Origin of the sequence: Alkalicoccus daliensis, assembly GCF_900103955.1 — a bacterium.
Lineage (GTDB): Bacteria > Bacillota > Bacilli > Bacillales > Salisediminibacteriaceae > Alkalicoccus > Alkalicoccus daliensis.
Genome location: NZ_FNIL01000001.1, coordinates 1 through 113,159, shown reverse-complemented (window position 1 = coordinate 113,159; position 113,159 = coordinate 1). Strand labels below are relative to the sequence as shown.

122 protein-coding genes, 1 pseudogene and 1 other annotated feature (1 of these 124 running past the window's edge) are annotated in these 113,159 nt (G+C 41.0%); of the genes and pseudogenes, 41 read left to right on the top strand and 82 right to left on the bottom strand.

Going from position 1 to position 113,159, the window contains the following annotated elements:
- The 3 genes in view from BLP92_RS00600 to BLP92_RS00590 are tightly spaced (at most 21 nt apart) and all read left to right on the top strand, a layout consistent with a single transcriptional unit that may run on beyond the window.
- Positions 1 to 178 carry the 3' portion of a hypothetical protein gene (locus BLP92_RS00600; RefSeq protein WP_090839562.1) on the top strand. It extends 119 nt beyond the left edge of the window, so only the last 178 of its 297 coding nucleotides appear in the window; the start codon falls outside the window, past its left edge; the stop codon is at positions 176 to 178.
- A gap of 11 nt (positions 179 to 189) precedes the next feature.
- Complete coding sequence (locus BLP92_RS00595; protein ID WP_090839560.1) at positions 190 to 675, top strand: DUF456 domain-containing protein; 486 nt, start codon at positions 190 to 192, stop codon at positions 673 to 675.
- Positions 676 to 696: 21 nt separating this feature from the next.
- Positions 697 to 1,452, top strand: coding sequence for a hypothetical protein (locus BLP92_RS00590; protein WP_090839558.1), 756 nt, complete (start codon positions 697 to 699; stop codon positions 1,450 to 1,452).
- Between the two features lie 148 nt (positions 1,453 to 1,600).
- On the opposite strand, the gene BLP92_RS00585 is transcribed toward BLP92_RS00590, so the two are convergent.
- Together BLP92_RS00585 and BLP92_RS00580 are read right to left on the bottom strand one after the other, a co-directional pair.
- Entirely contained in the window at positions 1,601 to 3,865 is a 2,265-nt protein-coding gene (locus BLP92_RS00585; RefSeq protein WP_090839556.1) for an alpha/beta hydrolase family protein, read from the bottom strand.
- Positions 3,866 to 3,886: 21 nt separating this feature from the next.
- Positions 3,887 to 4,462, bottom strand: a pseudogene (locus tag BLP92_RS00580) (peptide-methionine (S)-S-oxide reductase); the annotation flags it as partial.
- A gap of 567 nt (positions 4,463 to 5,029) precedes the next feature.
- Between BLP92_RS00580 and BLP92_RS00575 the strand changes: the two are divergent.
- Positions 5,030 to 6,085 carry a DUF3900 domain-containing protein gene (locus BLP92_RS00575; RefSeq protein WP_090839552.1) on the top strand — a complete coding sequence of 352 codons (1,056 nt, stop codon included), beginning with the start codon at positions 5,030 to 5,032 and terminating at the stop codon, positions 6,083 to 6,085.
- 84 nt (positions 6,086 to 6,169) lie between these two features.
- Here BLP92_RS00575 and BLP92_RS00570 read toward each other — a convergent pair whose 3' ends face one another.
- The 10 genes from BLP92_RS00570 to BLP92_RS00525 all read right to left on the bottom strand — a co-directional run bounded on the left by BLP92_RS00570 (position 6,170) and on the right by BLP92_RS00525 (position 14,502).
- Entirely contained in the window at positions 6,170 to 6,727 is a 558-nt protein-coding gene (locus BLP92_RS00570) for a DUF2179 domain-containing protein (RefSeq protein WP_090839550.1), read from the bottom strand.
- Positions 6,728 to 6,885: 158 nt separating this feature from the next.
- On the bottom strand, positions 6,886 to 7,860 hold the full coding sequence (trhO, locus tag BLP92_RS00565) for an oxygen-dependent tRNA uridine(34) hydroxylase TrhO (protein ID WP_090839548.1): 975 nt from the start codon (positions 7,858 to 7,860) through the stop codon (positions 6,886 to 6,888).
- A gap of 122 nt (positions 7,861 to 7,982) precedes the next feature.
- Positions 7,983 to 8,723 carry a 7-carboxy-7-deazaguanine synthase QueE gene (queE, locus tag BLP92_RS00560; protein WP_090839546.1) on the bottom strand — a complete coding sequence of 247 codons (741 nt, stop codon included), beginning with the start codon at positions 8,721 to 8,723 and terminating at the stop codon, positions 7,983 to 7,985.
- On the bottom strand, positions 8,716 to 9,195 hold the full coding sequence (gene queD / locus BLP92_RS00555) for a 6-carboxytetrahydropterin synthase QueD (protein ID WP_090839544.1): 480 nt from the start codon (positions 9,193 to 9,195) through the stop codon (positions 8,716 to 8,718). The genes queE and queD overlap by 8 nt, the downstream gene beginning before the upstream one ends.
- A gap of 6 nt (positions 9,196 to 9,201) precedes the next feature.
- Positions 9,202 to 9,858 carry a 7-cyano-7-deazaguanine synthase QueC gene (queC, locus tag BLP92_RS00550; protein WP_090839542.1) on the bottom strand — a complete coding sequence of 219 codons (657 nt, stop codon included), beginning with the start codon at positions 9,856 to 9,858 and terminating at the stop codon, positions 9,202 to 9,204.
- A gap of 316 nt (positions 9,859 to 10,174) precedes the next feature.
- A complete protein-coding gene (locus BLP92_RS00545; RefSeq protein ID WP_090839540.1) occupies positions 10,175 to 10,666 on the bottom strand; it encodes a metallophosphoesterase family protein in 492 nt (163 codons plus the stop codon).
- Entirely contained in the window at positions 10,663 to 10,869 is a 207-nt protein-coding gene (locus BLP92_RS00540) for a hypothetical protein (protein ID WP_090839538.1), read from the bottom strand. Before BLP92_RS00540 ends, BLP92_RS00545 begins: the two co-directional genes overlap by 4 nt.
- 52 nt (positions 10,870 to 10,921) lie before the next feature.
- Positions 10,922 to 11,509: a histidine phosphatase family protein gene (locus BLP92_RS00535; protein ID WP_090839536.1), complete on the bottom strand. Its 588-nt coding sequence runs from the start codon at positions 11,507 to 11,509 to the stop codon at positions 10,922 to 10,924.
- A 396-nt stretch (positions 11,510 to 11,905) separates the two neighbouring features.
- Positions 11,906 to 12,166 carry a metal-sensitive transcriptional regulator gene (locus tag BLP92_RS00530; RefSeq protein ID WP_090839534.1) on the bottom strand — a complete coding sequence of 87 codons (261 nt, stop codon included), beginning with the start codon at positions 12,164 to 12,166 and terminating at the stop codon, positions 11,906 to 11,908.
- A 1,358-nt stretch (positions 12,167 to 13,524) separates the two neighbouring features.
- Positions 13,525 to 14,502 (bottom strand): zinc-binding dehydrogenase, encoded by a 978-nt coding sequence (locus BLP92_RS00525; RefSeq protein WP_090839532.1) that lies wholly within the window; start codon positions 14,500 to 14,502, stop codon positions 13,525 to 13,527.
- Between the two features lie 155 nt (positions 14,503 to 14,657).
- On the opposite strand from BLP92_RS00525, the gene rarD reads away from it, so the two are divergent.
- Entirely contained in the window at positions 14,658 to 15,551 is an 894-nt protein-coding gene (rarD, locus tag BLP92_RS00520) for an EamA family transporter RarD (protein ID WP_090839531.1), read from the top strand.
- A 104-nt stretch (positions 15,552 to 15,655) separates the two neighbouring features.
- On the top strand, positions 15,656 to 16,000 hold the full coding sequence (locus BLP92_RS00515) for a DUF4870 domain-containing protein (protein WP_090839529.1): 345 nt from the start codon (positions 15,656 to 15,658) through the stop codon (positions 15,998 to 16,000).
- Positions 16,001 to 16,200: 200 nt separating this feature from the next.
- On the opposite strand, the gene BLP92_RS00510 is transcribed toward BLP92_RS00515, so the two are convergent.
- The 8 genes from BLP92_RS00510 to BLP92_RS00475 form a co-directional block, all read right to left on the bottom strand.
- Entirely contained in the window at positions 16,201 to 16,680 is a 480-nt protein-coding gene (locus tag BLP92_RS00510) for a GNAT family N-acetyltransferase (protein WP_090839527.1), read from the bottom strand.
- A 744-nt stretch (positions 16,681 to 17,424) separates the two neighbouring features.
- Complete coding sequence (locus tag BLP92_RS00505; protein WP_090839525.1) at positions 17,425 to 18,921, bottom strand: HD-GYP domain-containing protein; 1,497 nt, start codon at positions 18,919 to 18,921, stop codon at positions 17,425 to 17,427.
- Positions 18,922 to 19,008: 87 nt separating this feature from the next.
- Entirely contained in the window at positions 19,009 to 19,743 is a 735-nt protein-coding gene (gene phnC, locus BLP92_RS00500; protein ID WP_090839523.1) for a phosphonate ABC transporter ATP-binding protein, read from the bottom strand.
- Positions 19,744 to 19,767: 24 nt separating this feature from the next.
- Positions 19,768 to 20,529 (bottom strand): phosphonate ABC transporter, permease protein PhnE, encoded by a 762-nt coding sequence (gene phnE, locus BLP92_RS00495; protein WP_090839521.1) that lies wholly within the window; start codon positions 20,527 to 20,529, stop codon positions 19,768 to 19,770.
- A gap of 13 nt (positions 20,530 to 20,542) precedes the next feature.
- Positions 20,543 to 21,517 carry a phosphate/phosphite/phosphonate ABC transporter substrate-binding protein gene (gene phnD / locus BLP92_RS00490; protein WP_090839519.1) on the bottom strand — a complete coding sequence of 325 codons (975 nt, stop codon included), beginning with the start codon at positions 21,515 to 21,517 and terminating at the stop codon, positions 20,543 to 20,545.
- A 2-nt stretch (positions 21,518 to 21,519) separates the two neighbouring features.
- On the bottom strand, positions 21,520 to 21,822 hold the full coding sequence (locus BLP92_RS00485) for a hypothetical protein (protein ID WP_090839517.1): 303 nt from the start codon (positions 21,820 to 21,822) through the stop codon (positions 21,520 to 21,522).
- Positions 21,823 to 22,745: 923 nt separating this feature from the next.
- Positions 22,746 to 22,991 carry a hypothetical protein gene (locus BLP92_RS00480; protein WP_090839515.1) on the bottom strand — a complete coding sequence of 82 codons (246 nt, stop codon included), beginning with the start codon at positions 22,989 to 22,991 and terminating at the stop codon, positions 22,746 to 22,748.
- 148 nt (positions 22,992 to 23,139) lie between these two features.
- Complete coding sequence (locus BLP92_RS00475) at positions 23,140 to 23,688, bottom strand: NADPH-dependent FMN reductase (RefSeq protein WP_175444133.1); 549 nt, start codon at positions 23,686 to 23,688, stop codon at positions 23,140 to 23,142.
- A 650-nt stretch (positions 23,689 to 24,338) separates the two neighbouring features.
- Here BLP92_RS00475 and BLP92_RS00470 point away from each other — a divergent pair.
- Positions 24,339 to 25,736 (top strand): MFS transporter, encoded by a 1,398-nt coding sequence (locus BLP92_RS00470; protein ID WP_090839511.1) that lies wholly within the window; start codon positions 24,339 to 24,341, stop codon positions 25,734 to 25,736.
- 327 nt (positions 25,737 to 26,063) lie between these two features.
- Here the strand turns inward: BLP92_RS00470 and BLP92_RS00465 are convergent, their stop codons facing one another.
- Positions 26,064 to 26,381 (bottom strand): hypothetical protein, encoded by a 318-nt coding sequence (locus tag BLP92_RS00465; protein ID WP_090839509.1) that lies wholly within the window; start codon positions 26,379 to 26,381, stop codon positions 26,064 to 26,066.
- Positions 26,382 to 26,547: 166 nt separating this feature from the next.
- Positions 26,548 to 27,327 (bottom strand): enoyl-ACP reductase FabI, encoded by a 780-nt coding sequence (gene fabI, locus BLP92_RS00460; RefSeq protein WP_090839506.1) that lies wholly within the window; start codon positions 27,325 to 27,327, stop codon positions 26,548 to 26,550.
- A gap of 123 nt (positions 27,328 to 27,450) precedes the next feature.
- On the opposite strand from fabI, the gene prpE reads away from it, so the two are divergent.
- On the top strand, positions 27,451 to 28,188 hold the full coding sequence (prpE, locus tag BLP92_RS00455) for a bis(5'-nucleosyl)-tetraphosphatase PrpE (RefSeq protein ID WP_090839504.1): 738 nt from the start codon (positions 27,451 to 27,453) through the stop codon (positions 28,186 to 28,188).
- Here prpE and BLP92_RS00450 read toward each other — a convergent pair.
- The 4 genes from BLP92_RS00450 to BLP92_RS00435 are packed head-to-tail and all read right to left on the bottom strand — an operon-like array spanning position 28,185 to position 30,891.
- Positions 28,185 to 29,057, bottom strand: a complete 873-nt coding sequence (locus BLP92_RS00450) for an RluA family pseudouridine synthase (protein WP_090839502.1) — start codon at positions 29,055 to 29,057, stop codon at positions 28,185 to 28,187. The genes prpE and BLP92_RS00450 overlap by 4 nt on opposite strands.
- Complete coding sequence (locus tag BLP92_RS00445; protein WP_090839500.1) at positions 29,054 to 29,848, bottom strand: NAD kinase; 795 nt, start codon at positions 29,846 to 29,848, stop codon at positions 29,054 to 29,056. The genes BLP92_RS00450 and BLP92_RS00445 overlap by 4 nt, the downstream gene beginning before the upstream one ends.
- Positions 29,849 to 29,867: 19 nt before the next feature.
- Complete coding sequence (gene yjbM, locus BLP92_RS00440) at positions 29,868 to 30,506, bottom strand: GTP diphosphokinase (protein ID WP_090839498.1); 639 nt, start codon at positions 30,504 to 30,506, stop codon at positions 29,868 to 29,870.
- 7 nt (positions 30,507 to 30,513) lie between these two features.
- On the bottom strand, positions 30,514 to 30,891 hold the full coding sequence (locus BLP92_RS00435) for a UPF0738 family protein (RefSeq protein WP_090839496.1): 378 nt from the start codon (positions 30,889 to 30,891) through the stop codon (positions 30,514 to 30,516).
- A gap of 182 nt (positions 30,892 to 31,073) precedes the next feature.
- Here BLP92_RS00435 and BLP92_RS00430 point away from each other — a divergent pair, with 182 nt between their 5' ends.
- The 4 genes from BLP92_RS00430 (at position 31,074) to BLP92_RS00415 (ending at position 33,960) form a co-directional block, all read left to right on the top strand.
- Positions 31,074 to 31,646, top strand: coding sequence for a CYTH domain-containing protein (locus BLP92_RS00430; protein WP_090839494.1), 573 nt, complete (start codon positions 31,074 to 31,076; stop codon positions 31,644 to 31,646).
- 46 nt (positions 31,647 to 31,692) lie between these two features.
- On the top strand, positions 31,693 to 32,412 hold the full coding sequence (locus BLP92_RS00425) for a lytic transglycosylase domain-containing protein (protein ID WP_244516610.1): 720 nt from the start codon (positions 31,693 to 31,695) through the stop codon (positions 32,410 to 32,412).
- A gap of 214 nt (positions 32,413 to 32,626) precedes the next feature.
- Positions 32,627 to 33,028 (top strand): globin domain-containing protein, encoded by a 402-nt coding sequence (locus BLP92_RS00420; protein WP_090839492.1) that lies wholly within the window; start codon positions 32,627 to 32,629, stop codon positions 33,026 to 33,028.
- On the top strand, positions 33,025 to 33,960 hold the full coding sequence (locus BLP92_RS00415; protein ID WP_244516608.1) for a ClpXP adapter SpxH family protein: 936 nt from the start codon (positions 33,025 to 33,027) through the stop codon (positions 33,958 to 33,960). The genes BLP92_RS00420 and BLP92_RS00415 overlap by 4 nt, the downstream gene beginning before the upstream one ends.
- 188 nt (positions 33,961 to 34,148) lie before the next feature.
- On the opposite strand, the gene BLP92_RS00410 is transcribed toward BLP92_RS00415, so the two are convergent.
- The 8 genes from BLP92_RS00410 to BLP92_RS00380 all read right to left on the bottom strand — a co-directional run bounded on the left by BLP92_RS00410 (position 34,149) and on the right by BLP92_RS00380 (position 44,025).
- A complete protein-coding gene (locus BLP92_RS00410; RefSeq protein ID WP_090839490.1) occupies positions 34,149 to 36,200 on the bottom strand; it encodes a DUF2157 domain-containing protein in 2,052 nt (683 codons plus the stop codon).
- Positions 36,201 to 36,459: 259 nt separating this feature from the next.
- Positions 36,460 to 38,274, bottom strand: a complete 1,815-nt coding sequence (gene pepF / locus BLP92_RS00405) for an oligoendopeptidase F (RefSeq protein ID WP_090839488.1) — start codon at positions 38,272 to 38,274, stop codon at positions 36,460 to 36,462.
- Positions 38,275 to 38,337: 63 nt separating this feature from the next.
- Positions 38,338 to 39,531 carry a competence protein CoiA gene (locus BLP92_RS00400; protein ID WP_090839486.1) on the bottom strand — a complete coding sequence of 398 codons (1,194 nt, stop codon included), beginning with the start codon at positions 39,529 to 39,531 and terminating at the stop codon, positions 38,338 to 38,340.
- A 150-nt stretch (positions 39,532 to 39,681) separates the two neighbouring features.
- A complete protein-coding gene (gene mecA, locus BLP92_RS00395) occupies positions 39,682 to 40,332 on the bottom strand; it encodes an adaptor protein MecA (protein WP_090839485.1) in 651 nt (216 codons plus the stop codon).
- 283 nt (positions 40,333 to 40,615) lie between these two features.
- Positions 40,616 to 41,017 (bottom strand): transcriptional regulator SpxA, encoded by a 402-nt coding sequence (spxA, locus tag BLP92_RS00390; RefSeq protein WP_090839484.1) that lies wholly within the window; start codon positions 41,015 to 41,017, stop codon positions 40,616 to 40,618.
- A 461-nt stretch (positions 41,018 to 41,478) separates the two neighbouring features.
- Positions 41,479 to 41,613 carry a hypothetical protein gene (locus tag BLP92_RS18240; RefSeq protein ID WP_280138074.1) on the bottom strand — a complete coding sequence of 45 codons (135 nt, stop codon included), beginning with the start codon at positions 41,611 to 41,613 and terminating at the stop codon, positions 41,479 to 41,481.
- A 54-nt stretch (positions 41,614 to 41,667) separates the two neighbouring features.
- Positions 41,668 to 42,264 carry a GNAT family N-acetyltransferase gene (locus tag BLP92_RS00385; RefSeq protein WP_090839482.1) on the bottom strand — a complete coding sequence of 199 codons (597 nt, stop codon included), beginning with the start codon at positions 42,262 to 42,264 and terminating at the stop codon, positions 41,668 to 41,670.
- Positions 42,265 to 42,672: 408 nt separating this feature from the next.
- The gene (locus BLP92_RS00380; protein ID WP_090839480.1) at positions 42,673 to 44,025 is read right to left on the bottom strand and encodes a putative glycoside hydrolase; all 1,353 of its coding nucleotides are present in this window, start codon (positions 44,023 to 44,025) and stop codon (positions 42,673 to 42,675) included.
- Between the two features lie 205 nt (positions 44,026 to 44,230).
- Here BLP92_RS00380 and BLP92_RS00375 point away from each other — a divergent pair, with 205 nt between their 5' ends.
- Both BLP92_RS00375 and BLP92_RS00370 read left to right on the top strand, forming a co-directional pair.
- Positions 44,231 to 44,770 (top strand): HD domain-containing protein, encoded by a 540-nt coding sequence (locus BLP92_RS00375; RefSeq protein WP_090839477.1) that lies wholly within the window; start codon positions 44,231 to 44,233, stop codon positions 44,768 to 44,770.
- Positions 44,771 to 45,007: 237 nt separating this feature from the next.
- Positions 45,008 to 45,988: a sodium:calcium antiporter gene (locus tag BLP92_RS00370; protein ID WP_090839475.1), complete on the top strand. Its 981-nt coding sequence runs from the start codon at positions 45,008 to 45,010 to the stop codon at positions 45,986 to 45,988.
- A gap of 137 nt (positions 45,989 to 46,125) precedes the next feature.
- Here the strand turns inward: BLP92_RS00370 and BLP92_RS00365 are convergent, their stop codons facing one another.
- The gene (locus tag BLP92_RS00365) at positions 46,126 to 47,274 is read right to left on the bottom strand and encodes a dicarboxylate/amino acid:cation symporter (protein ID WP_090839473.1); all 1,149 of its coding nucleotides are present in this window, start codon (positions 47,272 to 47,274) and stop codon (positions 46,126 to 46,128) included.
- Positions 47,275 to 47,442: 168 nt separating this feature from the next.
- Positions 47,443 to 47,690: a binding site (T-box leader), on the top strand.
- Positions 47,691 to 47,752: 62 nt separating this feature from the next.
- Here BLP92_RS00365 and trpS point away from each other — a divergent pair.
- On the top strand, positions 47,753 to 48,739 hold the full coding sequence (gene trpS / locus BLP92_RS00360) for a tryptophan--tRNA ligase (protein ID WP_090839471.1): 987 nt from the start codon (positions 47,753 to 47,755) through the stop codon (positions 48,737 to 48,739).
- Positions 48,740 to 48,782: 43 nt separating this feature from the next.
- Here trpS and liaF read toward each other — a convergent pair whose 3' ends face one another.
- The 3 genes from liaF to BLP92_RS00345 form a co-directional block, all read right to left on the bottom strand.
- Positions 48,783 to 49,589, bottom strand: coding sequence for a cell wall-active antibiotics response protein LiaF (liaF, locus tag BLP92_RS00355; protein ID WP_090839469.1), 807 nt, complete (start codon positions 49,587 to 49,589; stop codon positions 48,783 to 48,785).
- 346 nt (positions 49,590 to 49,935) lie between these two features.
- The gene (gene fabF / locus BLP92_RS00350; RefSeq protein ID WP_090839467.1) at positions 49,936 to 51,177 is read right to left on the bottom strand and encodes a beta-ketoacyl-ACP synthase II; all 1,242 of its coding nucleotides are present in this window, start codon (positions 51,175 to 51,177) and stop codon (positions 49,936 to 49,938) included.
- 19 nt (positions 51,178 to 51,196) lie between these two features.
- Complete coding sequence (locus BLP92_RS00345) at positions 51,197 to 52,129, bottom strand: beta-ketoacyl-ACP synthase III (protein ID WP_090839465.1); 933 nt, start codon at positions 52,127 to 52,129, stop codon at positions 51,197 to 51,199.
- A gap of 225 nt (positions 52,130 to 52,354) precedes the next feature.
- On the opposite strand from BLP92_RS00345, the gene BLP92_RS00340 reads away from it, so the two are divergent.
- Both BLP92_RS00340 and BLP92_RS00335 read left to right on the top strand, forming a co-directional pair.
- Positions 52,355 to 53,248 (top strand): hypothetical protein, encoded by an 894-nt coding sequence (locus tag BLP92_RS00340; RefSeq protein ID WP_090839463.1) that lies wholly within the window; start codon positions 52,355 to 52,357, stop codon positions 53,246 to 53,248.
- Between the two features lie 476 nt (positions 53,249 to 53,724).
- Positions 53,725 to 54,657: an EamA family transporter gene (locus tag BLP92_RS00335; protein WP_090839462.1), complete on the top strand. Its 933-nt coding sequence runs from the start codon at positions 53,725 to 53,727 to the stop codon at positions 54,655 to 54,657.
- A 59-nt stretch (positions 54,658 to 54,716) separates the two neighbouring features.
- Here the strand turns inward: BLP92_RS00335 and BLP92_RS00330 are convergent, their stop codons facing one another.
- Positions 54,717 to 55,460 carry a hypothetical protein gene (locus tag BLP92_RS00330; RefSeq protein ID WP_090839460.1) on the bottom strand — a complete coding sequence of 248 codons (744 nt, stop codon included), beginning with the start codon at positions 55,458 to 55,460 and terminating at the stop codon, positions 54,717 to 54,719.
- A 253-nt stretch (positions 55,461 to 55,713) separates the two neighbouring features.
- Positions 55,714 to 56,295: a histidine phosphatase family protein gene (locus tag BLP92_RS00325; RefSeq protein WP_090839458.1), complete on the bottom strand. Its 582-nt coding sequence runs from the start codon at positions 56,293 to 56,295 to the stop codon at positions 55,714 to 55,716.
- Positions 56,296 to 56,827: 532 nt separating this feature from the next.
- On the opposite strand from BLP92_RS00325, the gene BLP92_RS00320 reads away from it, so the two are divergent.
- Complete coding sequence (locus tag BLP92_RS00320) at positions 56,828 to 57,241, top strand: general stress protein (protein WP_090839455.1); 414 nt, start codon at positions 56,828 to 56,830, stop codon at positions 57,239 to 57,241.
- Positions 57,242 to 57,397: 156 nt separating this feature from the next.
- Positions 57,398 to 57,547, top strand: coding sequence for a lmo0937 family membrane protein (locus tag BLP92_RS17850; protein WP_139148903.1), 150 nt, complete (start codon positions 57,398 to 57,400; stop codon positions 57,545 to 57,547).
- Between the two features lie 62 nt (positions 57,548 to 57,609).
- Here BLP92_RS17850 and BLP92_RS00315 read toward each other — a convergent pair whose 3' ends face one another.
- The 4 genes from BLP92_RS00315 to pdxR all read right to left on the bottom strand — a co-directional run bounded on the left by BLP92_RS00315 (position 57,610) and on the right by pdxR (position 61,434).
- Positions 57,610 to 58,512 (bottom strand): mechanosensitive ion channel family protein, encoded by a 903-nt coding sequence (locus tag BLP92_RS00315; protein ID WP_090839453.1) that lies wholly within the window; start codon positions 58,510 to 58,512, stop codon positions 57,610 to 57,612.
- 111 nt (positions 58,513 to 58,623) lie between these two features.
- Complete coding sequence (locus BLP92_RS00310; protein WP_090839451.1) at positions 58,624 to 59,064, bottom strand: flavodoxin domain-containing protein; 441 nt, start codon at positions 59,062 to 59,064, stop codon at positions 58,624 to 58,626.
- 99 nt (positions 59,065 to 59,163) lie between these two features.
- Entirely contained in the window at positions 59,164 to 60,021 is an 858-nt protein-coding gene (locus BLP92_RS00305) for a metallophosphoesterase (protein WP_090839449.1), read from the bottom strand.
- Positions 60,022 to 60,033: 12 nt separating this feature from the next.
- The gene (pdxR, locus tag BLP92_RS00300; protein WP_244516643.1) at positions 60,034 to 61,434 is read right to left on the bottom strand and encodes a MocR-like pyridoxine biosynthesis transcription factor PdxR; all 1,401 of its coding nucleotides are present in this window, start codon (positions 61,432 to 61,434) and stop codon (positions 60,034 to 60,036) included.
- A 111-nt stretch (positions 61,435 to 61,545) separates the two neighbouring features.
- On the opposite strand from pdxR, the gene BLP92_RS00295 reads away from it, so the two are divergent.
- The gene (locus tag BLP92_RS00295) at positions 61,546 to 61,956 is read left to right on the top strand and encodes a GNAT family N-acetyltransferase (RefSeq protein ID WP_090839445.1); all 411 of its coding nucleotides are present in this window, start codon (positions 61,546 to 61,548) and stop codon (positions 61,954 to 61,956) included.
- Between the two features lie 7 nt (positions 61,957 to 61,963).
- Here BLP92_RS00295 and BLP92_RS00290 read toward each other — a convergent pair whose 3' ends face one another.
- On the bottom strand, positions 61,964 to 62,257 hold the full coding sequence (locus tag BLP92_RS00290; protein ID WP_090839443.1) for a hypothetical protein: 294 nt from the start codon (positions 62,255 to 62,257) through the stop codon (positions 61,964 to 61,966).
- 95 nt (positions 62,258 to 62,352) lie between these two features.
- Between BLP92_RS00290 and BLP92_RS00285 the strand changes: the two genes are divergently transcribed.
- Complete coding sequence (locus BLP92_RS00285; protein WP_090839441.1) at positions 62,353 to 63,129, top strand: gamma-glutamyl-gamma-aminobutyrate hydrolase family protein; 777 nt, start codon at positions 62,353 to 62,355, stop codon at positions 63,127 to 63,129.
- Positions 63,130 to 63,270: 141 nt separating this feature from the next.
- Here the strand turns inward: BLP92_RS00285 and BLP92_RS00280 are convergent, their stop codons facing one another.
- Positions 63,271 to 63,894: a hypothetical protein gene (locus BLP92_RS00280; protein WP_090839439.1), complete on the bottom strand. Its 624-nt coding sequence runs from the start codon at positions 63,892 to 63,894 to the stop codon at positions 63,271 to 63,273.
- 394 nt (positions 63,895 to 64,288) lie between these two features.
- Here BLP92_RS00280 and BLP92_RS00275 point away from each other — a divergent pair, with 394 nt between their 5' ends.
- The 6 genes from BLP92_RS00275 to BLP92_RS00250 all read left to right on the top strand — a co-directional run bounded on the left by BLP92_RS00275 (position 64,289) and on the right by BLP92_RS00250 (position 69,778).
- Positions 64,289 to 64,651 (top strand): GntR family transcriptional regulator, encoded by a 363-nt coding sequence (locus BLP92_RS00275; protein ID WP_090839437.1) that lies wholly within the window; start codon positions 64,289 to 64,291, stop codon positions 64,649 to 64,651.
- A gap of 1 nt (position 64,652) precedes the next feature.
- Positions 64,653 to 65,525: an ATP-binding cassette domain-containing protein gene (locus tag BLP92_RS00270; RefSeq protein ID WP_175444132.1), complete on the top strand. Its 873-nt coding sequence runs from the start codon at positions 64,653 to 64,655 to the stop codon at positions 65,523 to 65,525.
- Positions 65,522 to 66,205, top strand: coding sequence for a hypothetical protein (locus tag BLP92_RS00265; RefSeq protein ID WP_090839432.1), 684 nt, complete (start codon positions 65,522 to 65,524; stop codon positions 66,203 to 66,205). Before BLP92_RS00270 ends, BLP92_RS00265 begins: the two co-directional genes overlap by 4 nt.
- Positions 66,206 to 66,622: 417 nt before the next feature.
- Positions 66,623 to 68,536 carry a bifunctional metallophosphatase/5'-nucleotidase gene (locus BLP92_RS00260; protein ID WP_090839431.1) on the top strand — a complete coding sequence of 638 codons (1,914 nt, stop codon included), beginning with the start codon at positions 66,623 to 66,625 and terminating at the stop codon, positions 68,534 to 68,536.
- A gap of 140 nt (positions 68,537 to 68,676) precedes the next feature.
- Positions 68,677 to 69,006: a PadR family transcriptional regulator gene (locus BLP92_RS00255; RefSeq protein ID WP_090839429.1), complete on the top strand. Its 330-nt coding sequence runs from the start codon at positions 68,677 to 68,679 to the stop codon at positions 69,004 to 69,006.
- Between the two features lie 10 nt (positions 69,007 to 69,016).
- Complete coding sequence (locus BLP92_RS00250) at positions 69,017 to 69,778, top strand: HAAS domain-containing protein (RefSeq protein ID WP_139148901.1); 762 nt, start codon at positions 69,017 to 69,019, stop codon at positions 69,776 to 69,778.
- 417 nt (positions 69,779 to 70,195) lie between these two features.
- Here BLP92_RS00250 and BLP92_RS00245 read toward each other — a convergent pair whose 3' ends face one another.
- Together BLP92_RS00245 and BLP92_RS00240 are read right to left on the bottom strand one after the other, a co-directional pair.
- Positions 70,196 to 71,371, bottom strand: coding sequence for a S1C family serine protease (locus BLP92_RS00245; protein WP_090839425.1), 1,176 nt, complete (start codon positions 71,369 to 71,371; stop codon positions 70,196 to 70,198).
- Between the two features lies 1 nt (position 71,372).
- Positions 71,373 to 72,248 carry a peptidylprolyl isomerase gene (locus tag BLP92_RS00240; protein WP_090841023.1) on the bottom strand — a complete coding sequence of 292 codons (876 nt, stop codon included), beginning with the start codon at positions 72,246 to 72,248 and terminating at the stop codon, positions 71,373 to 71,375.
- 177 nt (positions 72,249 to 72,425) lie between these two features.
- Between BLP92_RS00240 and BLP92_RS00235 the strand changes: the two genes are divergently transcribed.
- Together BLP92_RS00235 and BLP92_RS00230 are read left to right on the top strand one after the other, a co-directional pair.
- Positions 72,426 to 73,112, top strand: coding sequence for a response regulator transcription factor (locus BLP92_RS00235; RefSeq protein ID WP_090839423.1), 687 nt, complete (start codon positions 72,426 to 72,428; stop codon positions 73,110 to 73,112).
- Entirely contained in the window at positions 73,105 to 74,403 is a 1,299-nt protein-coding gene (locus BLP92_RS00230; protein ID WP_090839421.1) for a sensor histidine kinase, read from the top strand. Before BLP92_RS00235 ends, BLP92_RS00230 begins: the two co-directional genes overlap by 8 nt.
- Before the next feature lie 96 nt (positions 74,404 to 74,499).
- On the opposite strand, the gene BLP92_RS00225 is transcribed toward BLP92_RS00230, so the two are convergent.
- From BLP92_RS00225 to BLP92_RS00210, 4 genes are all read right to left on the bottom strand, one after another.
- Entirely contained in the window at positions 74,500 to 75,459 is a 960-nt protein-coding gene (locus BLP92_RS00225; protein ID WP_090839419.1) for a class F sortase, read from the bottom strand.
- A 176-nt stretch (positions 75,460 to 75,635) separates the two neighbouring features.
- Positions 75,636 to 76,982 carry a copper amine oxidase gene (locus tag BLP92_RS00220; RefSeq protein ID WP_090839417.1) on the bottom strand — a complete coding sequence of 449 codons (1,347 nt, stop codon included), beginning with the start codon at positions 76,980 to 76,982 and terminating at the stop codon, positions 75,636 to 75,638.
- A 213-nt stretch (positions 76,983 to 77,195) separates the two neighbouring features.
- On the bottom strand, positions 77,196 to 77,735 hold the full coding sequence (locus BLP92_RS00215) for a GNAT family N-acetyltransferase (protein ID WP_090839415.1): 540 nt from the start codon (positions 77,733 to 77,735) through the stop codon (positions 77,196 to 77,198).
- A gap of 36 nt (positions 77,736 to 77,771) precedes the next feature.
- Positions 77,772 to 78,341 (bottom strand): DUF4825 domain-containing protein, encoded by a 570-nt coding sequence (locus BLP92_RS00210; protein WP_090839413.1) that lies wholly within the window; start codon positions 78,339 to 78,341, stop codon positions 77,772 to 77,774.
- A gap of 809 nt (positions 78,342 to 79,150) precedes the next feature.
- On the opposite strand from BLP92_RS00210, the gene BLP92_RS00205 reads away from it, so the two are divergent.
- Positions 79,151 to 80,137: an alpha/beta hydrolase gene (locus BLP92_RS00205; protein ID WP_090839411.1), complete on the top strand. Its 987-nt coding sequence runs from the start codon at positions 79,151 to 79,153 to the stop codon at positions 80,135 to 80,137.
- 43 nt (positions 80,138 to 80,180) lie between these two features.
- Here BLP92_RS00205 and BLP92_RS00200 read toward each other — a convergent pair whose 3' ends face one another.
- Complete coding sequence (locus BLP92_RS00200) at positions 80,181 to 80,717, bottom strand: dihydrofolate reductase family protein (RefSeq protein ID WP_090839410.1); 537 nt, start codon at positions 80,715 to 80,717, stop codon at positions 80,181 to 80,183.
- A gap of 222 nt (positions 80,718 to 80,939) precedes the next feature.
- Between BLP92_RS00200 and BLP92_RS00195 the strand changes: the two genes are divergently transcribed.
- Positions 80,940 to 81,611 (top strand): C40 family peptidase, encoded by a 672-nt coding sequence (locus BLP92_RS00195; RefSeq protein WP_090839407.1) that lies wholly within the window; start codon positions 80,940 to 80,942, stop codon positions 81,609 to 81,611.
- 635 nt (positions 81,612 to 82,246) lie between these two features.
- Here the strand turns inward: BLP92_RS00195 and BLP92_RS00190 are convergent.
- Positions 82,247 to 82,597, bottom strand: coding sequence for a DUF3846 domain-containing protein (locus BLP92_RS00190; protein ID WP_090839405.1), 351 nt, complete (start codon positions 82,595 to 82,597; stop codon positions 82,247 to 82,249).
- Between the two features lie 257 nt (positions 82,598 to 82,854).
- Between BLP92_RS00190 and BLP92_RS00185 the strand changes: the two genes are divergently transcribed.
- Complete coding sequence (locus BLP92_RS00185; RefSeq protein WP_090839403.1) at positions 82,855 to 83,085, top strand: hypothetical protein; 231 nt, start codon at positions 82,855 to 82,857, stop codon at positions 83,083 to 83,085.
- Positions 83,086 to 83,192: 107 nt separating this feature from the next.
- Positions 83,193 to 83,429, top strand: a complete 237-nt coding sequence (locus BLP92_RS00180; protein WP_090839401.1) for a hypothetical protein — start codon at positions 83,193 to 83,195, stop codon at positions 83,427 to 83,429.
- A gap of 184 nt (positions 83,430 to 83,613) precedes the next feature.
- Here BLP92_RS00180 and BLP92_RS00175 read toward each other — a convergent pair whose 3' ends face one another.
- The 11 genes from BLP92_RS00175 to ctaG form a co-directional block, all read right to left on the bottom strand.
- Positions 83,614 to 83,940: a hypothetical protein gene (locus BLP92_RS00175; protein ID WP_090839399.1), complete on the bottom strand. Its 327-nt coding sequence runs from the start codon at positions 83,938 to 83,940 to the stop codon at positions 83,614 to 83,616.
- A 20-nt stretch (positions 83,941 to 83,960) separates the two neighbouring features.
- The gene (locus BLP92_RS00170; RefSeq protein WP_090839396.1) at positions 83,961 to 84,515 is read right to left on the bottom strand and encodes a DinB family protein; all 555 of its coding nucleotides are present in this window, start codon (positions 84,513 to 84,515) and stop codon (positions 83,961 to 83,963) included.
- 3 nt (positions 84,516 to 84,518) lie between these two features.
- Positions 84,519 to 85,481 carry a BMP family ABC transporter substrate-binding protein gene (locus BLP92_RS00165; protein ID WP_175444131.1) on the bottom strand — a complete coding sequence of 321 codons (963 nt, stop codon included), beginning with the start codon at positions 85,479 to 85,481 and terminating at the stop codon, positions 84,519 to 84,521.
- Positions 85,482 to 85,572: 91 nt separating this feature from the next.
- Positions 85,573 to 85,740: a hypothetical protein gene (locus BLP92_RS17915; protein WP_175444130.1), complete on the bottom strand. Its 168-nt coding sequence runs from the start codon at positions 85,738 to 85,740 to the stop codon at positions 85,573 to 85,575.
- Positions 85,741 to 85,758: 18 nt separating this feature from the next.
- Positions 85,759 to 86,049, bottom strand: coding sequence for a HesB/YadR/YfhF family protein (locus BLP92_RS00160; protein ID WP_090839392.1), 291 nt, complete (start codon positions 86,047 to 86,049; stop codon positions 85,759 to 85,761).
- Between the two features lie 16 nt (positions 86,050 to 86,065).
- Positions 86,066 to 86,302: a molybdopterin converting factor subunit 1 gene (moaD, locus tag BLP92_RS00155; protein ID WP_090839388.1), complete on the bottom strand. Its 237-nt coding sequence runs from the start codon at positions 86,300 to 86,302 to the stop codon at positions 86,066 to 86,068.
- On the bottom strand, positions 86,299 to 86,775 hold the full coding sequence (locus tag BLP92_RS00150) for a molybdenum cofactor biosynthesis protein MoaE (RefSeq protein ID WP_090839386.1): 477 nt from the start codon (positions 86,773 to 86,775) through the stop codon (positions 86,299 to 86,301). Before BLP92_RS00150 ends, moaD begins: the two co-directional genes overlap by 4 nt.
- Positions 86,748 to 87,215, bottom strand: coding sequence for a molybdopterin-guanine dinucleotide biosynthesis protein B (gene mobB / locus BLP92_RS00145; protein ID WP_090839383.1), 468 nt, complete (start codon positions 87,213 to 87,215; stop codon positions 86,748 to 86,750). The genes BLP92_RS00150 and mobB overlap by 28 nt, the downstream gene beginning before the upstream one ends.
- A complete protein-coding gene (locus BLP92_RS00140; protein WP_090839380.1) occupies positions 87,212 to 88,489 on the bottom strand; it encodes a molybdopterin molybdotransferase MoeA in 1,278 nt (425 codons plus the stop codon). The genes mobB and BLP92_RS00140 overlap by 4 nt, the downstream gene beginning before the upstream one ends.
- Positions 88,490 to 88,710: 221 nt before the next feature.
- Positions 88,711 to 89,331, bottom strand: coding sequence for an SCO family protein (locus BLP92_RS00135; protein WP_090839377.1), 621 nt, complete (start codon positions 89,329 to 89,331; stop codon positions 88,711 to 88,713).
- A gap of 15 nt (positions 89,332 to 89,346) precedes the next feature.
- Positions 89,347 to 90,261, bottom strand: coding sequence for a cytochrome c oxidase assembly factor CtaG (gene ctaG / locus BLP92_RS00130; RefSeq protein ID WP_090839374.1), 915 nt, complete (start codon positions 90,259 to 90,261; stop codon positions 89,347 to 89,349).
- 154 nt (positions 90,262 to 90,415) lie between these two features.
- On the opposite strand from ctaG, the gene BLP92_RS00125 reads away from it, so the two are divergent.
- A complete protein-coding gene (locus tag BLP92_RS00125; protein WP_090839372.1) occupies positions 90,416 to 90,868 on the top strand; it encodes a GNAT family N-acetyltransferase in 453 nt (150 codons plus the stop codon).
- Between the two features lie 93 nt (positions 90,869 to 90,961).
- On the opposite strand, the gene BLP92_RS00120 is transcribed toward BLP92_RS00125, so the two are convergent.
- A complete protein-coding gene (locus tag BLP92_RS00120) occupies positions 90,962 to 91,651 on the bottom strand; it encodes a potassium channel family protein (protein WP_090839370.1) in 690 nt (229 codons plus the stop codon).
- 384 nt (positions 91,652 to 92,035) lie between these two features.
- Here BLP92_RS00120 and BLP92_RS00115 point away from each other — a divergent pair, with 384 nt between their 5' ends.
- A complete protein-coding gene (locus tag BLP92_RS00115) occupies positions 92,036 to 93,475 on the top strand; it encodes a cryptochrome/photolyase family protein (RefSeq protein ID WP_090839367.1) in 1,440 nt (479 codons plus the stop codon).
- A gap of 11 nt (positions 93,476 to 93,486) precedes the next feature.
- Here BLP92_RS00115 and BLP92_RS00110 read toward each other — a convergent pair whose 3' ends face one another.
- The 5 genes from BLP92_RS00110 to BLP92_RS00090 form a co-directional block, all read right to left on the bottom strand.
- On the bottom strand, positions 93,487 to 94,023 hold the full coding sequence (locus BLP92_RS00110; RefSeq protein ID WP_090839363.1) for a GNAT family N-acetyltransferase: 537 nt from the start codon (positions 94,021 to 94,023) through the stop codon (positions 93,487 to 93,489).
- Positions 94,024 to 94,123: 100 nt separating this feature from the next.
- Positions 94,124 to 94,498 (bottom strand): hypothetical protein, encoded by a 375-nt coding sequence (locus BLP92_RS00105; RefSeq protein ID WP_090839360.1) that lies wholly within the window; start codon positions 94,496 to 94,498, stop codon positions 94,124 to 94,126.
- Between the two features lie 342 nt (positions 94,499 to 94,840).
- Positions 94,841 to 95,842 carry a F510_1955 family glycosylhydrolase gene (locus tag BLP92_RS00100; protein WP_175444129.1) on the bottom strand — a complete coding sequence of 334 codons (1,002 nt, stop codon included), beginning with the start codon at positions 95,840 to 95,842 and terminating at the stop codon, positions 94,841 to 94,843.
- A gap of 264 nt (positions 95,843 to 96,106) precedes the next feature.
- Positions 96,107 to 96,622, bottom strand: coding sequence for a YtxH domain-containing protein (locus tag BLP92_RS00095; protein WP_090839354.1), 516 nt, complete (start codon positions 96,620 to 96,622; stop codon positions 96,107 to 96,109).
- Between the two features lie 394 nt (positions 96,623 to 97,016).
- Positions 97,017 to 98,024, bottom strand: coding sequence for a D-alanyl-D-alanine carboxypeptidase family protein (locus BLP92_RS00090; RefSeq protein WP_244516606.1), 1,008 nt, complete (start codon positions 98,022 to 98,024; stop codon positions 97,017 to 97,019).
- Between the two features lie 374 nt (positions 98,025 to 98,398).
- Between BLP92_RS00090 and BLP92_RS00085 the strand changes: the two genes are divergently transcribed.
- The gene (locus BLP92_RS00085; RefSeq protein WP_090839351.1) at positions 98,399 to 98,668 is read left to right on the top strand and encodes a hypothetical protein; all 270 of its coding nucleotides are present in this window, start codon (positions 98,399 to 98,401) and stop codon (positions 98,666 to 98,668) included.
- Positions 98,669 to 98,793: 125 nt separating this feature from the next.
- Here BLP92_RS00085 and BLP92_RS00080 read toward each other — a convergent pair whose 3' ends face one another.
- From BLP92_RS00080 to BLP92_RS00045, 8 genes are all read right to left on the bottom strand, one after another.
- On the bottom strand, positions 98,794 to 99,267 hold the full coding sequence (locus BLP92_RS00080; protein WP_175444128.1) for a GNAT family N-acetyltransferase: 474 nt from the start codon (positions 99,265 to 99,267) through the stop codon (positions 98,794 to 98,796).
- Between the two features lie 11 nt (positions 99,268 to 99,278).
- Positions 99,279 to 100,028 carry an amidohydrolase family protein gene (locus BLP92_RS00075; RefSeq protein WP_090839343.1) on the bottom strand — a complete coding sequence of 250 codons (750 nt, stop codon included), beginning with the start codon at positions 100,026 to 100,028 and terminating at the stop codon, positions 99,279 to 99,281.
- Between the two features lie 23 nt (positions 100,029 to 100,051).
- The gene (locus tag BLP92_RS00070) at positions 100,052 to 100,414 is read right to left on the bottom strand and encodes a VOC family protein (protein WP_090839340.1); all 363 of its coding nucleotides are present in this window, start codon (positions 100,412 to 100,414) and stop codon (positions 100,052 to 100,054) included.
- A gap of 54 nt (positions 100,415 to 100,468) precedes the next feature.
- Positions 100,469 to 100,915: a hypothetical protein gene (locus BLP92_RS00065; protein ID WP_090839337.1), complete on the bottom strand. Its 447-nt coding sequence runs from the start codon at positions 100,913 to 100,915 to the stop codon at positions 100,469 to 100,471.
- Positions 100,916 to 101,005: 90 nt separating this feature from the next.
- A complete protein-coding gene (locus BLP92_RS00060; protein WP_342028349.1) occupies positions 101,006 to 101,566 on the bottom strand; it encodes a nucleotidyltransferase family protein in 561 nt (186 codons plus the stop codon).
- A gap of 116 nt (positions 101,567 to 101,682) precedes the next feature.
- Positions 101,683 to 102,861 (bottom strand): GTP-binding protein, encoded by a 1,179-nt coding sequence (locus BLP92_RS00055; protein ID WP_090839335.1) that lies wholly within the window; start codon positions 102,859 to 102,861, stop codon positions 101,683 to 101,685.
- Positions 102,862 to 102,879: 18 nt separating this feature from the next.
- Positions 102,880 to 104,037: an FAD/NAD(P)-binding protein gene (locus tag BLP92_RS00050; protein ID WP_090839331.1), complete on the bottom strand. Its 1,158-nt coding sequence runs from the start codon at positions 104,035 to 104,037 to the stop codon at positions 102,880 to 102,882.
- A 21-nt stretch (positions 104,038 to 104,058) separates the two neighbouring features.
- Positions 104,059 to 105,336 carry a metal ABC transporter solute-binding protein, Zn/Mn family gene (locus BLP92_RS00045; RefSeq protein WP_090839328.1) on the bottom strand — a complete coding sequence of 426 codons (1,278 nt, stop codon included), beginning with the start codon at positions 105,334 to 105,336 and terminating at the stop codon, positions 104,059 to 104,061.
- Positions 105,337 to 105,868: 532 nt separating this feature from the next.
- On the opposite strand from BLP92_RS00045, the gene BLP92_RS00040 reads away from it, so the two are divergent.
- From BLP92_RS00040 to BLP92_RS00025, 4 genes are all read left to right on the top strand, one after another.
- A complete protein-coding gene (locus BLP92_RS00040) occupies positions 105,869 to 106,243 on the top strand; it encodes a hypothetical protein (RefSeq protein ID WP_090839325.1) in 375 nt (124 codons plus the stop codon).
- A 22-nt stretch (positions 106,244 to 106,265) separates the two neighbouring features.
- A complete protein-coding gene (gene rpsN / locus BLP92_RS00035) occupies positions 106,266 to 106,535 on the top strand; it encodes a 30S ribosomal protein S14 (protein ID WP_090841018.1) in 270 nt (89 codons plus the stop codon).
- Positions 106,536 to 106,700: 165 nt separating this feature from the next.
- Positions 106,701 to 106,937: an SHOCT domain-containing protein gene (locus BLP92_RS17845; protein WP_139148900.1), complete on the top strand. Its 237-nt coding sequence runs from the start codon at positions 106,701 to 106,703 to the stop codon at positions 106,935 to 106,937.
- A 235-nt stretch (positions 106,938 to 107,172) separates the two neighbouring features.
- Entirely contained in the window at positions 107,173 to 108,495 is a 1,323-nt protein-coding gene (locus tag BLP92_RS00025; protein ID WP_090839319.1) for an APC family permease, read from the top strand.
- A gap of 505 nt (positions 108,496 to 109,000) precedes the next feature.
- On the opposite strand, the gene BLP92_RS00020 is transcribed toward BLP92_RS00025, so the two are convergent.
- The 3 genes from BLP92_RS00020 to BLP92_RS00010 form a co-directional block, all read right to left on the bottom strand.
- Entirely contained in the window at positions 109,001 to 110,398 is a 1,398-nt protein-coding gene (locus BLP92_RS00020; RefSeq protein WP_090839316.1) for a sensor histidine kinase, read from the bottom strand.
- Positions 110,395 to 111,090, bottom strand: coding sequence for a response regulator transcription factor (locus tag BLP92_RS00015; RefSeq protein WP_175444127.1), 696 nt, complete (start codon positions 111,088 to 111,090; stop codon positions 110,395 to 110,397). The genes BLP92_RS00020 and BLP92_RS00015 overlap by 4 nt, the downstream gene beginning before the upstream one ends.
- 110 nt (positions 111,091 to 111,200) lie before the next feature.
- Positions 111,201 to 112,610: an ArsR family transcriptional regulator gene (locus BLP92_RS00010; RefSeq protein WP_090839311.1), complete on the bottom strand. Its 1,410-nt coding sequence runs from the start codon at positions 112,608 to 112,610 to the stop codon at positions 111,201 to 111,203.
- Positions 112,611 to 112,877: 267 nt separating this feature from the next.
- Between BLP92_RS00010 and BLP92_RS00005 the strand changes: the two genes are divergently transcribed.
- Positions 112,878 to 113,159 (top strand): helix-turn-helix domain-containing protein (locus tag BLP92_RS00005; protein ID WP_139148899.1); only part of this gene is annotated, 282 nt, incomplete at its 3' end.

Here is a 113,159-nt window from a genome sequence, read left to right as displayed (position 1 = left end):
CCATATATGTTTAATTCCTTTTCCTACAGCAAATGTTGCTGCATTAAATGCTAAAAATATTATTGTGGAAAATCCGAACTATCGAGGTTCGGGGAAAAGTTATTATGTACTGCGGAATGCGCCTCATTTAATGAAAAAACTGCAGGCTTTTGCAGGGCGGCCAAATCCGTTATCTTAAGGAGGATTTACATGGAAGTGCTTGTTTGGGTAGTGATTGCTGCCTTATTTATACTAAGTTTTATCGGTTTATTATATCCTATTATTCCTTCTGTTCTTGTTATCTGGGCAGCAATAGGACTTTATGCATTTTTAATAGATGGAGGGGCTGTAAGCTGGTGGACCTGGCTTTCTCTCTTATTATTAACCATTGTATTGTTTGTTGCAGACTACATTGCCAGTATGTATTTCGTGAAAAAATACGGGTCAACAAAGCACGGCATGACTGCTGCTACGATCGGCCTGCTTGCAGGAAGTTTTATTATTCCTCCATTTGGAATTTTTATAGTACCGTTTATACTTGTCATGCTTACGGAACTTGCGCAGAAAAAACCGGCAAAAGAAGCCGCAAAAGTAGCAGTCGGAACTTTATTTGGTTTTCTTACCAGTACGTTTGCCAAAGGATTAATTCAAGTCATTCTGATTGGAATATTTCTTGTGGACGTATTTATTTTTTAGCAGGTGGAGGATGAAAAAATTATGGAAAGTAACACGCATCAGCATCTCAAACACCAGGCGCTGCTTTGGTTAAAAGCAAAAATGACAGACTTGTGCGCTACGGAAGTGAAATTTGTGGTGCAGCGCAGGAAAAGAACAGCAGATGCTGTGGGAATCAATATGAAACGAAAAGAAGCACGAATTGTGGAAGTAAAAGCATCCCGTTCGGATTTTTTACGAGATGAAGTGCTGCAGGGAGAGCTTGGCTACGATGCAGTAGCCGCATATGCTTATATTTTAACGCCTGCGGGCTTATTAAAAAAAGAAGAAGTACCGGAGCGCTATGGACTTCTTGAGATTGATGAATACGATAATATTAAAGTAATAAAACGACCTGTAAAAAATAAAAAACCTAAACTGAAACTTGAAACACTTATTAAACGAACAGGCAGAGCTGCTACAAATGCATTTCTATTTCAGCAGGAATCCAAGCTTTCCCGGGATAAAACGAATGGAGCTTTTGAAAAAAAAGCGCTGGCACATCTTGTGAGAATCACCTGTGCACAATGTAAAAAACGAAATTCTTATGTTATTGCACCTGATGCTGAAGAAATAACGTGTGCAGTAAAAACATGCGGCCATAAAATAGAAGTTCATAAAGGACGGCCTTTTCATGTAACCTCTTATAATGAAGATTTTCTAAAGCAGCTTTCTCAGGTGGCGGAACAAAAAAATATTTATGTCGTTGAAGATCCAGTATCAAAGGAAAAAAACGTGTCAGACCAAAGAACTTCATAGCTTTTTGAAAAAGAATTATAATTTAAAACATCTTGGACAAACCTTTTTCATAAAAACAGCTCTCGCCACATTGGCAAGAGCTGTTTTTATTTATATGGGAACCCTTCATTTTTTGTGATAGGAAAACTGAAGCACTTCTATCAGTGCTCTATTCACTAAAAAAGCCAATATCATCAATAATTAATCGACCTGGTCCTTCTGAAAACTCAAAGATAATCTCTTCTAAGTCTCCTAAAACATTTTCTTCTGTAAAGGCTTCTACAGGAATCATATGCGTATGAAACGCAGGCTGAATGGCTTCGTCATATTTTCCGTCTCTAAAATGCTCTTCTAAAAATGGATACCTTGAATACTGTGTCCAGACAGAGTCTGGAAGACGGTCATAATCATCAAGAGCTGCGGACACTTCATTCCCATCATCAAATACAAAACGGATGTGCAGTTCTGGATCTGTCACTCCCTGATAATTTTCTAATTCTTTATCCATCTGTGCCATGGAAAAAGAAAAAGTATTAAAATCCTCACCGAAATAATTATCCCTGTACTCTTCTGGAAGCGAGAGAGTGTAGCTTCCTTCCTGATCCCATTCAAAAATAACTCCATCCGCTGCCTTGTTTCCACCTTTTCTGTCTTCTGTTGAAACTTTCTCCCATTCTGTGAAATTCTCCCCGGATGCTTCAACTCCTTCCGGGAAGGTATCACGCGGGTTACTGCTGTTAAATGTCACAAGCGGTTCATAGCTTGTATCCAGATAACGAGTTACGTACTGTGTCTCAGGAAGCCATTCCCTCCCGGTACGAACATCTTTAAATAAAGGAAGATATTCTTCATTTTCTCGAAGCGTCACTTCAAAAAATGCGGAGATAAACACTTTCGTAAGCTCCCGCTGCTCTTCCGGCTCCATCATCTGCTCCCTGCTTAAAAACAGACTTCCAGGCAGCCGCATATCCGCTCTTCCCCAGTCAGTATTAAATTGACTGTGGTTGGCATCTGCAATATAAACTGCTGACTTAACAAAGTCTCCTTCATTCGTAAAACTTGTTCTGCTGTATTGTCTGTCTCCACGGAAATTGTGTACATCTCCATCCCGTGCTCCATGTAAAGTAAGATAATTAACATTTCCCGGCGCCGGCCGGGTATCATCTACTTCCTGATCTGTAGGAGCAATCCCCACAATAGAAGTTACTTCCAACTCTTCTATACCTGCCAGAGAAGGATCATTTTCAAAAAATCTTTCATGATCAGCAACCATTGCAACTGCCTGTCCCCCGCGGGAATGACCGATTAAGGCAAGAGAGTCCATATTTAATTTGCCTTCCAGCAGATTTCCTTCGGTTTCAGAAAACCGCTGCAGCTCGAGTAAATGCTGCATAAATAACCATGCGCGAAGTTTCATATCCTCGTCCGGAATACCAGTCCAGTTTGAGAAATTAACAAAATTCTGATCAATTGAAACTGCCGCATAGCCATGGGAAGCAAGGTGCTCTCCTAAATACCCGTAACCACCATCAGAAAAATTTTCCATGCGATGATTTCCATGGGCAATCAAAACTAATGGAAAAGGGCCTTGCCCATCAGGGAGCCACATTTCCCCGTTCAGCGGAAGGGATGTTTGATCAAACCCCCAAAACCTTGTCCGCCACCCCGGCCATTCATTTTCTTCAATATACAGCGAGGCATCTACATTTGTAGAAATAAGATCTACATTTTCATTAAACTGCTCTCTGTGACGATCCTCTCCATTTCCATAATGCAAATGAATTACTTCAAGCTCTCCTTCCTCTCCAGGGTCCGGAAGGGATAAGGAAGGGGAGTTTTCAGCATCGGCAAATGCTGATTCAGATTCGTGCTGTTCAATTGTTGGATGAAATAGAATTAAGAAAACAAACCAGGCAGCAGGCAAAAGACTCAGAAGGATCTTTTTTAAAATATTCATCCTGCCCAGCCAAATTTGAAAAAAACTTCCCAGCACGTATGCACTGAGGATAAATATACCGGTTGTTACAGTAATAAAAAAAGTACCCAGACTCGCTTCTTCCTGAATATAATATGCCAGATATGCTGTATAGGCAGAGGCACTGAAGATTAATCTGGGCAGCGGTATGTAAAGCAAAGACATAAGAAAGCTGAGCAGAAAAACAGCAAGTATAAACAACCCTGTATTTGCTGAAACAAAAATAATAATATCAATCCAGGTACCTAATCCAGTCGGCGTTCCCAAAGCACCAATTACTGCTGCAAATATGCTGGCAATATATATAGCTGCCAGCACTCCTTCCAATCCTCGATCCCATGCGCCGGTCTGTCTAAAGCGTGTGATCCACCATCCGGCAATACCGTATTTTCTGCTGTGAATTCTGCTTCTATGTCGAAAAGAAGCAGGGGCCTGCCGGTATGAATCCTGATAATTCATAATTATATCTCCTTCTAACAACTACCATTTGACGGACTGCAGCAGCTTTTTCCATTCCTGTTGTTGGTTTTCATCGGCAGTCCATAATGAAAGATTGCTGTAAATTTCATTCATCGTTAATTCTCCCTGCGCTGCAGCATTGAGCTTGGCAGCCAGTAGAGAGTCCCTAATATCTTCCTCTGAAGAAAAATGGTTCTGTAAAGGTTCCCAAGCTTTCTTAAACCTTCTTAAGGAGTATTTCTGATGATAATTTTCTGCAGGATAGAAGCTTTGAAATGCGGATAATTCAGTATCTATTTTACTTCCTTTTCGCTCTTCATATATAGTACGCACTTTCAAAGCCGTCTGTTTTTCTTCATTAGAACGAAACAAAAGTAAAGACAAATATTGTCTTCCGCCGTATCCATGGTTTTTTCCGCTGTGGAGCGTCCAAAATTCATGCAGTAAATCTTCATAACTGATTATCAATGGATCATAATCGATTTCAATACATTCTGTATGATTACCCATTTTTCTATAGGTTGGGTTTATTGTATCTCCTCCGGCATATCCTGCTCGTGTCCGCAGTACTCCCTGAAGACGGCCAAACTGACCATCGGGTCCCCAGAATCAGCCAAGTCCAAAAGTTGCAGTCTGAATGTGCTTCAACGTTTATCCCTCCATTTTCCTTATCTACCCATATTACCATTGATTAATTGACTTTTGCATCTTATTATCTTTAAGGTGCTTTCCATAATGATAAGGTGTAATTAATATTTAAAACTGTGCTCGATTATTTTTAACTGCAAATTACTTTTCGTTAAATTCTGCTTGTATGAAAGTTCTGTAAAGAAGTATTAATCTCGGAAAAAATTATTAGAAAAGCGACGTACACTTGGTTATCTAAATTTATGATACAATTTGTAAAAGCTGGTTCTCTTCTTTCGAAAAGAAATTTAAATATCACTTGAGCTCACTGCATCCTCAACACCGATTTCTAAGAACTTAACAAACACAATATAAAAATTACTATTAAAGTACTTCCGAACGCGGCTGGAGATGCCTGAAGAACCAGCACAGTTTGAATATCCATTTGTGTGCAGTAAGCGTTCGTAAGAAATCCAGGCCAGCGCATAATCCTGAATTAAACACTAAGCAAGTTACGATAAAAGAGGAGTTATTCTAATGGAAATGAATATGAATTTTATAGCGTTTTATGCTATTCAGGACGCTGAAGGAAGCGGAAAACAGGCAGTATTACAGACGATTATGGGAAATGAGGACTACGAGAACAGCGCCATAGAAACATTTCTTCATGAAGAATTTAAAAAAATGCTTGTTCGAAAAGCAGACCGCCATCCTTCCACACCAAAAGCTGCTACAAAAGTCGGCCAGTTCATGGTAGAGCCGGGCTTTGAACTTGCTTCCAATCCCAATTATGCAATGCTGGAACGAGTCAGACAAGCGAAGCAGACAGAAGATTTTACTGAAGAAGCAAACAAAGTAATTGATGCGTATATACATACTTCAGCAAATCGTGGAGGTATTATGCTTGTGGTACAAGTTTCACTGCCTGAGTACTCCAGCCAGCCCTTTGTTTTAATTACCAAATGCGACTTCGAAGATCATATTGTCACTCTCGGCGATGAAAAATCTTTGCTTCGCCAAGTGAACCGTGCGATTTCTACGAAAGGCATGAAAGCAATTCAATTTCCTCATATGCCTCATGAAGGAATGGTAGAGCCATGGGAAATAAAAATTCATCAGGCTTCTCATGCACACTATTTCGAAGATTTTCTTCCCTACGTCGAGTATCCTAAAACAAAAAATGAAGTTGCTGCACTGGAAGTAGTCCAGTCTGCACAGGAGTTTGTGCTGTCAGAATTCGAAGAAGACAGCGAAGAAAGAATTGCAGAAGAGGAAGTACTTGAAGCATGGGCAAACACAGAAGAACGGACGCTTCAAGGCCGGTGGGAAGAAGATAAAGTAAAAGAAGTTTCCCAGCCCATTCTGGAAAGAAACCCCGAAGTTAAATTGAGATTAAAGCTGGATCATATGAAAATAGATGCTTTACTGGAGGATTTTGGAGAGCAGCTGCAAATTGCAAGAATCGGGGAAAGGTATGTTGTGCTATTGGAAGGTGAGTATTTTTCCTTTGATAAAGAAGCTTCTCCTGTAGAATTTCTACAGCCGGATTCTTTAGATAACATTGTATCCCGAATGAAATCGAAATATGAATAGCAGCTCTTCACACAAAAAAACTTTTACTGATTATAAAAGGGACCTTTCATTTGATTAATGAAAGGTCCCCTATTTGAAAATAAATTACGCTGATTCTCTCTGCTGCTTTTTACGGTTGAAAATTTCTCTTCGCTTACGCATACCTTTAGTAATATAACCGCCTTTGAAGCTTCGTGGTTCGTAGGAAGCGACAAATGCGCTTTCTTCATAAGATTCAATGATACGGTAAAATTCTTTTTCTCTGTCTCTGCGGGAAGTACAATACAGCAGATAACGATCTGCATTGATTCCCTGCACTGTAGAAGTGGATACACTGAATCCTACTTCCCGAAGCCTCTTTACTAATTCTTCATTCGCCTTAGGAATATTTGCTTCGATCGATACGTAACCTATTGCAAGTTTTTCCTCTACATAAGCTCCTATATATAAACCTACTCCAAAACCGACTGCATAAGCTGCCATGTTATAGAAGTTAGAAAGATCACTGAGTACAAGACCAACTGCTACTACATAAATAACTCCTTCGAGCACACCAAGACCAGCTGCTTTTCCTTTTTGCGACTTTACCATCATAATGGTTCGAAGCGTGAGGATAGGAACATAAAGAAGCTGGGCAAAGAAAATGATAAGTGGTTCTAGCATAATGGGGAATCCCCTTTCTCTATAAAGAAAATCTCTTGCTCGCTTCATTTTAGCAGGGAATTTTAAAAAAGAAAGCAAAAACATTCGACAATTTGCGACAAATAATTCACAAGAAAAATCCTGCCTCCGATCAATGCGACCAAAGCAGGATTTTTAAATTATCGCTGAGCAGCGTGAAGGTGTTCTTCAATTTTTTCAAGCTGGGCATTTACTTCTGCCTCTGTCATGCCTTGCGCTATCACATATCGGTTCCGAGGACTTACCCGGCACTCGTGCGTACATGCACCTAAATAGAACGCTTCAGTTTCTTCAGATAGTAAAATCTGCTTATTACAGGCAGGGTTAGAACAGTTCACATATCGTTCACATGGTTCTCCCGTAAAGTGATCACGTCCGACGATAACATGCTCTTCCTGGTTTATCGGCACACTGATTCTTTCATCGAATACATAGCATTGTCCGTTCCAGCGCCGACCGCGAACTTCAGGATCCTTCCCATAGGAAACAATTCCGCCTTCGAGATGGTTTACTTTATCAAATCCTTTTTCAACGAGCCATCCTGAAAACTTTTCACAGCGGATCCCTCCGGTGCAGTAAGTTAAGATTTCTTTCCCTTCGAGCATTTCCCTATTTTTATCCACCCATTCAGGCAACTCCCGGAAATATTCAATGTCCGGGCGGATCGCTCCATCAAAATGTCCAAGATCATATTCATACGTATTTCTTGCATCTAATATGATAGTGTTCGGGTCCTGCATCTTTTCATACCATTCTGTTGGACTTAAATAATTTCCAGTCACTTCTCTTGGATCTACATCTTCTTCATTTAACCGAAGAGTTACAAGTTCCGGCCGGTAACGTACATGCATTTTTTTAAAGGCATGGCCATCTGCCTCATCTATTTTAAAGATGATGTCTTTAAACGCCGGATCAGCTTTCATATCTTTCATATATTGATCGGTCTGGGCATAAGTCCCGGAAACTGTTCCGTTAATTCCTTCATCCGCAATTAAAATGCGTCCTTTTAACCCAATGCTTTTACAGTATTCCAAATGCTTCTGGGCACGTTCTTCAGGATCTTTTATATCAGTATACAAATAGTAGAGCAAAACGCGATATGATTCTTTTTCCATCGGTTTTAAACCCCTTTCATTCATTAAATTCAATTTATTTAGGAAAGTACGCAAGATATTATATCAAATCATTTATAAAAAAAATAGTACATCGCATAGAGAAAAAGCACAAAGTAATGAATTTACACTCCGCGCTTATTTCCCCAAACAAGTGTATGCAGCTGCGGCAGGACACGGACCTGATTCATATCTCTGTCCTGCATTGTCCGATCTACCAGCTTTTCATACTCTTCCAGCAGTTTTGGAACAAGATCATCGGTTTCTTTTTCATCCCCGGTGTCTTCATTTCCTACCTGCAGAAAGAAGGATATCTGCGGATAACGTGCATGAATCAGTTTTGCGTATAAGAAGTCTTCTTCATTAAAAACAACTACTTTTAAACTGACGTGGGCAGTACGCCCAGCTTCCATTAATTGTTCTATAATACTATCGAGCACTTCGAAATTTGTCTTCATCAGCGAACTTGGGGGTTTCGGCGAAATAGTGAGATCATCAATATGCAAAAACCAATCCTGCCACCTGCTCCCCTGTGTTTCCAGAGCTACTTCCACATTTTGGGCATGCAGCAGTTCCACCAGGGACCCCATATGCTTTAATAACGCAGGATTTCCACCTGAAATAGTAACGTGGGAAAAGTTATGTGGTGCCAGAAAATTCAGCCTTTCCAGTACTTCTTCAGCTGTCATTTTCCTGATATCGTCTTTTGCACTGCCATCCCAGGTAAACGCTGAATCACACCAGCTGCAGGAATAGTCACATCCTGCAGTTCTCACAAACATTGTTTTTTTACCGATAACCATTCCTTCTCCTTGAAAAGTGGGACCGAAAATTTCCAACACAGGAAGTGTTTTGGTATTACTCATCTTCCATCCACTCCCGCTTCACTTCAGCATAGCTAGTTGGCGTTTCAAACAATCGTACAAACTCTACACGAAACTGCTGGCTGCCTGATTGATTCCTGTGCTGCAGTGCTTCATTCATCTGTTCATAAATCCAGACCACCATATTTTCTGCTGTGGTATTCATTAATGGAAGCATTTCATTTAAATACCTGTGATCTAATGATGGCTCAATATATTCTTTCCAAATTTCTTTAATATCCCCAAAATCAATCATAATTCCTATCTCATCCACAAACCCGCTGATGCCAAATACGACAGTATAAGTATGACCATGCAGATTTTTACATTTCCCTTCGTATTCGTGCAGATGGTGTGCTGCATCAAAAGTAAATTCTTTTGAAACCATCACCCGCTTCTGGTGATACTTTAAATCTTCTTTCTGTATATCCTGACCTATTTTCTGCAGTTTTTCTACAATCCGAAATCCGAACATAAAAAATCAAGCTTCCTTTCTATTTAAATACGCATCTAAACCCTGGTTCCGGAGTTCGCATGCCGGGCATTCTCCGCATCCATCGGCAATCACTCCGTTATAGCAGGTCAGTGTTTTATTTCGTACAAATTCAAGACCCTGTAACTGATCCGCCAGCTCCCACGTTTCTGCTTTATCCAGCCACATCAGGGGGGTGTGAAGTACAAAATCATAATCCATCGCTAAATTAAGCGTTACATTTAGTGATTTCACAAAAACATCTCTGCAGTCAGGATAGCCGCTGAAATCAGTTTCACAAACGCCGGTAATAATATGCCGCGCATCATTTTGCTTTCCTTTAATAGCTGCAAAAGTCAGGAACAAATGATTTCTTCCATCTACAAAAGTGGTAGGGAGTTCACCTTCTTTTTGTTCAATCTCAATATCATCTCTCGTCAATGCATTTGGAGCCAGCTGGTTGAGCAGGCTCATATCAAGTACCGTATGCGGGATGTTTAACTCTTCTGCTATATCCTCAGCTACTTTGATTTCCAGTCTATGGCGCTGATTGTAATCGAACGTTACCGCTTCTACTTCATCAAACTGCTTCATTGCCCATAACAAGCAGGTAGTACTATCCTGACCTCCACTGAAAACAACTACTGCTTTTTCCTGTTTCTTCATTTATATACGACTCCTTTTTCAATTAATCCAGACAAATGCAGAATTATATAATCCGCAAAAATTTATTTGAAAATCCCTTATTAAGGGGCTTACTATACAAAAAAGAGGTGCTTCGTTCAGCCAGTTTTCCCCAGCTAAAAAACGAAGTCACCTCATAGAAAAAACCATATCATCAGGATATGGATTCAAGCAGGAAACCTAGTTTTTTATAGAGGGTTTAGCTAGAACCTCTTCTGCAATAAGCATATTAAATATATTTTATAAAATCCATCATTCATCATAGCATTTAATTTAAACAGCGTCTATAAAAGCTTCTTCAAAAAAATTCATGACGCACAGACAGACCTTTTGAAGATATTTCCACCCAGGCAAACGAGCGGTAAGGAACGCGCCGTTTATCAGTGGCAGAGCCCGGATTGATATACAGCGTTTTACCATGATAACGAAGATAAGGAATATGCGAATGGCCAAAAAAGACAACATCTAAATTTGTATTAAAAGAATGCTGAACGCGTTTCTCTGTGGAACTTCCCTTGCCTTCATGCCCATGAATTAATCCAAAATGATACCCAGCTTCCTCCCATTGCAATATGTCCGGCAAGAAAGAAGAAAGATACGCATCATCAACATTGCCATAAACTCCTTTTACATGAGGGTGCATGCTTTTCAGCATCTCATAAACGCCCTGTGTCTGCCAGTCCCCAGTATGAGCAACAACATCTGCAGCAGATAGTGCTTCTATCACCTGTACCGGCAGTTCTGGTCCTTTTTTAGGCAGATGCGTATCACCTATGATTAACAGCCTCATGACCTCCCCCTCTTCTCCATCCGCAGTGAACGCAGACCGATCATAATTCTAAGTGATGCACCAAAACTTATAATAACTCCTAATACGATAAACAAAAATACGCGGTCCGTAGCTAAAATACCAGTCACAGCCAAGATGATAAATGCTATTCCCAGCAGCAGGAAAAAAATTTCTACAGCAATAAAAATTCGGCTTTTGGACACAATTCCTTTCCTCCCGCTTTTTATATTTCCTATAATATAACACGGACGCTTCCTAATATTCCCGGCAAAAACTCTGCTGAGCAGATAAAGAAACTTCCAAAAGTTCAAGCTTCCCGGTTTTTAAATGAATTTTTATAATATCACCGGATTCAATCAATTTCCACAAATCATATGTATTCATTGATGTGAATTCTTTCGCATAGGAAACCAGCTGCAGTGACGGTGCAATTATTACTGCATTTTTCCCCTCATGTCCAATCAATATTTGATCTATTGACCTTTTCATCTGTTGTTTCATATCTTCCAACAATATCTCTGATACTTTAATATTTTTTCCTGTCTTTAAAAAAGAAGCTACATAATCTTCCCATTTTTTCACTTCGAAATTTACTGGTTTTCCAGGCAGTACAGGTGAATGATCTTTCAATGCACTCCACGTAACTCCTAAAATGGCAGCGCTTATGTAGGTAGTTTCTACGGCGCTGCGGTAACCGCTGCTGAATATGCAGGAAATATCCTTTAATTTCTCTGCCCTGACTTGGGAATGCTGTTTTCCTGCTTCACTTAACCCCGTATTAAAATCCACTGCATGAGGTGGCACATCGGCTGCAGCGTGAGTAAATAAATAAAGAGCTTCCATTCAACCTCTCCTTTATCCTAATTAATCTTTTTACCCTCGTCAAATGTCCTTATAATATAGAAAATAGACAAACTTCAGTACATTCATTACTTCCTATATACTATTTTACCGTAGTATTTTAGTTGATAAAAGTAATTATACTTAGATACCCGTAAAAATTTATTGGTGTTAATTATATATTGTGATGGGTAAAAGTGGAAGCTTTCCGAGAGGGCTCGGTGTGAAGCACCTGGCAGTTCACTATTTTCTGCAGGTGGTAGCAGGCTGTGTAGTTATTTCAGCACTGTTAAAAGAGGCATTAGGTACATAATTTTTTATTTAATACTCCGCTCATTGGTTGGTTATTTGGGGATAAACAAATCAGTCCCAGGGAATTCAGGGACTGATGCAAAAAAGTTATCTTGTTTTTACAAGCATATTCACTGCTTCCTGGATAGTTTCTTCAGAATCTTCTCCACTCTCTATCTGCTCTCGGACACACTGTTCCAGATTTTTACTGACTACCAGGCCTATTGCACGATCCATCGCATTACGAGCAGCAGCCATCTGCCCGACTAGCTCCCGGCAGTCTTCTTCCTCTTCCATCATTCGAATTACTGCCCGGACCTGTCCTTCCACTCTTTTTACTCTATTCTTCATTTGGGGTGTATATTCCATTCTCTCACTTCCTTTTCATTAATACTTACTCTTTACATAATAGCGGTCCATATATTAATAATTACTGATTTCTTATTTGGGTATTAGATGCATACAGCGGAAATTATACTTTATACATCGATTTGATGAAGACTGAAAATTAAATCAAAGTTACAATTCTACTTTTAAAGAATACCCCCTGGTATATTTTCTCAAACCAATATTCATATTTATTTTTTGAAAAAATTCCCTTATTTAAAAGATTAATAAATGAATCATTTATTTCCGGCTTTTTAATTAAGGCTACTTTGAAAATAAAGGTTTGCTAAAAAGAAATAACCATCCTGCTTCACTTTCGGAGAGGCTTATCCATGGGCTTGTTCTCGACTAATTTGGCAGAGAGAACGTCCGTCAAAAATGGGTTCTCCAACTGCGCTCGTGCGTCCTCTCCTTTGTTACACAGCAGTATGAATGTTCATACTTCATGGTGCAAATTTTCTGCATGAAGATCTCAGTTAAGATCTAATGTAAATATCAGTAAAGTACGCCTGTGGCTCCTTTTTCTGCGCTTGCTACGGAGAAATCCTTCCGCTATCCCTTGGAAATAGCAGAGTTCCGCACAGCCAATCCAAGCAAGGCAAAGACCGTCCTGCTTGGATTAAGATCCAGGCTGGCTTCCCACCTGCTTTACGAGTTCGCCTGCGTTTGATCTTCACGCTTTCTTTTTCCGCAGCCGTCTACCCACCTTGTCTTCATTTTATTGATAGAAAAGCTTGTAATAGAAACAATCTTTTTCTACTGTTTCGCAAAGGTAAAGCGACGGAGGCCTTTTTTAGTGAGAGCATTGCTCCGCTCGGCCAGCAGTTACCTTCACAAAAAGCGTGAAATTGAATTAAAGAGCATTTGGCCGGCTTCGCCAGTGCGCGGTGAAAGTGCACCCCGCCTCTGGAAGATTCCGCAGTGGAACGAGGAAGCGGAGGAGTTCATCCACGGCAAGTAAGCTGCAGCGAAATGTTCTCTTGTTAAAAATGAACATTAACGAAGCTTTAATTAAAACTAATATTTATCTAAATTAATTATCATTTACTAATTATTTTCCATAGCTATTTTTGTTTAACTTTTGTATAATGAACGATAAGCAGCAGGGGAACGCTGAGCGGTTGCATTTTTACATGTTTCCTAATTCCGGTCCCCTGTTGTTCTTTTACATATGTATTTTAAAGAAGGCCTGCAGAATTCTGCAGGCCTTCTTCTATTCAATCATTCACTACCAGCATTAAAGACAGTTTTACCTCATGCCTTTACACATGATTGCTATGGCTGCTTCCTAATCATTCTTCATTTAGTTGAAATCTCTCAGCACATAAAGTACCGATAATTTACCAGACCGCCACAATTTTCCCTTTTACTTTTCGTGTAGAAAGCTGCTCTAGACCTTTTGAAACATCTACCATTGGTATTTTTTGAGAAACTCTCGCTTTCAGCTTCCCATTACTCAGCATCCCCAGCATTTCCGTCCCAATTTCTGCGATTCTTCGCTGCGCATCCATATTTTTAGATTGCAGGACACTGCCAAGCGCTACATGGTGGAAAGATTTTGGATGAGCAAACGTTATGGAGTCATCTATTTTAGGCTGTCCTGCGATAAAAGCTATCTCTCCATTGTAGGTTAATACATCCAGAGAAGCTGTCGCATTATCTCTTCCTGCTGTATCCAGCACGTAATCTACCCCTATGCCGGAAGTTTCTTCCAATACTTTCTCAACGAAAGATTCTTTTGTATAGTCTATCGCTACATCTGCGCCAAGTTCCTTCACATAATCATGATTTTCTGCACTCGCAGTTGTAAACACCTTCAAACCTGCATTTTTAGCAAGCTGGATAGCAAAACCACCAACACCTCCTGCTCCGGCGTGGATCAAGATAGACTTCCCTGCACGTACTCTCAATTTTTCAAAAATTGCCTGATATGCCGTGTATCCTGCAACAGGAAGTGAGGCTGCATCTTCAAATACGACATTGTAGGGAATTTTGCTTACTGTGTGTGCTTTCGCTACAGCAAACTCTGCAAAACCGCCCCACTCTGCCATGTTGTTTAGGAAGACGACATGATCCTCTTCACTGAACCCTTCTACCTCTTCCCCGACAGCTTCAATCGTACCTGCGACATCGAGTCCCAATACATGAGGAAACTCCCAGGCAGGGTTTCCATTTTCCCCAGTTTTATAATCAACGGGATTTAAACCTGCTGCTTTCACTCTTACCAAGACCTCGTCCTTGCCGTAAGCAGGAATATCTACCTCTTGAATCTTCATATCTTTCCATTGTCCGGCTTTTTCTAACAATAATGCTTTCATTCTCATTTCCTCCTTATATGTAAAAGTATATATAGGAAATTATACGGATAAAAAATGTAAAAAAGCAAATAATACGATTAGGACTTAATTTCCAGTTGTTTTAATTCAAGAATAAAGATACATTATATGAAGAGTTTCTGAGAGATGGTGAATATATGTTACAGGAAGAACGCAGTCAAGGAATTGCTGCAGGAATTGGAGCTTATTCTCTTTGGGGACTTCTCCCTATTTATTGGAAATGGATAGATCATGTTCCTTCTCCAGAGGTACTGGCCCACAGAATTATTTGGTCACTTATATTTTTAATCGGTCTCTTTCTATTCATGAGAAGAGCACATATATTAAAAGAGGATCTCCGCTATATCGCTGCACACCCGAAAATAATCGTAGGCATTATGACTACTGCATTCTTTATCAGCGTCAACTGGGTTTTATTTATATGGGCGGTAGCAAATGAGCGGATTGTGGAAGTGAGCCTTGGTTATTACATAAATCCCTTGCTCAATGTAGTACTGGGAGTTTTATTTTTTAAAGAGACCTTGTCGCTTAGACAGCGGCTGGCAGTTGGCCTCGCTTTTATCGGCGTGCTGATTCTGACAATTTCATTTGGAGCTGTTCCTTATATAGCTCTTACACTCGCTTTCAGCTTCGGAATGTATGGACTTGTTAAAAAGCAGACTCAGATTGGGGCAATGACCGGATTAATTATTGAAACATTGTTCCTGCTTCCCATTGCACTGATCTATCTTTTCATTATTCATGATTCATTCGAAGGACTGATGCATGCAGGAGACTCGCTGACCCCTTTGCTTCTGATATTTACAGGCGCTGCAACAGCGGTACCACTGCTTCTGTTTGGTACTGCTGCGAAAAAGATTCCTTTATCACTTTTAGGGTTCCTTCAGTATATAGCTCCGACTACTATGCTAATCTTAGGAGTCCTTCTGTATAAAGAACCTTTTACTATTGTTCATTTAGTTTCGTTTTTATTTATCTGGTCTGCCTTATTAATGTATTCTATTCGTCCCAAGAAACAAAACGCTTCGTAAAAAATGATATACAGCAGCCTCTCATGATCTAAATTCTTTTTTTCAGAGGCTTCAGATTTCAACGATATATTCTGCTGATTTTGTAATATGAAAGGAGTTTCATAATGACTAACAATACTTCCGTTCCCCTTAACTCCCAGGAAGAAAAACTGCTGGCTGCATTAATTTATGGCACGAGTTTTTTCACCACTTTTATTGGTCCGCTGGTAATCTGGCTGCTTAAAAAGAATACTTCATCTTTTATAGATTATCATGGCCGGGAATATTTTAATTTTTTGCTTTCTTATTTTGTATATTCGCTGATTGCGGGAGTATTAACGATTGTTCTTATCGGTATAGCTCTTCTTGCGGTACTGGGAATAGCTTTCTTTTTACTTACAATTCTCGGGGGCGTAAAAGCGTTGCTGGGAGAGGAATACCGTCTTCCCTTTATCTTTAGGGTTCTTTAAAAAAGCTTTTTACTGAAGGTTAGCAGGCCAGAGTGTTCCAGTAAGTAATAGGCATAAAGCTTACTCATAATAGAATCTTTGCAAGTTTCAGCCGTACTTATTCTCCAGTTGACTTCACCAGACATCTTACTACCTGCATACAGGTGCTGGAGATGAAATTAAAAGTACCGTACAGAGATTTTCTTCTGTACGGTACTTTTTTATTTAGCCTGCAAGCGGAATCTTTTAGTCTGGAGAGTAAATCCTTCAAACACTTCTTCAAACTCCTGCTCCTGTTTAAAGCCTAAGGACTGATAGAAATTCTCTGCTTTCTCATTTCCGGATTCAATATCCACATAAAGATTTTCTACATTCTGCATATGTGCCCACAGGTGCCGCATCAGCGCGGAACCTACACCTTCCCGCTGAGCACCAGGAAGCACGTAAATTGCACTGACTTCTGCATGGGTCGGCGTCTCATAAAAGAAACCAGCAAATCCAATCATATGACCCGCCTTTTCACATACAAACATATTTGCTTTATTAATTCTCTGTTCGAGTCTTTCTTTACTGTATGCTTTATTCAAAAATGCATCCTGTACATCTCGCGGGATCAGACCTTCGTACGTATCATGCCAAGATTGAATTGCAATATCCTGGATTTCTTCAATATCCTCTTTTACTGCTCGTCTGCAATACATTTTTATGCCACCTTTCACTTACGTATTTTGTAGACTTATTTTCTCTGGCCATCTTGAAAATAAAGTTCTGCTTAAAAGAAATAGTGCCGGTGCACTTTCGGAGAGGCTTACCCAGGGACTCGTTCTCGACTAATATCGTTAACACATTACGGCTTTCATTGATTCGCAGACAGCAGGGCAGAGAGCCCCATGCTGTCTTTAAAAAACGGCATCGATTCCGCTATGTCACCTGGATTCTCACACTGAACTGATGCGTCCTCTCCTTCTTTACACAGCAGCATTTCTTTTCAACCTTCATGGTGCAGTTTTTTCTGCATGCAGGTCTCTGGTAAACTCTGATGGGAATATATAAAAGTACGCCTGCCACGGAGAAATCTTTCAGCTATCTCTTGGAAGAAGCAGGCTTCCGGCGGTGAAATTTCACACAGCCTCTGGAAGAACGAGCTGAGGAGCCCGTCCAAGACAGGCCAGGCAGTGAAGTAGCCTCTTAGCAGCAAAGAACATTAACAGATCAAAAAATAAACATTTATGTTGATTTCAGTGAAATCTCTATCTATTCAGACTCTTTGTTTAATATTATTCCTGCTGTTGCTCCGAAAAAGTAACATTTCCCATTGTATTTAGTAAGGTTGTTGCTTTACGGCAGTCAGTAAATAATTCCGGGACTTTTTTCATTTCAATTAAACTCAGTTTATATATAATTCTATTTCATACTGAAATCTCCTGCTGAAGTATAGTTTTTATTTACTCTGCCTGCTTGAGTTCATTCTTGTTCATCACTTGAATAAAAGCCTCGGCAAATACAGGATCAAATTGCGTACCTTTTTCCTCGTATATTATCTTTAGAGCTTTTTCGAAAGATTTACCTTTTACGTACGGCCTGTCAGAAGTCATCGCATCAAAAGAATCAGCTACACAAAGAAGCCTGCCTAACTCAGGAATCTCTGCTCCTTTCAGTCCATCAGGATAACCTTTCCCATCAAATCTTTCATGGTGGTGCCTTACACCTGGTAAAAGCGGCAGCAGTTCCTCAGGCAAATTCGCTTCCAGCAGCATTCTTTCTCCAATGACAGGGTGTTCTTTCATTGTTTCAAATTCTGCTTTTGACAGGTGTTCTTGCTTTAATAATATTTCATCCCTGATGCCAATTTTTCCAATATCGTGAAGCAAAGCAGATTTCCGGATGAAATCAATCTTTTTAGAGTTAAAATTCAATTCTTCCGCAATCTTCACTGCATAATCTGCTACTCTTACCGCATGTCCGGCTGTATATTCATCCCTTGCATCCAAAGTAGCAGCAAATATAGAAAATACACTATCCAACAGGGCATTATTCTGCTTATCCCTTTTCTCAATACTTGCGATCATATGGTTGAAGCCATTGATTAATTCATTAAACTCATCACCATATGTTTTTTCCATTTTCATAAAGTTGCCCTTACCCGCTTCTATGAAACCTTCCTGAATCTCTTCAATAGGTTCCTGAATGTTAATATAAAGCAGATAAGCTCCTCCGGCAGCAATGCCAGAAATAATAAGAAGGATTAAAGATGCCCAGCTCCAGAATTCATGAGCATCTGCAGGCAGGGCATCTACCGCGCGTATCTGAAGCGCGAGAATAAAAAGAAATACCGGAAACAACGCAATAAACAATATACTTACAAACAGCTTCGTTTTATATGTAATATAATATTTTTTATCCAGCTGAAGTTCCCGGCCATATTTTGTTTCTGCCTCTTTCATAAATACTTCTGCCAGGCGATTACTCGGTTTATATGTAAGAAAAAATTCTATTAATGCATGCATCACCGCAATTAACACTGCTCCAAACCACGCATATGCCACATAATAATATTCGAGTGACAACGTTTCCTGCCCAATGAAAAAGATAGTCATGAAAGAGGCAGGGATACCCAGCCCGAATAAGTGTGGGCCAAGTATTCGCCTTGCTGAAAGCATTGGAAAACGATGAGCTGAAATAAATGCTTTTTCGTAATCTTTTTCAGAAGCTTCCGAAGAGTGCAGCACACGATGAATCGGTTTAACGTCCTTCCGAAATACAAGCAGTTCTGCAGTAAGCATAATTACAACAGAGACTGTCATAATTCCGAGCAATAAAAGTATTTCCTGCATATTTAATATTAAAGTATGAAAAATAAAAATACTGCCTACTCCAAACACAGCAATTAAAGAGCTGACAATGTAATTTAAAAGAATCCGGCGTCGAAATGCCTGATACATAATCTGCCCCCTTCCTGCATCTCTTCCTTCATTATACTGGAAAACGCCAAAAGAGGGAAACACTCATTGCAGGAGTGTTTCCCTCTTTTATTCGTATATTTCTGCCAAATCATTTTCGCTCATATCTATCGGAGACCCGTCATATACCAGTCTGCCGTTTTTTAAACCGATGATACGCGAGGCATATTTTTTTGCCAGACCCACATCATGAACGTTAATAACAGTGGTTAAATTTCGTTCTTCATGCAGCTGACGAAGCAGCTGAAATATGTGATCAGATGTCGTCGGATCCAGACTCGCTACTGGTTCATCCCCTAAGAGAATGGAAGGATCCTGCACCATTGCCCGCGCAATTCCCACCCGCTGCTTCTGTCCGCCGCTGAGACGTTCCACACGTCTTTCTGCATACGGAAGGAGACCTACTTCTTCCATATAATAATCAGCCAGCTTTCTCTCCTCTGCTGTATAAATACCAAGGAAATTTTTCCATGGAGGTTTTTGACCGAACCTTCCTGTATATACGTTCTGCCTTACCGACATGCGAGGAATTAAATGAAAGTGCTGAAATATCATTCCCACTTCTGAACGAAGTGCTCTCAGCTTTTTTTCAGCTAATAGTCTTACGTCGTAGCCAAGCACATTCACATTTCCTGCAGTTAAAGGCTGTAACCCATTGATAGTACGAATAAAGGTTGATTTCCCAGCTCCGCTTCTTCCCAGAACACAAACAAACTCGCCCTTCTCCACAGATAAGGACAAGCTGTCCAATGCAGGTTCTTCTCCATCTTCATAAACAACGCTCACATCTTTAAAACGCAGCATAGTTATTCCCTCTTTCTTTCTCCATCAGATCACTCTTTTTCGAACAATACCACCGCTGACATCCACGATAATGACAAGTACCATAATAATAATTATTGCTGTCGCCATAGATTCATAAGCGAGACTGTTATAATAATTCATCAAACTCTGACCGAGACCGCCGCCCCCGATCATTCCCAGAACAAGCGAAGTACGTATCGCTACTTCAAACCTGTAAAAATACTGGGAAAGCACGTTCGGCCATATCTGCGGAAGTATCGCAAAAAGCTGACCTGTTCTCCTTCCGGCGCCTACGGAACTCATGGCTTCCTGCGGTCCTTTGTCGGATGATTCTACAAGTTCCGCAATGAGTTTACCCAGCACAGAAGCATTGTGAAGAAAAATAGCCAGCAGGGCTGCAAATGGGCCAAGTCCCAGTGATACGACAAAAATTAACCCGAATACAATTTCAGGCACCGAGCGAAAAAGACTAAGCAAAGATCTCACCATATAGAAACTTCCTACAGAACGTGAAGTGTTTTCTGCAGCCATAAAACTCAGTGGAAGAGCTATCAGCAGCGCTGTAAATGTGCCAAAGAATGCAATGGATAAAGTAATTAAGGACTGCTGCAGCAAATAAGGCACCAGATCCCAGCGCGGAGGCCAGAATCTGTTGCTCAACATTTCCCATGTATTTCCGAGCTGAAACAAACCGATAAGCGAAAACTCCGAACCTCTCGCACTTAATACGAGCAGTACGGCGATAATACCTGCATAAATAAATATTCGTTTACGAAACCATACCATCGCTTACCGCCCTTTATTCCTCGTCGTTTGTATCTTCCTCATTTGCTTCTTCCTCATCTTCTTCCTCTTCCAGTTCAAGGAGTTCGAGAGCACGAGCAGCTTCCAGAATACTCTCGTACTCATCAGGAGAAGCTTCGACAAATGAATCTGCACCGCCAAAAATATTTAGGATTTCTTCATCTTCAATTTCCATAAATGCTTCCTGTACTGCTGCGATTGTATCTTCATCTGTTTCCGCAGGTACTGCCCAAGGATACTGGTATAACTGATCTGACTCCCAGAGAATTTTATAATCATCTTCATTAATAAGTCCATCATCAATCAGGGCATTAAATATTGCACTATCAATCGCCCCTGCATCTACAGATCCGCTTGCAACTGCATCTGCAGTAATATCATGAGAACCAGTAAACTGTACACTTTCAAACTCATAAGTGCTTTCACTCTCATACACACCTCGCTGCATTAACTCATAACCAGGTACAGCAAAGCCTGATGTGGATGACTGGCTTCCAAACGCAAATTCTACTTCTCCTGCGTCCTCCAGCAGATCATCAAGTGACTCCCATGGGGCATCCGGCTGGGTAATGATATAAGAATAATAATAAGGTTCCCCATCAATATTCTGCGTTAGGATTGCTTCGGCTCCACTTTGCTCATAAGCGATAAGATAAGTAACCGGACCGAAGTAAGCCAGATCCACATGCCCAAAATTAATCGCTTCTACTACAGCATTATAACTTGGGTAATGAGTTACTTCTACTTCACGGTCCATAGAGTCTGCGAGGTGATCTTCCAACCGTGTCAAACCTTCTTCCATCTCACCGATAGATTGTGATGGAATAACTGCAACTTCATACAGCTCCTCACTGCCTGCATTATTACCGGCTGTAGCGTTGTTATTTTCATTACTATTCGTTTCATTATCTGCGCCGCATGCGGTTAAAAACAGCGCAGCTCCTGCTAATGGCAGTATTGACTTTTTCATTTTCATCGATCCTTTCGTTTTGGCTGATGTTTTGTTACAACTTCTGCAAGTGCATCATTTCCAAACATAGCGAGCACTCCCAGTAAAGTCTGCGTATCTATTTCTCCTGCTTCCTCTTTAGGGACTGTTAAAGCAATCGCTTCATGCAGTACAGGATTTGAAGCATCTCCGTAAGCTTCAGTGTAAAGTTCTTCCGGACTTAGGTCATGGTTAATGCACCACTGTGCGAAAACGAGTGCCATCATGTTTTCATCTTGCTTAAATGATTCAATTATCTGCTTTTCTTTATCATTGTGTTCTTCCATGATGACTTCCTCCCTGAATGTCTTTTAAAGCTTCACTTACTTATAGTAATAGATTTAGCTGCTATTTACAAAAAAAACTACTTCGACATATACATTATTATGAAAAAAGGAAATATTAACCTTGTTTTTTCTAATAAATATCTGCACTTCTGTTCATTATCCTTTTATTTGAAGAAAATGCCTATAGGATGCAGGAGTACAGTGGCTGCAGTTTCTATTTTTTGGCCTGGTGAAAGAATGTAATTAAACGACCGAATTCCATAATTGAACTTTTACAGAAAATGATCGAATCACATATTTTAAATAAATTGCTCAATATTCGTTGTTGAAAAATATAGAGGGGAATTTCGGAGGAGAAGCGCCTTTATAGAATTAAATAGGCGAGAGATCCCCACGGCCTATTCAGCTGCAGCCAGTCCGGACAGTATTCGTCTGCCTCGGGGGAATTACCTATTATTCATGATTTAATTTAAAATTTTACTATGTAATTTAATCATACCAATAAAAAAAGAACTTATTTTATAATAAGCTCTCAGCATAGGAATTAAATGCATTTCAAAATAGGTATTAATATGTCATTCCCTTTTATTATGGATAAATATTCTATACAGCAGAGCATTTCCTGCGAAGAATTATCTCTGCTGTATTCATACTGCTCTGCTCCTTACAGGAGGAATCGATTTTTTTCACATGTATGCTTTTAAGCAGCTTTTTAAAGGGCACACCAATTTCATGGTAAAAAGCCATTGAGGGAAGCACTGTTATTTGCTATCTTTACATAGACAACTTGTTACGAAACGGAGTGATTGTATGCTTGATAAATTTTTAGCCCTGTCGACAAAACAAAAAACGCTGATAATCGCAGGTGCTGGCATAACTATGTTTATTCTCAGTTATTTTGCTGGTTTTTTAATCGGCGAATTTTATTTTACCGACTGAGCTGCTCTTCGATTTTGATAATTCATAAGCAGCCCCAGCATGTCGTTTAACTGCAGTTCCATTTCTTTAAGATCTTCTCTTGTTACCACGGGGTCTTCTTCAGACCACCTAACAGTATAAATAAAATAATATGTCGGGAACGATCGAAAAATAACCGTAGAATTAGGGAATTTTGAGAATACTGCTTTAATAGAATACCTTCTTCCGTAGCTCCAATCCAGTAAATTCATGATGACTTCTCCACCTTGTAGATTTTACGCTAGAGTACCGTACTTACGTTCGTATTGCAACGAGCCAAAAGTCCGGTTTTTTTCTTTCTGGTATTCCAGTAAGTTTCAGTTTCCCAAACAAATACACATAGCGGGAATATATCAAATGCTATGCCAGCTTATTCAGCCATTCCGAAAAAGCCGACAATGCTTTGTTTAATGCCGCTTTTGTTTTTTCATCGGTAATTTTCCCGTTAATTATTTTCTTGGGTGCCTGATTGATATATACCTGAGGCTGCTGCAGAGGCAATGCATTGCAGGCAGCCAGCACCTGCCGCAGATGTGCCTGCGAAAAACCCGTGCCCATCTGGGTTGGGGAAGCTCCTACTATCAAAACAGGTTTATTTTCCAGTACATTTTCGTACGTCATACTCCCTGCCCAGTCCAGCGCATTTTTTAAGACACCCGGCATACTCTGTGAATATTCCGGCGCTGCAATCAATATGCCGTCCGCTTTTTTCAGTTGTGATTTAAAATGAGACACGGCCTCCGGTTCACCGGCCTCTTCTACATCTCCATTAAACATCGGGATATTTTCCAATGAAATATAATCAATGGTTAAATACTCATACTCTTCTTCAGCCATGTATTGAATGACTGCCTTATTCAAAGATTCTTTTCGAAGACTTCCTGCAAATCCTATTATTCTTTTTTTCAACTTAATTTCCTCCTCTGATTTCGATCTTATTGACAGATTTGACAACTGAACCTTAATATAATAGTTAGATACTTTTATTCCCGAAATAAATTTCCAAGCAGGCTTCCAGAGCCGTTTATAATCATTATGCTTTATTTTATATTAGCTAGGATAATGTTTATAGTTGATAGGAGAAAGCTTTTCTGCCTGGCCTGCCGTGGATGACCTCCTCCGCTTACCCGCTCTTCTGTAGGATTTTCCCGGCTGGGCGTCCGCTGGTTCCGCTTCATTCTTTCCTATGTAAAAACGAAGCAGTTAATTGCTGCAGTTTCGAACTTCCAAACTATAAAAAGAGCAGGCAAGGTGGTTTTTCGAGATGCCTGTGGGAAAAGAAATATTTTTCAGCAAAATTATTATTTTAAGGCAGCCTCTAACAGTAAAACTTGATCAATTAAATTAATAATAAATGCTTCAGCTGATTTTTTTCAAATTTTCCAAACTATTCACATGACAGGCTGTGAGATTTTACGTGCCTTCTCCTCTTTTACAGGAAGATTTCTCAATACATACATTTTGCAAATTTAATCAAATAAAGTGTCAGATAAGCATATACATGGGAAATCAAAAGGTTTCCTATGTTTTTTCTTGCAATTAATAATGGAGGAACTAAGATGACAAAAGAAACAGATAATACCAGAACTGAACTTACAAAAACCCAGAAAAATCGGCTGGTTCTAATGATCTGTATTATATTAACGTTTACAGTGATGAATGGTACGATGTTCAACGTAGCAATCCCTGATATTGCAGAGGATTTTAATTTGCTTCCTTCACAGGTGACCTGGGTAATGACCGGATATATTCTTGTGTTTGCCATAGGTGCTTTAATGTATGGAAAGCTGGCAGACATTTACCCTATCAAACGTTTGTTAACGTTCGGAATTATATTGTTTGCGACTGGGGCTGCTATCGGATTATTTTCCCAGAATTACCCGATGCTGCTTGCTGCAAGACTTATCCAGGCGATGGGCGGCGCTACGATACCGGCATTAGCTTTTATTATTCCCGCAAGATTTATGCCGAAAGAAAGAGGCCGGGTATATGGAACTGTTTCTGCTACTGTGGCTTTTGCTTCCGGACTTGGACCAATTACAGGAGGGCTTGTCGGTGGAGCCTTTGACTGGCGGTATCTTTTTATACTTTCAATTTTATCATTATTCTCTATTCCGTTTTTAAGACGCTGGATTCCTGATGAATCTGTAAGAAAAGGAACAGTGGATATTCCTGGTGCTGCAATGATCGCAGCTGCAATCGCAGGACTTCTTTTTGCGATTACTGCACTTAGTCTTATAGGTTTGTTCGTTTTTATTACTGCAATTATAATATTCGTTTTTCATGTACGAAACCACCCGGCTCCATTTATTGATCCTTCTATGCTGAAAAATAAATATTATACAACTGCAGTAATGACAAGTTTCCTGGGGACTAGTGTTATGTTTGGAATGATTTTTATTGTTCCGATTATGGCAAGAGCTGTTTATGGCCTTGATACAATGGAAATCGGCTTGCTTTTATTTCCCGGCGCTCTTGGTGCCGCTTTAATAGGACAGCGCGGAGGTTACTTTGTCGAGAAAAAAGGCAGTTATCCTGTTCTTCAGGTGGCGTTTATACTGGCAATCGCAGGAAGCCTGTTAATCTCCACATTTATCGGCCTTCCCCCTTACCTGCTGGCTCTTTGCATTCTCGTCCAATATACAGCTTTTCCTTTAATTCAAAGTTCTACTGCAAACCTATTAACTGAACTTGTTCCCGAGGAAAAAACCGGCGTAGGAATAGGAATGTTCAATTTGATGAACTTTATGTCCGGCGCTATTTCCAGTGCAATTTTCGGTGCATTTCTTGATTTAGAACGAGTCAGCTTGCAACTGAATCCTTTTGCTTTGTCAGAAGACATTTATCTTTATTCAAACTTATTTCTTGCAATTAGTATAATTGCCCTTGCAGCGATCGTCTTTTTCACATTAAAATTCCGTCACCGTATTTCTCCGCAGAATAAAAAATTCTCTTAAGATGTTCGCTGCCATGAGTTTTGATTATCCAATATAACCTAAATAAAATCTCATGTTTCTTATTCAAAAACGTAACAAAAAGCTTCTTCTTCAGCATGTGGCAAGACGCATTTCAGCGGCGTTCGACAAACCATTCAGGCGAACTTTCTTTTCGGCAAAATTAACCAAGAGCAAGCCCTTGGATAAGCCTTTTCGATAGTGCAGCAGTGTTAACACTTCTTTAAATCAAAACTTTAATTTTCAAGGCAGCCTTAAAACTCGCACAAAAGCCCCTAGGAAAATACGGTATTTTCCTGGGGGCTTCTTTAAAAAAATTTTTATATTTTACTAAATCGTATGATCAATAAAAGACCCTTTTCTCGTGATACGTGATTCCATTTCCCTTACTGCTTCAGGATTAACCTGCTTCTTCTTCGTGCAATTTGAAGCATAGACTGCAGTCGATTTATTTTTATTCTGTAATTTATGTTTTGCGATCTGCTCATAGCGCATGAAGTAATTTCCATAAGGATTTTTTTCTTCCAGTACGTCCTGGAATTCTGGACGATATACTCCATCCAGGGTAAGCTTCGCCGGTTTCTGCATTGCCTGCCTGTTTGCGTAAATCATCGGTTGTTCATCTTTTATCGGAGGTATATAACCCATAATTACTCACCCTCTTTCTTATTATGGTTTACCCCGTTTCAGAGGTGCCTAACCCTAAAATGAAAACAAATAAGAAGGGAGTAGTGAATATTATTTTTTACAAATAAAAAGGCTGCACCAGATTTAAAATCATCTGATACAGCCCTTGATATTTTTAACAGTAAAATTACTTCAATCCTAAAGTGTTGTACCCTCCGTCGACATGAAGCATCTCTCCAGTAATACCGCTTGCCAGATCGCTCATCAGGAACAATGCGGTATTGCCTACCTCTTCCTGGGTTACAGTTCTGCGGAGCGGAGAGTTTTCTTCCATTTCTTTCAGCACTTCGTTAAACCCTCCAATGCCTTTTGCAGAAAGAGTGCGGATCGGTCCAGCAGAAATAGCATTTACCCGAATGTTTTCCTTGCCGAGATCATTCGCTAAATATTTTACACTTGCATCCAGACTTGCTTTGGCCACACCCATTACATTGTAATTTTTAACGACCCGCTCTCCTCCAAGATACGTCAGCGTAACAATACTTGCTCCTTCCGTCATCAAGGGGCGTGCAGCTTTAACAACAGCAGTTAATGAATAGGCACTGATATTCTGGGCCAGCATGAAGCCTTCCCGCGTCGTATTTAGGTATTCGCCTTCCAGTTCCTCTCTATTTGCAAAAGCTACACAGTGCGCAATACCGTGAATCGTTCCTGCCTGCTCTTTGATGCTCGTAAAAGCTGTTTCAATTTCATCGTCCTTTGTTACGTCACATGGAAGAACGATGTGCTCTCCTTCTAATGTGTCCGCCAGATCTCGTACCGTCTTTTCGAATCGTTCTCCTACGTATGTAAAAATAATACGTGCTCCAGCACTGTCAAGCGCCCTTGCGATGCCCCAGGCAATACTTCTTTTATTGGCTACACCCATTACTACATAAGTGCGATTGGAAAGGTCAAGATTAATCATTTAAATGCCTCCTTATACTTTTCGCTTGCTATTAGTATCTGGTACTAAGTTTACCTCACACCTTTTCAAGCGTCAATGTTTACATGATATAATAAGCGCTAGAAATTAGAAAGGCGGGAAGCTATGTATGATGTAATTGGAGATATCCATGGATGCCGAAAAGAAATGAAAGAGCTGCTACAAAAGCTTGGCTATAAAGAAAAGGACGGGAAAATTATCCATTCTGCTAATAGAAAGCCTGTCTTTCTTGGTGATCTTACTGACCGTGGGCCAGATTCTCTGGGAGTCGTTCAAGATGTTGCTGCCTGGGTGGGTCAAGGGGACGCTTTGTATTGTCCGGGCAATCACTGTGATAAACTTTACAGGTACTTTCTCGGAAGAAATGTGCAGATAACGCATGGACTGGAAACGACAATAGCCGAATGGAAAGCGGCACCAGGACGTGAACAAAAGAAAATTCAGCATACTTTTAAACAGCTTTATGAGCAAGCGCCGCTGTACCTTGTCCTTGCAGGTGGAAACCTTGTAGCAGCGCATGCCGGAATTCGTCACCGGGATATAGGCCGTACTGATAAGAGAATTAAATCTTTTGTTCTTTACGGGGATGTGACTGGGGCAACAGACGAAAAAGGCCTGCCGGAACGTCTGGACTGGCCATCTTTATACCCACAGGGAAAAGAGAAAATTGTTTATGGGCACACGCCTGTAGCAGAACCTAGAATTATCGGCAATACAATTAATATAGACACAGGTTGTATTTTTGGCGGTAAGCTGACGGCCTATCGCTACCCGGAAGAAGAATTCGTTTCAGTACCGTCTGCTATGCCTCTGGCAGAAGAGAAATTTCGAGATTTCTCTTAGAAAGGTACAGGCGAGCTGCATGTAATCATTTCACTGCTGTGAGGATGAGGAAAAGTGATTTCCTGCGCGTGAAGCAATTGTCTTTGATACAGGCTTTCACTCTTTCCGTATAAAGTGTCTCCGCAAAGAGGATAGCCCATCCAGCTTAGATGTACTCTGATCTGATGTGTTCTGCCTGTTTCAAGACTGATATGCAGCAGGGTGGCGGTTTTTGTATAATTTATTGCCTTTATATGTGTGACTGAATACTGCCCTTCTTCTCCTACTGCTCTTTCTACAATACTTCCTTCTTTTCTGGTGATAGGAGCATGTACAGAAGCATATTTCCAGGGAAAATACCCTTCGGCGAGCGCTGCATAAGTTCTGCTTATTTCCCCCTGCTGCTGCGCTGCGAACAATTGGCTGTGTGCATAGCGGTGTTTTGCTATAAGCATCACACCGGAAGTATCTCTATCCAATCTGGTAACTATGTGAATGGTTCCCGGCCAGCCTCGCTGCTGATAATCGTTTAATACAGCTCCGCAGACAGATGGCTTATTTCTGTCCGACATAGGCAGTACGGGAAGTGAAGATGGTTTTTCAATTACAAGTACGTGCTCATCTTCATATAGTTTCTGCAAAGGAAGAGAAACGGGTACTATATTGCTGCTGGTTTGTTCTTCCGGGAGCTCCACAGTTATAATATCTCCTGAATGAAGAATTTCCGTAACCTCCACCTTTTTTTCATTCAGGAAAAGACCTCCCCCTTCAAATTTCACTTCAGCAAGAAGTTTTCTGGACATATTTTTTTCTTTACGCAAAAACTCACGCAGCTTCATGCCGGCATGCTCGTCTGCCGCCTGCCACGTGAGGTTCAGTTTAGGGATCACTCTGCTATAAAAGATTCTTTTACACGTTTCCAGAAAGGAAATGGACGGAATCGTGCAAAACGTATTTTTTCGTTTGCTACTCTTACCTGAATGGACTTTACTTTTTTTTGAACGAGCGTAAGGTGGTCCACCGTCACTTGGAAGTCTACATCATTTTTAGGTTTTAACAGGCAGGTATGATGTTCAGGAAGCACAATGGGAGAGCCGATTGTCCGGTAAACTCTATTGTTAATGGAAGCCATTTCCGCCATTTGGATAGATGCGAGAGAAGGATGGAGAATCGCTCCATTTAGCGCTTTGTTATAGGCAGTACTTCCTGATGGCGTGGATAAACAGAGACCATCTCCGCGGAATGTCTCGAAATGATCTCCCTTAATTTCAATGTCCATTACAAGAGAGCCTTCCATACTTTTTACCGTACATTCATTTAAGGCAAGGTACCGCTCTGTCTCCATTTCATTCGTATGCCGAATAACCACTTCGATCAGGGGATACTCTACGATTTTAAATGGTGTTTTCGCAATATGGATTACAAGCTTTTCAATTTCCTCAGGCTGCCAGTCAGCATAAAAACCAAGGTGGCCGGTATGTACCCCGACAAAGCTTGTTTCATCCGAGCGGTGGGAATATTGATGGAAGGCTTCCAGCAGTGTGCCATCCCCCCCGATAGATATTACGATTTCCGGCTCTTCTTCATCATAAGTGAGGCCAAACTCTTCCAGGTATGTTTTTACCTGTTGTGTAAGCACATTGGAAGTGTGGTCTCCTCTCGATCTCACATTAAAATTCACTGAACTGCCTCCTTTACCCCTATCGTTTTCGGCGTAATGCTTCCTGCTGTTTACTCATAATCTGCTGCGCTTCCTGCACTTCTCCTCTTATTTTGGACATTTCCTCATCAAGGAGATAAGCTGCCTCCGCAGCCTTTACAAGACGCTGTTCAATTTCATCAGGTATTTTCCCGGAATATTTATACTGCAGCGAATGCTCAATTGTAGCCCAGAAATTCATTGCTAGTGTACGCACCTGCAATTCTACCAGTATATGCTTTTCTCCCCCTTCGATCGTCTGTACCGGGTAGCGGAGGATCATATGATAGGAACGGTAGCCGCTTCTTTTTTTATGTTTAATATAATCCCGTTCTTCTTCAATGGAAAAATCTGTACGTGCTTTTATTAAGCCTACAACAGTATCTATATCTCCTACGAATTGACACATTATTCGAACCCCTGCCAGATCCTGCATTTCTTCTTCCAGCTGATTTAAGGGGATGTTTTTTCTTTTTGCTTTTTCCAGAATACTCGATACGGGTTTTACTCTTCCCGTAACAAACTCAATTGGTGTATGTTTTGATGTAAGCTGATATTGATCTCTCACACCTTTTAACTTTATTTTAAGTTCATCAACTGCCTGCTTATATGGAGTAAGCATTACATCCCAATCCATCATCTGTCCTTCACCCCTCACTGCGCTCAGCTAAAAAAACCTGCTCCACTTTCTCTACAAACTCTTTTCCATAATTATGGTTTCCTTCGATATTATCTAATAAAAATTCAAATTCTGTCCAGAAGTCCACCAGTTCCACTGGTTTAATACCAGTTTTTATATAGATCGGCCATTCTGCTTCGTGATATGTATTTAAAATATTCCAGGTCTTTTCTTCAAATCTTAACTGTACATAATCCTCTCCATGGGCGAGCAGATATACAAAAGCACTCCCATCTGAATCCACCAGCATTCTTCCTTCAGGTTCCAGCCCGTGGAAAGGAAGAGATACATCTGCTTTTGCAAGCAGCTTTTTATCTTCTGCTTCTATTGAAGTGATAGTAATCATTCACATCGTCCTCCTGTTAACATCTTTACTCAGTTTATCATATTATCTGTGATTCCCGTTTTTGTAAACTCAAAAACAACACAGTTCCCCCTCCAAAGGTCTGTTGCGCATTTATAATTGCTGTGGAATAATATAGCTAATAAGTAAAGAATTATTAAACTGAAGCTTTAGGGAGTTTTAATATGAGCCAGGAAATAGAAATTGAATTTAAACAGCTTATAGATGAAGATACTTTTAATAAAATGCTTCAATTTTATCCAGTGAATGCTTCTTTTAAACAAATTAATCACTATTTTGAAACGGAGCAGATGCTGCTGAAGAAAAATGGTGCGGCGCTCAGAGTACGTGAAAAAGAAGAGGAGCTTGTACTGACATTGAAGCAGCCGCATGAAACAGGCCTGCTGGAAACCCATCAGGCCATTGGAGTAAATTCTTTTCATGCTTTAAAAGAAAAAGGCTTGCTGCCCCAAGGAGAAACCACCGAGCAGTTGATATCTTTATGCGGGCAGATGCCTCACCTTCGCTATCTGGGAAGCCTTGAAACAGTACGCAGTGAAGCTGATCTTCCGGAAGGCACTCTGGTGCTGGACCGCTCAGATTATGCGGGAGTAACAGATTTTGAACTGGAATTTGAATGTACGGATGCAGAAGAAGGGAAAAAGTTTTTCTTTGAACTTCTCCAATCCTGGTCTCTTACTTGGAATGAACCTGACAATAAAATTGCACGTTTTTACAGAGCCGCTTATGAAAGTTAGTTTCTATATTTGTTAATTACACATTAGAGTGAAGGGAAGATAAATCATGGATGTTTTTTCATCTAACATAATGAACAACTTTTATCAGTGGGGGGTTTCTAATTTCTCTGAGGAGAACTCATCTCCTCCCCTTCCTACAAAAATTTCGTCTACCGGTCCTTTCCAGCAGCTGCTCCTTCAGCAGATGAGTCTGCCGCAGCAGTCAGCGGAAACCGCCTCGTCTCCACTTTCATCTGCTTCCCTGTCGTTTCAGCAGATGGCAGCCCAGGTAATGGCTGCAAAAATGCAGGAACCATCTGCTTCTCCTAAAGAGAATTCACTCCCATCCCAAGCGCAAAGCGTGGCAGCTTCTCCCCGAATCACTGGTGGAAGCGAAGGGAAGTATGATTCATTAATTGAAGAAACTTCTAAGAAGCATGGAGTAAATCCTGCGCTGATTCATGCAATTATTAAACATGAATCAAATTATAATGCGAATGCGAAAAGTCATGCCGGTGCTCAGGGGCTTATGCAGCTTATGCCCGGCACTGCACGGGGGCTTGGTGTAACAAATAGTTTTGATCCGGCACAGAATATTGATGGCGGAACACGGTATATTAAATCGATGCTGCAAAAATACAACGGGAATGAAAGTATGGCGCTGGCCGCTTATAACGCAGGTCCAGGTAACGTAGATAAATATGGAGGCATCCCTCCTTTTAAAGAGACCCAGGCGTATGTTCCGAAAGTGATGAGCACTTTCCGCAGCAACACTAATTTTGCATAATATGAAAGATAAGGTCCTGCAGTGATTTACAGCTGCAGGGCCTTTTTAATTCAGCATATTACTTGCAACCTGAAAGTTACGCTAGTATTATGAGCAATCGAGGAAATATTTCCTCCCAAAATATGCAAGGTTCTGTCATAAATAATTCACATTTGTTGCCACTTGTTAAAAGCCTTGCTACAATAACGGTACATTGAGTAAAGAGGGATACAGCATGAAAGAAAAATATACGGCGTATGATGCGCTCGGCGAAGAACGACTCTCTGAAGTTGTTGACTGCTTTTACGGGCACGTTTCTGAACATCCGGATTTAAAATCAATTTTTCCAGATGATTTAACTGAGACACGCCGCAAACAAAAACAATTTTTAACGCAATTTTTTGGCGGTCCGCCGCTTTATACAGAAGAGCACGGGCATCCAATGCTCCGTGCACGACATATGCCTTTCGTTATCACTCCAAAGCGCGCCGAAGCCTGGCTTTCCTGTATGGCCCAGGCTCTTACAGAAAAAGAGATAGAAGAGCCGCTCCGTTCTGCTATGTTTGAACGCTTAAGCTATACAGCGAAACACATGGTGAATACTACGGATTCAGCACCGAGGGGGGATCAATCGTGACAACTAAAGAAGAAAATAACCGCACTTATGTATGCGATGAAGAACAAGGCATGTGCTGCCCTGAGGATATTACTTCCCTGTACAATGAACAGGAGCAGCGTACTAAGCTGCTGGAGGTCTATGTTTTCATTGATCCATTATGTCCTGAATGCTGGGCGATGGAACCTGTAATTAAAAAAATGAAAATGGAGTACGGCTCCTACCTTACGATTAATTTAGTACTTGCTAATGAATTGGAATCATTAAATTCTCCATGTGGCAGCAAGTACCGTTCTCTCGTCAAAGATATGGCGAAAGCTTATAATGAAACCGCCTGCCGGACAGGTATGCCCTGCGATGGTGACGTGTGGTATGAAAACCCCACCGCTACTCCATATGCAGCTATTTCTGCAATCAAAGCAGCAGAACTGCAGGGAAAAGCAATCGGGTCCAAATATCTCCGCCGTGTTCGTGAAGCTTTATTTCTGCACAAGGAAAATATAGCGAACCCGCATGTTTTAATTAATTGTGCTATCCGAGTCCAGGGAATGGATGTGGATGAGTTTGTAAAAGATATGAATTCAGACAATACGCATTTTGCACTGGCAGATGACCGGCGGACTGCGAAAGATATGAATGTAGAATCAGCGCCTACGATGGTCTTTTTTAATGAAGATGTCGATGAACCTGGTTTAAAAGTAGAAGGTGCTTACAGCTACGAGGTGTATGAAGGAATTATTAAGGACATGACGGAAAAGGATTTAAAAAAATGTCCCCCTATTCCACTACCGGAATTTGTTGCTTTTTACTCTTTGGTAGCCACTAAAGAAATAGCGGTGGTGTATGATATGAAGATTGAGGAAGCACATCGGGAAATGAAAAAACTTCAGCTCCAGCAGGAAGTAGAAGAGATTTCTACAAAGCATGGTTCTATCTGGCGTTCATTAAAATAAAGAGAGTCCTGGTCCGGCATCCGGATCAGGACTCTCCTTATTTATATAGCTTTTTAGAGCATAGGATGCTGGCGATAGGACGGAAGCAATGACCAGACACATATTTCAGCTGTATTTTTCTGCTCTGAAACTGCGTTGAATTGGTTGCTGATTTATTATCTTCTGTTATTTGACGTTTTCTTTCTCCATTACTTATACCGTACATCTTCTACAACCGCCACTCCATCAGTCCCTACTCTCAACAGAACTTCACTTATTTCTCCTTTTGCATCAGGATAGGTCCCAAGACCGAAGTCTACCTGGCCCCAGCTCGTTACTCGCCCCCGGATAAAGGGAGCAGCAGCTTTCTCCTTCGAGCTTTTCATTCTCTTCAGCTCATAAACACCAGATCCCTGCTCTTCCAGTTCTCCATATACAAATGTTCCTTTTTTAAAATACTGTTCTTCAGGTAAGTTATGGATTTCAAAATAAGCAGTCGTATCAAACTCCATATATTCTGCATTATAATGCTCTACTTCCAGCCAGTAGATATTTCCGTCTCTTAGTGCTGCTTCACTCTGCACTGCCGGAACTAAAATTACAGCAAACGTAACTGCCATCGCCACCGGGGCAGACCAACCCCAGGTCAGTCCTGTTCCGTTTGAAAAAGAGGTATTATTTCTATCCATAAAATAGGCTGCGGTAACGAAACATATTCCTAAGACTGCTAAAGTGATCGAAATTGAAACGTAATTCCAGAAGAGATCTATATATTGAACAAATATTAATATAAACCAAAAAACAGCTGTTATCACTAAAGCAGAAGTATCTTTCCTCCGCAGCTGCACATATATTAATATGGATGCTGCAGCAAAAAAAACACCAGTGTAACTCCAGTATAACCATTCTCCAATATCCGCTGTATAAGGAAGAGAATAGCCTGAAATAAGAGCACCTGTGTAGGCAAGCAGGTACAACTCCCGTTCCTTAAGAAAAAGAAAGCATAATAATAGTACAAGTAAATTCAATCCAAGCAGCATAAGTGCACTTATATGTGCAGAATTTAAGAACGTTTCCATCCAAAACAAAACAATGATATTTCCGGTAAGGTAGAGAGCTGTTTTCTGAAGCTTTCCCATCCCCTGCCATAAAAGTGCAAATAAAATTAAAATCGGAAGCAATTGCCATATCAATAGATTAAAGCTGATACCTAATATAAGAAATACTCCAAATAATATCAGTGCCTGAACGAAATACTGATCTGCCTTTTTTATAAAATAGGCAGCTGCGAAAGCGATGCATCCTGCGGCAAACAGGATGCCGGAAAACAGTTCATATGCAAACACTCCGATAAATCCGCCAAAGGATACAGCTGCTATCAAAGCTCCTAAAATAGTGACGGCATGCAGACTGAAATCCTTCCACTTTTGAGAACTGCTGCCTTTATTAAGAGTTTTGATTAATTTAATACTTCCATATACAGCTGCGCCGGCAAGTAAAAATATCAGAAGAAAAATCATGCTGTTTACAATGTCTATCATCGACAAAAGAACGAGCTGCCCCAAATAAAAAGAAGATGCTGCAATAGTGATACGCAGTTCCGTTGATTTTTTACGGAAAAGCAGGAAACATACAGTGAGCAGTACAAGATAATACCCATTCGCCAGAAGCTCGTAATCAGGTAATACATATCTTACCGCACCCGCTGCTCCAAATATATGGACCGCTGCAAACCATGCAGCCTGCAGTATTTTTGGCGAACCTGCTCTTGCACTCCACAAATAAAATCCTGCATTCACTATAGAACTAATGATAAAACCGGTAAGCAGAATTCCCTCTGACCATGTTTGATAAGTGGGAAAAAGCAAAGTCCAGAGAAGTGACTGTACCAGAAAAAAGCGTAACAAAAGAAACGAAAGAGATTTTGATTGAAGGGTAACAAGTATTACCGGGAGCAGCCAAAAAATAAACAGCCAATATGCTTCTGCCTGAGAATGGTATATATTCCCTATAAGCATAATTGCAGGCCCAAGACTGATTAATCCAGCAAGAAAACTGAGCCTGCTGAAAAAAGGATTATTTTTCTGAAATAAATAAGTAAATCCAAAAAATACAAGCACAAATCCCGTAATGACTGCAGTTTGCCCCAGTCTCTCCATCACATTCCACCACGTTTCAGCATAAAAAACAGCTGCTGCAATTAACAATGAAATCCCAAGAACATATGTCCAGCGAATAATTGGAACTTGGATAGATTCCATCTTTCATCCCTCGTCTCCCATAAGATACTTAGATTATACTACAGGAAGATTCAAAAAAATTACATTTACAGAATTTTCATAAAATCAATGAAGTATGAGTGTATTTACGGCAGGAACAGCTGTCAAAATGGATTAATTACGAGGTAGTATTTTAATTTCTTTAAAATAAACATTTATAAAAAAATCTGACTCACTATAAGTGAGCCAGATCCAAATTTACAAGTATAAATCAGCTGGTGTTGAAATACTAATTTAGTTATTACTTGTCTTCAAACAATAATTCTTCCAATTCACTTAATGTTGCTTCAAATACGTCCAGTGCCTGCTGTATTGGAGCAGAAGAAGTCATATCAACTCCGGCATGCTTTAAAATTTCAATAGGATACTCTGAGTTTCCTGCTTTCAGGAAATCAGTAAATCGTTCCACCGCAGGTGCACCTTCCTCCTGAATCTGATGCGCAAGCGCAGTGGCCGCACTGTAGCCGGTCGCATACTGATATACATAAAAATTCATATAGAAGTGTGGAATTCGAGACCATTCGTAAGCGATATCTTCATCGATTACCAACTCATCCCCAAAGTATTTTTTATTCAGTTCATAATACGTTTCGTTCAGCATATCAGGTGTTAAAGGAGTACCTTCTTCTGCTTTCTGGTGAATAAGGTGTTCAAATTCAGCAAACATCGTCTGACGGAAAACTGTGCCACGAAAACCTTCCAGAAAATTATTCAGAAGATACAGCCGCCGCTGTTTATCTGTTTCCTGATCGAGTAAATACCGGTTCAGCAATGCTTCATTCGTTGTAGAAGCAACCTCTGCTACAAAAATAGAATAGTTTGCGTAAGGAAACGGCTGATTCTCTCTTGTATAATAACTGTGTACAGAGTGACCGAATTCATGAGCCAAGGTAAATAAATTATTAATATCATCCTGCCAGTTCATCAGAATATACGGTTTCGTACCAAAAGTTCCGGAGGAATACGCACCGCTTCTTTTTCCCTGATTTTCTTCTACATCCACCCAGCGGTTTTCCAGTCCTTCTTTCACTATTTCCTGATACTCGCTTCCCATTTTTCCAAGCCCTTTTACCATTAATTCTTTTGCTTCTTCATAGGAAACGTTAAAATCTACATCTTTCACCATCGGCGTATATAAATCATACATATGAATATCATCCAGCTCCAGAGCCCGCTTTCTCACTTTCACATAGCGGTGCAGCAGGTGGAGGTTATCGTTTACTGTAGAGACAAGCTGATCGTAAACTACTTCCGGAATATAATTTTTACTTAATGCTGCCTGACGTGCATTTTCGTAATTTCTCGCATTCGCCTGAAAAATGTGCTTTTTCACTTCTCCACTTAATGTACTTGCAAAGGTATTATGATATTTCTTATAGGTAGTATACATCGCTTCAAACGCTTCACGACGCACCCTGCGGTCATCACTTTGTAAAAACCCTACAAATCTTCCCTGCGTTACTTCTACCTCTTCCCCATCTTCATTTTTTATTTCAGGAAATTTCAGATCAGCATTGTTCAGCATACTGAACGTGTTGGAAGATGCGTTCGTAACTTCACTTACCTGGGCAAGCAGTGATTCTTCTTTTTCAGATAAAACATGCGGACGTTGTTTATTTAACCGTTCAAAAGCATGTTCATAAAGTTTTAATTCAGGGGTTTCTTCTACAAACTTCTTTAGCGTTTCCTCAGGAATATTAAGTAATTCAGGTGTAATATATGATGCTTTCTGGCTCAGCTGCGTAATCAGCTGACGCGCTCGTTCATTCAGCCCCTGATAAAAAGAATCAGCTGTATTTTCGTCATAGCGCATCCGCGCATATACAAATAATTTTCCAAGTTTTATAGAAAGCTCATCTTCTTTTTGAAGAGCTTCAAATAAAGTTTTTCCTGATTCTCCTAATTTTCCCTGGTATGATGCAATTGCCGGAATTTGTTCTTTCAGCTCCTTAAAAGCTGCTTCCCACTCTTCATTTGTACTGAAAATATCTTCTAAGTCCCATGTTTTTTCCACCGGAATCTCTTCTCTTCTAGGCAGTGCAGTGTTCGTTGCCATAAATAAACCCTCCGTTATTATCAATTTAACCTCTTTCTATCGTAATATGAATCTTTCTAATTATCAATTATTTTTACACTCGAAATAATTGATAAACTTTTTTCTTATCCAATCATCGTCTGCATAAAGCGTGCCTAATGTTTTTTTGATTGTCAGGGGCTGAAGAACCTCAAATACACCGGGATACGTATGCCTGACTGCACCTGTAGAAGAGAGCAGTATTAAATATTCTTTAATAGCAGCCCTCATAACGTTATTAGCGTGGGAGGACTGCACGTATACTGGAAATACTGCACTTCTTATCATTTCTTTCAATACTTCACTGACTATTATATTATGACCGCGCTGGACGAAATTAAATAACAGCCAGCTCTGCCAAACTTCTGCCCCGGCTTTAATACCGGCCGTATAAGGAACCGGCAGAAAACACAGGGCAGGAAAATAATTTAAATTAAGCTGATTTTTCCAATAATAAATTATTACACTTTTTTCTGCCTCTGTAAGATCTGGTTTAGGGTGCTTCCGTTTTATCACACTTGTTCTTTTCCATTCTTTTTCAAGCACCTGAAAAAATTCTTTGGAAAGTTTAGGTTGTTTTTCTGGAAATAACAAATGCACAGGTGAATCACTTAACGGCAGTGAAGCTGTTTCATATGTATACTTGGATGCCTGTAACTGCGTATGCCCATATTCAAACAGCAATTTACCAGCAGCCAAATCCAGAGAAAAAGAATGCTGAAAAGGAGAAGTGCACAATCGCAGAGATTCAAGGTTAGTTATTTTTCCTGTATTAACTTTCTTCGTATAATTTTTTATTCCGAGCCATATAACTGTATAACCCGCTTTTAAATAATTAAATTGTCTTTTAACAAATTCCATTTCCGGAAGAGGAGAATGCTGAATTTCCAGTATTACTTTTTCACCACCCATATATACTAAAATATCCGCTCGCTGTCCATCTGCTTCCGGGATTACTTTTTCAACGTAAGGCTTGTAGCCGTAAGTTTCCAGCCATGTACATAAAACAGTTTTAGCCAGGGCATGTTCTTCAGTTTCGTTTATTCTGAGACAGGAAGAATTATGGCGGTGAGCAAAATGTTTTCTTACTTTTCCTTTACCGCCTCGAGTAAAAACTTCTTTCCTGCAGACAGGGCAAGTATACTGCTTTTTTTCCGAAATAGGATTCGGGGGAATAAACTCATTTCCTGCAGATGTTACATGAATTAGTTTTCCTGAAGGAGAAATGGCTGTAAACATCACTCAGCTCCTTACGTGAAATTATTTTATTTAGGCTTTGTAAACATTAACAGTGCTTACTTGAAAATATAGTTAAACTTCACTATGAAATAACAAAACATATGTTCGTTTTTTCACTGAAGAAAAAGCCGCCCATTATAGGGCAGCTTCTTAAGCAAATTGTTCTTTAATAGTTCCAAGCGCATTTTCTTCCAGAATTGTCTTGCCGTATTCCTGAATACGATGAATCGTAATATCAGATTCATAACCATATTCCAGCATTCTGCTGAGCATGTTATCCTGCTCCTCATCAGAGTGCGTTTCATCAATCATTACATAAAGGAAATACGTGTCTTCGAAATGGTGGAAGCTAGTGTGAATATCTGCGCTGAAAGCCTTACTAAGGGAGATAAGATCTTCAAAATCCCTAAATCCAAGTACTACGTTCAGCTTATGATCTTTTGTTACTTCATTTTGATCGTCTGAAGTAAACTGCTGATCCAGCATATCTACAATATTTTTGTCTACATTTTCATCATTATCATCTTCCAGAGGAATTTCAAGCTTCACATTGCCATCGTTCATTTGACCTCTGGTTACAATAACTTCAAGACCTTTATCCAGCGCGTGTACCTGCACCCAGAGTGGACCATTCATTTCAAACTTTTCATGGTCACTTACTTCATTCATCATTTCAAAGAAAAGTTCTTCTCCTCTTTCTCGGCTGTACCAAATTTCTTCTTTGTCAAATCCTCGTCGTTCAATATCTCCATAAGTGATATAAAATTTAATCGTTGTATCGTTAATTCTTTCTATTTCCATAGTGTCTCACCCTTTCGCGAGATAAACTCAGCTGATGTGCAGAGGGCTGAATTGTTTTACTATTCTATTCCCACAAAGCCATCTTGTCAATCATATTTTGCTTATTCCTATTTTAGATGAAATTAAAGAGAAAAGAAATATATTTGCTTATATTTTCAATTATTTTTTCAGAAATTTCAATTATCACCCTAAACAGAAACAAAGGGTGAAGCTGTATCTCACAGCCATCACCCTTACCGCATAATATATCATAATCTATTCATCGTGTTAAGTGGTTATGAAATTATTCGTTAACAAGTCTCTTCGTAGCTTCCTGCAGCTGGAATGTGCGTACTTTTCTTGGAAGAAATCGGCGAATTTCAGCTTCATTATATCCAACCTGAATTCTTTTTTCATCAAGGATGATTGGACGGCGCAGCAGACCTGGATGATCACTGATCAGCTGAAACAGCTCCTGAAGCGGCATAGCATCCAATTCAACATCAAGCTCCTGGAATACTTTAGAACGGGTCGATATAATTTCGTCAGTTCCATCTTCTGTCATGCGAACAACCTGTTTTACTTCTTCTACTGAAAGCGGTTCAGAAAATATATTACGCTCCGCGAATGGAATGTCATGCTCTTCTAACCATGCTTTTGCTTTCCGACAAGATGTGCAGCTTGGTGACGTAAATAAAGTGACCATAAGGCTGAATCTCCCTTCGATTATGTTAATCTATACAATCTTTACATAACTAGTCTTGTTTATAATTATTATTATACAACAATTATTATCTTTTGACTAGTACTTATAAAAAACTTATACAAAGATTCTACAAAAAATTAACGTCTGTGTTCATATAGTTGTAGATTCCCTTTATTTTCAAAAATAAACGTTATTTTTTAAAAAATAAAACTCTTTTTTTATACTTATCTTCCCTGAAAAAATAAGCATCTCATTTGTCATTTGAACTTCCTTGAAAACCTTTTCACTTATACATAAGTTATCTTTGTTAATTGTATCACATTTTCAATTAAGCTGAACTGTTATCAATTAATGAAATTCTCTATTATTATTTAATTGTTATGTAATTAGGATGTTAAAAGGTCTTTTACCTTAGAAAAGAAAAAACACCCTTTTTAAAGGATGTTTTTTCTTTCTCTCAATCAGGAAGCTAAAGTATTCGAATGAGAGACCGGCTGCTTTTTAGAGTTTTTCTGGACTTCTTCCAGCTTACGCTTTAAAAGATCTCTCCAAAGCAGCTTTTTTTTGTTCTTGCGTCTTGCCTTATTCCCTTTCATGCAAAACACTCCTTTCTGTGTTTTGACACGTCGCTGTTCTTCTATAGGATGGGATCAGGATACAGGCTCTTTATCAGTCCCCGTTTCCTTTCCCTTACCCTCCTTCTTCACATTGTTGTACTTCAATGCCTGCTCTACAGCTTCGTAAGGCTTGCCATATAACTCAATATCTTTATACGTATGGATGGTTTCATACGTATGGCACATCTTTTTATAGATACTTTCTTCAGAATCATCTTCCGGCGACCAATAGAGAATTTCCATTTCGTTCACTTCTCCTGTAGCAAGAGACCTTCTGGTGTATCCAATCGACTGCGCATGTTTAAAACCCTCTCTCCGGTAAAAACGCTGTCGCTTTTCAGTATCAGTATCCTCATAGTCTACTGGCTCTACTTCCAAAATAATCGGTTTATTTCTCGCTTTTAATTTATCCAGCAGTTTTTTTCCGATTCCTTTACCTCTTGCTTCTTTTGAAACAAATAGATAATCAATAAAGGAAAAGTCAGCTGCTTCTACATACATCATTACATGATATTTATCTTCACTTTTCTTATAGATCTCTTCTTTTTCCTTCAAAAGGAGTTCGATGTGTTCTTTTGATTTCATTTCTTCGTCCGGAAAGTATTTGTTAAGTTTCTCATACCAGTGCATCGTAACCCTCCTTTGTGTCTCTTCCTATATTATATATCCTTTTACGTTCTTCGGAAAGTGGCTTATAGCGGATTTAAAATAGATTATTTATCTTTTAGCGTCATGAAAGGTTAACAGACTAGGTTATGTTACGATTGCGCTCACATTCTCCCTTCACATAGTGCATTCTTAATGAAGAAAATGAACTGGATTCAATTACTCTGGGTTAATTTCTAATTTTAAAGCTACTTGAAAATAAAAGTTTTAGTTATGAGAAGTATTCCTGCTGAAGCATTCTCAAAGAGACTTACTAAAATGACGGACTTGTGCTTGACTAATTAAGAACACTCATTATGACTGGACAAACAATACATAAGCTGGATTCCTTAAAAAAAGACCTCTTTTTAAAAAAGAGGCCTCCACGTAAAGTTATTCATTTTCGTCTTCATTATTGTTTTCTGTTTCTGCGTTTTCTTCACTGTCTTCATCGCTTTCGTTGCTTTCACTATTGTCTTCATCTTCTTCTGCGTTTTCTTCTAGTTCGCCTTCCTCCAACTGACTTACGTCAAGATCGAGGAGGTAATCTGCACCTTCAGAATAACGATTGCCGGCATTCCACAGAAGAAATTCATAAATATCATTATCATAAAGTGCCTGGATTTGCGCTTCTACTTCTTCCGCTCCGTAATTAAGATAATTTCCTGATCCTAAATAGGAAGCAGTAAAATCCTGAAGCCATGGACGGGAAGTTGGAGGATCCTCAAGTGCACCCAGCACCTCATTCTCTACCTGTGCATATTCATCCACTAGTTCATATGGATATAGATCCGGCTTGTCGATTCCAAAATACGGACCCCAGTGGCTTGGATAAATCATAGAAGAAATAACATCAACATTCTCAGAAATTTTAGTGAAGTTCTGGCCAATGCCCGGCGCCTCAGAAATAGTAGCAGAATACCCAAAGATATCTACAGAGACATCTACATCGTAAGGCTCAAGTTCTTCACGCGCGTATGCAACAAAATCAGTTACTGCTTCTACTCGTGTCGTCACATTGTCTTCTGGCCGGTCTGTATAGTTTCCTGTATCGTATTCAAGCTCTTCATCTCTGTTTTCAAATCCTTCAGGGAATCTTACATAATCAAACTGTATTTCCTGAAAACCCATTTCCGCAGCCATTCTTCCTACTTCCACATTGTATTCCCATACTTCTTCGAGGTAGGGATTAACGAAAGCTTCTCCACGCCTGTTCGTCCATACTTCCCCGTTTTCCAGGAAAGAGAGCTCCGGTCTTTCTTTCGCCAGAATAGAATCCTTGAATACTACAACACGGGCAATAGGATAAATTTCTCTTTCTTCCAGTTCCCGCATCAATGCTTCAGGATCATCGATCATCGGCTGGGAAATATCCAAATAAGAATTTCCTTCTTCCGGTTCAAAGGTAATATATCCGTCATCTTCTTTTACATCGATAACCATTGAATTCAACGCAGTATCTTCCACTAAGTCATAGAGGCTTTCCATGCGCTGCCCGCCTGCAGAATGGCCTGTGACAAAAATACCTCTTACTGCATCCGGATAGTTAAAAGTAAAGCCGGAGTCAAAGGAATACCTCGCCACACGGTTCGGCCATTCCGTAAGTGCCAGATGAATTTCTTTGCCGGTGTGCATCTGCGCTGTCCGTGTTTCACCTTCATTGTTATTATCTTCCGCTGCCACTGTCCCTGCAAAACCTGCTGTCATTAACGCCGTAGCTGCTATGTAAATTTTCCATTGTCTCATTATATAAAAACCTGCTTTCTACCTTAAAAATTTGCCTTCATAGTAAAGTATACAACGAAATCCTTTATTAACCAATGTATATATCAAAATTTGTGGAATTCCTGTCAAATTACCTATTTATTTACACCATTGCCTGTATTGATTGACTCTGATTACTCATTCGCGTATTATTAGAGAAATACACTAAATCAGGGAGGCGATCGTAATGAGCCGTGTAACACTAATAGATATTTTTCAGCATCCTGTGGCCCAAAAGTATGTAAAGCGAGCCGGGCTTGCCCATGCCGTTGCATGCGCTTATCATGCGTACCGCTTCGCTGTCGAAAAAAACGTTGATCCGGATCTCGCATGTAAAGCAGCTTTCCTTCATGATGTAGGACATTATACATGGTACAACAATGGAGAATGGGATTATAATATGTACAAAGAAAATGATATTCATGCAATAAAAGGGGCGGAACGGGCACATAAGCTGCTTATCCGCCTGGGAGAAGACCGAGTGAATGCAAAACAAATTTCTCTGGCAGTGCTGCTTCACACTGATTCTTTTCTTCCTGAAAAAAATATACAGCGGGAAGCGCTGCAGGAAGTAGTTGCCTCCGCAGATGAAGCGGACGAAGAACCGGATGGGAAGCACCATTACAGAAACATGAGTGATGAGCGTGCAGAAAGATTACTTTCTCAGCTCGACCGGCGGATAGAGGTATATCAAAAACGAGAATTGAAAGAACCGGTGTCTTTTTAAGATATTGTCTTTTCATCTTAGGAATGCTATAGTTACGAAGAATGATAAAAAGGGGAGTAGCGACCTGACCGGTCCATGAGTCGTCACGACAGCAGCTTTGAGAAAAAGCCGCTCGGTTCATGGAGCTTTGTATACTTACAAAGTACGCAAGACCTTTTTATGCAGCGGACCCGTTGCATAAAAAGGTCTTTTTTGTGTCTTCGTGGTCCGCAACAATAATTTGAGAGGACGAAAAAAATGACAATAATTATTTTTTTAGCTGCAGCAGTAATTACTGTTATTACTGCCGTAAAACTTTCCACCTATGCGGATGTCATAGGGGAACGGACTTCACTCGGAGGGCTGCTTGTAGGGACACTTCTTTTAGCTGGAGCAACATCACTTCCGGAAGTAACTACCAGTTTGACCGCTGTATACCTGGATAATCCAGATATCGCTGTCAGCAATGTTTTCGGAAGCAACTTATTTAATATCTTTATCCTCGGTCTGGTGGATTTAGCTTACCGGAGAAAACAAATGATGCATGCGGCAGATCCTTCCCAGATCAAAACGGCCTGGCTGAGTCTGATGCTGACTGCTTTAATGCTCATTGCAATTTTGATTCCTACTGGAATAACTTTTCTCGGTGCTGGAGTAGAGATGTATCTTCTTGTTGCTCTATATGCAGCAGGCATGTACTTCCTATCCAAAAATCAGCTGCAAACCAGTACTGAGCCGACTGAAGACTTCCACCTGGAAGCAATTTCTCTGCGTCATGCGAAATGGGGATTTGCAGTTTCTGCTTTAGTTATCTTTGTAGCAGGCAGTGTGTTATCTATAACTGGGGATATGATTGCTGCATCCACTGGTATCAGTTCCAGCTTTGTCGGTACGTTCATGATTGCTGGTGCAACGTCTCTGCCGGAGCTTGTGACAGTAATTGTAGCTATTCAGCTTGCCAACTATAATCTGGCAATAGGAAATATTCTCGGATCGAATGTATTTAACATTTTAATTTTAGTATTGATAGACTTTGCTTTCCGCTCCGGTGCGGTTCTCTCCGCGGTAGCTCCAGTAACTATTGTAACAGCTTCTGCAGTTCTTTTACTGAACCTGTTTGTAATTGGAGCAATAATGATTGCCCGGAGCAAAAAATATGTGCGTTTTTACGGACTGCCTTCTGCGCTGGTGATTATAATGTATTTTGCATGCAGCTATATCATTTATGCGTGTAGTTAAAACTATTTTTTTACTTTCAGCCCGTAGAAAACTTGATGAAATGTATTTCTTAAACACCAAAACAGAGCAGCCGCTGATTTTCGTCAGTGGCTGCTCTGTTTTATATGTCTCTTTACCCAGATATATCAAATACTGAACTATGCACTTTGTTTTGCAGAAAGCTTATCTATAATTACTGCAATAGCTCCATCACCGGTAACATTTGCTCCAGTTCCAAAGCTGTCCTGTGCAAAATACAAAGCTATCATCATACCCATCGCCGCTTCGGAAAATCCGAGCATAGATGTAAGAACTCCAAGCGCTGCAAAAATCGCGCCTCCAGGTACCCCAGGCGCAGCTACCATGATAACACCCAGCGCCAGAATGACGGGCAGCATGGTAAAGAATCCAGGTACTGTGTAGCCGTCAAGCACACTCATCACTGCAACTGCACAGCTGATAATTGTAATCACACTGCCCGACAAGTGAATCGTAGCACAAAGCGGCACCGTGAAATTTGCTACATTATCTCTTACTTTATTTGATTTTGTCTGTTTTAGAGTTACAGGAATAGTGGCTGCCGAGCTCATTGTACCTAATGCAGTTACATAGGCAGGAAGCATTCCTTTTATCAATTTAAATGGATTTTGGCCAGTTAAAAGACCAGCAATAGTATATTGAACAGTTAACCAGATCCAATGCGTGCAAACTGCTACTGCCAATACAACTCCGAATACTTGTAACGTTTGCAGCACTGTACCTTCTGCTGCCATATCAACAAATATCCCGGCAATATAAAAAGGCAGTACTGGGATGATAGCAACGTAAATTACTTTTTCAATAACACTTTTTCCTTCATCGAATATAAACTTCAGCTTTTCCGCTTTTAAAGCCGCAATCCCTATCCCAAAAATGAAAGCCAGCACAAGCGCTGTTAAAATATCCATAAACGGTGTTAATTCAAATGAAAAAAATGGTTCTGGAGAAATACCTTCCTCCGGAGCGCTTCCCTCCTGTGTCACCAGCGGCATGATCAGCACTGCGATAAAAAATGCTCCAATACCAGCGGTAATAGTGGATAGGTAGGCCGTTCCTACAGTCGCCCCCACAAGCCTCGAGGACCCTTGACCGATACTTGCAATTCCGGATCCTATAAAAAATAAAATAATCAGCGGAATAATGAAGTTAATCCATTGACCAAAAATACTTGTAAAGGTCACGAACGCACGGATTAATGGTTCAATTCCTGTTAAACCAACGATAATACCTGTCACAATACCAATAACTAGTTTCAAGATAAGCTTCATCGTTTACTCCCCCTGTACTGTCTCTATGTAGTGGACAAATGTTTTTTCTACATAATACATATTGACCTTATTAGTCTGAGAATTCAATAGCTGAGTAAATAGTCGCAATTATTAAATTATACTGTTATTGTTTTTTTTAAAAAGCTGCTCTATAATAAGTAAAGAATAGTAAATGCGATGATAAAGATAAGTACTTTTTGTGAAGCATGATCAGAGAGTCTGCGGCCGGTGCAAGCAGAAGATGCAGCAAAAAGGAATGGACTTTTGAGCAGGAGATCCGAACACTTTGTCAGTAGGATCCCCGGGATTCTCCCCCGATACCAGAGAGAGCTTTTTCCGCTTTTGCGCAGAGAAGGTTAAGAGAGACTGTTTTTTTACAGTAATCAGGGTGGTACCGCGGTCCATTCGTCCCTAATTTCCAGGGGATGAATGGGCTTTTTTGCAGTTAAAAACTTTATTTTGGAAGGATGAAAGAAGAATGAAAACAATTTTCTCCGGCATTCAGCCGAGCGGAACGTTAACATTAGGCAACTATTTAGGCGCGATGAAAAATTTTGTAGAGCTGCAGGATGATTATGAATGTATGTTCTGTATCGTAGATCAGCATGCAATTACTGTCCCGCAGGACCGCCTGGCACTTCGTAAAAACATTAAAAGTCTAGCAGCACTTTATCTTGCTTCCGGGATTTCACAGGATAAATCCACTCTTTTTATTCAATCGGAAGTACCTGCGCATTCTCAGCTTGCATGGATGATGCAGTGTGTAAGCTATATTGGTGAGCTGGAGCGTATGACGCAGTTTAAAGACAAGTCGACAGGAAAAGAAGCAGTTTCCTCCGCATTGCTTACGTACCCTCCATTAATGGCAGCTGATATACTTTTATACGGAACAGATATTGTACCTGTCGGGGAAGATCAAAAACAGCACCTGGAGCTTACCCGCGATTTAGCACACCGGTTTAACACCCGTTACAACGATATTTTTACAATTCCAGAAGTGCGCATTCCGAAAGTGGGCGCACGTATCATGTCGTTAAATGACCCTGCGAAAAAAATGAGTAAATCTAATCCAAAGGAAAAAAGCTATATCTCCATGCTGGATACTCCTGAAATCATTATGAAAAAGATGAAGAGTGCCGTAACTGATTCAGAAGGAAAAATTTATTATGATGCGGAGAAAAAACCCGGAGTGGCAAATCTCCTGACTATCTATTCCATCTGTTCCGGAGAATCTATTGAATCACTGACAGAAAAATATAAAGAAAGCGGGTATGGTCCATTTAAAGAAGACGTGGCAGAAGCGGTAATTAACGTTTTAAAACCGATACAGGACCGCTATGATGAACTAATGGCGTCTGATGAGCTCGATGCAATTCTGGACCAAGGGGCAGAACAGGCAAACCGCAAAGCAGAGAAAATGCTGAAAAAAGCAGAAAATGCTATGGGCCTCGGCAGAAAAAGATAATTTAATAAAAAGAAGGCGGATCCTGATTGGACCCGCCTTCTTTTTATTTAGCTCCAATATGTTTAACTTTTACATCACCTATGCCCACCTCAATATGCAGCTGGACCTTTTTTAACGAGTCCTGGTAATCACTGCTTTTAAAAGAAAGAGTGCGTCCTGCACCCGACTGTGAGTTTTTAAACAGTGTCATTTCTCCGAGTTTGGCATGTGCAGTAATATCTGCAGCTGTACCTTCAGGAAGAGCAATTTCAATACTGCCGATACCACATTGAATATAAATTTCATTTACTCCCTCTGCAAGTTGCGCGTTGGAAAAATCAAGATAAACACTGCCTACGCCCATTTTTACCGTCCGTCCATGTACATGCCATGCATCTTTTCCTAAATGGATATCCCCCGCAAAAGCAGATCTCTGTTTTTTAAAAGTATTATTTTTTTTATTGCGGTTTTTTAAGCGGCCGCCTTGTTCTTTATCAAATTTCACTACTTTTGTTCTGTCTCTGTCCATAAAAAGTTTAAAGGCCAAATAAAATAAAAGCAGCCCCCAAGTCCAGCTCCAGAAATCGGCAGTCTGCAGATTCAGTCTTTCAGACAACTGACTTCCTGCAGCGAAAGCTGTAATAATCAGCCAAATTCCTGCTGTCAGTCTTCCAATATGTTTTCTATCTCTTTTGAGCGATCGATAAAAAATGCTGATCCCCTGCAGAAACCAAACAAAGCCGAGGAGAAGCAGAACAACTGTTATTCCGAGCAGGAGAATTTGTGAAAAGTGAAGCTGAATTAATTCGATACTATTCAACACAAATAATATCCCTGCCGCTGCTAAAAAAATGGTTACCCATTTGCGCATCAGTGTTCCTCCTCTCTCCCGCCTGATTTACATTTATTATAATAGACTTTTAACAATAAAGGAATGACCTCAAGGCGCTAACAAAATAAGACTTCCGTCTCATTGATTGAAGTTATCCTGCTTCACTTCAATCTGCATCTTTTCACGTTACCCCCATGACAAAGAAAAGACTCTTTTACTCTCATAATAAAACGAACCTTTTGGAAAAGTGAATGATTTTCAAATATACGTTTTCCAAAGTAAAGTGAATGAAAAGCCTAACAATGAATATGATAAACATCCGTAATTTTTCCTTTTAAACGTTCAAAAGCTTCTTTTTCATTTACGGAAAAAGAAGCTTTTGCATTTAACCTGTATATTTTCTGAAGAGGAGAGAAACGTTATGCCCTCCAAAGCCTAAAGAATTACTGATTACGAGATTTGTTTCCTGGGAGCGTGCTTCGTTCGGAACCACATCTAGGTCGCAGTTTTCATCAGGTGTTTCATAGTTCATAGTCGGTGGCAGAATGTTTTCCTGCAGCGCCCGTACCGAAAAGATTGCTTCAATTCCTCCGGCAGCACCGAGAAGGTGTCCTGTCATGGACTTAGTGGAACTTACCGCTAATTTGTATGCGTGATCGCCAAATACAGTTTTGATCGCTTCTGTTTCGTAATGATCATTGTATTCCGTGCTTGTACCGTGCGCATTAATATAATCGATTTCTTCCGGCTGCACATCTGCCTGTTCCAGTGCCTGCTTCATTGCACGGGAAGCTCCTTCTCCATTTGGAGCGGGAGCCGTTACGTGGTAAGCGTCTCCTGTAGCACCGTAGCCGATAATTTCCCCATAAATTTCTGCACCTCGTGCCTGTGCATTTTCCAGAGATTCCAGAATTAATATTCCTGCCCCTTCTGCCATAACAAAACCATCACGGTTCTTATCAAAAGGCCGGCTTGCTTTTAAAGGATCTTCATTTGTAGATAAAGCTCTCGCGGAAGAAAACCCTGCGAATGACATTTCTGTCAGCGGCGCTTCCGCCCCACCTGTTATCATTACGTCCGCATCACCACGCTCAATTGTGCGGTAGGCATCTCCTATAGAATTTGCTCCTGAGGCACAGGCAGTCACTGAACAGGAATTTACCCCTTTCGCTCCAAGTTCTATTGATACTTGACCGGCTGCCATATCCGGAATAAGCATCGGCACAAAGAAAGGTGAAACTCGACGGTATCCTCTTTTTTCATACAAGCGGAACTGTTTTTCATATGTTTCCATTCCGCCAATGCCGGATCCGATCCAGACTCCTACGCGGGGTGCGTTTTCCTCTGTAATTTCAAGGCCAGCATGTTCCACTGCCATTTTTGCTCCTGCGACAGCAAATTGTGTGAATCTATCCATTTTGCGCGCTGCTTTTGGATCCATATAATTTCCTGGATCAAAGTCTTTTACTTCCCCTGCCACTTTCGCCGGGAAATTCGCATCTTCGTAGCGAGTAAAAGTATTTATTCCTGATTTTCCATTTTTAATGCCTTCCCATGTATCTTCAGCTGTATTTCCAAGCGGAGTCACTGCTCCGTATCCTGTAATTACTACTCTTTTTTTCGTCATAATAAAGTCGCCCCTTTTCTTATTTTCCCCAGACAAGCGCTATTGCACCCCAAACAAGTCCGCCACCGAATCCTACGAGCACTACTGTATCGCCATCTTTAATATTTCCCTGATCTAAATCATATTTAAGAGACAGAGGAATAGATGCGGAAGAGGTATTTCCGTAACGGTCCACTGTTTTGGACATTTTTTCAATCGGCAGATCCAGCCGCTCCCGTGCAGCTTCCATAATACGTATGTTTGCTTGATGAGGTACAAGAAAGTCTACATCATCCTTTGTAAGGCCAGCTTTTTTAACAACATTTAAACTGGATTCCCCCATCTGCCGAACAGCAAATTTAAATACTTCCCTGCCATTCATCACCATATATTCATCTTTGCGGATATGCTCTCCACCGCTGCCGTCTGAACCGAGTTCAAATGATAGAATACCGCGGTCTTCCGCAACTGGGCCAAGCACTGTGGCTCCAGAGCCATCACCAAAAAGCACGGCTGTATTGCGGTCTTCCCAGTCCACAATTTTAGACAGCTTTTCTGTACCGATTACAAGCACGTGTTTGAAAGTTCCGTTTTCAATAAATTGTTTCGCAGTAACGAGCCCGTAGACATATCCGGCACATGCTGCGCTGAGATCCATCGCTGAAGCTTTCGTTGCGCCGAGCTGATGCTGAAGCATCGATGATACAGACGGAAAGCTTTTATCCGGAGTAACAGTTGCTACGATAATCATATCAAGTTCTTCTGCTGTGATTCCAGCGTTATCCAAAGCTTCTTGTGCTGCATGAAAACTCATATGTGAAGTGTCCACATCGTCAGCTGCGATGCGACGCTCTTTAATTCCTGTTCGAGTACTGATCCATTCATCAGAAGTATCGATTCTTTTTTCGAGATCCTGATTGGTAAGGACATAATCCGGCACATACGTACCCATGCCCCAAATTCCTACGCGCATAATTGTTCCTCCTCAAAATACGTGCTTATATGTAATATTATGACCTAGTACTAAAAAAATTGCAATAGGCTGGATTTCCTTCTGCATGAAGTGGAAAACCTTATTATTTATCAATCTTTATCCGGTGTATTATTTAATCAGCTGCGGCATTTACAGGTTTTATTGATATGGTAAAGGGAACAGAAATAAGGCACAAAGACATTTAAATATAATGGAGTGTTTTAAATGAAAAAAACTTATCAATTTACGAGTTTTATAGCTATTACCGCACTTGTAATAGGATGTAATTCTGACGATACTTCTGAAGATAATTCTAATGAGGATAATCTAAATGAAGAAAATAATTTAAATGTGAATAATAATGAAGAAATATCATTGAATACTAATGCACTTGAGGAAAACAACCAGAACGAAGATGCCGAGGAAGAGGAAGAAGATACTGAGGAAGAGTTAGAAGCACTCCTGCATGACGTTATTTTAGCGGAAGAGGAACGTGGAAATTATTATGTGCACGAGGAATCTGTACACATTTTTGATCAGGAGGGAGATGCTGAGGAAGAAATTGCAGAAACGGAATTCTGGTTTTTTCCTCAGGAAGACAACGTACATTTCCAACGCAGAGAATCTCATATGGAAGATGGGCCAAAAGAATTTTCTGTAGTGAATGAGGAAGAAACTCTGTTTTATACAGAAGATACTGATACTGTCCACGTGCTTGACATCAGCCCGGAGGATCGTGAAGAAGAAACACACGAGTCTGGGGAAGCTCCTTTTATAGAAAATTATATGGAAACGCATGATGCTGAGTACCTCGGTGAAGAGGAAGTCAACGGATATACAGCACATAATGTGATATTTGAGGATGAATCTGAAACGATTGAATACTGGTTTGATGCAGAAACTTATTTTCCAGTCCGGGTAGTAAGAAATATAAGCAGAGAAGACAGAGAGGAATCAACAGAAATGAATGTTTTGGAATATGAACTGGGGATTGAGGAAGATGAAAGTCTGTTAACGTTGGATGATGTAACAGCAGATGACGTAAGCTACGAAGAAATGGATCCAGTAGAAGAAATGGGAGAAGGAGAAGAAGACCCGGACGAAGAAAATCACGGATAATTCCTAAGAAAGATGCTTCAGAATAAAACTGAAGCATCTTTTAAGTGTATACTTTCTCGCCAACATTATTTATCCTTTTCAAATATCTATTTATGAAGAAGCCTCCTCATGATAAGATTTCCATATAAAAAATTAATACATGCTACCTTGAAAATAAAAGTTTGCTAAAAAGAAGTAATCATACTGCTTCACTTTCGGAGAGGCTTGCCAAGGGCTTGTTCTCGACTAATTTCTCTCACAGGCCACTTGGATTCTCCAACTGCGCTAGTCCTTTGGGCGTCCTCTCCTTCGTTACACAGCAGTATTAATTTGCATACTTCATGGAGCAAAAATTTTGCATGAGTGTCTCTGTTATTGTTTATTGTTATCATAAGAAATTCAGCTGCAGCCGGTGGCAGACAACAACGAACCTGAGTCGTACAACTCTTATAAAATCTTAGACTTTAACAAAGCTTAATGAAAAAGAGTGATAAATTATGACGGACAATAAAAAAAGAATATTCGGCTTTCTTCTCGTCCTCTCCGGCGCTGGATTTTGGGGTATCGGGGGGACAGTTTCACAGTATTTATTCCAGGAGGAAGGAATAACTGTAGGGTGGCTCGTTTCCGTGAGACTGCTGCTGGCGGGAATGTTAATGATAATACTTGCCTCGTTCCTCCGGGGAAAGCTTCCTGTCTTCGCTATATGGAAAGATAAAAATGCGCGGATTCAAGTAATTACTTTTGGAATTTTAGGTATGCTTGGCGTGCAATATACATATATGGCTTCCATCAATTATGGAAATGCAGCCGTAGCCACTCTCCTTCAATATCTTGCTCCAGTGTTTGTGCTGGCCTATTTAACAGTCAGGAAATTAACAAAACTGAATGCCAGAAATATATCAGCCGTGATAATGGCCCTTAGTGGAACATTTTTACTGTTAACGGATGGATCCCTTTATACACTTGCTGTATCAGGCCGATCTATTTTCTGGGGAATTCTCTCAGGTGTTGCGCTGGCATTTTACACACTTTATGCCGGTCCTCTCTTAAAACAATGGGGATCTCTCTATGTGATAGGATGGGCAATGCTGATCGGCGGTACCGCAATCGGTGCTTTTCACCTTCCGCAGCCGTTTGATATCAGCGGATGGAGTATGACGACACTGCTGTATTTAGGCTTTGTGATAATTTTTGGCACTATGCTGGGCTTCTGGTTTTTCCTGGAAAGTTTAAAATATCTTGATGTGCAGGAAACGAGCCTTTTGGGCAGCATGGAGCCTTTAGCTGCCATTGTTACAGCCGTTCTCTGGCTGCAGATTCCTTTTGGGTGGTATCAGATGTTCGGAACAGCCATTATTTTAGTAATGGTAATTTACCTGTCTATCGCAAAAGAAGCCGTGCCGCCTGCAAAAAAAGCTGCCGCATAGTCACATTTTTTCAAATATCAGCTGCCCGGAAGAATCATCTCCCGGGCTTTTCCTAATGATTATTGATTTTCTATATATCGGTGCATTCTTTGAATACCTTCTTTACTACCAAAAGCCTGAGTAATGCCCCAGATTTTTTTGCTGGTGTCTGTCCCATTATCATTAATATGTATATCAAGGTCGTGAATAATTCGATGTGCATATCTAATTGCCATTCTGTCTTCATAATGTACGGCAAATTGGTTCATTCGATATAAAAATTCAAGATCTATAAGCAGTCGAGACTGCGCTACCAAATCTTCTTTTAAATAAGAAGCATCTTCCTGAATCTGCTTATATTCATTTTCTTTATATTCCTTAAACTGTAGCGTCTCTGCTCCTCCATAGCCTGCAATTTCATTAAAGGAATTGTGCAGTTCTGCTATTACCTCAGCTGCTTCTTCCGCTTTACCTTCTTGAAATTGAAGTTCATTTTCTTCTTCAGAGAGTGTAAGATCAAAGTATTTTCCTTCCATAAAATATACTCTGTCCTCTTCCGATTGTTCGGGAAGACTGCTTTGTTCTTCATTGTCCACCGGATCTTTTGTTTCCTCCTCCTGTTCATCTTTATACTCTTTCATTGTCATTCTTTTTGAAAAATCTGCATTTTCATCAGACTGTTCTGCCCCACTTTTATCTTCATTGTTTTCTACCGCTTTTGTTTCAGGCGCGTCAGGAAATTGTTCAAGTTCATTATAAATGTACCATCCCCCGGCACTTAACCCAATCACTCCAGCGAAACTGATCAACAACATTTTCTTCACTGTATCCCTCCTACTATGACCATCTAAACTGTAACGTAAAAAGCAGGAGGACAGCAAGTATCTTTATCCATTTTCTTACTCTGTTTCCAGTGAAATTCCCTGAATGTTACTGAATAATTTTTTAAATGAATTGAACAGACTCCACTCATCCCTTAATTGATAGGACTGAAATTCCCTTGGACAAAACTGGATTAATGGTTTTATCGTTGGTAGTAAAATCCGCGCTTTCTACACTGGTATCGATATCTTCAGATTATCTAAACCTTCCCATATTTTTGTATTGATAAGTAGTGCACTCCCAATTTTTAAAGCTGATTCTACTGTTCCCTTTCCACTTTTTCTTTTTAAGTTCTTTGGAGATAAGGTAATTAAAAAATCCATGGCCTATCAGTGTAATTTTCGAATAATTCTCTGCAAATTCAACTAACGAATCTGCAGCATGAACCGCTCTGTATTTCGCTTCTTTATACGATTCACATTTGGTGGAGCAGCCTCCCAGCCAAAGCAGTCTCAACAGTATGTCCCAGTAAATTGGTTTTATTTTAAGAAATTCAAACTTCTGCAGAACAGGCAGTTCAGTTTCCCTGAATAAAGAACTTGAAACAAAAGAAGCCTCCGGGGATAAATAAGCTGCAGAATCTTTCGTTCTTTTTAAATTGCTTGTTAGTAATAATTCTGAAGTTTTTACTTTCTCTATGGTTAACAGCGGATAATTTTTTTCTACATGGACGCCGCTGCTGTCATAGTTTCTGCTCCAGTTTTCGTAATTCCTCATATTTATTTTAGTTTTATCGCTGTATAAAGATTTACCGTGCCGAATTAAGTTAATTTCCATACTTTCCACCTCTCCTAATATTACATTCGCTGTAAGCAGAAAAAAACCTGCATTTCCAAAACAGCCGCAGGCAAGATTGTATTTGAGAGAGTAATTTTTACCGTTTCCAATCTCTCGTCGGCAGTTGCAAAAATGCTCTACCTGGGGGCTGGACTCCTTTTTATAGATACAAAGTAACAAAAGTATCTTTTCACATTTTCCCTTGATTTCACATAATAAATCCTACTCAATCCTGCTTCGTGCCGCCCCTCAAACGCCGGTGTTAAAATAAACGATTTTTTTAAGTCAGAAGTCAGTGTAAGTCCTTTATTCTCAAGAGTCTCTCCCCTATTATTTTAAATACACTTTATGACACTGGAAAAGTACTTTCCTATAATTTTTGTAATTTTCACATTTTTTTATTTTTCTATTTAATATTATGCCTGCACTGTTGTTTCAGCTCCGTCATACTGGGAATAGTGGAACTAAGAACGAATGAAAACAGCTCTATTTATATTTGCATTTTTTTTTAAAATAAAAAGGAGGAGTTACCATGAGTAAAAAAGTGACTGGTGTATTTGAGTCGGAATCAGAAGTCATTAAAGCGATCAATCGATTAACTCATGATAATTATACAATGGATGAAATTTTAGTTATCGCGGACAGGAACAAGAAAACTTCTCTCATCGAAGCACAGACAGATGTAAAAGTAGAAAAAGAACCTGCTGTGCAAAAAGAAGAGGGATCTTTCTGGAAGAAGCTGAAATCCGGATTTTCCCAGAAAGAATCTTCTTCAAACGAATCTTCCGATTTTAAGGAACGATTTAAAGAGTTGGGCCTCTCCGAAGAAGAAGCGAAAAAGCACAATGATTTTGTAACTGACCGAAAAATCATTTTAATGGCAGCCGACAAATCTTTTAATCAAAATGATAAAGATTCCACACTGGAAACATCTGCTCCCAGCTGACAAACATAACCTCTTTTAAAAGCGCCTCACAGTGATGAGGCGTTTTTTATTTGTTTAGCTTTTAGAACAGAGGGAATAATTCAGTAATCAGCTTCACAAAATTGTTGGAATAAAAGTGAATCGAAGTACTTATTTTCTGGAGAGGAGGTGAAAGGTATGCTTTGGACAATAATCGGTATTCTCGTTTTATTATGGATTTTAGGTTTTGCATTTGAAATTGCCGGCGGTCTCATTCATATTCTTTTAGTTGTTGCACTAGTAGTTGTCATTATCCGCTTGATTACAGGAAGAAATTCACCAGTTTAGATAAACCTTTCTATATTCTCAAACAAGCGGCATGCCCTGATTTAAGGCATGCCGCTTTATTATTACTTATTTTTTACATTTACATCTACAGGAGGTGCATTCACGAGTTCAAATGTTGCAGAAGCCAGACCAGCTTTTTCCGGATGGCGTTCAATTTTCTCCAGAATACTCGTAAAAAGCTTGTCCTTTGTTAATCTTCTGGATTTGTAATCCACTACATACCGGAGAGTAAATTCAACCCAGTTATCATTGACAGCCAGGGTCACCATTGGTTCAGTTTTTGCATCTTCAATAATATATTTTCTTACCATGCTGTCCCAGTAAGCTTCCGTTTGACCGCTGTACATTCCTATTTCCTCAAAAGCGGTGCTCCGGATCAGTTCTCTAACATAAGTATAATCACTTCCGAATTTAATCGGCAGTGTAATTTCATCCCAAAGGAAGGGGAAATCTGTAGAATAATTATAAACAGGCTCCGTAAATACGAAGCTGTTTGCAATTTTTACGATCCGCCCATTATATAAATCCGCATTTACCCAGTCCCCTGTTTCCATAATCGTCGTTCTGAGGACCCCTATATCTATTACGTCTCCTGTAACACCGCCCAGCTGTACTCTATGGCCCGTTCCAAACATTCCACCTACAAGGATCGTCAGCCATCCGGCAATACTTGCAATTACTTCTCTTAAAGAAAAAGCGATTCCTGCACTGGCTACGCTTAAAACTACCGTAATTCCGCCCAGCATGTCACTGTATATGATTGCTAAATAAACAGTAATAAGCACGAACCCTAAAATATTCGCTGCTTTTCTTGCTTTATACCAGTTATTATCATCTTTTACATAGCGGCTGAGACTTTTTTTCATAATATTTGTAATAAATAGAATTACTAATACCCCGATGACAGCTATAGTTAATGTATAGACAATCTCATTCGTCATTATAAATTCCCAGACGTCATTCATAAAAAGAGCTCCTTTACAGAAAGATACTTCTACTTGCAGATACCCTTTTATACCAGGACCCTAACAGGAAATATGAATACGCAGCTGTATCAGGAAAATAACTGTTACGCTTTAGGAATTAAGTTTTTGCAAAAATTCTTGAGTAAATCGTTTAATATTCTCCCTGTCTTCCTTCACCGGGGCCAATTCAATTTTTAAGGGCGGTATTACTGCATTCATATTTTTTTCCAGGACTTCAGCCTGGAATAAGTCCACCGCCCCGCAAAATTCATTATAGGCGCTGTCGCCCGAGCCGAAGCATCCTGCCGCTTTTCCTTCTAACGGAACTTTCTCCAACAGATCAAAAAATTCTTCGCTGTCAAAAGGAAGTTCTCCATCACCATCAGTATAAGTTCCGATTAAAAACCCATCATACAACGCGAAATCCTTCTGCTGCATCTCATCCATTTCTTTCATCACTACTTCGCATCCTGTTATTTCCTCCTGTAAAAGTGAAGCAATCTCTTCTGTATTCCCTGTCATACTCGTGTAAATGATTATCACTTTTTTCATCTCGGCTCTCCCCTTTCTTAAAACAGAACGTATTTCTTCTGCCTTAAGTATACTAGGTTACCTGCTCCAGAAATTTGAAGAAACTCATTTCACAGAAAACTATTGCTGAGAAGAAGAATGCAGCGTCATAACTATGATTTCAGGGCGGTTAAACACTCTCACAGGAATAACGCTGTTTCCTAATCCGCGGTTAACAACCATAGTAGTATTATTCTGCGTATATGTTCCTGCAGTATATTCAGGAAAAAAACCTTGATCCGGTGCTGCCAGCGCACCTATAAATGGAAGCCTCACCTGTCCTCCATGCGCATGGCCAGTGAAAACAAGCTGTATCTGATAATCCGTATACATGTCGAAAACTTCCGGTCTGTGGGAGAGGAGAATCTGAAAAACTGTTTCGTCAATTTCCTCCGCTGCAGAGTGAAGATGCTCTTCCAGTAATGCTTCTGTATTGTAGCTGCTGCCCTGCGCAGGATCATCTATGCCGAGCAATTGGATCGTTTCCTCCTCCTTAATGATTTCTGTGGACTCGTTTCTTAATACATTCACGCCAGCATCTTTCAACTGCGCTTCAAGTACCTCGTAATTTCCAGACCACCATTCATGGTTGCCTGTAACAAAATAAGTTGGGGCCAGGCCAGCAAGCTCCTGCATTAATAACATGCTGTTATGCATATCTTCCGTATCCTGATCAATGAGATCTCCTGTAAAAAATATAATATCCGGATCTGCCTGCAGAATCATGGAGAGAAGCCGTTCCTGGTCGTTCCCAAAAGATTTATTATGTAAATCAGTTAAATGAACGATGCGAAAATCGTCAAAAGACGCCGGCAGCTCCGCTGAGGTGTAGGAAATTTCTGTTGTTACGAGCGCATTATTCTGATAGTAAACAAAGTATGTGCCACCTAGTCCCGTTAGAAGTAACAGTGTGATCACAATGAGACTTTTTCTTTTCATAATACCTCCTTTTTATTCGTACCACGCCGCTTTTAACCTAATTATTCCTTCTTCAATTTCCTGCTTGCTGAGTCCGCCGAAGCCTAACAGCACTTCGGAATAACGCGCGTTTCTATCTGCATAATAAATAGATACAGGATATACTTTCACTCCCTGCTTCTCAGCAAGCTCAATCAGCTTTCTTTCTCCCTCCTTTGTTTTTAACTGCAGCAGAATATGCAGGCCGGATTTTTCCCCTTTCACTTTTACTCTTTCTCCAAAGTGCTCTTCGATTGACAGCAGGAGCTGTTCTTGTTTTCTGCGATAATTCGTTCTCATTTTATTTACGTGGGTCTGCCAGTGTCCCCGCTTCATAAATAAATACAAAGTGTGCTGGTGAAGCCGGGAAACTGTCTGCTTATACAGCAGCAGCTGCTCATCGAATTTTTTAACAAGGACTTCCGGCAGCACCATATAACTTATTCTAAGAGAGGGAAGCAGTGTTTTTGAAAATGTTCCTAAGTAGATTACCTGCTCTCTTCCCCGATAAAGACCTTGCAGCGCAGGAATAGATTGTCCTGCATAACGGTACTCCCCATCATAATCATCTTCAATAATAAAAGAGTTATTTTGCAGGGCCCACTGGAGCAGTTCTATTCTTCGTTTCACAGGCATAATATGCCCCAAAGGAAACTGGTGGGAAGGAGTAATGTATACAGCTTCTATCTGTTTTTCTGCCAGCTCTGAAATCATTATGCCTTCCTTATCAAGAGCAATGGGTTTCCAGCTTACTTCTTCCCGTTCAAAAACTCCTCTGGTACGATGAAATCCGGGATTTTCCATTCCAAAATTTTTGTTCCGGCCTAACAGCATAACAAGTAAATGCATTAAATATTGTGTGCCTGCTCCTATAATTATCTGCGAAGCCGTACACTCCACTCCCCGAGACTGGTAGAGGTGCTTCTTTATTTCCTCTCTCAGATTAAGTTCTCCCTTTGGGTCTCCATTCAGAAATAATTCTTCCGATGTCTGCTGCAGTGTTTCATTGGAAAGTTTTTTCCACAAGTGCAGGGGGAAAGATCTTAGATCCACCTTTCCATGACTAAAATCAATTTCTATTTTGTTTCTGCCAGAACTTATTAGGCTTTCTTCTTCCACTGGCAGTGCAGGCAGCAGCCATTCATCCTCCGGAAGCACAGCTGCATAGATACCAGAACGCGGTCGGCTTTCCACATACCCCTCAGCCTTTAACTGCTGATAAGCTGTTTCCACTGTATGCTGGCTTACTCCCAGCTGATCCGCTAGCTTCCTTTTGGAAGGCAGTTTTTCTTTCGGCTTAATCCTGCCTGTTTTAATTTCCTGCCGCAGATGATAATAAATCTGCATGTACAGCGTGCTGTCCAATTTTTTGTTAAGCAGAATTGAGATATCCACGGTAACTTTCGGCTCCTTTACAACTGGCATGGTCATTTTTTCTTCTACTGATTATTTTAAATATACCAGATACTAACTATAATCAAAGAAATTAAAGGAGGTTTTTGTGAAATGCATAAAAAAAATGGAATTACTTATCAGGAAAATGGTGAGATGTCTGCAGAAGAGCTGGCATATGTATTTCAATATTCAGGGATAAAAAGACCCTGGACCGATATGCGCAGATTGGAAAAAATGCTCCACCATGCAAACATTCTCGTAACAGCCAGTTATGAAAACCAGGTAATTGGTGTTGCAAGAGGACTGGCAGATTTCAGCTATTGCTGTTATTTATCAGATCTTGCTGTCTTACGAAGTTTTCAGGGACAGGGTATAGGAAGAGAACTACTCGCTGCTGTGCAGCGCAGAATTGGTGAAGAATCAGCTTTAATATTACTTTCCGCTCCGGAAGCAATGAGTTATTATCCGGAGCAGGGATTTGAAAAAATAACGAACGGCTTTAAAATTGCGAGAAAATGTTAAACCTCTCTTAAAGAAGTAAAAGCATGGTCGACAGCACTGTAATAAATGCTCCGAAGAAAAATGGACTGATGCTGCCAATAAAACTGTTCCCGATCTTTCCGGGTACGTAATTTCCAAGCGAACCTGCAGAAGCTGCCCCTTCCCCAAGTACAGAGACGGATCCGCCGTAAGTGAAAAAGCAGCCCAGCAGCCCTGTAATAAATACTGCATTGATCAGCTGAAAGTTAAAAATATAAGCAGCACCCGCTGCGATGCAATATAAAATTACAATAGTCAGCAGGGTGTAAAGAATAAATTTCATTGGTTCCCTCCTTTGCTGTTCATCAGCTTGACGGATTATCTAAATATCACTACGCTTGATTTTATTAAAGTGAATTGTGAAGGGAGAGGTTTTTTATGCTGAAACCGGTAATTGGCGTACTGCCGCTTTATGACGAAGAGAAAGAAAGCTATTGGATGCTTCCTGGATATATGAAAGGCATTGAAGAAGCGGGAGGTATTCCAGTAATGCTCCCGCTTACTGCAGATAAAGAAGTGATCGGCCAGCTGGCTGAAATGTACGATGGGTTTCTTTTCACCGGCGGCCACGATATTTCCCCCACACTCTATGGCGAGGACCCGCTCGATGTCTGCGGGCCTCTCTGTCTGGAAAGAGATGAGATGGAGAAAATACTTTTCTTCCGGCTGCTGGAATTAAATAAACCGATACTGGGCATCTGCCGGGCAATTCAGCTGTTTAATGCGCTGCTTGGAGGAACACTGTATCAAGACCTTCCAACACAGCTGAAAACTGAACTGAAGCTGGTACATAAGCAGTCCCCGCCTTATCATCAGCCGAGTCATCGTGTATATATCCCGAAGGATAACTTCCTGTATCAATTGATTCAAGAGGAAGATATTCTAGTAAACAGCTATCACCATCAGGCGATTAAAAATCTATCTTCTCAGCTTACTCCGCAGGCTGAAGCTGAAGACGGAATTATCGAAGCCGCAGCAATGACAGAGAAACGTTTTGTGCTTGCTGTTCAGTGGCACCCGGAATTCAGCTATCAGAAGGACGCATTTAATCATCGGCTGTTTGCTGCACTCGTAAAAGCAGCAGAAAAGAAAATAGAATTCACTGCAGAGAAACATACTGGGTCAATAAAAGCAGCGGCAGAGCTGCAGCCATAAAAAATACCGTTTCTAAAAGCATGCAGCGGAAACTACCGCCGGGAGTCTGGCTGCCTCAATTTCAGCTCCCCGGCAACGCCACTATTCAGCAGTTAAAAATCCGACGAATTTTTCTGCATTGTTTTTTCGCTGTGGCAGTATTCAATCTTCGCTGCTGTTATCAATCAGTTCGGCTGTTAAAAGAATGACAGAAGGATCTTCCTGAAGAAATTCTTCTACCGACTCCGCGTCGAGGCTGTAAGTAGAAAAGCTGTCCCCTTCTATCTGCCGGTAGATGGCGATTACTTCTTTCTCCCCTATATTCAATTCCAGCGTTTGCTCATCTTCTACAGCAGTTGCCCAGGTTGCCGCAGCCTCTTCCTCTGATAAAAGTCTTGGGGTTTCAGAAATACTTTTTACGCTTCCTGCATCAGCAAAAGTAACAAAAGTTTCTCCCTCTTCCCCCGGATTTAATATCCCAAGTCCAAGCAATCCTTCCATAGAAGAATTTTCTTCGTTCCCTCCATAGAATCCGAAACTACCGACAACTTCCTGCAGCTCCCCCTCGGCATAGTGAGACGCCTCCAGTTCTACCATAATATTATCCGGGTCACGAAGTTCATATTCGAGCACCATGGGATAGCCCAGATTCAGCTGCCGAAATGTTTCCCCGTAAGGATCCACATCTGGGTGTGAAAACCTGATGCTGGTGCTTTCCTCTTCCCAGTCACTGCATCCGGTAAGAAGAACAGCCGCTGCTGAAAAAAGCATGAACTTTTTCTTCAATCTAAAAACTCCTCTCCCACTCTCATCTTAAAACGCATTATATTTCTGACTGAAGGGCTTTTCCTTCTATTCTGCAACGGCTGTTATTCGCAGCTTCTCCTGAAGGCTGCTTTCCATAAATGCCGCACTTTAAATTTACTATATTTTTGAAAAAGCTACAAAATTAAAATTATTCATCTTCAGATTTCATAAAAAAACACATCCTCTAATATAAGGCTTAAATGTTGATAAAAGAAAGAAATGCCTGTGAATTCTGCTTTTTCTTGTACCTCGAAGGAAGCGGAGGAACTACCCCCGGCAGGAGAACTGCAGCTGAATTTCAAAAAACAGATTGACAATTCCATTATTTAGTTATACGGTTAATTACATAAGTAACTAACCAAGGAGGTTGCCTATGAACGGCGCTTTTCAAGACGGCAGTCCCATCTTTCATCAAGTCGAAAAACGAATCTCCGATAATATTGTCAGCGGAAAACTAACGACCGATGATCAGGTGCCAAGTACGAACCAGTTTGCCAAACATTATCAAATTAATCCTGCTACTGCAGCAAAAGGAATTAATCGGCTTGTCGATAAAGGAATACTTTACAAAAAGCGGGGTGTCGGGATGTTTGTAGCTTCAGGAGCCAGAAAAAAACTTGTTGCGGAGCGGCAGCAGTTATTTTATGAAGAATTTATACTTCCAATGCTGGAAGAAGCAGAACAGCTAGACATTTCTGTCGAAGAAGTGAAAAAAATGATTGATGGAGGGATATAACATGATCATTCAGTGCGAAAAAGTAACAAAAATAAAGCAGGGTACATCCATATTAAAAGAGTTCAGCTGGGAAATTTCTGCACCTGGTATATATGCAGTGCTGGGCCCTAATGGTGCCGGTAAAACAACTATGATGCAGATTCTTGCAGGCCTTACCTCCATTGATGCCGGAATCGTTAAAGTAAACGGGGCTTCCCCATTTGAAAACAGGAAAATTTTATCCGATATCTGCTTTATTCAGGAAAGCGATAATTTTAAACCGACTCTCACTGTAGGGGATGTAATAAAAATAGTGCGCCCCTTTTATCCTGATTGGGAGCAGGAGCTTGCTGAAGAACTGCTGGGCCAGTTTCAGCTTCCGAAGAAACGCAGGCTCAAGGAGCTGTCTAAAGGTATGTCCTCCGCTTTAAATATGATTATTGGTATTGCCAGCCGTGCTGCGCTGACAATATTTGATGAGCCCTATATCGGCATGGATGCGGGAGCAAGAAAGCATATTTACCAAGTGCTTCTGGAAGATTTTATGGAGCACCCGCGGACAATTTTATTTTCCACTCACTTTATTGATGAAACTGAAAATTTGTTTGAGTCTGTGTGTATTCTGAAAGAGGGAGAAAAAGTTTTTGAAGAAAAGATCAGTTCGCTGAACGAGCGGGTCCTACGTATCCGGGGAGCAGATAAAAAAGTAAAAGGTTATGCAGAAAGCGGTGACGTGTTACACACCTCTGTATTTTTCGATGATACTACAGCCGTTGTTTTATTTCCTTCAGATAACGTTCCTCCTGTACCAAAAGATCTTCAGACAGAAAAAGTTTCTCTGCAGGATTTTTATATTCATTACACAGATCGAATGAAAGAAGGAGAAGTACAATGAACATTTACCAGTCTATCCTGAAAGTTCAGATGAACGAGCTCGGTAAGTCTCTCCGCATTTTCTGGTCCATATGGCTGTTAATTCTTATCGCTTCCTACACATTGGCTACACTATGGAATATAGATCAATTTTATTTTGTCAGCTATATTCCGGCACTTGTCTGGGTCGCGATCTACAGCTTTAAAGCAGTAAATAGTGATCTCCACTATGTCCTTCAGCTTGGTGCAAGCAGAAAACAACTCATTTTTGCTGCAGCTGTTCTTGTAGCAGGTCTTTCCTTTTTAATGACAGGGCTTCATTTCTTATTTACCGTATTCTTCAGTACCCTTGCTGAAAATATTGCTGCCATTCAGCCGATTTCTCTCATATCCTGGGCAGCGAGTGATTCTTTGAATATTTTCCATTCGCTCGTACTGGATCTTATTTCAAGTATATTTATTGGTTGTTTAATGGTATTTTTTGCATCTCTGCACGTGCGCTTTGGGAAATTACCATTATACTTAGCGGGAGCTGCAGTATTGGTGTCCCTGCCTGTCCCCTACATTCATGAACATTTATTTGAATGGATTATGCATGTGCGCAGTGGAGAAATTCTGCTCAGCCTATTAGTATTTCTTTTAGCAGGGATGGCATGTATTTACTTAAGTAAGCAGCTTTTAAGAAAAGCCTCCTTAAGGTAAATTACTCTGCTGGTAAAAATATAAGGTTCCTGCCTTACAAAGAAAATTTTTTGAAAGCAGGGATGTTCACCTGTTACGTCCTGCAGTAAAGAAATGAATGCACCCCCGCCATATTGCTTTAAATATTACTGAGCTGCTTTTTAAATAAAGCAGCTTTTTAACTTTTGCTAATTACCTTTTAATAAAGGTTCTCTGAAAATCTTTGTTCACTATGATGATATACATTAATAACACATTTATCCTTTTTCCTGTTTCTTTTTTCTGCCGGCGTTTTTCACAATTAGATACACTTTACTACCCTCTCTCCTTCTTTAGATGCTTTCCTTCTTTTCCCCTTATATTTTAATTGAAGCTTTCTAAAAATTCCCATAGTATTGGTTACGAAAGACCACAAAAATTATGAGGAGGCTTTATTACATGAAGTTTAAACGCAGTACAGCAGGACTCTTGGCCGTCGGAATTCTCGCAGCTACCGGAACCGTTGCAGCAGATGGACCTGGCAAAGGCAATGGTCCCAAAAGGTCAGTGGAAGACACTTCTATTATTGATTCATCATCGTTTTCTGTCTCTTTTGACAAGACTTTCCCTGCAGGCCAGCCGCTGGAACGAATTGTTGACGTAGAATTCACTGATACAGACGGCAATCAGATTAATGCCGGCGACTTGGAAGTTGAAGTCACTTCGGGAAATCGTTCTGAAGTTACTGTTACTCATGAAGATTTAGATGGTCAGACTGGGACGCTTACAGTTGGAGATACGGAACTGGCATTCGATCACGATACATTTGATTTAAACATTTTTCACACGAATGATAACCATGGCCGGACTGATGCTTATCCTCAGCTTGTTTCTGCGTACAACGAAGCTCAGGATACATACGGAGAAGGCCTTCTGCTGGACGCGGGGGATATCTTTTCCGGAACGCTTTACTTTAACGAATTTCGCGGCCAGGATGCTGTAGAATTTATGAATTATATGGGTTATGACGCTTTTGTTCCAGGGAACCACGAATTTGATTTAGGAGATCCTGACGAAGGACACCCCGAGCTAGTGGAATTTTTTGAAGCAGCAGATTTTCCGATTGTTGCTGCAAATATTGATTTTTCCGGAGACAGTGGGTTTGACCACCTGAACCAGGGCGGCATTTCCAATGACCCGCAGGCGGGAAATATTTATGACGGTATTATTCTGGAACAGGACGGAGAACAAATTGGTATCTTCGGCTTAGATACAGAGAATACAGTAAACATCTCCAGCCCTATGAATGTTACTTTTTCTAATTACTTAGCAGCTGCCGAGCAGGCCGTGGCAGATTTTGAAGCACAGGGTATCGATAAGATTGTAGCCCTCACACACTTAGGCTATGACAGCAGCCCTGCTATTGGCAGCGACCTTCTGCTTGCTGCCAATGTCGAAGGAATTGATGCGATCATCGGCGGACACAGTCATACTACTTTGGAAGAGCCGGTAATTATAGATACAAATGCTGACGGTGCGCCGAAGGACCCCACAATTATCGGACAGGCAAATGAATACGGTAAATTCCTGGGTGTGATGAACCTTACGTTTGATTCTCAAGGCAGAGTCGTGGACTACGCTGGAGAACTGCTGGCTGCTGAAGATTATGAAGCAGATCCAACTGCTGCAGAAATGCTGGAGCCTTATACGGAAGCAGTAGAAGAACTGCAGAATCAGCCTGCTGGGTCTTATGTGGTAAATGAACTTCCTAACCCCCGTTTAGGAGCTGACAGCAACGTAAGTGTACGTGCGAACGAAACTGCGCTTGGGAATTTAATTGCTGATGCGCAGCTCGATGCTGCATTAACTGCCAGTGACGAAGTATTGATGGCAGTGCAGAACGGCGGAGGCATCCGTGCACCGATCGCTGCTGGGGACGTGACGGTAGGAGAATTAATTACGGTACAGCCATTCGGAAACCGTCTCTCCCTGATGGAAATTACAGGAGAAGAACTGTACGAAGCATTTGAACATAGTTTCTCAAACTATCCTGAGGAAAACGGTGGATTTCTGCAGATTTCCGAAGGGACTGAAGTAACATTTGACAGTACAGAAGAGCCCGGCGACCGTGTGGAATCAATTATTGTGGATGGAGAAGAAATCGCTCAGGACAGCGAAATGTATACAATTGCGATGAATAATTTCACAGCAGCTGGCGGCGATGGCTATGATGTTTTCTCAAATATTTTTGAGGATGACCGCGTGTCGATTGTCGGATTTACTGACTGGGAGATGCTGCGTGACTACATGGCAGACCTCGGAGAAGTAGATTACAGCGTAGAAGGAAGAATTACTGATATTGCAGATGAATAAGATCATATCTAGATAAAAAACAACCGGCAGAAATTAAATTCTGCCGGTTGTTTTTTATCTTACCCTTGTATTACAAGGCAAATAGAATTATACTGCTTTTATACCTTGTAATACAAGATAATTAGATTGGTGGAAATTTAATGTCTCATACACAAATGATGAAAGGAATTCTCGATGGCTGTCTGCTGGGAATAATTAAAGGAAAAGAAACGTACGGATATGAAATGGCTGAACGACTCAGCAATTACGGCTTTAGTGCTGTCAGTGAAGGAACAATTTATCCAATTCTAATGAGGATGCAGCGTGAAGGGCTTGTTACCTCTGTTCGAAAAGAGTCAACCGCGGGGCCAAAAAGAAAGTATTATTCTCTCACTATTAAAGGGGAGCAAGCTTTAGAAGATTTTTTAATAAGGTGGAAGCAGCTTGAAGAAAATGTAAATGCTGTTATTACACAAGAAATTAAAAAGTGAGGTGAAAGTGATGGATCATTTTACATTATCTGAAAAGAGCCAGAAATTTATTGATGATTTGAGGATCTATTTATTTTCCAGTGGGAAAAACGATAAAGAAATCAATGAAATTACTGAAGAGTTGGAAGCACACATATATGAAGCAGAAATCAATAATAAATCTATTGAACAAATTATAGGAGCTTCTCCAAAACAATATATGCAGAGTATCTCACAAGAAATGAAAACAGATATTCACTCTTGGATGTTATATATTCCATTAATAATAATAGGAGCGTTTTCTTTCTCAGTTTTTGGGGACCTTCTTCAAGGAACTTTAAGTTATAGCATTATAATAATCACAGGAACTATTTTATACAGTCTTCTATTTACTGCAAGTGTGTTCACTGCCTTCCGCTATATTGCAAAAAATCAATTATCAAGAATAAAAGAATTATTAATTTTGGGTTCAGTGGTTGTGCTCAGTTTATTTTTTATTTTTGGAATAATAATTGCTGACTCTTTTTACAACTCTCCAACAATTAATTTTGGTATTATAGGAAGCATATTCACAGGGCTTATCTTTTTCAGCTTTATAATTACTTTTTCTATTTGGTCAAAAACTGTTGTTTTACCTCTTTTTTTGGCAGCAATTCATTTACCTGACCTGCTGTTAAGATATACTTCCTTTCAAGAAGAATCTCAATTAGCTATTAGTATAACAGTTACGTATATTTTTATTGCTGGATATTTATTTTACGTAGTACGTAAAGAAAAAAGAAGCTCGGAATAGCAGGGGGCAGGATAAATTTCATATTACAAACATTAACTCTGCTTTGTTAAGAAAGAAAGGACGTTCCAGCGCCGTTCGAGAATCCAAGTGACCTTTTGGAAGGTCACGAAGCCCGAGCGGAATCGATCCTGGTTTTAAAGACAATATGGCGGTCTTTGCCCCGCTGACTGTGGACCGATAAAAGCGGTGCCCGGTTAAAGAAATTAGTCCAGAATAAGTCTTTGGGTAAGCCTCTCCGTTAGTGCAGCAGTATAATTACTTCTTTTTAACAAAAATTTCTTTTTCAAGATAGCCTATATTTATTAATTAAGTATTTAAATTTGCACCCTTTTTTGAGAACTAAAAAGGACTTCCACTGTTAAGGAAGCCCTTTAAAGATTTCATTTTTTAAATCGTTCTGAAATGTTATAAATTTCTTTAATAACCTGCTTCCGAAAGCTCCACTTCCACCTGCTGCTCTTCTCCTGTACGGAGAATTGTCAGGTCAATCGTTTCTCCTGCTTCTTTTTCTGTATAAAGATACTGCCGCAGTTCCAGTACAGAAGCGATGGATTCTCCATCAATTTCTGTAATAACATCGAGGGATTCAAGCACATCCGCTGCTCCAGAACCTTCAAGCACGGTATTTACAACTACCCCCTCTTCCATCTCTTCCGGGAGCTGCAGCTGGCTCGCACGGTACTGCGGTGCAATTTCTGCTACATCCAGGAGCGTCACTCCCATGGATGGTCGGTCCACGGTCCCTTTTTCTTCGAGGTCTTCTATAATTGGCAGTGCCGAATTTGCAGGTATTGCAAGACCAATGCCTTCCACAGCATCCTGGGCAATTTTCATCGAATTGATGCCGATCACTTTTCCTTCTGCATTAATTAACGCCCCTCCGCTGTTGCCAGGATTGATCGCTGCATCTGTCTGCAGCACTTCAGACTGCCAGTCTTCTACACCGTCCTGGTTTACGTCTACCGGAATCAGCCGCTCTGTACCTGAGATTACTCCTGTGGTAACAGAACCAGAGAACTGCAGACCGAGCGGATTACCAATTGCGATTACCGGCTCTCCAGGTTTCAGCACGGAAGAATCCCCGAAATCTGCAATTGTCTCAATTTCTTCATTATCTACTTCCAGTACTGCCAGGTCCGTCCATACGTCTCCACCGAGAATTTCCGCTTCCAGTTCAGTACCGTCTGCCAGCGTCACCAGCACTTCTTCTGCTTCTTCTATCACATGATTATTCGTTACTATAAAAGCTTTTTCTCCTTCACTTTTATAAATCACACCGGATCCGCTGCCCGCCGGCTGTTCCTTTTGAGATGTCGGGACTGCAAAAGGATTTTCACTGCCGGATTGAATATTTGTAATACCTACTATTGCATCGGAAGTCGCTTCCACGGTTTCAGTTACATCGTTCGTCACCACTGTGGAAACACCCTCTGTCTGTGTTTCTTCATATACTTCCGTATTCCCCTGGGCCTCCGTCTGCGTCAGGCCAGGGACGATTCCTCCAAAAATTAATGCTCCTGCAGAAAGACCGACAATTCCCGGCGCAAGGAATTGTCTTATGTTTCTTTTGTTTCCGTCTTTATAATATCCCATACTATTCTCCTCCCTCACTTAAACTGTTTTTAATTTCATATGATTCTTTTATTTCGTCCAGCCATACTGGGTACTGCTGGTTGACTGCTTCATTAACGAGCAGTTCCCGGATATCTGATTCATTTTCTTCAAGGCTTGCTTCCTGTGCTTCTTTTTTATCTGTTACATGGATAATATGATAGCCAAACTCCGTTTCCACCGGCTCGCTGATTTCTCCTGCTTCCATACTGAAGGCTTTTTCTTCAAAAGCTTCCACCATTGCACCCTTTCCGAAGAATCCTAATTCCCCGCCGTTTTCGGCGTTAGAAGCATCTGTTGAATATTCAGAGGCAAGTTCTGCAAAATCTTCTCCTGCTTCGAGTTTCTCCACGATATTTTCAGCTTCCTCTTTGTCTTCTACAAGAATGTGGCTCGCTTCCACCTCTTCCTGCTGTTCATAATTTGCTTTGTTTTCTTCAAAATATGTTTTTATTTCTTCATCTGTTACTTCAATATCCGGACCGATCATTTTTTCTACCAGCGTATATTTTTCTATTTCTTCTTCAAAACTTTCCAGTGTCATTCCGCCTGCTGCTAAAGCTTCTTCCAGCGCTTCCTGGCTGCCGTAATTTTCTTCATATACTGCCATTTCTTCCTCAATTTCTTCCTGCGTGACGCTTACTTCTGCCTTTTCAGCTTCCTGTTTGATAATTTCTTCGTTTATCATTACTTCCAGCGTTTCTTCCCCTGTTACTGCAAGCATTTCTTCATATAAGGCTTCTTTTTCTATCACTGTATCCCCAACCGTTGCGACAGTTTCACTGTCTGTAAATGCAGTCATCATAAATACAGCGGAAGCTCCAATTACACCTGCGCCGACATATATATACTTTTTCATATTAATATCCCCTTTTTCTTTGAATTCCCGGTTTCTCTCACTGATTTCCGGTAAAATTATCTTTGATAAAATCATTATGATCTATGAACCTTAAAGAAACCTTAAAAACATACAGGAATTGCATTTTTTCCAGTTACGCTTATAATCTTATGTAATCCAGCTGAAGGAGAAGAGAATATGAAATTATTAATTATTGAGGATGACCGTCCTCTTTCAGATACGATAAAAGACACAACGAAAGAAATGTTTGAAACAGTTCAGGCTTTTGATGGAGAAGAAGGATTATTTCAGGCAGAACAAAATATATATGACTGTATTATTCTGGATGTGATGATGCCCTATATGAACGGCTATGAGGTGTTAAAAAAGCTTCGGGAGAGCCAAATAGGCACACCGGTGCTGATGCTTACTGCGAAGGATGGAATAGAGGATAAAATTCATGGTTTTAAAGCAGGAGCGGATGATTACCTTGTAAAACCATTCCACCGGGAAGAACTGCTTTTACGCCTGGAGGCAATCATCCGCAGAAGCGGAGGAGAATTTAAAAATAACGTTCTTACCTTCAAAGATTTGAAGCTGCATTTGAAAAATAAAACTGTCACCATTGAAGGAGAACCTTTAAAATTGAACGGAAAACAATTTGACCTGCTCGAATATTTATTAAACAACAAAGATGTCATCCTGACGAAAGAGCAGATTTTCGACAGGATCTGGGGATTTGAATCTGATACTTCCACTACTGTGGTCGAAGTATATGCTAGTAATCTGCGGAAAGCTTTAAAAAAATCCGGATATGATGCTTATATCCAGACGTTCCGTGGACTCGGTTATATGCTTTCAGATACTGGAGAAGGCAATGAATAACAAGCCGATCTTCAGAAGGCAGCAGCTGCGTTTTATGATTCTGAACCTCCTGGCATTTACAATAATTTTTACGATATTCGGGATCATTATTTTTACTCAGGTGCAGAATACATTATATTCGGAGACAGATAACGAGTTACGGGAGCTTCGCGAGATATTAACGAGAGAAAATGAAACTGAAGGCATTTTCGCTCCGCGGATTCTTCCGGCAAGTCCTGTAGAAGAACGTACCAGAGCCAATTTAAATCCCCGCATTATTATGCTGAACTGGAATGAAAATGGAGATAATATTAATGCGGATCAAATCGGCCTCCTGCTATACCAGAATTATTTTCAGGATTACGAGGTGGATCTGGATAATTTAAATACAATTTCCACGATGACTATACCAGGGGGCTACAGTTTCCGGTACCTGCTGTTTGAGGACAGCAGTATATTTGGAGAAACGTACTATACACAGCTTTTAGTAAATGTGGATGCAGAGCAGACTATTATATCTAATTTTGGACGGCTGATTGTGCTGTTCTCCTTCCTGTTTATTTTGCTTTCTATCTCCGCCAGCTATTATTTATCGAAAAAAATGATGGGTCCGATCGTGCAGTCATGGAATAAGCAGACAGAATTTGTGGAGAATGCCTCGCATGAACTGCGGACTCCGCTGACGGTAATACAAAACAAGCTGGAATTAATGCTTACTTCACCGCAGGAGAAAATCATGAATAAATTTGAACATATAGCGCTGAGTCTTTCAGAAACAAGGCGTTTATCCAAATTGACTTCAGATCTTCTTACACTGGCCAGAGCCGATTCAGCGGAAACACAGCTGGAGAAAAAAGATATAGAAATCGACAGCTTCATTGAAAAGGTCAGTCTTCCCTATCAGGAAATTGCCGAATCTCAGGAGAAAGCTTTTCAGATGGAACTGCAATCGCAGCTTATAATAAAAGCCGATGAAGTACGCCTGCATCAGCTGCTAGTTATTTTACTGGATAATGCGCTTAAATATACGGAAGAAGGAGACCGTATTCTGCTGAAATCATACCGGTCTTCCCATGACTTGATCATAGATGTAATTGATTCAGGGCAAGGGATTAAAGAAGAAAATCTGCATCTGGTATTTGAGCGGTTTTACCGGGAGGATAAAGCGAGGTCCAGAGAAACAGGCGGCACAGGATTGGGTTTGTCGATTGCCCGCTGGATCATCCATGCACATGCAGGTACAATTACTGCTTTTAGAAACGATCCGAAAGGAACTGTTTTTCGCGTAACACTTCCTGCAGAAGGAAAATAGAAATTCTTTCTTTCGAATTGGAAGAAGAAAGAAAATAGTCATCTCATTAAAAAGGTATGTCTGCAGGTACACATGCAGACATACTTTAAGCTGTTTTTATTTCATTTCTGACGGCGGTGATTCAATTCCTGCTTCGTTGACTGCCGTTACGTAATGCTGACTGGTTCCTACTGTTTCAGAAGTATAAGACTTTCTTTCATAAGCAGCAACGCTCTGTACAAGAATGTCTTCCTCATCTTCATTTACTTCATAAACCCGGTATCCGACAATATCATTTTCACTGACTGCATGCCAAGTGAAAACAGACCCTCTCACATCGATTTCTTCCGGTGAAGATGGTTCCGGCAGCGCTGGGACATCAGATTCTTCCTCTACCAGTTCCGTATATACTACCAGCCTTTCGTCATGCGTTCCTTCTTCCTGATTAAAAGTTCCGGTGCAGGTAATCAGATTTAAATTACGTTTCTCACTGCGTCCGAAAATTTCTTCCAGCGGCGCTTCTTTACGATCATAGGATACTACTCTGGTAACTTCAAACGTCAGCTCATTTCCTTCATTATCTGTCACCTGCACTTCATCCCCTGCAGACATTTCTTTCAAATCATAAAACACCGCAGGCCCGGATCGGCTGTCTACATGACCGGCAAGCACTGCGTTTCCCTGTTCTCCAGGCTTCACACCCGGCGCAAACCAGCCGATACCTTCTGCTGAATCCGGAACTCCCATCTGGCCGTTTTCTAAAATGCCTACTTCTTCCACAGGACCGTCTACATCAATACCAGGAATCTGCAGGCTTTCAGGAGGGAAACGCTCCGGTGCAGGTGTTTTTACTTCCTCTGCTGCTGTTTCTTCACTCATTTTCTGAAAGTGGGCAAATTCGTGCATCTCATCAAACTCCCCAGTTTCTTCTTCCAGCTCTTCGTTTGCGGAATCTTTTTCAGAGATAACCTGTGTTTCTGCAGAAGAGAAAAATAACTTCTCTGCATGTGAAAAACCAAAAGCTGTAAAACTGAAAATAAGCAGTGGAAACACTAATAAATAAAAGAATTTTTTCATATTATATCTGCTCCTCTATTCGGATATTTATGAAAAAGAACTTCTATTTTTCATAAATCCCCGAAAATGGGGAAGAAACTGTCTCAGGACCTGCGGCTTTTCAGTAAAAACACTTTCATAGAAGTTCCCGCTGCATCCTGCAAGAGACAGTTTCTTCTTTTTCAAAATTGTGGAATCTATGCTTCTTTATTCATTCTGCTGCGGCCGAATAAAAATGCACCGGCAGCTGCCAACGCTGCTGCAGTTACTGCCCAAAGGCTGATCATTCCACTGCTTGTACCGCCTAAGCCAGTAGCAGGCATCTCTTCAGGCATCTCAGCTTCCTGGCTGAATTCATCTGGCATTTGCGTTACAATCGCGCTGCTGAGTGCTTCCCCTACGCCGAACATAAACTGGTAGCCTTCACGGAAGGAAGCAGTGGCATCCTGGTAATTCTCTTCTGTACGCTGATCAAATGTGCGGAGAACCTGTTCTTCATGCACCGCCAGTGATTCCTGTGCTGCTTCCGTCGGCAGGTTTTCTTCTGTAGCTGCGCCTAGGAATGCTCCAAATTCCTGCGTAAAGCTGTCAATATGGGTCATTGCCATTTCTCTTTTTTCCATATCTTCTTCAATAGCTGCAGTTACGATTTCACTTTGCGCATTAATATGATCCGGTTCCCAGAGAGCCAGGAACTGCTCTCCTGCTTCCTCCCCATAGATGGAAGCGATCGCGCCCTGAAAGTCCAGTGAATTCTGGTCTTCTGCCCAGGTTACAAAATCATAGTCAGGCGCCTGATGGAAGCCTTTCTGCATTCCCAGAGTGGCCAGTGCAAAGTGCTCTCCTGCAAGCTGATTTAACGCAGAGCGGAGATCTGCTGCAGGTGTATCGACAGAGGTATTATCGAACGCTTCCGGCATCTGCGTTACTATTGCTCCGGAAAGTGCCTTACTGATATCAAACATACGGTCAAAACCTTCTCGGTAGCTTGTGTAGGCTCCTTCATAATCTTCAGCAACATAGTGGTCAAAAGCACTCAACACATCCATTTCATGTGCTCGCACCGCTTCTTCTGCTGCTTCCTGTGGCAGATTTCCTTCTGTTGCTGCATCAAGGAAAGTAGAAAATTCAATAACAAACTCTTCGATTTCCTCTTCAGCATCTGCACGCGCTTCTTCATCGCCCGTTTTCGCTGCTTCTACAAGGTCATCCGTATAATCGTTATGGCTGATGAAAATGTCTCCAAATGCCTCTGCCCCGTCTTCTCCATAAATTGGCTCTAATGCTGTAACCATATCCATGGAGTTTTGATACAGAGCATCCTCCACAGCTTCCGCATCGGGTGCCTCATCATACGTTTTCTGCATCGTTTCTACTGCAAGCACAAAATGTTCAGATAAAAGGTAATCAAGATCTGCTCTTAAGTCTGCTGCTGCCGTGGTACTCGTCGGCTCCATTTCTCCATGATCTGCGGCAAGTGCGGCAGTTGGTGCAAATACGAGCAGTGCACATGAAGATAAAGCTGCTTTTTTCATCTTATTCATAATCAATCACCCTTCTTTTTTTGTAGTAAAAGAAATGTTGTTTTCTTTTCTACTTAAGCTAACGCAGGGTAATTTGATTTGGATCACTTTTTTCAAAAAAAACATAAAAATTTTTTGTTAATCATTTTACTGATGATATGCGGTTGGTTATTTTCCTCTTATTTCACCTCCGCAGTCTGCTGTGCTTATTCAATGGATGTATAGCCAGGTGGGTTACTTCCAGTCTTCTTTTATCAGTCCGTACACATTGTGATCAGCAAAATAATCATACAGCCATTCTGCCTGCCGGACGGTACCTTCTTTTTGAAAATGAAGTCTTTCCGGTACAGCATTACTTTTATAGTTTTGCACAGCTGCCCGAATTTCAATTCTGTTTAAATGCAGTTCATTAAAGCAGTGATCTACAATTGCTTTGCAGGATTTTGTCATTATTCCTTTTCCTTCAAAGTCTTTACCCAGCCAGTAGCCGAGAGATGTTTCTTTATTAGCCCAGTTAATATAATGCATTCCTATTACGCCAGCGAGTTTGTCCTCAAACCATATGCCTGCCTGAAATCCATTATTTTCTGCCAGCTGCTGGAGGGCTTGTTGAATAAATTTCCCGGAATCTTCTGCTGAGTTAATAAAGTCGACCCAAGGAAGCCATTCCCGTAAAGAGTCTCTGGAGCTGTCTGTAAGCCTATAAAGTTCTTGTGTATGTCTTTCCTGCAATAGCTTCATAGAGATGTCACTGTCTACGCTATACTTAAACACGTACTCCACCTCCGCTGAATTTATCGAATAGTCAATTTATCTATACAGGAGTCTTTCTTGAAAAGACCGGGAATAAGCGACTGCCTCCAGTTTATTCATATTTTCCATAAGAAATTTTTCTGCAGCCGTTTCATTAAACAAAACATCAGCAGCAGGCAGATAGATATTCCGGGAAGCTAGTTCGGATTCAAGCTGTTCCCTTGAAATTTCGTATGCTCCATCTTCTTCAATTTCAAGGTGAATCGATTGTGCATTCGGTACGAGACACGCTAAGTAAATTATGTTAAATGTTATGTTTTTTTCTACTGTATGCTGTTCATTAAACCAGTATTGAATATATTCCTCATTATCATATGTATCGTTATAGCCATACTTCACTCGAATAGATGAACTACTCAGGTCCAGGGAAGTCATCGTTTCTCCTCCCGGCAGTGATTGTATCAATCCTAATACCTTGGAATTGTCACCTGCGTTAGTACCGCTGTACTCCAGCAGGTCTTCCTTTACAACTTCTTCAGCAGTTTTCATATGTGCTTCTTTTCCACAGCCTGCGGCAGATAATAGGCAAACCGTTAATACTGAACTATAAAAAAGCTTTTTGAACATCCTTGCCTCTCCTTTCCATTACTTCTGCATCTTTCATAAAATATTGGGTATAAGTTTATATGGATGATTCGTGAATTAAAATGCAATGGGACCTGATAATGTCAGCTTAGAAAATCCAAGTTAAAAGTATTTTGTTAATACTATTCATGAGTTTACATTAAACATTGTTGTTTTAGTGAAAATCTAATTAAATGGCTCATCACCACGAAGTTTAGATATCTAATGAATTTACTTATATTCACTGAAATAGAGAAGAAATACTATGGAAAAAGTGCTGACAGACCGATCTTTCTGCTAAGAAACGAGGGTATCACCGGAATGTCCGGCGAGGGCGCCTGTCGGATTTAAGCGAAGTCTGTAAGAGGATGTCCGAACGTTTTATCTGGACATTCTCTTAAAAGCAATGAGGGTAGCCAGGGTTTTGCATCCATCTCGCGGGCTTCGTCCGAGAGGGATGTGGCTGCGCGGGTCCATGCTCTTCTTATTTTGTTGTATCCTGCAGTCGTTGCAAAATAGCTGAAGAGGAGCCCCACGGTAAGCTTCCGCCGGCAAGTACAGTAGAAACCCCCACCACAAAGATAAATAATGCGCTATTTTTCACTTTATCAGCAGCCTCTGAGATGCTCCTCCGAAAGCTGTCAATTTTCCATGATTGTCAACTACTTGTTATGATGAAAAACCATATAAATACAAAAAAACTATTAAATCCCTTATAATTATATCATATGCTTTTCTATTTATTATCTCCAATCAGGTTCCACATCTGCAATTGATTCAATTTAAAAATTTTTCCTTTGGAGGGATATAAATTGTCCAGTAGAACAGTTATTTCCAATAAATTAAAGCGAGGTATTTTAAGAACAGCTCCCAATGCCTGGAGGAAAAAAATTGTTATGCAGGCAGTTCGCCGCACTCCTCAGCTGCCACTTGAAAATATAAAAGAGGCTAGAAAGAAAGTAATGGAGGTAAACCAGAAAGCGCCCAAACTTCCCTATTCAGGCAGTATTCGGGATGGTATTGCCGGGAATCCGAAAAGAGACACTCCCGTGCGAATTTACACTCCTGCAGGAGAAGGTCCTTTTCCTGCAGTAATATACCTTCATGGCGGAGGTTTCAGCTTGGGGAATATAGAAATGACGGACAATATATGCAGGCTGCTGTCTGAAAAAAGCGAAAGTGTCGTTATAAGCGTAGATTACGCACTTTCTCCTGAATACAAATTTCCTTTCGCATTAGAAGAATGCTATGAGGTAGTTAATTGGGTGGAAGATCATGCTGAAAGACTGCAGGTGCACACGAGTCAGCTTATTATTGCCGGGGACAGTGCCGGTGGAAATTTAACTGCCGCATTATCAATGAAACTGCTGCAAGAAAATAAGCAGATGCCTGCGGGCCAGATATTAATTTGTCCCTCTCTCGATTTAATTACAGATGCACAGGATAAATTGGAAGGGATGGAAGAAATACTTTTATCCGAATACGGCATGAAAAAATTTCATGGGTATTATCTTGAAACATCTGAAGATGGCAGAGATCCTTATGCCTCTCCGCTGTTTGCCGAAGAAAATGTTTTTGCCTCTCTTCCGCCTTCTCTTATTATTACGGCCGGATTGGATCCACTTGCCGAGGAAGCTGCAGATTATGCGGGAAAGTTGAGAGATGCAGGAGTCAAGGTGAAACACAGCCATTATGAGGAACTATTTCATGATTTTGTTACCTTTATCGGCATAATAGATGAAGCAGAAACAGCTTTGATGGAAGCTGTAAATCTGATTCGTCAGTCTGTTCATTCATAAAATGAAATATAGAGGTTTCCGGTGAAGTGGGAGCCTCTTTATTTCAACCTGTTGATTCATGTTTAAAACGATATTTAAGCGATACGAAATCATCAAATTTTCTTATATTAATCAACTCGAGATCCTCCTCATAATTCCCTTCCTGAAAAAGTCTGATTCCTTCTCCTATCAGTACAGGGGTGATAGATATTTCTATTTCATCTATCAGTCTATTTTCTAATAGAGGTTTCAATATGCTTCCGCCTCCGACTACCCATATATTTCCTTCCTGCTGTAAAAGTGAGCGGATAAAAACCGGGGGAGATTCCTGAATAAAAGTGACGTTTTCAGCAGGTGCGGGATATTGACTTGTAAATACATAACAATCTTTATCCTTGTATGGAAAATTATCTTTCATTTCCCCAATAATCCATTCATAGGTTTTTCTCCCCATTACCACTTTATCAACTGTTTTGTAGAATTCTTCATATCCATTATCCTCTTTTCCTTCGTTTCTAAACAGCCATGCCAGTGAATGTTCTTTTGTAGCAATGTATCCATCAAGACTCGCTGCGATAAACCCTAATACTTTTGCTCTCATATTCCATCTTCCTTCCTTAAGATTTTACGTGTAATACTTCTATTAGCACCTTGCTTTTTTTCTCATCTGATAGTACTCTCAATATATGTAGAAAGTTGTCTATTTACAGATTTTTTTACTTATTAATGGAATTTTATTGAATAAATATATTTCGTATGACTCTCAGTTTGTACATATATTATGTGATAAGCAGGCTGTAATAAAAAGGGAGCGTTTCTCAACATGACAAATATAACTATGCCAGGGTCTTCTCCTGCAGTTGCATCGGTGAATGCGGAATCTATGAAAATAGGTGCGCGAGGGGATTTTGTAAAAGAGCTGCAGCAGGTGCTTCACTCTAAAGGGTTTAACAGTTCCACGAACATTGATGGAATATTTGGACCGAAAACATTGAAAGCGGTGCAGGAATATCAGCTTTCTTCTAGTATATCCAATCCCAACGGAAATTTTTACGGTGTGGCAGGCCCTCGCACACTTGGTTCTCTCGGAATGGCTTCAGCTGCTCCAAATCCGATCGCTGACCAGGCTAACGCCGCTTCCAATATGGTGGATAATGTCATTGCTTCTTCAAAAAAGCACCTGGGCAGCCCTTATTTATGGGGCGGCACAACGCCTTCCGGATTTGACTGCAGCGGTTTTATCCAGCATGCATTTGCTGAAAATGGAAAGAATCTCCCGAGAACAGTAGCACAGATGTGGAATGCCGGATCTAAAGTTTCTACACCGGCCAAAGGTGACCTTGTATTTTTTGAAACAAGAACCGGTCCTTCGCATGCAGGTATTTATCTCGGCAATAATAAATTTATCCACTCCGGCGCTTCTACGGGAGTTACTGTAACAGATATGGACAATCCATACTGGAAAGATAGATACCTCGGCGCAAAAAGAATGTAAAAAATAACTTGCATAAAGAACCCCTCTGTTTATAAGTAAAACAGAGGGGTTCTTTAATTCACAGCTTAGGGAACTCAACCATTTCTTGGCTGTTTTTGTTACTTTTCCGCTGTAAGCATTCACCATTTAAGTTGCTTACTTTCAGCTTAACAATCAGCCTCAGTTGCTCTCCACAATTTTTTCTTCAAGAAATTAAATGTTTATAAAATAAGAAATCACTGGATCTTTTCTTATTTTCATTTTGTATTCCCTGAATTTTTATTCTGCATAACTTTTTAAGGATTACTTGAAAATCAGGATTTTATCTTTTACTTTTGTTCAAAGATATATTCCCCTGTTCCTTTTATTGTTTTGCAGATGAATTATGGACTCAACGCGATGGCTGAGTTTCCTATGCTGTGAATCTATTGTATTATTCTTTATATACCCCCCATTTCTTTTATTAAACATAATATTCAAAATATTTTAATTTTTATTTTATTTTTTCGAATTAGGTTTGTTTTAGTCTGGCGCTGCTATAAGGAAGGTATGCCTGCGGCTCCTTTTTTAAGACTCTCAGCTTTATCGGTATTTCTTTAATAAAAAAGTCATCCTATGAATATTTCATAGGATGACCCCTATTTCATGAACCTGGATTAATAATTTACTGCGTAAAGTGTTTCGCCGTCCACTTCTACTTTTTCTAACTGATCCTTAAATTGTTTTTTCTGCTCTTCATTCAATGCTGTTGTTTTCGTACCATCTGTTCCAGTTACGACGATTTCACCGTGGATATAATCGCTCATTTCTCCTTCATGACGGAGAACCAGTGTTTTTTCTTCATTTAATACTGCGGCTTTTGGATTTTTCCAGAGTACAATGTTCTCTGGAAGATATAACGCTTCCGGAGAGCCATTTACCATGCCTTGAATAGCATCGATATTAAAGTTATCCAGTTGCTTTTCTTCAAACTCTTTATTTTTTGTACTTAAGTGTAAAATTGTCATCTTCTCATCTCCTTAAAATTTATATGATCTCCATCCTCCCTGTATCCTTTTAGCGGATAACTAAAACATGTGACTGCAATATTAATTCCCGTTTAGAAATTTTTTCTTTATACACAGGTTTTTTTACAGGATTATTTATTGTTGTTCTTTCAGTTTTCATATCTTTAGTTTAAAGTCAGTGCTTAAATTCCATCTAAACTTGGGTACTAGTGAAAGTAATGGACTTATCATGACAGTGCGAGAAAGGAGTTAAATTTATGGACATGCATGAAAAGGGAAAGGCAGTGCAGGAGAGTGTAGAGCTCCGTAAATTAAATACCCTAATTAAGGGAGAAGAGGAAAAATTAGCGCTTAAAAAAAATCGTTTTCAAAAATTAACAAAGAAACATAGAATTTGGGTAATGAACCGTGAAATTCGTGAACTGGAGCTTAAGCTTAATAGGTTATATAAAGAAAAAAAACTGATTGAAGAAAATGAGGAGGAATAAGAAATTTGTATTTAATAGTGTTTAATACATTCAGCCTTTGTCATTATATGAATTAAACATTAGGCTTTTTGAATGCACCACATTTTTTCTATTAAGGAGGAAACAATATGACAGTTGAACAATTAAGCATAGTTAAAAATACGCTGCTTTTTCTGGTAGTTATCATGCTCGCTGCATTTATCGGAATCAGCATATTTAATTATATTAACTCACAGGGACGACAACTTTTTGGACTTGTAAATATTCTTTTCCTTATTTTTAGTTTTATCAGCTTCGGTATATACCTTTATATGAGAGGGAAACTCAAAGAAAAACTTTATTTAAAAGAACAGCATCTGCAGTAATTGTTACTGAAATTTTCAGCTTTTCGTTGATGTTTCCCGTCGGAACTGCGTGAATAATAAAACTTCTGCCTTTAAAATTGATACTTTTGTAATTCATGACTTAAATTTATGCAGCATTATATATTATGGGTAAGATAAAAAAACCACTGGAGAAAGGTCTCCAGTGGTTTTTTAAATGCGCTTTTTATTTCTTGTCTTCATTCATCGTTTCCATTAAAGTTTCAAATAATTCATCTACTCTTTTAATGAGTGCTTTTTCCTGCGATGTTGATGGTTTTTGCAGCTTAATCATTTCATACGTCTGCAGAAAATGGTCTACATCTTTTGCACCTATTTGTGCAATTGCTGAATAAGCAAGCAGCTTAATATTTGGTTTCGTTTCACTGTGAAGCATTGGTACAAGCGGCTCAAGCAGCTGCTGGGCACGAGCATAGTTTTTATTATGCACTTCTTCATATCCCTCGACAACCCGCTTCGCAAGCTTTGTCATCGCTTCTTTATTTTGTGACAAAATGACACGTCCTTCCTTTATTACAGCGACAAATAGGGAGTATTAAAATGTTCCCATTTTTCCCGCTGGCCATTTATCCAGCGGCGCAGCATATACATCTGGCCAATATGATAGCTTTCGTGGTTCAGCAGATGATACAGCACCCATTCAGCCGAATAAGTTTCTTCTTCATTTAAATCTTTGATTGTAAGTGACGGGCGATGAAATTCCTGATCAGAAAGATCCATATAATACTCACGGGTTTTCATCCTTGCTTCCCCAAGCCTTGCAAGCAGATACCCCTTTTCAAGATGTTCCGGACAGGTAATTTCCTGCTTTTCCGTGAAATAAAAGCGGTCCCGGTCTTCTTCAGAAATACCTTCTTCCCGAAGTACCATATGGTTCCACCACCACTCAATTTGAGCGAGGTGCAGAGAATAGCCTGCAATGGTAGGGAAATCCTGTACTTTATGATGGATATCTTTTTCGTCCAGATCATTTAACAGCTCCAAAAGCTTTTCTCTTGTTTGAATAAGCCCTCCTAATAAATGAATCGACTCCCTTGCAGCTACCGGTGCTAATGTATGTTCTTTCATACCTTACCCCTCCTCTGTTTCTTCCTCATGTGGCAAAAGGCCAGTTTCTTTATACGCTTCTACAGCATTTTCAAGCCAGCGACGGGTGTTTTCCGGAACAGCGTCACTGAAAGTTCCTAAGGAAATGGCGTCGTCCTGAAAATCAAATGAGAGACTGCCTGCCTCCAGTGTACCAGAGATAAAGTTTTCACCCACCATTAAGTATACCTGCTCTACATGCTGCATCGTGCTCGTAAGAACAGTTTCTTCCCCTAATTCATACTGGTCACTTATATAACCGATCGCATAAAGCCCGGCATCTTCCGTTTTTTCAATAATGTCTTTATGAAATCCATCTCCGGCAGGGTAAAATACATCTGCCCCGTCTTTTCTTAATTCATCAAAGAGCAGTAAAGCTTCCTCTTTATCCACCCAGCTTTCCGTGAAGCGGAGCGTAACTTCAATTTCAGGATTATGCGCCATTGCTCCTGCTGCATACCCCTGCACCTCGGGCTGATAAGGATAAGCACCGATTGCTGCAATATGTCCACGCGGGGATGTTTCTGCAGCAAGCATACCAGCAAAATATCCCATCGCATAGCCTTCAAAATTTACACTTGTAATGTTTTCCCCGGTAGTAGATTCGTTAAAGGTTACAAAATGAATCTCCGGATATTCATCTTTCAGATTCATAAACATATCTGCGTATAAGGAACTATGACCGAAGAGAAGATTTACCCCCTCCGCTGCAAGCTCCTCCACTGCTTCACTTACTTCCTCAAATGTACGGATATTTTCCCGTACGTGAATTTCTGCTTCCAGCTCTGACTCCAGCTGTAAAGCTCCTTGATATCCCTGCTGATTCCACTCCTGGTCCTCTATCGGATGGGTGAGCAAAAGGCCCACCGTTGCTTCTTTTTTCTCTTCTGCTAACGCACAGCCTGAGAACAGAAGCAGTAATACAGCTAATATCCCTATTTGCTTCACTCGTGTCCACTCCTTCACCATTTCAAAGCGATCTCCAATCCCCTGACTATCATTTTAACAGTTTTTTCTTATTTTTCAGCTGTAAATAAGATTAGATTCTTTCCTTGGAGAAGTGTAAAAAACTCCATTCCAGTAATGCTCCTCCGCCCAGAGAAGCAATGACTGCCACTTCCATAGGCACATTTGTCCAGAGATCCAGAATAACATATAAGCCGACTGCAGTGAGAGAAAAAATCAGAAGACCTATCGTAAGCCTCATCGGGACTTCCTCCCTTTGTTACAAGCTGTGTTCATATGCAATTTCTGCTTTCTCTCTATCATACACTACGGTGAGATCTTTCTCATCAAAATACCAGGCATCTTTTTCCTCAATGAAATAAGTAATTCCATTTTTTTCTGTCACTGCTGCAGGATCTTCCGGAGTGTTTACAGTGACGCCGAGTGAAAAGCCGGATTGAAAATCACCGCATCCTCCATACCTCACAAAAAACTGTATAGACTCCTCCTCTTTCTGCAGGAGTTCTTCCTTAAACCACGCTGCTGCCTCATCTTTTATAAAAATCTGCATAGCTGACATTCCTTTCTTACCCGCCCGAAACAGGAGGGATAAATGCAACTACATCCCCTGTTCTTGCAGTATCATCTTCATTCGTAAATTCTTCATTGATCGCAACCATCGCCCTGTCTGTCCCCGTCACCCCAGGAAACTCTGCCCGTACCTTTGCACGGATCTCCGCCACAGCGATTTCCTTCTGCTGCAGTTCATATTCTGCTGTCCCCGCCTGCTCTTTCATACCTGCAAAAAACAATACCTTAATCATGGGCTTTCTTCCTCTCCCGGTTTCTTTTGATCTTTATAGGATACATTTTCCAGCTGGTCGCCAATCCACATTTCGCCGTCTTCCCAGTGTTCTTTTTTCCAAATAGGGACAAATTCTTTAATCCGCTCAATTGCTTCCCGGCTTGCTTTAAAGGAGGCGTCCCGGTGCGGTGAAGAAACTGCAATTACTACAGCAGTTTCAGAAATTTCAAGTTTCCCAATCCGATGTGCCATTGCAACTTTCGTTCCTTCATATTTCGCTTCTAATTCTGCTCCCAGCTGGGCTAACTTCTTTTCCGCCATTGGTTTATATGCCTCATAAGTTAGGGAAAGCGTCCGTTTTCCTTCTGTGAGTTCTCTAACAGTTCCAATAAATGTCGTCACTGCCCCAGCTTCCGGCCGAATGACCGATTGAATTAATTCTTCAGTTGGCAGCGGTTCTTCCGTTACAAAATAATTTCGCTTTTCTCCCATACAATCCTCCCCAGTTCTTCGATTGAGTGATGCAACTCGTCCGTTTCTTTATTCCATACTGCTTTCACGTTGGTAATCGAAGCAGGAGCCGCTCCACTATCGCTGACAGCAATTTTAGGGTACATTTCCTGTTTATATCCTTCAATCAGCAGCAATTCAGTCCCGAGAAGCAGATGCATTTGAATCATCATTTCCAGGGAGAGAGGCTGTTCAATGTTCCACTGCTGCTCCCCTTTGCTCGTCAGCATCGAACTGACTGCCCCTGCTTTCCGATGTTTTGCGGTATCCGTCTCTCCGCGGTCCAGATGCAGCACCTCTGCTTTTCCGTGATGCTTGATGGTACTTACTTTCACACCCTGCGCACTAAAAAAAGTGATCAGTTCTGCAGTGAGGGTCGTTTTACCGGAGTTTGACCAGCCGACAACCTGGAACACTCTCACCTGTCTTTCACCGGTTCTTCAAAGTAAGCTTCTCCTTCCCCCCGTAAAAGAAGGACAGCCACCTGATCTCCTGTCTGAAAGCCTCTCGTGCCCCCCGGGAGGACGATAAGAGCATTTGCCCTTGAAAGTGAGGTAACAACCTGGGACTTATCCAATCCGGCAGGCGTAGCGATTAATCTTCCGTCCTGAAAAGTGATATGGCCGCGTACAAATCTTGTGAAAGGATTCGGTTTGGGAAAATCACTTCCGAGCAGTGCTTTACTTTGCTGCAGGTAAGGTTTTTTATCTCCCATTGAATGCCTCAGCCAAGGTCCTGTGAAAAGTTCAAATCCGACGAAGCAGGCAGACGGATTCCCGGATAGGCCGAACAGCGGCTTGCCATTCCACTGTGCCACTGTTGTAACACTCCCCGGGCGCATAGCAACTTTATTAAATAATACTTCTGCTCCGAGTTTCTCATATATTGCCGGGAGAAAATCAAAATCTCCAACCGAAACTCCCCCAGTAGTAATAAGCGCGTCCACATCTCCTAACACGTTTTGTACTCTGGAATAACATAAATCAAAATCATCAGGAAGCTGTCCGTAATATACCGGTGCCGCTCCCGCTTCCCGGAGCTGTTCTACAACCATCGGTGCATTACTGTTTCGTATTTTACCCGGCTCAAGCGGATCACCCGGCTCCAGCAGTTCTGTTCCTGTAGCGAATACACCTATCACCGGTTTTGCAGTTACCTGCACCTGGTCATATCCAAACGTAGCCAGTGCAGCAATTCCACCTGCATGCAGCCGCTCGCCAGCTTCCAGTACTACTGTTCCTTTTTCCATTTCCTCGCCTTTTATCACAACGTTATCCCATGAATTAAATTCCCTGGTAATTGTAATAGCACTGCCGTCTTCTGCTTCTTTTGTTAATTCAAACATAACGATCGCATCAGTTTCCTTCGGCATGATCGTTCCAGTCATAACTCTGATAGCTTCTCCAGGCTGCGGTACTTTTTCTGCGACGTGTCCTGCGCCGACGGTTTCTATCACCTGAAGTGTCACTGGGGTGTCCCTTCCTGCTCCTTTTGTATCGGCGGAACGGACTGCAAAGCCGTCTAACGGGGATCTGTTAAATGGCGGCACCGGTGCATCTGCAATCACCGCTTCTGCTAATATCCGCCCGCCTGCTTCCTGCAGCGGGACTGTTTCTGTTTTATTATGTACTGCCTCTATTTGAAGAACTTTTTCTACTGCTTCAGATACTTTCATCGGGGTACGTGCTTCCAACATATCAACGCAAGCCTCCTTTTATTCCAGTTTAGCAAATTCCAGCTTATTTTGCTTTGATAAGCTGGGGAACGCTTTGAGTAAATAACAAATCACTTAGTTCAATAGACTGTATGACTACTCCCTTGTATTTTTGAGGAAGCCTAAAAAGAAAATTTCCTATTTATTTTCTCCCCGGAAAACAGAAAAAAACTGCGCCATCCTTACGGCACAGCTTCTTTCCTTTAATTATTAATTACCTGCTGCATGTCTTCTACAGTAACTTCCGCATCGAAGCTGTTTTCTCCTGCATACATACGGTGTACTTTACGATCAGGCCCGATCAGGAAAAACCGGGTCGGATGCATAATATCTTCCTGCTCCGGCACTTCCTGAATCTGCGCCTTAAAAGATTCCAGCACGTAGGATTGAATTTCCTCCATCTCGTACCCTGTTACGAAGTGCCAGTTATCAAAGTCAGCGCCGTAGGATTCTCCATAGGCTTCCAGACGTTCCGGCGTATCAAATTCAGGATCAACTGAGAAAGAAACAATTTTAATATCTATTCCTGCTTCTTCTGCAGCCGCCTGCAGTTCTTTCATGTTCGGTGTCATGACGTTACAAACTGTTGGGCAACGGGTGAAAATGGTTTTTGCGACCCACCATTCTCCTTCTAAATCTTGTTCAGTAACAGTTTCCTCATGCTGATTGACCGCTTCGAATTTTCCTGCTACCCATGGATCTTCCGAGACAGTCACATCAATTACAGCATCTCCGCCAGCGGCAGATTCTGAAGCATCTTCATACAAAAAGCTGCATCCGGAAAGAAGGCCTGCCCCGATAAGAAGTGCGGCAATATTTTTCATAATATCCTTCCTTTTCTAAGCTTTCGATTGATACATTTCATATTCCTGGAACTCAAGCTTCGGTGCTTCATCCTTATCTCTTTTTACCCAAAGACGGAAAGAGTGACCGATCGCAATTGCGTAAACAAGTTCCTGAATGACTTTCATCATCGCGCCGCCGAACTGCTGGTCGTTGGTTGGTGATAAAAACGTCAGTGACTGTTCCCCGGACATCAAGTTAAACGGTATGTCTGCTCCCGGAGGCAGGCAGTAGGCAATTGCCATGGACCAGGTTGCCGGATCTGTATAAGTTGCATACAGCGGCGTACCTGCAAAGATAATCAGCGCACAGGCAGGAGTAAATAATACACCGCTTATAAACATATACCCGATCCGCTTTAATTCAGACATTGTATACATTGTTTGAATCCGCGGGATAATATGCCACCACATCAGTGCTGCCAGCAGAAGCATTGCAACCTGATAGAAGTTGTGCGCACCTTCATTTGTAAGTAGATAGTCGAACACTGCTGGTATATGATAAATAGAGAAAGCAGCGTTAAATAAAAGCAGGCCTAAAATTGGAAACCCTATCACAAAAAAGAACCCGCGCACCGGGCGCATCTGCTGGAATCGTTTGAAAAACCAGCTTGGAATTCCCAGAAGCAGTAAAGGCGGCGCAATTAAGTATACAATTGCCATAGAAATCATATGCATGCTGAGCATTAAATGGCCCAGTACGTAAAGTGGTCCGCCAAACCCTAAGTAAACCGCGACCAGACCGAGATGAAAATAAACAATCCGTTTCTTTTCCACCGGTTCAGCATCTGGAAACTTGTGACGGTATTTTGTTATGATAAGAAAGTATACAGCACTGACCAAAGCAAGCACCAGAATTAGTTCCGGTGTCCAGATCGTCCTGAAAGTAAACGTTGAGAAAAATTGTTCCATCGTCCTGTCCCCTCATTTTATGAAAGTTAAAAAGCACAAAATCCGCTTATTATAGTTATAACATGATTGTCGCATAAATCCTACCGTTTCAAAACGGGGATAAATGACTATTCCTTGAACAGCAAATTGAAATTATGCAAAGGAGTCCTGCCTGATGAAAATTTATAAAGTAGAAAAACCGGGAACGAAAGAAGAGATTGCCAACATAGCTGGCTTGATGATGGAACAGATGGAGCAGCTGAGCAATGTTCCTACTCCAGAAAAACTGGAAGAAACGATTGCACTCGCACTTCAGGAAGAATGTGCTTCTGAGTTCTTTGTGGCAGAAAGAAATAATGAAGTAATCGGGTGTGCTTTTTTAAATAAAGGTGTGGCTCTTGATAAAGGCGGTTACTACATATGGCTGAATGACCTCTATGTGAAGAAAGCGGAGCGGAAACAGGGTATCGCAAAAAAATTGCTGCTCCATGTGCTGCAATGGGCAGAAAATGAAGGATTAAAAGGGATTGAACTGGAGACAGGGATGAACAATGAAGCTACCAAGCGCCTTTATAATGCACTCGGATTTTATGACATTATTTCCAAACGTTACGGCCGTACGCTTTAACAGAAAAAATTATAAACTAAAAAACAGGAGCAGCTTCTCTTCAAAAGAGATCTGTTCCTGTTTTACGCTGATAAGATTTTAGTTTCAGACTGATTATAATGCCTCGTTTTCGAATCGTTCCAGGTCTTTCGTATGCCCCATCACAATCAGCAAATCGCCTTCATGCAGTTCTTCCTGCGCGTTGGGACTGATATTCATTTTTTTCTCTCTTTTAAAAGCAAGAATCGTAATTCCATATTCTGAACGGATATTTAAATCTATTAAGCTTTTACCGTGCATTTTTTTCGTGGCGTATAGTTCCACAATACTGTAGTCGTCTTCCAGTTCAATAAAATCGATCACTTTGTCGGAAGTCATTTTATGTGCGATACGCTTTCCCATGTCATATTCCGGATGCACTACCAGATCTGCTTCCAGCTTATCCAGCACTTTTTGATGATACGTATTCTGGGCTTTTACCCAGACTTTTTCAATCCCGAGTTCTTTTAAACTTAAAGTGGTCAGAATACTCGCCTGAATATGATCTCCAATCGCAACTACCACATGATCAAAGTTTCTGATTCCAGCATTTTTTAATGCTTTTTCGTCTGTGGTATCAATACTGACAGCGTGCGTAGAAAACTCTGCATACTCCCGCACCTTGTCTTCATCGATATCTATTGCCAGTACCTCATGCCCCTGCGCGTGGAGCTCTTTACATACGCTTCCGCCAAATCTCCCGAGCCCAATTACAGCAAACTGTTTTTTGCGTGGCTGCTTTTCTTTATTTTTTTTATTGAACATACTTGTTCCTCCTGGATAAATTTCTTTATTTCTAGGCTGCTTTGAAAATAGCTTGTTATTAGAAGGTATGTCATGCTGTTCCACTCTCGGCAAGGCTTACTCGAGGACTTGTTCCCGACTAACCTCAGCGGAGAACATGTCGCTGAAATGAATTCTGAACCTGCGCTGGTCCAGCCTTGACTTCCTTCAACAGCTTGGGCTATTTTCATTTTTCATGGTGTATCTCCCACTTCATTCATCCTGATTTTAAACTACTCTTCTTTTTCAGATGTGTCAATTTCATTTTTAAAGTATAAGTTTTCTTCTGCCGCCCTGCAGGTTTTCTTCCCTGCATTTAAGGAAATGTAGTAAAGGAAACTGAAAAATTTACGGAGGTGTCTATAAATGCAAGCAGATACATATGTAGTATGGTTTCGAAATGACTTCCGGTTTGATGATAACCCTGCACTCAAGAAAGCCTTGGATGCAGCAGAACAAACTAATGGAGAAATCCTGTTTGTGTTTCATCTTCATCCTGATTTCACCGGCCAAATTGACCTGAGTAATGACTATTTTTTTCAGACTGTCGACAACTTTTCCAGGCAATGTGAAGAGGCAGGGATGAAGCTTCATATAATAAGCGGGTCCGTAACGGAAGCTTTTCAGCAGTTATTTGATCAATTAAGCGGCATACATACCATTTTTGGCGCAGTCGAGTATACTTCTTTTGCTGCTGCCAGGGATGAGGAAGCACGCAGTGTGATAGAAAAAAATGGTGCATATTTCGAGCAGACGCCGGGAAATTACATTCATCCGCCCGAAGATATTTTAAAAGAGGATGGATCTCCCTACAAAGTTTACACTCCTTATTCGCGAAACTGGATGCAGGCAGAAAAGCCAAGCCTCTCTTCTGTCACACAAAAAGATCTGAAAAGCAGCTATGGAACAAAGGAAACACTCGATGCTGAAAGTGAAAAAGCCTGGGAAAAAGTAGTAGAGCTATGTGAGTGCACGTGGCAGCGTCTGGGAGAAAAAGAAGGAAGGAAACGCCTTGAACACTTCTGCAAAAAAGTGCTCCCGCATTATGATGAATCGAGAGACCTCCCAGAAAAAGCCGGCACGAGCAGACTGTCTCCTTATTTACGAACCGGCTCCCTTTCTGCACGGAGAGTTTTTCAGGCAGCGGACAGTGCCAGAGAAAAACAAGCTGCGAAAGGTCCGGAAACTTTTATTAAAGAGCTTGCCTGGCGTGATTTTTATAACATGATTTTTCATCAGTTTCCGGAAGTGGAAACGAAAGAATTTCAGGAAAAATACAGAGAGCTTTCCTGGCGTGAGGATGAAGACCTTCTGCAGAAATGGAAAGAAGGCCGCACTGGATTTCCTATCGTAGATGCCGGAATGCGTCAGCTGAATAAAGTCGGCTGGATGCACAATCGGCTGAGGATGATTACAGCTTCTTTCCTTACAAAGGATTATCAGATGGATTGGAGAATTGGGGAAGCATACTTTCGGGAGAAATTAATAGATCATGACCCCGCTTCTAATTCCGGCGGCTGGCAGTGGTCATCTTCTGTTGGAACAGACGCCGCTCCGTACTTCCGCGTATTCAGCCCTGTCCGCCAGGGAGCCCGGTTCGACCCTGAAGGTGCTTTCGTTAAAAAATACGTTCCTGAATTAAAAGAAGTGCCGGTTAAATTCATACACGAACCGCATAAAATGAAAAAAGAAGAACAAGAACGAGCAGGCTGTATTATCGGGAAGGATTATCCAGAACCAAGTGTCGACCATAAAGAGGAAAGAAAACGTGCGATAGCGATGTTTAAAGATTTAGATACAGAGTAACTTTATACAAATTATTTTTGATCTGTGCAATTGCCCCTGTGGATCCAAAACCTGTTTATTACAGTAGCATCCGGCTCTATGAAATCATATTCTGCTGCTCCACCGTTGTGCAGGATTGTTTTTTTAGAGCCTATGTTATCAGAATTACACATCACCAGCACTTCTTTCAGTCCAAGCTCATTTGTTTTCAGCAGCGCCTGCCGCAGCAACTCTGTGGCATAGCCTTTCCTTCTTTCCGAAGGACGAATGCCGTAACCGATGTGACCACCCGTATTACGAAGTTCTTTCGTCAGGCTGTGCCGGATATTGACTGCCCCGAGAATTTTGTCTTCTGCTGCAAGCCAATAAGTGGAATGAGGTACTCTTCCGGCGGGAGTTTTTTCTTCCTGGGCTGCTTCCTGCAGATGTGCAAGCATTTCTTCAAATTTATCCGGAGAATACTTTATTATAGAAGGAGCAAGTTCTTCTCCGCTGTTTATCCATTCTTCATAAAAATCAAGGTAGGCGTTCTGATAATAGAGAGTAGGTTGAATCAATACTGGGTTCATCTTTATTTTCCTCCTCATAAAGGTTTACTTTATATTATTTTTCAAAACATCGTAAATTAGTAAATCAGATGCTTTCCATCAAAGCAGCAGCAACTATTTTCTAAAGCATGAGATAAACAATCCATCCAAACATAAAAATTCCTCCTAATCCAGCTCCGCTTGTAATAAGTGTTACTGCCGCCCGCAGGGGTTCTTCTGACTTTTTCCAGTCATAGAGCATTTTAGTCGAAATATATATGAAATAATAAACAGTAACTACATAAATAAGCTCCTGACCCATCCCCCATAATAGAAGAATTAAAATAAGAAGCCCTAAAGCTGCGTACCAGCTTAATTTATATAATATTCCGCCATTTTCTTTGAAATCCTTCCATCCAGCTTCCTGCAGCCCCAGCTTTTTTACTAGACTTGACTGCAGCAGGAAAATACTTTTAATAATTCCTAATATAATAAGTATCAATAAAATGATTTCCAAAGTGCTTTACCTCCTCGAAATGCATCTCCTATATCAACATCGAAATATTTTATTTGAGCGCTTTAAAGAGTAAGTTTTCAGAAAAGCCACGCTATAAAATTTTGATTCAGCTTTTATTCCCTGTGCTGGTTTGAGGAAGTTCTTCTCCTTTACAAAAGTGATAATAATGAGAAGCCAGACTGGAATTACCTCTTCCAATAAAGTATGTATTTACCATTTTAGTGTACCATGTTCTTCCTGTAACGTGAAAATTTACTCCTGGTAAATGAATAGCTGGTGAATTATCTAATCAATTCAAAAAAAACCTCAGGCCAGCAAATGCCGGGCTGAGGCTGCTATATGTCAGGATACCGGTTCTCCGGCTTCCGCAATCATTGTCCAATTTTCTCCACCATCAATAGTTTGATATAAATGTTCCTGGGAAGTCCCTACCGTAATTATATTCTCATTTTCCGGGTGCACAGCCAGCTGCATCACTGCATCGTTATGTTCCAAAGTCAGATTCAATGGGTCCCATGTCTCCCCAAAGTCCCTGCTTTGCATCAGGCCGGATGGTTCTCCTAAAAGATAGGCCGTGACCACTCCTTCGCCATGCATACTTCCTTCACCAATAGAGAGGGTCATCCCTTCGTGCATCAATTCCCATGATTCTCCGCTGTCGGAAGAATGAAATATCCCCTGCGGCAAGCCCATCATGAGGGAAGAAGGATCTTCAGGATCAGATACTATTGCGTATGCAGCTACTTCTCCTTCGGGCAGACCTGTCCAGGGAAGTTTTTCCCAATCACTGCCGCTGTTAAAGGAACGGTACAGTACTGCTTCTTGTGCATCTACTCCGTACAGCACTTCAGAATTCCCAGCATTCACTTCCAGCACATGGAAATCAACTTCTCCGTGCAGCGCAACCGGCTCCCATGAGCCCCCCCGGTCCTTACTGGTCACCACACCAATGGGGTTTTGCAGGTCAGATTCTGCTGCTGGATGCCCACTGGAAATCATCGTCTCATCATCTAAAAAATTAAATCCCATTAAGTCGTGCCTTTCTTCTTCCGGAGCTATCCAGTGCCACTGATTGTGTTCATCGATCTGAAATAATCCATGGTGCGTGCCCACATATAATATATCAGGCTGCAGCGGGTCATAAGAAAGACCGTGTATATGCATAAATGATGTAACCTTTTCTCGAAGTTCAGTTTTTTCTATATTTTCTTCTTCGGTTTCCTGCATCTGCGTTGTTGCCTCCGCCCCATTGTGCATGGAGACTTCAATGTCATCCGTATTTTCTGCACAAGCGGACAATATAAAAAGCGCTGTCCCTAACGCTGTTAAGCCAACTTTCTTCATATTACTCTCTCCCCTATTGATGATCTTAAGATGAAACTGTCCCGTAAGCATTATATAGTGTCAGGCTTTCAGAAGAAAGGGTCCTTTTCATCATGTTTTCATTATGGAGCTAATTTGTGAAGAAACGATGAAGTCTGCTTGTTTTTTTAACCAGGATTATGAAGTAAAAGAAAATGAATTATTTGATGCTGCAGATGATGAGGTTTTAAAATCATAAAAAAGCCGCTATGGAGAGTTCCATAACGGCTGCCGGTTACTTTTCTGTTATTTTCGGGGATCCCGGAAAGGAGGAATTGTCTGATCAAAAGGCACGGCTTCTGGATTTGATTCTGAAGAACCAGTGTCAACTTTTGCAGCATCTTTTACTCCCTTTAACTCTTCTTTCGTTTCCTGACCGGTCGTATCCTTTATTTCTTTCAAATCTTCGCCTGCTTCTTTTGCAGTTGAAGCAACATTTTCGGCTTGTTCCTTTACCTGCTTTGTCTGCTCCATAAGATCTTCTCCATGCTTATCATAGATTTCCTGAAGGCTTGTTGCAGTAGTTTTTACCAGATCCACTACACGCATGAACCGGTCTTTCAGTTCTTCTTTATCTATCTGTTCATTTGCCTGCTGTGCTTTTTCCTTTACTCCCTGTGAATCGTTTGAATCACTCTGGTCTGACCGTTTTGAAAGCCAGAAGATGATACCACCAATTACAGATAATAACACTGCCGGCGTAATGAATTTGCTTTTTGAAGTTCCATTGTTTTCATAGTTACTTTCATAATTCGTTCTCATTTTATCCCTCCTGTTGATTCGTTCAGTGTGTAAATAATAAAATTCCCATTAAATCTCTGCCTACTTTTGTGTATTAACCAATTAGAAAAGATCTAAACCCCTGTTTATTTCTCAAAAAAGTTCTGCAGCTGTAGAAGTGTATTTTTCATTGGAAGCAGAGATCAGCACAGATCTGTTTTCACAGGCTTTGGCAAAGTAATTTTAAAGAACTCTATTGCAAAAACCACTTATTCACAGCAAGCGCAAGAAACAATCGCACGGAAGTGAAAAATGCAAACAAATTCCGATGAACTGGTATTAGAAATAGCTGAATATAAAAATGCAAATTTCCTCCGGCAAGCGAAGGAGTATCCACGCATTAAAAAAAGCAGATCAGTGTGACCTGCTTTTTTGTCTATCGGTATAGCGGCTGTTCGTAGATGATTTCCCCGTTCCATTTTTTCCAGACAATGCTTGTTTTTTCCGGATGAATGGTAATCACACGTGGAAAAGACTCAGTAGCTGCGCTTGCAGTACCCTGCAAAGTCAGGTACTTCACCAATTCTTCCACCCCTGCTTCATACCAGGTATGCTGCGTGGTTAAGTTTTCAAAGCCGTATTGTATTAGTTTCTGCGTGTCGCGATAAGATTCATCCGCAGAAGGGGCTTTTAAAGTTACGATAATGAGCTCTGAGCCATTTCTCTCCACTGAAGTCACAAGCGTGGCCCCGGCCTGGGAAACAAACCCGTTTTTTATCCCTGTGACGCCTTCCACATTTCCGAGCATCCGGTGATGATTGTAAATGGTTGTATCCCAGCCTTCGCCGATCCATTCCATTTGTCTGGTGCCGACAATAGTACGGAAAGTGTCATTTTCCATAGCATAACGGGAGATTTCTGCCATATCACTTGCAGTTGTTACATGCAGCGGATGATACAGCCCGTGTGGATTGGTAAAGTTTGTATTTTCCACTCCTACTTTTTCTTCCACAAATGTGTTCATCATGTTGGCATAAGCTCTTTCACTTCCAGCAGCGTGCTCTGCCAAAGCGGTCCCTGCATCGTTGCCGGAGTTAATCAGAAGCCCCTGAACCAGTTTTTCTACTGATACTTCTTCCCCGGGCAGCAGGTAAACTCTCGTACCATCTACCGAGGCTGCAGACTCACTTACTTCTGCAGTTTCATTTAAAATTTCTTCTTCTATTGCCACAAGGCCTGAAACAATTTTAGTAATACTTGCCGGATACATTTCACGATGTTCATTTTTCCCGAAAATAACTTCTCCGGTTGCAGCATCTATTACAATAGCTGCCTCACTGTAGAGTGCAATTTCTTCCTCAGGATCTGCGTTAACGCTCGTGAAAGGGAATGTGAAAATCATGGTGAATAAAATTAAATACACACTATTTCGTAAACCATTCAAAGAAAAAACTCCTTTATGTGAGATACATGCGATGTAATATAAATATATTTTCTTTTAGCATTTTATATATTACACTTTCTTTCGACAAATTGCATCTTTTTTCCCTCCATATACAGGATGAAAGAACCAGTAAATTGACGGATCATTTTTCGACAAATTCGCAGTGCAGAAAGTATAGTTTTATTGCAGTTTTCATGCAGCAAAGAATACTTCTGCTGCAGTCAGCTGAATTTGCCACATTATCTTTTTAGCGGAACTTTTATTTTCAAGGTAGCACGACTCTTCTATAAAAGACTTCATGCTAAAAATGAAATCCCTGTTTAAATTTCCAATATAAAGGATATCAGTAGAGAAACGAATGATGGAGGAATCAGATGTTCTGGTATATTTTTGTTGCTGTATTATTAATAACGGGAGCTCTCATTATCGGGCTCGATTTTAAGAAACAGCAGCAGCGAGCTGATAATGAAGCCCCGAAAAGTAAATTAACTTATCTGGCTGGATACCCTTTGCTCGCATTAAGTATAAGTATTGGCTTACGGCTGTTTTTTGGAGGGAACTTTACGGTAATAGGAGTTTTTATGTTTCCGCTTGCGCTGTTTGTGTTCGGGGTTATGCAGGTAAAGCGGGGGAATACGAAATAATCATGTTTTTCAATATGCCCCCGCTTACTTATGCTAATTGCGAAGGATCAATCGATGTTTGTGGAATATAAAACACAAAAAGAAAATTCTCAGCTGCCTGGGTACTGCAGAAGCTCCATTTCATCTTAACTTTGATTATTTTTTTGAATTTCTTTTTCCATTTTCATATTTGTTACTTCATAACCATGCTTATTATATAGGGCTATAGCTCGCTTATTATGTGGGAAAACCTGCAGCCCTATCTTCTCTATCCCCAGCTTTGAGCATTGTTCTTCAATTAGTATTAAAGTTTCTTTCCCAAACCCGTTACGCTGGTGAGCTGGAAAAATTTTAATATCGTATATAAATCCTCTTTGTGGCGTTTTTAGAGCCAGCCACACAAACCCTATTGTTTTTTCTTCTTTTTTAATTTCGTAAAGATAATTATTTTTAGTCGATTTTCCCTCAGGAAGCAGCCGGCCATACTCTGCTGCGGCTTTATCCAGCGAATTTTCTCTTATCCAATTCCCTGCCTTAACTTTCTCCTCTGCGTAAGAAATAATTGCTTCTTTTAAATAAATTTCAAATCCTTGTTCTGAAATTGGTAATAAATAGATCAACCAAATCACTCCTACTTCTTAAAATACCAATCTTCTGCGTTTCGATAGAGCACGTCTTTTACAGCTTCGGGAGGGAGTACCTTTTTAATAATGTCTATATCATTATCTTCAAAGGGACGCGGTGCTCTGGTGGAAGGCAGATCCGTGCCGAACATAAGAGCTTTAGGATTAGCTTGGTAAACTGCCGTGATGGTTTCCGCAATATTCAAATTTCCCCTGCCGAAACCACTTGCCTTTACTCTCATTCCTTTCTCAGCTAATTGCAGCAAGAATGGCAACCCCTCTTTTTGCAGGCCAAGGTGATCAATGGAAACTGCCGGGAGTTTCTTTAAGATTGATGAAATTTCCGGCAGGTCGGCTGCATTTATGTATAACTCTACGTGCCATCCTGCCAGCCCATACACCCTCTCAGCCAAAGCTTCCAGCTGACCAAGCAGATCTCTGCCGCCGCGTCTAATGTTCATTCTCACGGCTTTTACGCCTGCTTTGTCCAGCTCCAAAATTTCTTTATCTGTGCAGTCGGGTGGAAGCTGTGTGACGCCTCTAAATCCCTGTCCAAGTGTTTTCAGCGCGTTGATTAAATACGACTGATCGAATCCTTGAAAAGAACCCGATACAATTGCACCTCCGCGCAGTTCGTAATGCTTCATCCTATGTAAATAGGCTGTACAGGTAAATAGTTCGGGCACAAAACCCTGGTTTTCAATCAAAGGATATCCGGGTTCGATAATATGCAAATGTGCATCAAATATTTTATCCATATCCGCTCGTCTCCTTATGGTTTTTACAGAAGCTCCAGCATTTCCACCCGGTTGTGGAAAGGGTCACGGAATTCAAATCTTTTCATTTCGGGGATAGGAACTGACTCAATAATTTCAATACCATTTTCTTCAAGCTTGTTTCTCCATTCATGCAGATTATTTACCTGATAGGCCAGATGCGCTTTCGTGGCAAGGCGTTCTACTCCGTTTTCTGTACCTACGTGTACCTCCTGATTTCCGACACGCAGCCAGAATCCACCACGTCCCTGCAGAGTTTCCGGCTTTATTACTTCTTCCAGTCCAAGCAGATCGCAATAAAAATTTTTTGCTTGTTCTTCTTCATTTTTTGGGATCGTTATCTGTACATGATGCAGTCCAATAATCATTTGAATTCCTCCTTGAAATTTAACCGCAGTAAAAATAAAGGTTCGATAAGTAAATTATTCTTCCAAAGGAAATGTTTCTTCCTCAAAAATTACTTCTTCCACTTCCTGCATAGTTTCCTGCGAGACAGTTATTACGAAAGACCTCGGATAATAAATGTCGTTGCATGGTCCTTCTTCCTGCGCCACGTCCACTGTGAGACTGCCGCCTCCAGTATGAATTTCCGCCACTTCTTTTTCACAGGAACTTTCTCCTGTATGCATGAGTATTGCTGTATGTTCATTAAAATCGATATCGGGCGGGCTTTCCCGGTAGCCATAACTTTCCCAGAAATCTCTAAACTCCTCCGCATCTTCCGCAATATGAACTCCCTGTTCTCCAATACCTTCATCTGGAGCTGTTCTATTTGTTTCCAACAGAGTCCCCTCTTCAAAATCAGTGGGCGGTCCGCACCCTGGCAGTAAAAAGATTAATCCTGTTATCAGCAGGCAGGTATATTTCATGTTAACCTCCTTAAAATGTATTTAAAAACGTTTAGAATCTCTGCCCTTCTCCAATAAAAAAATTTTATAAAACCATCTCAACTTTTCCATTTAAAAAACTACTTCTAATTTCCCCCATTTGCTTTTCCAGTCTTTCTGCTGCACCCGTTCCCTATAAATCTGCATTCTTTCTTCGGTTTCTTCAAAAAACGGGGTGGGGCGTACCTTCATCTTCACAGCGTCTTCGATCCCCCAGGGTACTGTTAAAATCAACTCATCCTCTGCATTTAGTTTAATACCGAGCGCTGTAGCTGTTTCAGGAAATTTGGAAATGGCGTCTGTCGCGGAAGCATATGGAGAAATATTATTTACTTTATGCATTCTTGCCTGGTTTTTAACTGACCAGGGTTCATGAGGCATTTTGGAACGCAGCTTCTGTTTCCATCGTTTTTCTGTCGCTTCCAAAGTATTTTCTTCATCAAAATATATAACATCCACATCTGCCAGAGGGGTTCTTTCAGAAAAATCATGAAGTACATCCCATATTTTCGCTCGCAGCAAGCCTGCACAAACCCAGCAGTCCGGCAGTTCTAATTCCCTCACACACTTAATTATCTTCATCATTTCTGCGTCATTTCGAATCATATGTAAAATTTCACCTTTTGTTTCCAAGAGAGTTTTCCTCCTCTTAGTCATTACTTCCATTTTAAGGATATCATATCCAGGCTTTCAAGTAACTTGCTACACCAAAAATCCCCCGGTATAAATTCCCGGGGGATAACTGTTTTTTATTGAAAGGCAGGGAGCGGATCTTCATATTTCTGCCAGCTTTCCTGCATTTCTTTGTCCGTTAACAAGCACGTATCAAGCTCTTTTTCCACTTCTTTCTGGTTCAGTTTGAGTCCGATAAACACTAATTCTGTGATTCTGTCTCCATACACAGGATCCCACACTGAAAGAAGTTCAGGATCTTCTTTTAAGAGCGCTGCTCTTTCTTCTTCCGGATAGGCAGCAACCCAGCTTCCCGCTGCTTCGATAGTCAGCGAAGTTCCCGCCTGGGACAGCAGGCCTGCCGTCTCATTTCTCGAAGCAAGCCAGAAAAACCCTTTGGACCTTATGATATCTTCCGGCCACCGTTCAAGCCATTTCATCCACCTTCCCGGGTGAAACGGGCGGTTTCTTTTATACACAAAGGAACTGATGCCGTATTCTTCTGTTTCCGGTACATGTTCCTCATTTAATTCTTTGATCCATCCTGCGCCCTGACTCACTTTCTCCAGATCAAATCGGCCGGTATTTAAAATGCTGTCCAGAGGGACCTGAGAATACCTGCTCTCCAACAGTTCTGCTTCAGGATTTAATTTCTTCAGTACGCCTTCCAGTTTACGTCGGTTTTCTTCAGACAGCAGATCAATTTTGTTCAGTACGAGTGTGTTTGCAAACTCAATTTGATCGATGAGCAGATCTGCAATTTCCCGTTCATCCTCCTCGTCGGCAGTCTGGGCGCGGTCCAGGAGACTTTCCCCGGAGGAAAAATCCTCCCAGAACCGGTTGGCATCAACTACCGTTACCAGCGTATCCAGCTGACAGAGCGAGGATAAATCTATCCCCAGTTCTTCATCCATATATGTAAATGTCTGTGCAACAGGAATCGGCTCTGAAATCCCGCTCGATTCAATTAAAATATAATCAATATCTCCGGCGCGTACCAGTTTTTCTACCTCAATAACTAAATCTTCACGAAGCGTACAGCAGATGCATCCGTTCTGCATTTCCACCAGCTTTTCCTCACTCCGGGAAAAACCGCCCTGCTTCACTAAAGCCGCATCTATATTTATTTCACTCATATCATTAACAATAACTGCCGCCTTCATTTCCTGCGCCTGATGCAGCAGATAATTCAATAATGTCGTTTTCCCCGCTCCCAAGTAGCCGCTCAGGACCGTTACGGGAATTTTTTTCGTCATATATTTCTCCTTTCACACTCAAATGACACTGGCAGCAATCCGTTCCGCTGCCTTCTGGGCTCCGGAAATGTTTCCGGCAACCGGTCCTATTTCCAATTCGCTGAGCGGTCCTGTCACGTATAAGTGACCGCACCATTCTAATGAGGAAGAGACGATAGGATAGCCGCATTTTGCACAAGGAAGATTTTCATTTTCCCGAAGCGCATGCAGCCATTTTTCGTCTTCCAGTGAAGATTGAAATCCGGTAGCAAGCAGCATTGCAGCTGTTACAAAGGTTTCTTCACTTTTTAACCGGACTTGGAGCTGTTTATTCTTTTTTTCTACCTGCGCCACTTCTCCGTCTATTATTTCAATAAGCTGCTGTTTTTCCAGACGCTTTAATTTCATATAAATATCTTTTGGAAGAGAGCCCCGGTGCCTCGCATTGGTAATCTGCTCGCGGCGGGCTTCGTAGCTTTTCGTCTGTTGAAACGCAGTGAGATTTTTCGGTCCGAGCCACCCGGGGTCACTGTCGAAAGAATGCAGCCGGAAAGGGTGTCTCTTTAATAATGTCACTTTTCCGGGATACAGCTGTGCCAGCTTAATAACAGTATGTGCTGCACTGATTCCTCCGCCTATTACAGTAACTGCAGGCGCAAGTGATTCCATCAAAGGTGCTTCTTCCTCATAAATATGATATATGCCTTCTCCACGGAATTTTTCTGCCCAGGAAGGAATATGCAGCCGGTTATTCGGACGGATGGCGACCACTACATTTTTTGCCTCAAACGAGAGCCCTTCTTTCGTGGCAATCCTCCACCGGCTGTTTTCTCTTTGCAGTGTCTGGACTGTCCCCTGTACCCATGCCTCCATCAATCCTTTTTTCTGAAACGTTTGTTCCGCATGTTCATTAAACATTTCCAAATTGGGACGCTTATACTTCCCGTAAAAATTTCTCGTATCTTCTATGCGGTCTGCGTGTTTCTGCAGACTGAAGGGATCTCTGTCAATATGATGTACGGAAGGAGAGCGCAGAAATTCCATACCGATATAAGAAGTACGTTTTTTCCAGCGGGTAAGCGGTGCTGCATGCGGATCGATGATTTTCATCCTGTCAACTGCCGCTCCTTTTTCCACTAAAAAATTTGCAGTGGTACACCCGTGGATCCCGCCGCCGATAATCACCCATTCATACAATGCTGATCCCTCCCGGACAAATTATTGCAGTGCTTCTTTCAACGTTTCTAAATTGGATTCCATTAAGCTGAAATAATTTTCCTCATTTTCCATATCTTCTTCTGTTAAAGCTTCCAGGTTATGAAGTGAAAGTGCTTCTGCACCAACTTCATCCTGTACGACCTGTGTGATATTTTGTGGGATATTCTGCTCAAATAATACGTAATTAATATTATTTTCCTCCATCATCGCAATCGTATTTTCCATCTGCTGAATAGAAGGCTCATTTGTTGGCGACAAGCCCGCAATTCCGTGCTGCTGAATGCCATACTGCTCCTCCCAGTAGCCGTATCCTGCATGGGACACGACAATTGTATCGTTTGCAGTGTCACTCAGTTCCGCAGAAAACGTTTCGTGCAGCTCCTCCAGATCACTTACCAGCGCTTCATAATTTTCATTAAACAGCTCTTCCTGTTCCGGACGCATTTCAATGAACGCATCCCGGATATTTTCAGCAAGTCCTACTGCACGGGTAGGGTCAAGCCATACGTGTGGATCTTCCTCACCGTGTGCATGGTCGTGATCATCTTCGCCGTGGTCATGGTTATTTTCCTCATTGTTATGATTTTCTTCGTTATTGTGGTCATGATTATGATCTTCATCATTATTATGGTTGTGGTCGTGATTTTCTTCATCATTGTGATCATGATTGTTTTCATGATCGTGGTTATGATTTTCCTCATTCTCGTGGTCATGATTTTCTCCATCATTGTGATCGTGATTGTGACTTTCCTCATTATCATGATCATGATTATCTTCGTCATTATGTTCGTGGTTATCGTTATGCCCGTCATGATCTTCTTCATCAGCATGGTCGTGAGTATAAGAAATTAAATCAATACCTTCTGCAGCTTCGATCATTTCCACATCCTGAGAGGCGAAAGTACTTTCTAACTGGTCCACAAACCCTTCAAAACCTGCGCCATTGTAAATAAATAAATCCGCTTCCGCAGCTTCGATCATTTGCTGGGAAGTCGGTTCAAATGTGTGCGCATCTGCTCCGGCAGGCACAATGTTCTCAACGTTGACTTCTTCCCCGCCAATTTTATTCGCAAAATCTTCTAACGGAAAAAGTGTTGTCATTACAGTAATTGGATCACTTTCTTCATTTGCTTCCGTGTCAGCAGTTTCTTCTGTAGAGTTCTCGTCTGCTGTATTGTTATTTTCCTGAGCCGTTTCATTATTTCCCTCATTGTCTGCTCCACAGGCTGCCAGGAATGCAGTGGAAAGTAATACGATTGATAAAGATGCTTTTTTCATTTTGAAGAACTCCCTTTTAATTATTGATTACTATTTTTCTGTAAGTATATGCCTGGTAAATCTTTTTACCACTTTCATATGCCATGCCTGTAATAGAACGCGGAAAATCAGCGTTCAGGCAATATCTAAACTTAGTCTATCGTAAAGGTTACGTTTTGTAAACAGTAAGCTTTACGATTTAATAATAAAATGATTCAACTGCAGATAGTAACTTTTAGAGAGGAATCATTTTCATTTTTTCGAAAATATTTTTCTGAATGAGGAAATGAATCTGCATAACAGTGGATGGTTCCGAGAGAGTTGTCTTCCATTATTATGTCTACTGCTCATGAATCTCCCTCAATTAATCTATCTTTGTTTCATTTAAAAAGCACTTATGAAGACTTTTTTAAACTATATTCGGGCTGTCGCTCAATAAATGCACTATAGTATTTGTTCCAAAACAAAACGGAGATGCTTCTTTACAAAAAGAATTCGTTATGTTTTAATTTAAATCGTAAAGATTTCGATTTGAGGATTGGAGGAAGAAATTTTGAATAATTCCCGCTATGAATTTATCCGGGCGCAGCTTTTGCGTACTTTACCTGCAGAAGATCGCAAAATATTTTTTATGCATGAAAAACTTGAATCAATGCTGGCAGATAAGGCAGCTACAGAAGAAGAGTTCTTCTCCCTATTGGTTTCAAATTCACCTGTAATTCAGACCGCAGCGGCTTTTTCATTACCGGCAGACTTTGTTTTTGAAAAAGTACAGTTCATTGAACAAAAACTGCATGAATTAACAGAGGAGACACTGAAACAGGCTTTAATATTTGAAACTTCTTCTAACCTCTCCTATGAAGAGAACATGAAAGGGTCAAAAAGACATTTTCAATTGAATGTTCCTGCTTTCTCTTTTAAAAAATAATGTGAAAGGAATGATATTTGTCATGGCTAAGAAATCAAAAATCGCAAAAGAAAAACAGCGGGAGGAATTGGTACAGCGCTATGCAGCTCTCCGGAAAGAATTAAAAGAAAAAGGAGATTATGAAGCGCTGAGAAAACTCCCTCGTGACTCTTCTCCTACCCGTCTGACCCGCAGATGCAAAGTAACAGGCCGGCCGCACGCTGTACTGCGTAAATTTGAACTTTCCCGTATAGAGTTCCGTAACCGTGCGCACAAGGGACAGCTCCCCGGTGTAAAAAAAGCAAGCTGGTAACACAAACGCGTACAGAGATGTGCGCGTTTTTTGTTTGGTCAGCTGCCGATAAAATATGTATGCACTTTTAACATAAATTATGCAGAAATCTCGTTACTTCATACTTTATTCATAATTTCTTCCTATCATAGAAACAAGGCAGAAGATAAGAAAGGAAGTGCGGAGATGAACCATATGATGGAGGGCGGTTTTTGGAGTGCAGGTATGTTTCTCGGCGCGTTTGTCTGGCTGCTTTTTATTGGTCTTGTGTTATTTCTTGTCTTTTATCTTCTCGGCAAGCTTTTTCATACTGATTCTCCAAAAGATAAATCAAGTATAGCCATTTTAAATGAACGGTATGCAAAAGGAGAAATTAATAGACAGGAATATGAAGAAAAGAAACAGGTACTGACCAGAAAATAAATTTCCTTGTTTCCTTCTGAAAATCTTCTCCCTCTTCCTCCTATTCCGGCGGAGCTTCTGTATTTATCAGGAAGCTCCTATTTGTTTTATCAGCAGGAATAAGGGAAAAACCCCTTAAAAGCTTGTTTCTCATTTATGCATAAAGTACGCGCTGGTTTTCAGCTGAGCTTTTCACGCTGAAAAGGACTGATTTTACAGAAAATCTATTTATTTTAATCTGGTCAAGGAGGTAGTTATGAAACAAGGTAATTATGAAAAGAACAGTATTACCCTGCCTGGTGCCGTTGGACTGGGTACCGGAGTAATGATTGGTGCGGGGATTTTTGCACTGCTCGGGCAAGTCGCAGAAATTACAGGTTATTTATTTCCGCTCTCTTTTATCGTCGGCGGTCTGATTACAGTTTTTAGTGCCTATGGTTATGCAAAAATGGCGAACGCCTATCCATCCGCTGGAGGCATAGGAATGTTTTTTGCTAAGGCATACGGCAAAGGGACCGTTACAGGTGCAGCTGCACTTTTAATGGCAATTTCTATGATTATCAACCAGGCATTAATCTCACGTACATTCGGAACATACAGCCTGCAGCTGTTTAATATCGGTTCTGACAGCTTTCTGGTTCCTGTGCTTGGGGTGGGACTTATCATATTTGCTTTCCTGATTAATTTAACTAAAAACCAATTTATCGAAAAATTCATTTCTATTATTTCCATTTTGAAAATTATCGGGATTGCAGCATTCGCCCTTGCAGCCCTTTGGGTTTCTAATTTCACCTTTGACGGAGTTTTGACAGGAAGCGCGCCGGAGCATACAAGTATTAACTTTATTGCTTCTTTAGCGCTGACGATTCTCGCATTTAAAGGGTTTACCACTATTACCAATAACGGGGCTGAGATTGTAAACCCCCATAAAAACATCAGCAGAGCGATTGCAATATCTATTGCTATATGTGCAGTGATATATTTTCTAATCACCTGGGCAGTATCAAGCAATCTGTCAGTAGCTGAAATTATTGAGGCAAGAGATTATTCGCTTGCTGCAGCTGCAGAGCCTGCGTTAGGTGAGCTTGGCGTTTGGTTTACTATTGGAATTGCAATTCTTGCGACGATTTCTGTAATTATAGCAAGTATATTTGCGGTCTCCCGTATGACTGCCATGATGACGGACATGAAGCTGATTCCACATAAACACTTTCGATTACCGGGGAATCTGCAGCAGCACATGCTCGTCTACGTGGCGGCAATTGCTATAATACTCACGGTGTTCTTTGATTTACCGCGTATTGCTACGCTGGGCGCGATTTTTTATTTATCGATGGATATTATGTTTCATTGGGGTATTCTGACGCGATTAAAAGATGATATTAACGCGAAAGCTTCCATAGTAATTTCTGCGATAATACTTGATGCCGTAGTGTTAGGAGCTTTTCTCTGGTATAAAATAACGACGGATCTTCTTATCACTATCGTTTCTGTTACTTTCGTTCTGCTGATTTTTATATCCGAACACTTTTATTTGAAAAAGCAGCCTCCAGAAGAAGAAGGCTCCCATTCTCACTAATTTCACACTGCAAAAAATTTCAGGATATCTTTCCTTAAATATAAGGTTGGGTATCCTGATATTTTTATAAATAATTTTTGGAACCCCCGCCTTAAATTTTCCCTCTGCCTTCGAGTAATATCCAAGAGATAAGAAAGTAATATGATATTTCCTTTTATCCCTGAAACTTCAATTTTTACTTACTGTGAAGCAATTTCATAATACAAAATCAGATAATTCAAAACGAACAATAGAGGGTCTCTTCGTTATAGACAGCTGCTTGCCCGAGGGCTTGTCTTCAGCTAAATAGGACGATAAAAAACCTTCGTTCTATTGGATCTTCAGACTGCGCTGATCCTCCGGGAGTCACCGTCTGTCACTCCGGAACACTTATGAAAAACGAACATTCAATGTTTAATGTCAATGAACGTTCTTCAATTCTCCTTGAAAATGTAATTATGAAATTGGCTCACTGTATATACTTTATCAATCAATGCACCGCCGGACGATTAGTCATTAACAGACCTCAGCTGTTTTTCCTGACCAGCGGCAGCCTGATAATAAACACTGCACCACTTTCCTTATTAACAGCGGCGACTTTCCCGTGATGCGCTTCTACAATCTGTTTGGTAATAGGAAGGCCAAGGCCGCTGCCGCCTGCGGAAGAAGTGCGTGACTTGTCTGCTCGGTAAAACCTTTCCCAGATCAAGGGAAGTTCATCCTCCGGAATTCCGGGTCCCTCATCTTCTACAGAAATCACTGCTTCGCCCTGTTCCCTCGACAAATAAATGCTCACAGTTTTCCCTTCCGGCGTATGATGCAGCGCATTCCGGACGATGTTTGTCAGCGCCTGAATCATCCTTTCACTGTCAACATGAACAATAGAAGGGACGCCTGCAAGTTTCATATGCAGCTGCCGGTTTTCCTGCTGGGCCATCATTTCGAAATTTGGGCGTGCATCTGTTAAAAGATCAGTCAAATCCTCTTCTTCCAGTTCCAGTTCCCAGTGCCCTTCATCCATTTTAGTCAGCTGAAACAGATCCTCCACCAATCTTTCCATGCGCAGGGCCTCTCCGTGAATTACGCCTGCCTGCTTGCTCAGCTGATCAGGCGGCATGGCCGGCTGGTCCTTCAATAAAGCCGCATATGCTTTCACATAGGTGAGCGGGGTGCGCAGATCATGAGAAACATCTGAAAGAAACTTCCGGCGGGAATCGCGGTAAAATTTCAGCTGATTGGTCATAATGTGCACGCTTCTGCTCAGTTCCCCAATTTCATCCTGCCGCGGCGTATAAACCGCTGCATCAAAATTTTCTCTGGCTACCTGCTCCGTTGCTTTAGTCAGCTTCACCAGCGAACGGGTCATAAAACGGGAGAAAAACCAGGCAAGCATTCCGGCAAGCAGCAGGCTGATACCCGATGTGCCAATTGTCAGCCAGAGCAGCGAAGCACGTGTTGCTTCAAATCTGGTCGTCGCCTGGTCTACAAAAAGGTATGCTTCTACTGTTCCGTCAATAATGACAGGATGCGCTGCAAATACGTGTGCAATCGTATGATGCGAAGTATCTACAAATTCCATAGAGGAGTCTGCCAGTGGAAGCTGCGATGCAAGCCATCCGTTGTAGATTTCCCTCTCTTCGTCACTGATCCCTGCTGTTTCTTCGACTGCGTTTCCCTCGCCGTCAAATAAAATATAATTCACTTCTTCCGCCCGTTCCTCCATCACCCGCACGTGGTTGAACACTTCCGGGTGAAAATCTTCTTCCACTACTTCTCTATGCGCATCCATTCTTCGATCGATATCTGTCAGCAGCTGCTCCTGATAAAAATTGTAGGATAAAAAATAAAAGCCCGCGCTCAATACCGAAATAAGGAGTAAAAACGCCGCAAAAACAAGTGCCGCTGCTTTTAAAGACAGCTTCATTTTCTGTGCCCGCTTTCCTGCGGCAATCTGTAGCCTACACCCCACACTGTTTCAATAAACGTTTCTTCGGGAACTGCCTGCTTTAATTTTTCCCTGATATTTTTCACATGGGCATCGATGGTTCTATCCATCCCTTTTTCACCTAACGTGGATACAATGTCAAGGAGCTGCTCTCTCGTAAACACTCTCCCTGGTGCTCGGACAAAGTGAAGCAGAATTTCAAACTCTTTTTTTGTTAACGGAAGAGGAATTTCTTTCGCGAACGCTTCTCTCGTTTCCTCTTTTATTAAAATTCCTTTTGCACGATGTGTCTTTTCATCCTCCTGAGGCCGGATTCTTCTTAATACTGCTTCTATACGGGCCGTTAATTCCTTCGGCTCGAAAGGCTTCGTTATGTAATCATCCGCTCCTCCATGCAGTCCCTGCACCACCTGTTCCGTATCCCCGAGCGCCGTCAGCATGATAACGGGAATGCGGCTCTGCTGCTTCACTTCCTTTAACAGCTCCCACCCGTCTTTATAAGGCATCATCACGTCCAGCAGGATAAGATCAATATCTTCTGAATCGATGCGTCCCAGCACTTTGGAGGTATTCGTTTCAGCAGATACTTCGTACGTTTCTCCGGGAAGGCAGGCATCGATTAAGTCGAGCATTTGCTGCTCATCATCTACTGCTAATATACGGTGCTTCATAAAATTACTCCTTTCCTTACAGAAAACTGCCGTCTGCATACTGATGCAATCCGGCAGTTTCTGCTGCTGTTTCTATTTTACTGTTTCTCCGTGAAAAGATCAGCTTCTTCTTAGTGATCTCCGTGTCCGTCTCCGTCCAGCTGTTCTATTTCCAGCAGTGCATCAAGTGTACCCTGTGCCTGGAAGGAGATTGTATCTTCTCCGCCTATTACATAACCGTGATTATATGGTCCTTCCATCGGTGCCTCTTCAAAGCTTGGTTTCAGCTTTGCGAGATAGTCCGCATGTGGCTGCTCCAGCTCTTCCTCCATCCAGATAAGCGGCGCATGCTTGCCTAGGTGCGCAAGCGGCATCGCTGGCATCGCAAGTTCCGGTTCGTTTACCGAAGCAAATACAAGTCCGTGGCCAGGCTCATCGATGCCCCATCCAAAGGAATCGTCCTGATATTCTGCAAATGCGATGGAGAGTTCTGCTGGCGTGTCTCCCTCAATACGCACGACATTGCCGAATTCTTCAAGCTCCTCTTCTACCTCTGAGGAAATAGCATCGTCATTCCCGAGCAGATACATATTCGCTTCTCCGTTTCTTGCTTCCAGCGCTTCTTTTGTCGCTGCTGGAATTTCTTCATTTACGTAAAGCAGTGATTCATTCATATGGGCAATCCAGCTTCCTGCTAATAACGAAGAAGCCTGATGTTCCTCTTCCATGGAACCGATGATAACACTGTCCGGCAGTTCACCGATAATTTCGGCAAAGCTTTCTTCAATTTCTTTTGCGAACTGTGCCGGATCTTCTTCATACACATTATCTGTTTCAAATCCTTCCAGCATCTCTTCTTCCTCTGCAGAAAGATCCGCTGCAACGAGTACTTCGATTCCTTCTTCATTTCCCAGTGGTGCCAGGCGCTCTATTTCTGCCACCAGGTCCTCTGTCAGGCCATCTTCCATCAACAGAAGCGGACCATCATTTGGATGGTGCACAAGCGTCAAAGCGGCAAGTGCATGCTGCCATTCGTCCTCTTCTGCTAAAATTACGGTACCCGGCTGATTTGCTTCATGTGTTGCCGGCCAGATCGTCTGCGAGGCAATGACAGACATTTCCTCTACGCTGTTCCCGGAAAGTCTGGTAATGTTTTTTGTGCTATCCACCTGCAGGTTCTCTCCGGCATTGTCATTCCAGCTTTCCGGAAGCTGTGCCGCTTCTTCTTCAAAAGCTTCTCTTGCTTCATTGTTTCCGTTCATGTGTTCCTCATGGTCATCCATATGTTCCCCGTGCTCATTCATATCTTCATTATGATCCATATGGTTATTCATATTTTCGTTCATGTGCTCTTCCATATTTTCGTTCATATGCTCGTTCATGTCTTCATTCATATGATTATTATGTGTATCGTTTCCACTTCCTCCATTTCCAGAAGCGTTCTCATTTGCCGCAGTTTCGTTGTCTCCCCCATTACATGCTGCTAAAAGCAAAACGGAACTGATTGTAACGACACTCGATAATTTCCATGTTTTATTCATAGCTGATACTCCCTTTCTTTTGCTTTTCTTTAACTGTTACCAAGTTTAAAAGAAAAGTTTGAAGAAACTATGAAGGGAGTAGGAGGTCCACAAAATGTTCACAGTTATTTCGAAAGGAGTTAGAAAATACTCAGAGTCTTATAAAGTGAGATGAATTGTATATTTATGACTTTCTATGTACTGGGTTCTCCTCCGCTTCCCGGCGGAAGCTTGGGTAGTGCACCCCAGAAGTTAGAGTTAAAAATCTAACTTCTGGGGTGTTTTTGTATGACAATGTATAGTGAGGAATTTAAATTAATGATTGTGAAGGAGTATATGCAAGGAGAGCTGGGATACCGGTTATTGGCGAAGAAATACTTGATCCCTAGTGTCACTCCCATCAAACGGTGGGTTCGTGCCTATCAACATTACGGAGTAAAAGGAGTACAGAAACCACGTTCCAAACCAGTTTATTCTGTCCAATTCAAACTGCATGTATTACACTTTAGGAACCAGACAGGTGCTTCTCTTCAGGAGACGGCGACCGCCTTCGACTTGCACGACCCTTCC

Bases quoted from the DNA above. Each gene is read 5' to 3' on its own strand.
- BLP92_RS00595 (WP_090839560.1), top strand. From the start codon at position 190: ATGGAAGTGCTTGTTTGGGTAGTGATTGCTGCCTTATTTATACTAAGT.
- BLP92_RS00590 (WP_090839558.1), top strand. From the start codon at position 697: ATGGAAAGTAACACGCATCAGCATCTCAAACACCAGGCGCTGCTTTGG.
- BLP92_RS00585 (WP_090839556.1), bottom strand. From the start codon at position 3,865: ATGAATTATCAGGATTCATACCGGCAGGCCCCTGCTTCTTTTCGACAT.
- BLP92_RS00575 (WP_090839552.1), top strand. From the start codon at position 5,030: ATGGAAATGAATATGAATTTTATAGCGTTTTATGCTATTCAGGACGCT.
- BLP92_RS00570 (WP_090839550.1), bottom strand. From the start codon at position 6,727: ATGCTAGAACCACTTATCATTTTCTTTGCCCAGCTTCTTTATGTTCCT.
- trhO (WP_090839548.1), bottom strand. From the start codon at position 7,860: ATGGAAAAAGAATCATATCGCGTTTTGCTCTACTATTTGTATACTGAT.
- queE (WP_090839546.1), bottom strand. From the start codon at position 8,723: ATGAGTAATACCAAAACACTTCCTGTGTTGGAAATTTTCGGTCCCACT.
- queD (WP_090839544.1), bottom strand. From the start codon at position 9,195: ATGTTCGGATTTCGGATTGTAGAAAAACTGCAGAAAATAGGTCAGGAT.
- queC (WP_090839542.1), bottom strand. From the start codon at position 9,858: ATGAAGAAACAGGAAAAAGCAGTAGTTGTTTTCAGTGGAGGTCAGGAT.
- BLP92_RS00545 (WP_090839540.1), bottom strand. From the start codon at position 10,666: ATGAGGCTGTTAATCATAGGTGATACGCATCTGCCTAAAAAAGGACCA.
- BLP92_RS00535 (WP_090839536.1), bottom strand. From the start codon at position 11,509: ATGGAAGCTCTTTATTTATTTACTCACGCTGCAGCCGATGTGCCACCT.
- BLP92_RS00530 (WP_090839534.1), bottom strand. From the start codon at position 12,166: ATGGAATATACACCCCAAATGAAGAATAGAGTAAAAAGAGTGGAAGGA.
- BLP92_RS00525 (WP_090839532.1), bottom strand. From the start codon at position 14,502: ATGAAAGCATTATTGTTAGAAAAAGCCGGACAATGGAAAGATATGAAG.
- rarD (WP_090839531.1), top strand. From the start codon at position 14,658: ATGTTACAGGAAGAACGCAGTCAAGGAATTGCTGCAGGAATTGGAGCT.
- BLP92_RS00515 (WP_090839529.1), top strand. From the start codon at position 15,656: ATGACTAACAATACTTCCGTTCCCCTTAACTCCCAGGAAGAAAAACTG.
- BLP92_RS00510 (WP_090839527.1), bottom strand. From the start codon at position 16,680: ATGTATTGCAGACGAGCAGTAAAAGAGGATATTGAAGAAATCCAGGAT.
- BLP92_RS00505 (WP_090839525.1), bottom strand. From the start codon at position 18,921: ATGTATCAGGCATTTCGACGCCGGATTCTTTTAAATTACATTGTCAGC.
- phnC (WP_090839523.1), bottom strand. From the start codon at position 19,743: ATGCTGCGTTTTAAAGATGTGAGCGTTGTTTATGAAGATGGAGAAGAA.
- phnE (WP_090839521.1), bottom strand. From the start codon at position 20,529: ATGGTATGGTTTCGTAAACGAATATTTATTTATGCAGGTATTATCGCC.
- phnD (WP_090839519.1), bottom strand. From the start codon at position 21,517: ATGAAAAAGTCAATACTGCCATTAGCAGGAGCTGCGCTGTTTTTAACC.
- BLP92_RS00485 (WP_090839517.1), bottom strand. From the start codon at position 21,822: ATGGAAGAACACAATGATAAAGAAAAGCAGATAATTGAATCATTTAAG.
- BLP92_RS00480 (WP_090839515.1), bottom strand. From the start codon at position 22,991: ATGAATTTACTGGATTGGAGCTACGGAAGAAGGTATTCTATTAAAGCA.
- BLP92_RS00470 (WP_090839511.1), top strand. From the start codon at position 24,339: ATGACAAAAGAAACAGATAATACCAGAACTGAACTTACAAAAACCCAG.
- BLP92_RS00465 (WP_090839509.1), bottom strand. From the start codon at position 26,381: ATGGGTTATATACCTCCGATAAAAGATGAACAACCGATGATTTACGCA.
- fabI (WP_090839506.1), bottom strand. From the start codon at position 27,327: ATGATTAATCTTGACCTTTCCAATCGCACTTATGTAGTAATGGGTGTA.
- prpE (WP_090839504.1), top strand. From the start codon at position 27,451: ATGTATGATGTAATTGGAGATATCCATGGATGCCGAAAAGAAATGAAA.
- yjbM (WP_090839498.1), bottom strand. From the start codon at position 30,506: ATGATGGATTGGGATGTAATGCTTACTCCATATAAGCAGGCAGTTGAT.
- BLP92_RS00435 (WP_090839496.1), bottom strand. From the start codon at position 30,891: ATGATTACTATCACTTCAATAGAAGCAGAAGATAAAAAGCTGCTTGCA.
- BLP92_RS00430 (WP_090839494.1), top strand. From the start codon at position 31,074: ATGAGCCAGGAAATAGAAATTGAATTTAAACAGCTTATAGATGAAGAT.
- BLP92_RS00425 (WP_244516610.1), top strand. From the start codon at position 31,693: ATGGATGTTTTTTCATCTAACATAATGAACAACTTTTATCAGTGGGGG.
- BLP92_RS00420 (WP_090839492.1), top strand. From the start codon at position 32,627: ATGAAAGAAAAATATACGGCGTATGATGCGCTCGGCGAAGAACGACTC.
- BLP92_RS00410 (WP_090839490.1), bottom strand. From the start codon at position 36,200: ATGGAATCTATCCAAGTTCCAATTATTCGCTGGACATATGTTCTTGGG.
- pepF (WP_090839488.1), bottom strand. From the start codon at position 38,274: ATGGCAACGAACACTGCACTGCCTAGAAGAGAAGAGATTCCGGTGGAA.
- BLP92_RS00400 (WP_090839486.1), bottom strand. From the start codon at position 39,531: ATGTTTACAGCCATTTCTCCTTCAGGAAAACTAATTCATGTAACATCT.
- mecA (WP_090839485.1), bottom strand. From the start codon at position 40,332: ATGGAAATAGAAAGAATTAACGATACAACGATTAAATTTTATATCACT.
- spxA (WP_090839484.1), bottom strand. From the start codon at position 41,017: ATGGTCACTTTATTTACGTCACCAAGCTGCACATCTTGTCGGAAAGCA.
- BLP92_RS18240 (WP_280138074.1), bottom strand. From the start codon at position 41,613: ATGAAAGGGAATAAGGCAAGACGCAAGAACAAAAAAAAGCTGCTTTGG.
- BLP92_RS00385 (WP_090839482.1), bottom strand. From the start codon at position 42,264: ATGCACTGGTATGAGAAACTTAACAAATACTTTCCGGACGAAGAAATG.
- BLP92_RS00380 (WP_090839480.1), bottom strand. From the start codon at position 44,025: ATGAGACAATGGAAAATTTACATAGCAGCTACGGCGTTAATGACAGCA.
- BLP92_RS00375 (WP_090839477.1), top strand. From the start codon at position 44,231: ATGAGCCGTGTAACACTAATAGATATTTTTCAGCATCCTGTGGCCCAA.
- BLP92_RS00370 (WP_090839475.1), top strand. From the start codon at position 45,008: ATGACAATAATTATTTTTTTAGCTGCAGCAGTAATTACTGTTATTACT.
- BLP92_RS00365 (WP_090839473.1), bottom strand. From the start codon at position 47,274: ATGAAGCTTATCTTGAAACTAGTTATTGGTATTGTGACAGGTATTATC.
- trpS (WP_090839471.1), top strand. From the start codon at position 47,753: ATGAAAACAATTTTCTCCGGCATTCAGCCGAGCGGAACGTTAACATTA.
- liaF (WP_090839469.1), bottom strand. From the start codon at position 49,589: ATGCGCAAATGGGTAACCATTTTTTTAGCAGCGGCAGGGATATTATTT.
- fabF (WP_090839467.1), bottom strand. From the start codon at position 51,177: ATGACGAAAAAAAGAGTAGTAATTACAGGATACGGAGCAGTGACTCCG.
- BLP92_RS00345 (WP_090839465.1), bottom strand. From the start codon at position 52,129: ATGCGCGTAGGAATTTGGGGCATGGGTACGTATGTGCCGGATTATGTC.
- BLP92_RS00340 (WP_090839463.1), top strand. From the start codon at position 52,355: ATGAAAAAAACTTATCAATTTACGAGTTTTATAGCTATTACCGCACTT.
- BLP92_RS00335 (WP_090839462.1), top strand. From the start codon at position 53,725: ATGACGGACAATAAAAAAAGAATATTCGGCTTTCTTCTCGTCCTCTCC.
- BLP92_RS00325 (WP_090839458.1), bottom strand. From the start codon at position 56,295: ATGGAAATTAACTTAATTCGGCACGGTAAATCTTTATACAGCGATAAA.
- BLP92_RS00320 (WP_090839455.1), top strand. From the start codon at position 56,828: ATGAGTAAAAAAGTGACTGGTGTATTTGAGTCGGAATCAGAAGTCATT.
- BLP92_RS17850 (WP_139148903.1), top strand. From the start codon at position 57,398: ATGCTTTGGACAATAATCGGTATTCTCGTTTTATTATGGATTTTAGGT.
- BLP92_RS00315 (WP_090839453.1), bottom strand. From the start codon at position 58,512: ATGAATGACGTCTGGGAATTTATAATGACGAATGAGATTGTCTATACA.
- BLP92_RS00310 (WP_090839451.1), bottom strand. From the start codon at position 59,064: ATGAAAAAAGTGATAATCATTTACACGAGTATGACAGGGAATACAGAA.
- BLP92_RS00305 (WP_090839449.1), bottom strand. From the start codon at position 60,021: ATGAAAAGAAAAAGTCTCATTGTGATCACACTGTTACTTCTAACGGGA.
- BLP92_RS00295 (WP_090839445.1), top strand. From the start codon at position 61,546: ATGCATAAAAAAAATGGAATTACTTATCAGGAAAATGGTGAGATGTCT.
- BLP92_RS00290 (WP_090839443.1), bottom strand. From the start codon at position 62,257: ATGAAATTTATTCTTTACACCCTGCTGACTATTGTAATTTTATATTGC.
- BLP92_RS00285 (WP_090839441.1), top strand. From the start codon at position 62,353: ATGCTGAAACCGGTAATTGGCGTACTGCCGCTTTATGACGAAGAGAAA.
- BLP92_RS00275 (WP_090839437.1), top strand. From the start codon at position 64,289: ATGAACGGCGCTTTTCAAGACGGCAGTCCCATCTTTCATCAAGTCGAA.
- BLP92_RS00270 (WP_175444132.1), top strand. From the start codon at position 64,653: ATGATCATTCAGTGCGAAAAAGTAACAAAAATAAAGCAGGGTACATCC.
- BLP92_RS00265 (WP_090839432.1), top strand. From the start codon at position 65,522: ATGAACATTTACCAGTCTATCCTGAAAGTTCAGATGAACGAGCTCGGT.
- BLP92_RS00260 (WP_090839431.1), top strand. From the start codon at position 66,623: ATGAAGTTTAAACGCAGTACAGCAGGACTCTTGGCCGTCGGAATTCTC.
- BLP92_RS00255 (WP_090839429.1), top strand. From the start codon at position 68,677: ATGTCTCATACACAAATGATGAAAGGAATTCTCGATGGCTGTCTGCTG.
- BLP92_RS00250 (WP_139148901.1), top strand. From the start codon at position 69,017: ATGGATCATTTTACATTATCTGAAAAGAGCCAGAAATTTATTGATGAT.
- BLP92_RS00245 (WP_090839425.1), bottom strand. From the start codon at position 71,371: ATGGGATATTATAAAGACGGAAACAAAAGAAACATAAGACAATTCCTT.
- BLP92_RS00240 (WP_090841023.1), bottom strand. From the start codon at position 72,248: ATGAAAAAGTATATATATGTCGGCGCAGGTGTAATTGGAGCTTCCGCT.
- BLP92_RS00235 (WP_090839423.1), top strand. From the start codon at position 72,426: ATGAAATTATTAATTATTGAGGATGACCGTCCTCTTTCAGATACGATA.
- BLP92_RS00230 (WP_090839421.1), top strand. From the start codon at position 73,105: ATGAATAACAAGCCGATCTTCAGAAGGCAGCAGCTGCGTTTTATGATT.
- BLP92_RS00225 (WP_090839419.1), bottom strand. From the start codon at position 75,459: ATGAAAAAATTCTTTTATTTATTAGTGTTTCCACTGCTTATTTTCAGT.
- BLP92_RS00220 (WP_090839417.1), bottom strand. From the start codon at position 76,982: ATGAATAAGATGAAAAAAGCAGCTTTATCTTCATGTGCACTGCTCGTA.
- BLP92_RS00210 (WP_090839413.1), bottom strand. From the start codon at position 78,341: ATGTTCAAAAAGCTTTTTTATAGTTCAGTATTAACGGTTTGCCTATTA.
- BLP92_RS00200 (WP_090839410.1), bottom strand. From the start codon at position 80,717: ATGAGAGCAAAAGTATTAGGGTTTATCGCAGCGAGTCTTGATGGATAC.
- BLP92_RS00195 (WP_090839407.1), top strand. From the start codon at position 80,940: ATGACAAATATAACTATGCCAGGGTCTTCTCCTGCAGTTGCATCGGTG.
- BLP92_RS00190 (WP_090839405.1), bottom strand. From the start codon at position 82,597: ATGACAATTTTACACTTAAGTACAAAAAATAAAGAGTTTGAAGAAAAG.
- BLP92_RS00185 (WP_090839403.1), top strand. From the start codon at position 82,855: ATGGACATGCATGAAAAGGGAAAGGCAGTGCAGGAGAGTGTAGAGCTC.
- BLP92_RS00180 (WP_090839401.1), top strand. From the start codon at position 83,193: ATGACAGTTGAACAATTAAGCATAGTTAAAAATACGCTGCTTTTTCTG.
- BLP92_RS00170 (WP_090839396.1), bottom strand. From the start codon at position 84,515: ATGAAAGAACATACATTAGCACCGGTAGCTGCAAGGGAGTCGATTCAT.
- BLP92_RS17915 (WP_175444130.1), bottom strand. From the start codon at position 85,740: ATGAGGCTTACGATAGGTCTTCTGATTTTTTCTCTCACTGCAGTCGGC.
- BLP92_RS00160 (WP_090839392.1), bottom strand. From the start codon at position 86,049: ATGCAGATTTTTATAAAAGATGAGGCAGCAGCGTGGTTTAAGGAAGAA.
- moaD (WP_090839388.1), bottom strand. From the start codon at position 86,302: ATGATTAAGGTATTGTTTTTTGCAGGTATGAAAGAGCAGGCGGGGACA.
- BLP92_RS00150 (WP_090839386.1), bottom strand. From the start codon at position 86,775: ATGGGAGAAAAGCGAAATTATTTTGTAACGGAAGAACCGCTGCCAACT.
- BLP92_RS00140 (WP_090839380.1), bottom strand. From the start codon at position 88,489: ATGTTGGAAGCACGTACCCCGATGAAAGTATCTGAAGCAGTAGAAAAA.
- BLP92_RS00135 (WP_090839377.1), bottom strand. From the start codon at position 89,331: ATGAAAAATATTGCCGCACTTCTTATCGGGGCAGGCCTTCTTTCCGGA.
- ctaG (WP_090839374.1), bottom strand. From the start codon at position 90,261: ATGGAACAATTTTTCTCAACGTTTACTTTCAGGACGATCTGGACACCG.
- BLP92_RS00125 (WP_090839372.1), top strand. From the start codon at position 90,416: ATGAAAATTTATAAAGTAGAAAAACCGGGAACGAAAGAAGAGATTGCC.
- BLP92_RS00120 (WP_090839370.1), bottom strand. From the start codon at position 91,651: ATGTTCAATAAAAAAAATAAAGAAAAGCAGCCACGCAAAAAACAGTTT.
- BLP92_RS00115 (WP_090839367.1), top strand. From the start codon at position 92,036: ATGCAAGCAGATACATATGTAGTATGGTTTCGAAATGACTTCCGGTTT.
- BLP92_RS00110 (WP_090839363.1), bottom strand. From the start codon at position 94,023: ATGAACCCAGTATTGATTCAACCTACTCTCTATTATCAGAACGCCTAC.
- BLP92_RS00100 (WP_175444129.1), bottom strand. From the start codon at position 95,842: ATGAAGAAAGTTGGCTTAACAGCGTTAGGGACAGCGCTTTTTATATTG.
- BLP92_RS00095 (WP_090839354.1), bottom strand. From the start codon at position 96,622: ATGAGAACGAATTATGAAAGTAACTATGAAAACAATGGAACTTCAAAA.
- BLP92_RS00085 (WP_090839351.1), top strand. From the start codon at position 98,399: ATGTTCTGGTATATTTTTGTTGCTGTATTATTAATAACGGGAGCTCTC.
- BLP92_RS00075 (WP_090839343.1), bottom strand. From the start codon at position 100,028: ATGGATAAAATATTTGATGCACATTTGCATATTATCGAACCCGGATAT.
- BLP92_RS00070 (WP_090839340.1), bottom strand. From the start codon at position 100,414: ATGATTATTGGACTGCATCATGTACAGATAACGATCCCAAAAAATGAA.
- BLP92_RS00065 (WP_090839337.1), bottom strand. From the start codon at position 100,915: ATGAAATATACCTGCCTGCTGATAACAGGATTAATCTTTTTACTGCCA.
- BLP92_RS00055 (WP_090839335.1), bottom strand. From the start codon at position 102,861: ATGACGAAAAAAATTCCCGTAACGGTCCTGAGCGGCTACTTGGGAGCG.
- BLP92_RS00045 (WP_090839328.1), bottom strand. From the start codon at position 105,336: ATGAAAAAAGCATCTTTATCAATCGTATTACTTTCCACTGCATTCCTG.
- rpsN (WP_090841018.1), top strand. From the start codon at position 106,266: ATGGCTAAGAAATCAAAAATCGCAAAAGAAAAACAGCGGGAGGAATTG.
- BLP92_RS17845 (WP_139148900.1), top strand. From the start codon at position 106,701: ATGAACCATATGATGGAGGGCGGTTTTTGGAGTGCAGGTATGTTTCTC.
- BLP92_RS00025 (WP_090839319.1), top strand. From the start codon at position 107,173: ATGAAACAAGGTAATTATGAAAAGAACAGTATTACCCTGCCTGGTGCC.
- BLP92_RS00020 (WP_090839316.1), bottom strand. From the start codon at position 110,398: ATGAAGCTGTCTTTAAAAGCAGCGGCACTTGTTTTTGCGGCGTTTTTA.
- BLP92_RS00015 (WP_175444127.1), bottom strand. From the start codon at position 111,090: ATGAAGCACCGTATATTAGCAGTAGATGATGAGCAGCAAATGCTCGAC.
- BLP92_RS00010 (WP_090839311.1), bottom strand. From the start codon at position 112,610: ATGAATAAAACATGGAAATTATCGAGTGTCGTTACAATCAGTTCCGTT.